Below are 115,343 nucleotides of genomic sequence, written 5' to 3' on the forward strand. Positions count from 1 at the left end.
GTTATGCGGTGACCCGGGCGATCGCGACCAACTCGGGCCGTTGGCTCGCGCTCGTCGGTGTGGCCCTGGGGTTCGCCTTCCTCACCAAGATGTTGCAGGGATTGCTCGTCCTGCCCGCTTTCGGGCTGGCGTACCTCATGTTCGCCGACAACGGCTGGTGGAAGCGGATCGGTCACCTGATCGGTGCGACCGTCGCGCTCATCGTGTCGGCGGGCTGGTTCGTGCTGGCCACCATCCTGGTGCCGGCCTCGGCGCGCCCGTACATCGGCGGCTCGACGAACAACACCTTCATGGATCTGGTGTGGGGCTACAACGGCGTGGGTCGCATCAGCGGCGGAGGCGGCGCAGGTGGGGGCGGTGGCCCCGGTGGTGGACAGGCCGGCGGCTCGTTCGGCGGTTCTACCGGCCTCAACCGACTCTTCAGTTCGGAGATGGGCAACGAGATCTCGTGGTTGCTCCCGGTAGCTCTGTTCGCACTCGCCTTCGCGATCTACCTCGGGGTGCGTAGCTTCCCGATCTTCCGCTTCACCAACGGCATCAGCCGTGTCGAGGGTGGCGCCGTGGTCGCCTGGGGCGGCTGGCTGGTGATCACCGGACTGATCTTCAGCTTCATGAGCGGCACCATCCACCCCTATTACACAGTGGCCTTGGCGCCGGCGATCGGCGCGATGGTCGGCATGGGCGGCGTGTTCGCCTGGCGGCGACGGGATCGCTGGGACGGCCGGATCGCACTGGCCGCGATGATCGGTCTGGCCGGCTGGTGGTCCATCGTCCTGCTGAACCGCAACGACTTCGGTCCCGTCTGGTGCCGTTGGCTGATCGGCGCGCTGGCGTTGATCAGCGTGGCCGTGCTGCTCGTGGGCAGCGTGATGGCCTGGCGTAAGGCCGTGGCCGGCGCCGTGATCATCGGTGCACTCGCCGGTGCCGGTGGCAGCGTCGGATTCGCGATCGCGACCGCCGCGTCCGCACACAGCGGATCGATCCCGACCGCGGTCAGCACCTCCATGGAAGGTGGCGGCATGGGCGGACCCGGCGGCACTCCTCCGGCGATGAACGGTCAGGCCCAGGGCGGTCAGACCCAGAATGGCCAGACCCAAGGTGGTCAAACGCCGAGCGGCACCACGACCAACAGTGGTCAGGGTCAGCGTCCGTCCGGTGGCGGGGGCATGGGTGGCGGTATGGGCGGCGACATCTCGTCGAACACCGAACTCGTCGCCCTGCTGAAGTCCTCGGACGCCACGTGGTCGGCGGCCACCAACGGTTCGCAGTCCGCCTCCGGCATCGAGATCGCCACGGGTACCGCGGTGATGGCCATCGGGGGATGGAGTGGCGACCCCGCTCCGACCCTGCAGCAGTTCATCGATTATGTGAAGGCCGGCAAGATCGGCTACTACATCGGTGGCGGACAGGGTGGTCCCGGCGGCAACTCGGAGATCTCCACCTGGGTCGCGCAGAACTACACGGCGACCACGGTCGGCGGGACGACGGTCTACAAGCTCAACTGATTCCGGGCGCCTCGACCCGATCGGCGACTCGGAGAGCCGCTCACCCTCACCGGTGGGCGGCTCTTCGCGTCGTCGGTGTTTCTGCGGCGGGTACTGTCGGGTCATTCACCGGGGAAGGATGACGATGACCGACCGACTCACCGAGTTCGCCAATGGCCCCTACGTCTTCGACGTGATCGACAGCGGACCGATCGACGGCGTGCCGATCGTCTTGCTGCATGGGTTCCCGCAACGCGCGACGGCCTGGGATCTGGTCGTACCACTGTTGCACGACAAGGGATTTCGGACGATAGCGCCGGATCAGCGCGGCTACTCCCCCCGCGCGCGGCCGGGCGCCCGTCGCGATTACCGCATGGGTGAGCTCGTCGGGGACGTGGTCGCGCTGATCGATGCACTGGGCGTCGAATCGGTGGACCTCGTCGGCCATGACTGGGGTGCTGCCGTCGCGTGGTCGGTTGCGGGCGCGCATCCCGATCGGATCCGCACACTGACCGCCGTGTCGGTGCCGCATCCGGCCGCATTTCTGCGCGCGATGCCCCGCGGACAGCTGCTGCGGTCCTGGTACATGGCGTTCTTCAACCTGCCGAAGATCCCGGAACTGTTCCTGTCCAGGGTTTTTCGGCCATCGGCGGGCGGCGGGAAGCGGATCGGGTTGCCGGAGCCGTTCGCCGGCCGTCTCTACGACGACATCGTCGCCTCGGGTGCGCTGACCGGGGCGCTGAACTGGTACCGCGGGCTGCCTTTCGGGACGCGCGAGGACCGGCGGTTCCCGAAGATCATCGTCCCGACCACCTACCTGTGGAGTGACGGCGATTTCGCGCTCGGTCGCAGGGGTGCGGAGATGACCGGGAACTGGGTGGACGCACCGTACGAGTTCCGTGTGATCAACGATGCCGACCACTGGCTGCCCGAGAACCGCCCGCAGGAGGTCGCCACGGCGATCCTCGACCGTGTGGCGGCCCGGTCGGCCTAGTCGCCTCTGCGCCGAAGGACCGCGATCAGGATCGCAACCAGGGCGGCGAGCGCGGCGGCGGCGACGATCGGGACGGTCCGGTTCGCGGACGGGAGCTCGGTGGGTGCGCCGGCCCGGAGCTGCGCGAATGTCGCTCGCTGCGCATCGGATTCGGCGACGGCGTCGACGACGGCCGGTGACGGACGCGACGGCGGGGCCGACGGTGCGGTCGACGCGGGCCCCGACGGTCCGGTCGGTGCCTTCTTCTTGACCGGGGGCTTGGACGGTGCGGACTTGGGCGCGACAGGACGCGGCGCGGCGACGTCGGGCTTCGGTGCGGGGGTGTCGGCAGGCGGTGCAGGCGGTCCCGGCTCGGCCGGCGTCTCGGTCGTCGGCTTTGTCTCCGCCGCGGCCTGCTTGTCTGCGGCCTGCTTGTCTGCGTCGTACTTGTCTGCGTCGTGCTCTACTGCGGCCTGATTGTCGGTCGGCTGCTTCTTGGCGGGCGCCTTCTTTGCCGGTGCCTTCTTTGCCGCAGCTTTCTTTGCCGGTGCCTTCTTCGCCGCCGGCTTCTTCGCCGCCTTCTTCGGTGGCGTCTTCTGGGCAGGCGTCTGCGCGGACGACGCGCTCTCGGCCTGGCTGCCGGTCTCGGCGCCGGTCGACTCCGCCGGCCCGGTCACCTCGGATGCCGAGTCGTCGGACGGGGAATCCTGAGGAGTGTTGTTCGGGCCGGGGTCGGTCATCTGCTGCTCACGCTCCCTTGCGTGGTGAATCGGTGCGGCGGGTAGGGGCCCCATTTTAAGACGACGGCGGGGCCACCCACCACGCGATGGACGATCAGGCGCGCACGCCGAGCCGGGCCAGGATGTCCGCTTCGATGGCTTCGAGTTCGGACTCGATCGATTGATGCGCGGTCCGGCGCTGAGCGGCCGGCATGGCCTCCGCGGCGTCGACGGCGATGGCGAGGTTGTCGAGACGGGTCGCCATCGCGGACACGAACGCCGAGCCCTCGTCGGTGGTGTCCTTGGTGGCGACCTTCTCCAGCGATGCCCGGGTGGTGGCGATCCGCGCCGACAGCGTCGCGCCGTGGCCGGAGAACTGACGCAGCACATCCGGTGAGACGCCGGCACGGCTCGCCTGGAGCGCGGTGACCTGACCGCGCGCCGCCACCGCCGCGCGATAGGCGATCGGCACCACGATGGGCGACAGCAGCCGCACGACGGTCAGATAGCGGCGGACACTCGCCGGGCTGAACGCCTGGGCGTCGGCGGCGGCCTTCGCCTTGGCCGCGGTCGCCTTGGCATCGGCCTTGGCCACCTTCTGCTGGACCTTGCCGGCCGCCTTGGTGGTCTTGCGCTCCTGCTTCAGTTCCTTGCCGCGGTGCTTACGATCGGCGCGGCGTCGGGCCTTCTCCGACTTCCGCGCGCTCTTCGCCTCGAGCTTGGCCTCCAACTTGGCCTTGGTCTTCAGTGCCTTCGCCTCGGCCTTTCGCTGGGCGCGAGTCTTGCCATCCGACGAGAACAATCCCATCTGAGGAACCTACCTCCTGTGCGGTGTCCCGGAGTTTGAGATACCACCCGGCCCGGAAACCGAGCGGGAGTGCGTGCATCGGTACAAGCATTACATAGGCTCGACGAGGGCGGTCCCGCGTGAAGCGTCGGCACACGACGCGAGGCACGGACCGATGTCGGAAAGGATGGGCGAGTGGCGGCAGCGGCAGTGGTCTTGCACCCGCGCGATCTCGCCGGATGCGAACATCGTCTCGCGCTCGACCAATCGCACCCCGACCTCGTCCGTGCGCGTCCCGATACGCCCGAGGCGCAGCGGCGCAAGGATGCGGCCGCAGACCACCGCGCCGGGGTGCGCGACATGGTTCGCGGCCTGCACAGCGATCAACCGCCCGGCACGGTCGTGCTGGTCGACCCGACGTCCGATCATGCGACGCGGGTGGCGGCCACCATGGCCGCGTGCGCGGCCGAGGCCGCCTGGATCTGGAACGCCACCTTGCCGACTGACCTCGACCATGGCAGGCGGGGGCACGCCGAGCTGCTCATCCGCGACCGCTCCGGCTATGTCCCGGTGATCGTGGTGAACCATCGGGTCAGCTACCGCGCGAAACCCGGAAACGGCGGAAACGGCGGAAACGGCGGCTCGACGCTGACGAGTCCGGTCTGGACGTGGGCGCCGCGACCGGACGCATCCCGCAACGCGCGCAATCAGCGTCGCGATCAGCTGCGGCTGGCCCAGTTGACCGCGATGTTGCTCGACCTCGGGTTGACGCCGTCGGACGACCCGGCGGACCTGAAGGGCGGTGTCATCGGGATCGACGCCGACTGCATCGTCGTCTTCGAGATGGCCGCCCTGCTCGACGATTATGCCGAGTCGTTCGAACGCCGGATGGCGATCGCCCGGCAGACCATCCCCACCGCACCGCGCCGCATCGGCGAGTGCCGGAGCTGTCCGTGGTGGCCGCGCTGCGGGCCGGAACTCGAAGAGCGCCGCGACGTGAGCCTCGTCGTCGGCGGTAATCAGAGCATCGCGCTGGGCGAGATCGGGATCACGACCATCGACCAACTGGCCCATTTCCGCGGTGACCCACCACCGGATTGGCCGGGAAACATCCGGTTTGACGACGCGGTGCTGAATGCGATCGCCTGGCTCACCGACATCCCGCTCATCCGTCGGCTGGGAGAGCCGCAGGTCGACCGGGCCGACGTCGAGGTCGATGTGGACATGGAGAGCTACGGAGAACATGGTGCCTACCTGTGGGGCACCCTGCTCACCGACAACGCCGATCCGTCGCGGGAGGTCCGCTATCGGGCGTTTGCCACGTGGGAGCCGCTGCCGACGCGGGACGAGGGCAGGTCGTTCGCCGAGTTCTGGGGCTGGCTGACCGCCGAACGTGAGGCCGCCCATGCCGCCGGGAAAACCTTTGCGGCGTACTGCTACTCGCAGCAGGCCGAGAATCGGTGGCTGCTGGGATCCGCGCAGCGTTTCGCCGGCGACGACGGGGTGCCGCCGCGCACCGAGATCGAGGAGTTCATCGCCTCCGACGAGTGGGTGGACATCTACGAGGCGGTCGGCCGCAACTTCATCTGTCCCAACGGCAAGGGGCTCAAACGGGTCGCCCCGGTCGCCGGTTTCACCTGGCGCGATGCCGAGGCGAGCGGCGAGGCGTCGATGGACTGGTATCGGGATGCCGTCGGTCTGGGTGGCGCCACTCCCGATCCCGCGCAGCGGCAACGACTGCTGGAGTACAACGAGGACGATGTCCGCGCCACCAAGGTGCTGCGCGAATGGATCGACGGGCCGGCGAAAGACGAAGTCCCCCACGCGGACACGGTGCTCGAGTTCCGCGACCGCTGAGCTCGTCCATCGCTGCAGCGACGATCAGGAACGTGTGGCGCGCAGCGCTTCGAGGAACGAGCCGCTCCCGAGCAGGGCGATCGCACCTAGCAGCAGAAGGGCCCCGGGAGCGAGGCCGAGGACGATCCGCCGCGTCGTGGTGAGCGCGCTGTCGTCGGCGGCGGGTGGTGCCGCGGTCGGCCGGGAGGCAGCCAGCGCGGGGTGGGGCGTGCGTGTGTCCGGAGGCGATGCCCTGGGGGCAGTCGACGGTCGCGGAGCTGCCGGTCGGGCAGTCGACGCTCCGCTACCCGACGGTCCGGCCGAAGCCGGGCCCGGTGCGCCGGCGGTCGGGACGCTGGGGACCTCGGCACCCGGTGCAGCGCTGCCCTGATCTGCGCTGCCCTGATCTGTGCTGCTCGGGCCGGCGCCATTCCGGCTCGTATTTCCGTCGCCAGAGCTGCCGGGCATGCGTCCGCCGGTCTGCGGAGTCGAGGTGAAGAGCGGGGGGCGGGACGGGAACACGGCCGCGGGAGAGTCGTCATCGCCTGTGGAAGTGGTCGGCTCGGTCGTGCCTGTCGGATCGGTCGGCTCGGTCGGGTCTGTGGGCCCGGTCGGCTCTGTGGGGTCGGTCGTGGGTTCGGTCGGATCCGGGGTGCCTGCCGTCGGTTCGGGATCGTCCTTCGTCGCGCCGCCTGCCCCGGACTCGCCGGCACCGGATGGGTCGTCGCCGCTGTGATCGTGACCGCCCCAGCGGGACCCGGAGTCGCCGTCGGGTCCGGACCCTCTGTCGGACCCCGATCCGCTGTGTGAATCCGAACCGCTGTGTGAATCCGAACCGCTGTGTGAATCCGAACCGCTGTGTGAATCCGAACCGCTGTGTGACCCGGAACCGGTACCGGATCCCGACGACGAGTCGGGCGCCGAGAAGGCGACGCCCGCACCGATGCCCAGTACAGCAGCGGAGATCAGAGCGATGGCGGCGGTGAGCGCCCCGATGCGTCGGCGCGCCCCGATCCGACGCGCGGCTCGGTGATTCATCGGACCCCCCGGGTTCGGTGCCTGTCCTGCGACGATGATCGCCTTACGGTCGCTCAGAGTTCATCTTCCGGTAAGCTCTGATTTGCGCCACCACAGGTAATTCACGATCGAGTGTGAACAATGCCACACAGGGCAATCGTTACAGCATCGGCACAGGTGATACGCGTGGGTGGATGCGTTCAGGTACGTTCAAATCGTAACGGGCGTTGCATCCACGATGCACGCCGGTCTTAAATGTTTGCAAGTTCAAGCTTTGGATTTGCCGGGGAGAAGAATGACTTCACGAATTGCGGATGTGTCAGTAGGGGGCGACCGTCGAATGAACGTCGAGGGGATCGACTCCGCACCACGAGAAGCACTGGACCCAGGATTGTTCGCACGTCGTCTCGAAGAACTGTTCCGTACGGTTCCGGGACCCAATGGGCGTGCCTACAGTGCGAAAGCGATCGCAGCGCGGTCGACGGAGAGGGGATTCCGCCTCGGCGAGTCCTACTTGAGCCAGTTGCGCTCGGGTAAGGCCAAGTCGCCGTCGTTCCGGACTGTCGAGGGCATCGCCGCCGCGTTCGGCGTGGACGTCCACTACTTCCTCGAGGATCGGGCCGCGCAGCGCACGCGCGACGAGATCGACCTCATGCGCCTGCAGGCCGACACCAATGTCCAGCTGGCGGCATTCCGTCTGGCCGGACTGTCGAGCGACTCGGTCACGGTCGTCAACGAGCTGATCAAGGTCTTGCGTGAGCAGCAGGGTCTGCCCAAGGATCCGCCGGACATCCTCGCTGCGGGGATCTCCGACGCCGCGACTGAGGAAGCACGTCTGCGCGTCGTGGGCGCGCGAGCGGTGGACTGAACACCCTTGTTCGACGAGGTCCACTGATCCATGCGAAGTCAACGTGCGCTACGTGCGTTGTGTCGTGACACGCTCAAGGGTCTCGATCTCGACCTCCCGCTCGACGTCACCCAGCTCTGCGATCGCTTCGGTGTGCAGCGGGGACGTGCCATCCGGCTGATCGCCCACCCCCTCCCTGCCGGGGTGCCCAATGGGATCTGGCTCGCCGCCGATGACGCGGACTACTTCTTCTACCAGGCGAATACGTCCAAGCTGCACCAGGATCAGATCGTCGTACACGAGTTCGGCCACCTGATCGCCGGACATCAGATGCTGGGCGCGGTCGCGGCGTCAGCCCTGACCATCCCCTCCGACGAGCAGTCGGACGAGGCGCTGAGCCGCACGTGCTACTCGGACGAGCGTGAATGGGAAGCCGAGATGCTGGCGTCGATGATCCTCAACTGGGCAGGCGAAGCGCGTCTGACCGTCGGATCGACACCGGACGACACCCATCTCCGGGGTATCCAGCGGGTCCTCGGCGGGCACAAGGGCTGGCTGTAGCGTGATCGTCGTCGGCGTGGTCAACGCGATAGCCGCACTGGTCTTCGCGGCCGCATTGTGCTGGCGGCTCGAACAGATCCGACGTGAGGGCGGTGGCCTGCAGGCCGTCGCCATGACCGTGGCCATCGCGACCCTGACCATGGCATTCGTGGTCTCCGGTGACGACGTCACGGATGCCATCGACACGCTCACGTTCACCGGTGCCGACCGCGTCCTGTTCTACGCGTTGCTCGCCATCGGTGTGGCCGCACTGATCGTCGTCTTCTTCTATCCCGGTCGGTCCACCACCCGAGAGCGCCGGGCAGGGATCGAGGCCATCCCGCTGGTGGTGGCGCTCGTTGGTCTGCAGGTGACGATGCTCGTCATACCCACCGACCTCCGCACCGAGCAGATCTCCGAATGGTCGGTCCGCAACGTCGCGTTCGCCCTGTTCATGCTGATCGCCAGCGGTTACCTCACGTACGGGTTCGTCGCCTGCGTGCGCAGCGTCGGCCGGGTCATCGTGCTCGCGGAGGGTTACCTGCGGATCTCGTTGGGCCTCTTGCTCGTCGGCCTCGTCTTCCTGACCGCCAGTACGGTGCTCCAGATCGCCTTCGTCATCGGCTCGGCGGGTGATGTGGTCCGGCTGCCGTGGCTGTTGGACGTCAGTCGCGTGTGCTCGATCGTCGGCGTCGTCGCCTTCCTGATCGGCATCAGCTTTCCCATGCTGAGGTCGCGGTGGCATTCGATCACCGTGGGTCGTCGCCATCGCCGTGCCGCCGACGACCTGATCCCGCTCTGGGAGATGGTGACCGGGCCGGTACCCGAGGTGGTCCTGCCGACGTCGGGATCGCCGTCGCCGTCGATGGTGTTCCATCGCCGCGTGGTGGAGACGCGCGATGCGCTCACCCAGCTGAGCCCGTTTCTCACCGAGGATTTCGAGGTCGTGGACGACGACGCCCGGGTGGACATGCTCTGGGCGGCGGTGGAGGAGTACACGATCGTCGGACGGCCGCGGGGCGCCGTGCGCGAGATCGTGCCCGGCGGGCCGGACATCGATGCCGATGCGGAACCGCTCTTGCGGTTGTCGAGGGCGGTCGCCGCGCAGTCGGCGTGACCGTGCCGGACCGCGACGATCAGCGCGGTGCCATCCGGATGGCGCCATCCATCCGGATGGTCTCGCCGTTGAGGTAGTTGTGCTCGACGATCACCTGGGCGAGCTGTGCATACTCGTCGGGCTCACCGAGTCGCTGTGGGAACGGGATGGCACCGGCCAATGTCTGCTGGAACTCAGGCGTGACGCCCGCCAGCATCGGGGTCTTGATGGTGCCGGGTGCGATGGTGCACACGCGAATCCCGGCGCGAGCGAGGTCGCGGGCCGCCGAGATGGTCATCGCGTGCACGCCGCCCTTGGACGCGGCGTAGGCGATCTGGCCGATCTGCCCCTCGAACGCTGCGACGGATGCGGTGTTGATGATGACGCCGCGCTGACCGTCGTGGTCGACGGTCGGCTCGGTGGCCATCTGTTCGGCGGCCAGGCGCATGACGTTGAACGTGCCGACCAGGTTGATGTTGATGATCTTCTGGAAGAGGCTCAGATCGTGCGGTCCGTCCTTGCCGAGGATGCGCGCGGCCCAGCCGACGCCGGCACAGTTGACCGCGACGCGTAGCGGAGGAGCTGTATCGGCGACCGTGTCGATCGCGGCCCGTACGTCGATCTCGCTGGTGACGTCGGCGGCCAGCAGGGTCACGCCACCCACTGCCTCGGCCTTGTCGATCGCGGGTTGCAGATCGAGTCCGAAGACCTGTGCGCCCGCGCCGGCGAAGCGTGCGGCCGTCGCGGCGCCGAGCCCGGAGGCCGCTCCGGTGACCAGTACAGATGATCCGGCTACGTCCATGAGCGATCCTTTCGGGTGCACCGGCCGCCCGAGGGCCGGTCGGGGTGTCACCGATCACACTAGAACGGCCGTGGTGGGGTCGGACCGCAGCCCCCGGAATCACCGAACGATCGTTCGGGGCTCCTCGATCTCGTTGTCGGACGCGCCATCGTCCTGGCCAGACGAGTCGGTGGCCGCGGATCGGCGCAGATGGACGAGGTAGACCGCGCCGATGCCGAGCAGCACCACGACGGCGCTGAGAGTGGCGATCACGGTGACCGTGCCGGCGTCGGCGAGTCCCTCCCACAGAAACCATGCGGCGAAGCCGAAGAACAGGACGGCGGCGGCACGGGCGATGGTTCGCTCCGGCAGATGCTTGCCGAGCAATGCGCCGATCGCGATGGCGAGCGCATCGGCCGCGACCATGCCGATGGTCGAACCGATCCACACGCCGAGCCAGTCGTTGTTGGTGGACAGGGTGATCGTCGCGAGCATCGTCTTGTCGCCGAGCTCGGCGAGGAAGAACGACGACATGACGGCGAAGAACACGGACTTTCCGACCCGGTCGGCCTTGGTGGACTCGTCGTCGTCGAGATGGTCGCCGCGCAGGGTCCAGAGGCCGAAGACCAGCATCGCGACACCTGCGAGGATCGACATCACGTCCGATGGGATCGACACCCCCAGGAAGTGACCGAAGAACACCGACACGGCATGCACCGCCGTGGTGGCGACCGTGATCGCCGCCAGGACCACCCACCAGCGGTAGCGAAGGGCATAGGTCATGGCCATCAGCTGCGACTTGTCGCCGAGTTCGGCGACGAAGATCACGCCGAAGCTCAGCAACAGGGCAGCAATCATGAGAGCTAGGTTAGTGTGGCCTCAGTTGCCATTGCAACAGATTGCCGAGCCATATTTCCGCAGGTAGGACGCACAAAACTAAAAGTTTGGGGACCCTAAATCGTCCGGTGCAGGTCAGGCTGCCAGCAGCATCGCGAGGACCGCGGTGTCGGGGTCTGAGTTGGGATCTATGCCAACTTGGTTACGCAGTGTGACAACCGTCCCGTCCGCCTCGGCCTCCGCCCAACCGGCGCGGTGTTCGAGGCCGAGTTCGGGCAGCCCCGGCAGCAACACGCATCCCGAGGCGACCTCCGAGCACTCGGGCAGCGACGGCCGGGTCTGTGACGGGGGATGCAGCATGACCAGGGCAGGCGGATTGCTGAGGAATCGGCCCGCCTCCACGAAACTGTCGTCGATGACGTTGCCGACCGCGACCATCATGCCGACGGCGTCGGCCTCCGCATCGTCGGGCCGTTCCTCGACGACCCCGAAGATGGTGGTGGTCGGCAGAAAACCCGGCCGACAGGCGATGCGCACGGAGGCGACGAGCGTCTGCGTCCACTCGAGCGTGGATTCGGGCCATCGGCCCGAGATCAGGATGCCGTTGAGCGCTCCGTCGAACTGAAACGGCGTGAGGCCGATCGGGATGGATGTCGTCATCGCTGGTCTCCCTCGTCCACAGGGCGGAACTCCGGACTCGGACCCGAGAGCGGAGATCCTGTGGAAGAAATATCCACCAGCCATGCATCGCAGACAACTCGAACACGACTGTTGTGACGGTTCTTTTACACGCCGTAACCCGCCGGCGTCCCGGGAGGCGGGGTGGAACACGGCCCCCAACGGCCGATGTGTCCGCCGCGACACCGCAGCGCCTGCGGGAACAGGCACACTGGGTGGGTGAGAAATTCCGCCCCGCTGCGTCCCATGGAGATGGCCTCGATCGCCATCTTCGGCGGACTGACCGTCGCGGCGATCGTGGTCGCATCCGTGGTGCCCCTGGCGACCGCCGTCGGGTTGCTGGCACCGGTTCCGTTGGCTCTGGTGGCCGCGCGTACCCGTCCCCGGGCGCTGATCACCGCCTCGGTGGCGGCCACCGGGGTGAGCTTCGCGATGGCGGGTACCGGCGCCGCCGCGACCGTCCTGGGCTCGGCTCTCGTCGGCGGCATCGTCGGCGACACGAAACGCCGCGGCCGCGGCCTCGGGACGATCACGGTGGCGAGCCTGATCGCATCGCCGATCATCGGCGGCCTCTCGGTACTCGTGCTGCTGGTCCTGGTGCCGCTGCGGAAACTGGCTCTCGAGGCGCTCGGCAACACCATCGGTGGGCTGGTGAAGCTGCTCGACAAGTTCCCCGCGCTGTCCGGGCTCGCCGACACCGTCGAGTCGCTCGGCAACAGCATGGTCGACCAGTGGTGGATCTGGATGTGGGTGTCGGGCGCCCTGGGCACCGCGCTCTCCCTCGCGGTGGCGTGGTGGCTGCTCGGTGGTGTGGTCGCTCGGCTCGCCGACGTCCCGAGCGAGGACACTCTCGACGCCGGCGATGTCGCGAGTGGCGACGCACCGGTCGGTCCGCTGCCGCTCTCGTTGTCGGGCGTGGGCTTCCGCTACGGACCGGAGATGCCGCAGGTCCTCGACGACGTGCACCTGACGCTGGCGCAGGGCGAGTTCGTCGCGGTGGTCGGCGCCAACGGTTCCGGCAAGTCGACGCTGGCGAAGATCCTGGCCGGTCGCGCACCGACGTCCGGCTCGGTCTCCCGGCCCGGCGCCGCCGGGCTCGGGCGTCACGGGGGTACCGCGATGGTGCTGCAGCGTCCGGAGACCCAGATGCTCGGTTCGCGCGTGGCCGACGACGTGGTGTGGGGGCTGCCTCCAGGTGTGGACGTCGATGTGGAGGCGCTGCTGGCCGAGGTCGGCCTGGCCGGGCTGGGTGCGCGCGAGACGTCGGATCTGTCCGGTGGTCAGCAGCAGCGTCTGGCCGTCGCCGCGGCACTCGCGCGAGAACCGGCCCTGCTCATCGCCGATGAGGTGACCTCGATGGTCGATCCCACCGGCCGCGACGAACTGCTCGCACTCCTCGCCGGCCTGCCGACCCGACGTGGGATGACTGTCGTGCTCATCACCCATCGCGGCGCTGAGGCCGCGGCCGCCGACCGGGTGGTGCACCTGCACCTGGGACGGGTCATCGATCATCCGCCGCAGTGGGTTCCACGGCCCGGTTCGGTCGAGGAGCCGGTGGTCCTGACCGGGCTCGACGACGTGCCCGGCGCGGCGGGCGGCGAGCCGCTGCTGGTGCTCGACCGCGTCGGGCACACCTATCTGCGGGGCTCTCCGTGGCAGGTGAAAGCGCTGCACGACGTGTCCCTCACCGTGCGCCGGGGCGACGGCGTGTTGGTGGTCGGTGGAAACGGTTCGGGCAAGACGACCCTCGCCTGGGTCATGGCCGGGCTCATCGGTCCGACGGCCGGCACGGCCGATCTGCGCGGGAACCCGGTGACGGGTCAGGTCGGCGACGTCGCGCTGGCCTTCCAGCACGCCCGCCTGCAACTGCAGAAACAGACCGTCGGCGACGAGATCATGGCCGCGGGCGGCATCGAGGTGGGGACCGCGGAGGTCGCCCGCGTCCTCGAGTCGGTCGGGCTGCCCCGCGAGATGGCGGCCCGGCGGATCGATTCACTCAGTGGCGGCCAGATGCGCCGCGTGGTGCTCGCCGGACTCGTCGCGCGGCGGCCCAAGGTCCTCATCCTCGACGAACCGCTCGCCGGTGTGGACCCCTACGCACGCACCGAGATCGTCGCGATGCTCGCGCGGCTGCGGGCCGACGGGCTGACCATCGTGATCATCTCCCACGATCTGACCGACCTCGACGCGGTGGTGAACCGTCGGGTGCAGCTGACCGACGGCACGCTGGCCACCTTGACCGAACCGTCGAAGACGTTCGGGGAACCGAACTTTCAGCCTGCATCACCGGAGGTGACCGAATGAGCGTGCAGACAGTTCCGCTCCGGCAGGTGCCGGGTGATTCGCTGATCCACCGCCTCTGGGCGGGTACCAAGCTGATCGTCGTGATGGCCCTTGGCGTGATGACCTGGGTGCTGCCGTCGTGGCCCGCGCTCGGGCTGGTCGCCGTGGTGGTGCTCCTGACGGCGATCACCGCGGGCATCCCGCTCGGCGCGATTCCCCGTCCGCCCTGGTGGTTCTGGGGTCTGATCATCGCGGGCGGTGCGCTCAACCTGACGTTCGGGCCGTCCGCGTTGGTGGTCTATCTGCGGGCCGTCACGTTGGGGCTGGTGCTGGTCGCGAGTTCGATCCTGGTGATCTGGACGACGCCGATGGCCGAGGTGGCACCCGCGATCGCGACATTGATGCGCCCCCTGCGGTTTCTGCGCCTCCCCGTCGACGAGTGGGCCGTCGCGATCGCGTTGTGCCTGCGCGGTCTGCCGCTGCTGATCGACGAGTTGCGGATGCTGCGGGCCGCTCACCGGCTCCGCCCGTCCGCTCCGGCACGCAGTGGTCATCCGGCCGCCGAGATGGGTGTGGTGGACATGATCACGGCCGCGATGTCGAGCGCTCTGCGGCGCAGTGCGGAGATGGCGGAGGCGATCACCGCCCGTGGCGGTACCGGCCGTCTCACCGCGTACCCGTCGCGACCGGGACGCCGTGATGCCGTGGTGCTCGTCGTCGTCGGAATCGCCTGTGCCGGTGTGATAGTCGCGACGATCCTGCTCTGATCCGACCCGCCCATCGTGCGCACTTTCGCGCCGATCGTGCGCGAAATCCCGCCGATCGTGCGCACTTTCGCGCCGATCGTGCGCGCCGATCGGTCTATGCGCACAGTGGGCGGGATTCTGTGCCCGATCGACGCGAAACTGTGCACGATCGACGCGAAACTGTGCACGATCGACGAACGACTGTGCACGATCGACGCGCAACTGCGCCCGATCGGCGGACGACGACGGCGGTCACCCGTCGTGGGTGACCGCCGTCGAGGTCGATCGAACTGTGGCGATCAGGCGGGAACGATGAGTCCCGCGCCCTGCTTGCTCGCCGTCGCGAAGCGCTCGGCCGCGTCGGCCCAGTTGACCACGTTCCACCACGCCTTCACGTAATCCGGCTTGACGTTCTGGTAGTCGAGGTAGAAGGCGTGCTCCCACATGTCGAGCATGACGACCGGGATGATCGCCGCCGGGATGTTGCCGCTCTGATCCGTCAGCTGCAGGATCACCAGGTTCTTGCCGATGGTGTCGTAGCCGAGGATGGCCCAGCCGCTGCCCTGCAGGGTGGTGGCGGCCGCGGTGAAGTGCGCCTTGAACTTGTCGAAGCTGCCGAACTGATCGTCGATAGCTGCGGCGAGATCACCTTCGGGCTTGTCGCCACCGTTGGGGGACAAGTTCTTCCAGAAGATCGAGTGGTTGGTGTGGCCACCGAGATGGAACGACAGGGTCGCCGAGAGTCCGTAGACCTTGCCGGCAATGGTCTCGTCGTCGCGGGCCGCGGCCAGCTTCTCGAGGGTGTCGTTTGCGCCCTTCACATAGGTGGCATGGTGCTTGTCGTGATGGAGCTCCATGATCCTGCCGGAGATGTGCGGCTCGAGTGCCGCGTAGTCGTACGGGAGATCCGGCAAGGTGTATTCAGCCACGATTTTCCTCTCTGAGGTGCTGTGCGTTTCTCACTGCGCGCGTGAAAAGCTGCGACGTCTGACGTCGGTCACGCGGGTACTTCCACCCTTACCCACAGCATGTGGGATTGCAAACATTGCGGCGGAATCCACTTCAAGTGCGGTTGAAGTCTCGCCGGGAGCGGAGGCGGATCGGGCGGTCAGATGACGATCAGCAGGACGAGCAGAGCGATCAGTCCGGCAATGCTCACGGCCGTACCGAAACACGCGGAGCGGACGTCGTAGGTCGCTCGCGGCGCCACGGCGCGAGGGCTCATCGCTCGACGGAGGTCCGTGCTCGCGTGCGTTGCCATCGAAACCCTTCGTCGTCGCTGGTCGCGGCAGCAGTGCCGCGGGGCTGGACCGGCAGGGGTGACCCGGAGTGACTGCGGTCACACGCCCAATAGTCGGTCATGATAGGCAGACCGTCGGGCATACATCAACCCCGACGATGTTCGGCGCGGGCGTACGATCGGGACATGTCATGGCTTGACCAGCTACTTTCCGGGCAATCGCACAAGCGTCATCTCGTACCCGCCGATGAGGCGCTGCCGGGCCGCGAGGCTGCGGTGCCGGTCGCCCCCGAGCATTTCCTCCTGCACCATCCGATGAAGGGTGCGACCGACCCGGACGGTAACGGGATCGGTGAGTTCGGCGACGGTCTCACGGCCGTGGTCCTCGCGGGCGGATGCTTCTGGGGCATCGAGGAGATCTTCTGGCAGGTACCGGGTGTTCATACGACGGCCGTGGGCTATGCGGGCGGCTACACGTCGAATCCCTCCTACGAGGAGGTCTGCACCGCTCGCACCGGACACACCGAATCGGTTCTGGTGGTGTTCGATCCGTCGGTCATCGATCTCGAGGGCGTGCTGAGGATCTTCTGGGAGAGCCACGATCCAACGCAGGAGATGCGGCAGGGCAACGACGTCGGGACCCAGTACCGGTCGGCGATCTACACGGTGTCGGATTCCGATGCCGAGCTCGCCTGGTCAACTGCCGAGAAGTTCGGCACCGTGCTGGCCGATGCGGGACTGGACCCGATCGCGACGGAGATCAAGCCGCTCGCCGAGGCAGGCGACGGCCGGTTCTATTACGCCGAGGACTACCACCAGCAGTACCTCGCGAAGAATCCGCACGGTTATCGGTGCCATGCGGCCACGGGGCTGCACTACCCGGTCGCCTGATCGGTGGCCGACGAGATCAGTCCGGGACAGTGGAACCGGACGCTGCTGCAGCGTCAGCATCTGCTCGAACGCGTCGACGAGGATGCCATCGAGGTGCTCGACCGTTGCGTCGGCCTCCAGGCACAGGAACCCACGGCGCCGTTCTTCGGTTTGTGGTCGCGTATCAACGATTTCGATCCGGCGGAACTCGACGGTCTGCTGACCGATCGGGAGGTGGTCCGGATGGCGTTGCTCCGGTCGACCGTCTTCCTGATCGACGCCGAGGACGCACGATGGATACGGCCGATCGCACAACCGTTGCTCGACACCGAGGTCGCGATCCACGAGCGGCGTCTCTCCGGAACCGCCGCCTCCGATGTGCTCGCCGAGGCCGCCGGACTGCTGGCGGGGCGGGAGATGTCGGGCGCCGCACTGGGTCGTGAACTGGCACAACGGCACCCCGACGACGACCCGTCGACGCTGGTCGCGGTCGCGAGATGTGGTCTGCCGCTCGTCCAGGTGCCGCCCCGCGGCCTCTGGCGGGGATCCGCGGCACCCACCTACCAACTCTTCGACGACTGGGTCGGGCCCGGCGAGCCGGCCGTCGTCGACGACGAGGCCCGTAAGGACCTCATCCGGCTCTACCTCCGAGGTTTCGGTCCCGCGACGGTGAAGGGCATCCAGACCTGGTGCGGGCGTACCCGGTTGCGGCCGCTCCTCGACGCGATGGAAGCGGATTGGGAACTCGTGATCCGCACCGGTCCGGACGGGGAGCAACTGTTCGACCTCGACGGTCTCGACATCGTGGACGAGGACGTCTCCGCCCCGATCCGGTTCCTCGCCCCGTACGACAACGTGATTGTGGCGCAGGCAGATCGGCGTCGGATCGCCGACGACGACCGTTATCGCAGCCTGCTCACCGCCAACGGCCGGTACCCAGGTTTCGTGCTGGTCGACGGACGTCTCGCCGGCTCATGGCGCGTGGCGGACGGCCGCGTGGTCGCCGACATGATGATCGACCTGCCGCGGGGCGGCCGCGCCGAACTCGAGGCCGAACGTCAACGACTGCAACAGTTCTGCGACACGCGCGCTTGAGTCAGTCGCCGGTTCGCGGATTGCGACTCGTGATGCAGTAGCGCCGGCCAACGGGATCGGACATCACGGTCCAGGTCGGGAACTCTTCGACCACGCGAGCGCCCCAGTCCTCGTGCCGTGCCACCTCGTCCTCGACCGCGGTGGCGGCCAGGTCGAGATGTCCGGTGGCCACTGTCGCCTCGTCGTCTGGCCCGTTGCGCTGCAACAGGATGCCGATCGCCAGGGCGTGGTCGCGACGCAGGCGGAGCAATTCGGGACGGCTGGTCGGCTCGGTCGGCATGCCGGTGAACCGTGTCCAGAACGCGACCTCGCGCTCGTGGAGTTCGCGTGGGATGTCGATGCACACCTGGTCGATGATGCTGATCGTGTCGCCCGGCCATCGGATCGGGCGCGAGCGCACGGACTCGCCCTGCCATTCGACCAGGCAGAACACAAAACCTGCGGGCGAGGCCAACGACATGTAGGCAGGCCCGGCGTGGTCGCGAACCACGGTGGCACCCAGGGCGATCGCCTCCGCCGTCGCCGACCGCGGGTCGTCGACGTGGAGATCGAGATGGATCCCGCCGGGCCCGGCGTCGACCCGCTGCACACGGAGATGGGGATCCCCGTTGAACGGCTCCAACGAGGCGAACTCGCGGTGCTCGCCGCGCGGCGGCGACACGGTGCTGCCGGCAATCGCGCGCCAGAACGTGACCTCGGCACCGAACTGCTCGGCGGGAAAGTCCAGGAATGCGGTGAGCCATCGGATCTCCACGCCGCGAGTCTAATGTCGCCGCGGGCGTCGACGGGCCCGATGACGGCCGAGACGTGGCACTACACTCGGCACATGAGTCGTGGACCGTGGGACAAGGTGACCAAACGGGTGGCGCGGTCGCGGGCGGACCGGGTGGCCGTCGTTCGCCTCGACGGTCCGATCGGCATCGGTGGTCTCGGTCGTGCCGGGTTGACCGCCGACAATGTCGAGTCGGTCCTCAAGCGCGCCTTCGGCACCGAACACGTGAAGGCCGTCGTGGTCGTCATCAATTCTCCGGGTGGCTCGCCCGCCCAGTCGGAGTACATCGCGGAACGAATCCGCCAGTTGTCCGCGGAGAAGGGCGTCCCGGTCATCGCCTTCTGCGAAGACGTCGCGGCATCGGGCGGCTACTGGATCGCGTGTGCGGCCGACGAGATCTTTGCCGCGCACACCTCGATGATCGGGTCGATCGGAGTGGTGTCGTCGGGGTTCGGTCTCTCCGATGTGCTGACGCGCTTCGGCGTGCAGCGCAGGCTGTACACGACCGGCGACAACAAGGCCCGCCTGGACACCTTCTCTCCGGAGCGGCCCGAGGATGTCGAGTGGCTCAGGGCGCTGCAGGCACAACTGCACGAGGCCTTCATCGCGTGGGTCCGGCAGCGCCGCGGCAAGCGGCTCAGCGCTCCCGACGACGAATTGTTCAGCGGCGACATCTGGGTCGGCAGCCGTGCGGTGCAGGTCGGGCTCGTCGACGGGATCGGCGTGATGCGATCGGTCATCGCCGAGCGCTACCCGGACGCCGAGATCACCACGATCGAGGCACCGAAACCTCTCCTCGCCCGTCTGGTGGGCGGGCAGGTCAGCGTGAACCGGTTGATGGAGAGTGCCGTCGCGGGGACCGTCGTCGCCGTCGATCGGGCGATCGCCACGCGTCTGGGCTGATCTACGGGCGACGGCCACCGCGGGCTGGTGCACAACGGGTCCGTGCGCATCGGGGTCACGCCCACTTCTCCCCAACTTTCCCCAAGTTATCCACAGGAAATGCGGTCATCGCGAAGAACCTTTGACTGTGACGTGGGTCTGCAGGTTGTCGAATAGTCTCAACCGTTGCGCAACCAGATCCGTGACCCCCGTCACAACGGATGTGGTAGCGGTCACAGAACAGTGCAGCGTGTGGCCTGGTTGTCCACAGTTTCCACAGTCTCATCCACAGCTTTATGGTGGCCGATGCACACCTTGCGCCGGTCGCGCAAACCGGCATGTGGATAGTTATATGTAGGTCTACATAGTGCTGTTTCGATCGCATCGGCCGTGTCAATTCGCCAAGCCCATCCGCGCGGTTGTGCACAGGGCGCGCCGCGGCTGGCGCGGCTGTGCCACCATGGATTCGTGAGCATGGGCGACATCCGGCAGGTGCCGGTCACGGAGCTGCCGGACGATTTCACCGACGAGGTGGACCGCGTCCTGCTCGATGTCCGCGAGGACGATGAGTGGGCTGCCGGTCACGTCCGGGGTGCGGTACACATCCCACTGGGCGATGTGCCCGCCCGCATCGACGAGATCGACCTCGACGCCGACCTCCTGGTGGTGTGCCATTCGAGCGGACGGTCGATGCGTGTGCTGCAGTATCTCGCACAGCTCGGCTACGAGGGCAGCTGCGTCCGCGGCGGCATGCTCGCGTGGGTCGAGAACGAGAAGCCGGTCGAGGCGGGGGAGTACCGGGTCGAAATGATCGACCTGTGTCCGCGGTGCCGTATCCAGGCACCGCATCGTCCGGGGCGGGAGCGTTGCCCGCGTTGTGGCGGACCGCTGCGCGTGGTCGACAGCGATCTGATCGGTGACCAGGCCGGCCCGGTGGCAACGCGAGGCTCGTCGGCATCCCCCGGTGAGACCTCGGTACGGCCGACGGCGTCGTCGGCCCCGGGTCAGCCCTCGAGCGGACCGCGCAGCAGTCGGCTCTACCGGAGCAGGCATGTCCGGTGGGTCGCCCGCCGACCGCCGGAGGCCATCCCGGCCCGGCGACCGATGGTCCCGCCCGGGCCGCGGCCGATCCCGCGATACGTCTACGTCCCGCGATGGGGGCTGCGTGACGTCCCGATCGAGACAGACGTCGACAGTCGCAACCCGCTGGAGGCGCTGACGGCCGTCCTCCTCCACGCGCTTCGGCTCCTTGCCTGCGCCCTCGGGCTGGCCGCGATCGTCCATCTGCTGCGCTACGTCCTGCTGGTGGTGAACAGGTCCGTGCCGGTCGCCGGCTGGACGGACCGGGCATCCGCGTTCCTCGTGATCTTCGGCGGGCTGGTGGCATTCGGGGTGTTCGTCTACGTGACCGTGGTCTTCACCCGGTGGATCATCGCCCTGCGCGACGATGCCTATCGGCGACACGATCTCCGCGACCCGCGACCCCGGTGGCAGATCGCGCTGCTCGCAGCTGTACCGCTCGTCAACGTGGCGGGAGCGGCGGTCCTGCTGCACGAGGTCGCCCGGATGCGCGACGATCTCGAGGTCGAACGCACGCGGCGCCGGCTCACCAAGTTGTGGGTGGCCTGGGCGATCGTCAACGTGCTCGCGGTGATCACGGTGGTCACCCGCATCGTCGCGACGGCATCGGGCTCGATCCAGACCTCTGCCAACGGGCTTGCGGCGGTGGTTATCAGTTCGGCGGTGTCCGGCGTGTTCGCGTGGTGGCTCGGCACCCGTCTGATGGTGATTTTCGGTGGACCACAGGACGAACCGGTACCGTCACGACGCTGGGTGGCGGTCGCATGACGGGTGTGGAGCAGATCTCCCGATCCGGCAAGCCGGCGGTGGTGGCCCATCGTGGCGCCTCGGAGGCGCTCCCCGAGCACACCCTCGCGGCCTACGAGCTGGCCCTGAGTCAGGGGGCCGACGGGCTCGAATGCGACGTCCGGCTGACCAGCGACCAGGAACTCGTCTGCGTCCACGACCGCACCGTCGACCGGACCTCCGACGGAACCGGTGTGGTCAGCGAGATGTCGCTGGCGGAATTACGCGATCTGGACTTCGGCAGTTGGCATCCGGCAGGCGACAAGGCGTCGGTGCTGACCCTGCGGGAGCTGCTCTCCCTCACGCTGGATTGGCGCAGGCCCGTGCGGCTGTTCATCGAGACCAAGCATCCGGTGCGCTACGGCAGCCTGGTGGAGCAGAAGCTGCTGGCACTTCTCCACGAGTTCGGTGTGGGTACCCCGCCGTCGGCGGATCACAGTCGCGCGGTGGTCATCTCGTTCTCGTCGGCCGGGGTGTGGCGGATTCGCCGGCACGCCCCGATGTTGCCGACGATCCTGCTCGGCGACACCGCTCGCCTGCTCGGCGGAAGTGCCGCGACGGCGGTCGGTGCCACCGGCATCGGGCCGTCCGTGGAAACCCTGCGGCTGAACCCGGATCTGGTGGACCGCGCCGCCGCGGCCGGTCGGGTCACCTACTGCTGGACGGTCGACGAGCAGGTCGACGTCCAACTCTGCGCGGATCTCGGCGTTCGCTGGCTCGCGACGAATCGTCCTGCGAAGGTCCGTGACTGGCTGGTCACCGTCGACTGAGCCTCGCGTGCGCAGGCACGGCGGATCTCAACGTGAGCCGACGTCACGTGAGCGCGCACCGAAATCTGCGATGTCGGCGGGCAGCCTGGTCCGAGCGCGGTCGGCCAGATCGGGCAGCCCGAGCGCATTCAGATACGACGACCACGCGGGACCCGGAGTACGTAGCGCCGCAACCTCATCGAACGCGACATGGCTGCGCACTCGCGCCGCCGCGGTGATCCGGGCATGGTCCTCGGACGTGAATATCTCGGCAGAACTACTGAGCAACGGATTGCCCTCCCCTGACAATTCGCCGTGTCGCACTTGGGAAGTGCGCTCGCGTGTCGGCTAGTGGTGCGGTTCGATGGTGTCTGTGAAGGCCAACTCGCCGGTGGCCAATTTGATGGCCCAGCGCTTGGCGCGGATCGGGCGTGACCCGATATGGGTCAGCGAGGCCTCGGTCTGTTCGCCGAAATCGTCGACCACGACCGCCTCCACGACGGTGCCATCATCGAGCGTGGCCGAGACCGCGTTGCCGATGACGATCTCCGGCTCGGTCGGTGGGGTCTCGGCGACCGGCTCGACCTCGGGCTCCGGCTCACGCTTCTTCTTCAGAAGAGCCATGTCTGTCCGACCTCCTCCGTACCGCGGGCGGTACCGACCATGTCGTGATGCAGCATGTGTCCTCCTCTGATTTGCGCGACCACACAGGTGAACTTCGTTCACTATCATAAACTACCGCCCCATCGTGGTGCCCGCAGCACCAGACGCGACCCGACCCTCAGGTGAGCGCGAGCAGGAACCGGACGAGGACGTCACTGACGTCATGAAGGCGGCGGGCGCGTTCGGTCGGGCTCGATGCCCATTGTTCGACCATCGCTATCAGTGCGCCGACGATCGCGGTGGTGGCCGCCGACCAGCCGCCCGGGGGAACGTAATCCTCGCCGAGAGCCCGTTTCAGCTCAGCCGCGATGAACTCGCCCCACACGGCGCGCTGCTCGAGGCGGTGTTCCTCCACACGAGCACTCACGCCGACGATCTCGACGAACGCGACCGCGGCTCGCCGGTGGTCCGAGCCGATGCTCCGGGCATAGGCGTCGACGGCGCACCGCGCGCGCGTCTCGATGTCGCCGTCCCCTAGAGTCGCCAGTGCCTCGGTGACCGCCGCGCGCCCGTCGTCCTGGATTCGGTCATAGACCGCGAGCAACAACTCTTCACGATCGGAGAACTGCTCGTAGAAGTGGCCTCGGGCCAGATTGGCGCGGGCGCAGATCGCCGAGACGGAGGCGTTCTGATAGCCGTCCTCCCCGAACACCGCCAGACCGGCGTCGAGAAATAGGACGCGACGGTGATCTCGGCGTTCGGTCACCGAGATGCCGCCATAGGTCCGATCCTTCACGCCCATACCCGACCAGTCTAAACGGGTCGGGTGCCCGATTCTGTCCACGACAAGGTGAGGCATCGCCCCTGCGTGCCCCCTCCGAATTCGCCGATGGCGAAATGCTCTTCGACAACTACCAGTGTTGGACGGGTGTGTGCAACAACTGCTACCGTCTCCGCTCGGGTGGGGGTGTGTCCGTGCGCTTTCCCCGGGCTGTCGTGGACGCCCCCACCCACCGCCGGCCCATCGGCGATGGGCTGCGGCCATGGCCTCGGCCGTGTCGCCTCGTGAGAGGGTGGACGTATGGCGAAGAAGAGCAAGCGGGGCAGCGGACCGCGTCCGGGCAGTAATCGGGCCGAGAGGGTGGCCGCACGCAAGGAGCGGCAGCTCGCCGCGATGGCGCCGCCGCCCAGGCCCTTTGCGGGACTCGCGGCCGAGTGCGACCTCGTGGCGTTGCGTGCGTTCGTGGCGTCTGCCATCGCCGACGTCGCGCTCGTCGAACCGGGACCGGCCGAACCCGAATTGACGTCGGCGGTACCCGACGATGCCGCCGCTCCGGCGAAATCTCAACGGCCGGAGGGGGTTCGGAACGAGGTTCGACTCGCGACGATTCTGCCCGGCGCGGTGCCTGCGCTGGTCCGCGACGCGACGAACGGGCCCGAGGGTCTCGTCGCGATGCAGACCGACCCGGAGCCCGTCGATGTGCCCGGATCCATGGCGGATGCCATCGAGTGGGCCGCACACGCGGAGTCGGATGCGGAGTACGAGCCGGGCGGCACGTCGCGGTCGCTCACCGAGCTGCTCGACGTGGACGCACAGTTGGATCTGGTGGTCTACGACGACTTCTCGTGGTGGTTCCCGCCGGGAACGGATGTACCGCCGGAGATCGCGGATATGCTGGCGCGGGCCAACGACTCGATCATGCCGACCGCGCGTCTCAACCCGAAGAGTGGCGTCGGCGCACCCTGGTGGGTCGACGCCGGCGAGCGCGCGCATCTGAGGTGGGTGCGACCGGAGGACGAGGACGACCTGATGACCGCGCTGGCCCGGCTGCATGCCGCGGATCGCCTGACCCTCGGCGAGGGTTCGCGTTTCGCCGGGTCGTTCCGCACCCACGGGTTGTTGGTGCCGGTGTTCGATCTGGACAACGAACTCCACCACGAGGAGTGGTACGCCGGCCTGGACCAGTTCGACGAATGGCTCACCGAGGCGATGGCCCAGACCGGCGATCTCAGCACCGCCGAACTACGTTCGCGCGACGGTATCCGCGGTCGTCAGGTCACGCTGCGCTGAGCAGTGTGAGACGGGCCACGCGGGCTCTTACAGATTCCCGCCTGCGGCAGCCGGTGCCGGTGTCGCGGGTGCGGGCGCGCCGTTGACCTCACGCTCGACGAAGTTCTCCAGGTCGAACAGGTTGCCCTGTGCGCGTTCGGCGATCGTCTGCAGGGTGGTCATCGTGGCGACCTCCTCGACCTGCTCGGCGAGGAACCACTGCATGAACTGCTCGCCGAGGTAGTCACCGCTGTCGCGGGCGGCACGGGCCAGATCGACGATCTGCTCGGTGACGGCCTTCTCCTGTTCCAGGGCCAGTTCGATCGGTGCCCGGTAATCGGCGAAGTCGTTGCGCGGGGCGGAGACGGCGGGGATCTCCACATCGATGTCGCGATCGAGGAAGTACTGCACGATCATCATCGCGTGGTTGCGCTCTTCGACCGACTGGGCATAGAAGTGCTTGGCCAGCTGGGGCATGTCGTGGCTGTCGTAATAGATGGCGACCGCGATGTATTGCTGCGCGGCGGCGAACTCGTTGCCGATCTGGTCGTGCAGCAGCTTGTGGAAGACGGTCTCGTCACGTGTGGCTGTCATGCGGTCCATCGTAGAAGGCCCGAAAAGCCCAGTTCAGCCCAGTTGAGCCTAACTGAGTTCAGCCTCACCAACATTCGGCTCGCCTCGCCTCACCCGCCGAGCACGCCGCCTTTGCCGGACAGCAGATCGTCGGGCACGGGGAGACCCTTGCGGATGTAGGTGAAGAACTGTTCGGTGTTGTCCCCCACCGCAAGTGAGTCCCCGTCGTCGGTGTACTCGTCGCCGCCGGTGGGCGTCGTGGTGGTGATCGGGTTGCCGCGCAACGCCCATGCGAGCCCCATGAGGTTCCAGATGTGGTCACCCTCGTCCACGGTGAGCGCATCGACTGCTCCGTTGACGAACGGGATCAGCCGGAACGGGTTGGCGAGCACCGACGGACTCGTCGCCTTGGCCATCAAGGCATTCAGGAACTTGCGCTGGTTCACCACGCGCTCGAGATCGGCATTCGGGAAGGCGCGGGTGCGGACGAGACCGAGGGCCTGCCTGCCGTTGAGTTCCTGGCATCCCTTCGGTAGCCGCAGACCGGCCTTCGGATCGTTGAGCGGCTGATCGAGGCAGATGGTGACGCCCCCGACGGCGTCGACCACGCTGTCGAACCCGCCGAAGCCGATCTCGGCGTAGTGATCGATCCGGACGCCCGAGAGCTGCTCGACCGTCTGGGTGAGTAGTTGGGGTCCACCGAAATTGAATGCGGCGTTGATCTTGTGCGATCCCTGACCGGGGATCGGTACGTAGAGGTCGCGCGGGATGCTGATGATCATCGCCGAACCGCTCGGCGGCTTGTGCACCATCATGATGGTGTCTGTACGAGACCCGTCGCTGTCGCCGGTGGAGAGTTGCTGACGCTGGTCGTCACTCAAGTCGGCGCGTGAGTCGCTGCCGACGATCAACCAGTTGGTGCCCGGGGTGTCGGCCGGCCTGCCTGCGTAGGGCACGAGCGCCTCGGTGCGGTGGAGTTTGCCGTCGTAGTAGAACAGCAGGCCCACCGACGCGACGACGAAGAGCAGCAGCACTGCCAGGATGAGTCGGCCGATCCGTACTCGACGGCGTTTGCGCTTCGGCTTGGGTGCAGGCGGTGCGACCGTCGAACTCGACCGTGGCCGGCGGGGTGGCGCACCTCCCGACCCCCGCGAGCCCGAACGACCCGGCTCCCCCGAACGCCTGGGCGATCCGGACGGGCGCGCCGGGATGGGTTCCGGCTGCTGAGTCGGTGCGTAGCCGGGTCTCGGTGACCCCGGCGAGTTCGACCACGCGAGCGGGGGCTGGTACTGCGAGCCGTCAGGGCGGCGATCGCGCAGGTGGGTGGTGGGCTCGGGCGCGCCCGGCGGTGGTGGGGCCTGCTGAGGGCGTGGTGCCTGGGGTGGTGGTCCCTGGGGTGGAGGCGGCGCCGGGTTGCGGCGGGGCGGGGGGCCGCCGGGGGCGGCTCGTCGAGCAGGGTCACCGGAGCGTGGCGCAGGCCCGGGAGGGGCGCCGCGCCGACGCATCATCGGCGGCTCTGGCGTATTCATCCCAACCAATGTACGCATCGGCGATCGGGAACCGGCCCGTCGAAGGGCAGCCTGCGATCCATCCCACAAAACATCATCAACAACTGTGACAGTGAGTATTGACACATACGGTCTGCTTACTTAGTGTCGGAGGTCACAGGCAGGACGACCGGGAGGTGTGCGGTGACCGCGACGACTCAGGCGACGACCCAGGAGGTACGCGGTGACACCGCGGGCCGGGAGGCGGTCTCGCGGCGCTTGATCAACGGCTCCGTGAAGCGGTCGTATGCGCCGGTCGTGGATCTGGACTGGGATCGGGCGCCCGAACCCGAGCGCTACTTCCTGCCGCCCAGCGTGCTCAGCCTGGTCGGCACCGAGATCTGGGAAGGACTCTCGCCGCAGCAGCGCATCGAGCTCTCCCGACAGGAGATGGCCAACATCCTCTCGGTCGGCATCTGGTTCGAGAATCTGCTGAATCGCACGTTGCTCGCCAGGCTGATGGTCGCCGACCCCGCGTCACCGACGACGCACTACGCCCTGACCGAGATGGGCGACGAATGTCGGCACATGGTGATGTTCGGACGTGCCATCGAGTGGTCGGGTGCCCGGCCGTTCCAGATGCGCCGGTTGGAGCGGGTCGGGATGGCGTTGCTGCCCCATGCACTGCGCGGGAGCCTCCTGTGGGTGGCCGCACTGGTGGGCGAGGAGATCTTCGACGCGCTGCAGCGCGAGATGCTCGACGATCCACGGCTGCAGCCCCTGGTGGCCCGTCTCATGCAGGTGCACGTCGCGGAGGAGGCCCGGCACATCGGGTTCGCCCGCGACGGGATCATGCGGCGCAAGCCGATCCGCGGCCGCTGGGAGACCTTCGTCGCGGCCAACGGGCACGCCTTCGCCGGTGTGCTCTTCCGTCGGCTCTTCACCAACCCCGCGATGTATCGCCGGGCCGGACTCGATGGGCGGGCGGCGGCCCGCGCCGCCCGCGCCAACCCACGGTTCCACGAGGCGCAGGTTCGCGGATTCGCCTCCCTCGCAGCATTTCTCGAGAGTGCCGGGCTGATGAGCAGACTCTCACGGTACGGCTGGCGTCGTGGCGGATTCCTGTGACGGTCCCGGCGGCGGTCCCTGAGCCGACGTCGGTCGCGGTGATCGGGCGTGGGCCGCTCGCCCGACGGTTCAAGACGCGAATCGGTCGGTCACGGCTGATGATCGAGGTCGTCGACGATCCGGCGCCCGGTGATCTCGCGGTGCGCGAGGAGCCGTCTCCGGACGGTGGCTATCTGGGGGTCGCGTCGGCAGGACGCCCCGGAGAATTCTTTCTCACCGATGAGCGGTCGATCGGCTATCTCGTCGATCTGGTCGAGCATTTCGTCGTCTCCGGCGCGAGGTCGGTGGTGGTGCGGCGTCCGATCGAGAACGAGTGGGCCGCAGTTGGTTCGGAGCGTGCTCGCCGCAAGCGACTGCGGGGTTTCCGTCCGGACGACTACGACTGGGTCGGAACCGAGTCGATCGACGACGACGTCTTCGACGGCGACGCAACGCTCTCGGCAGACGGTGACGAGATCGTGGCGCACCTTCGCGTCTCCGGGTATCTGGATCCGCTCGACGGCCTGTACCACTGGGCCGGAACGGCGTTCGGCGCCGAAGTGCGGACCTGGAAGGACGATCGGGTGAAGCACGTGACCGTGTCGATCGGGGATGGCGAACCGGTGGACGCGCGCCTGGCCGAGGTCACGCCGTCGGGCGCGGTGCGGGTCGTCGGTGTGGGCGAGCCGCCGTATCCGCTGGAGCCGCTCACCATCTGACGGTCGGGATCAACCCACCCAGCTCAGATGGTCGTGGAGCAGCGCATATCCGACGAATGCGACGACGTCCATCACCGCATGTGCGATCACCAACGGCCAGACGCGTGAGGTGATCTGGAAGAACCGCCCGAACACCAGCCCCATGACCATGTTCCCGAGGCCCGCGCCGACGCCCTGGTACAGGTGATAACCGCCGCGGAGCACCGAACTGGCGGCCAGGGAGGCGTTCTCCGACGTGCCGAGTTGCCGCAGCCGGGTGATGAAGTAGGCGACCACGATGATCTCCTCGGCCGCCGCGTTCCCGATCGCGATCAGGATCAGGATCGGCCAGCGCCACCACACGCCGTCGACCTCGCTCGGCACCAGGTGGGCGTTCATCCCCAGCGCACGGGCGATGGCGACCAGAGCGAGGCCGGGCAATCCGATCAGCGCGGCGAGGCCGAGGCCTGCCGGTAGGTCGCGACGCGGGGCCCATCGGCCGAGTCCGACCCGGTTCAGGCCGATCCCGCTGCGCCACAAGAGATAGATCCCGAGAGCGCCGATCGCAATCAGTCGGATCGCGCTCATCAGCTGCCGCACGAAGTCGATCCAGCCGAGATCCGATCGCGACGGATTCAGTGCGACGGTGGAGTTCCCGATCCCTCCCGACAACTGTGCCTCGATGAGGGAGAGCGCGGCGGCGATGGCGGAGAAGAGGAAGGTGAGCACACCGACGATCACCAGTTCGACGACGATGGCCCGCCGTTCGATTGGGTCGGTGACGACCTCGACGGTCCGCGGGCGCCCCGGTGTCAGTACCGATCGGAGCGTGGCGCGCATGGCGCACAGCTTACGGGTGCGCGCCGGAGCGGTCAGTCGGGCAGGCTGTTGATGAACGGGCAGCCCGCGAGGTTGCGGAGCGCCTGGGAGAGTTCGTAGACGTCGGAGACCGGCCGGGCGAAGGGCAACCGGACATCGGAATCGCCTGTCGGGCCCTCGATGCGGAACCGGATGCCGAAGCGATCGAGCCCGAGCGGACGGACACGTCCGGTGCGCAGCTGTCGCGGTAGCTTTCGGGCCAGCTGCCCCACCACGTCGGCGTGGTCGGCGTCGAGGTGGGCGATCCAGTCGCTCTCGTACTCCCAGAACGGATCGGGGAGCGCTCCGGCGAGCTCGGCGGCCGGGACCGATGCGGCCCCCGAGGCCGTCGCGATGACCGCGCTGTCGATCTGCAGGCGGAGCATCGAGTGCCCGTGGCCGATGTCGAGGAGCCCGTCGTCGGGGTGCTCGGCGGCGATCTCCACCGCGAGGTCGCGTTCCAGGTTCGACGGGACCGCGTGCAGGTGACCGTTCAGCCAGACAAGCGACCGCACACGTTCGCGGAGATCGATGGGAGCGCAGTCGGTGACCTCCACCATCGCGGCGAGCCCGTCGGGGCAGTCGCGGGCGAGGAGCATCGCCTCGCCGTCCGTCGGGACGAGCACGAAGGCCTGTGACTCGAACAGGTGGATCACGTTGACGGGCGCCGTCTCGGCACCCTCGACGGCCAGGGTCGCCCCGGTCACGCGCCGGCATGCGGTCTGGATCAGTTCGGCATCCGACGGATGGTCGGTGACTGCGTGGGTCATGCGCTCCCTCGCTCTCGATCAATGAAGGTAACCCTAACCTAAGAGATCGGGGCGCTGCTCGTCAACGTTTCGTTCTGGCCGGTCCGAAGAAGAACCGGACAGAGCGCCCCCTCGACTACGATCTTGTCGTGTCAGTGTTCGCATATTTCGGGCCATCGGGGACCTTCACCGAGATCGCCCTCGACAAAGTGCTCGCCGCGGGCGTGCCGTTGCCGCGAACGACCGGTGACGTGCAGAAGATCGCGGCGAAGAGTCCGGCGTCGACCATCGAGATGGTTCGTGGGGCGGTCGCCGATTACGGATGCGTTCCGATCGAGAGTTCGGTCGAGGGAGCCGTTCCCGCCACCGCGGATGCCCTGGTCCCGCCCGATCCGGGCACCTCGGGCCGCGTGCAGGTGTTCGCCGAGGTGGTCCTCGACGTCGCGTTCACCATCGCCGCTCGCACGCCGATCCCCGCCACCGAGGTGCGCAGTCTCGCCGCCTACCCGGTAGCCGCTGCGCAGGTGCGTGAATCGGTCGAGAAGCTCTATCCGAACGCCCAATTCGTGACGGCGTTATCGAACGCGGCGGCCGCCGCCGACGTCGCGGCGCAACGAGCCGATGCCGCGGTGACGACCTCGCTGGCCGCCGGGCTGTCGGGGCTGGTGACCCTTGCCGACGGGGTGGCCGACGCCGACGACGCCTACACCCGATTCCTCCTGATCGGGCGTCCGGCGCCGCCGCCGCCCGCGACCGGCGCCGACCGCACGTCGGTGATCCTCGACCTGCCGAACGTGCCGGGCAGCCTGATGTCTGCGATGAACGAATTCGCTTCGCGGGGAATCGATCTGACCCGAATCGAGTCCCGTCCGCGGCGGGATGTCCCGGGGTCCTACCGGTTCTATCTCGATGCCGTCGGCCATCTAGACGACGACGCGGTCGGCGAGGCGCTGCGCGCCCTGTACAGACGGTGTGAGCGGGTGGTCTACCTGGGCTCGTGGCCGGTCGATCGCGGAACAGGGGCTCCGCCGCCGGATCCGTCCGACAGCGCGGCCTGGTTCGCCGCCCTGCGGCGCGGGGAGGTCCGGTAGTGACGCGGCTGCACCTGGTCCGGCACGGCGAGACGACCTCGAACGTGATGCGGCGGCTCGACACCGCGCTGCCCGGCGCCGGCCTCACGGATTTCGGCGGTCGCCAGGGCGTGCGGTTCGCGCTCGAGCACACGCCCGGCGATCGGGTGGTCCTGGTCAGTTCGGTGGCGCGGCGTGCCCAGCAGACCGCGGAGTTGATCGGATCGGTGTGGGGAACCGCCCCCGACGTCGCCGACGGCATCCACGAGGTCCAGGTGGGCGAGCTCGAGGACCGCTCCGACGACGACGCCCACGGCGTGTTCAAGGACATCGTGGAACGTTGGCACCAGGGCGACATCGAGGCGCGGCTCCCGGGTGGTGAATCACTCGCGATGGTCTACGAACGCTATCTGCCGGTGATCGACGATCTCACCAGCCGGCACCTGGTCGGACCCGATCAGCGCGATGTCTATGTGGTCAGTCATGGCGCTGCGATCCGGCTGATCGCGGCACGGCTCGCCGGTGTCGACCCGACGTTCGCCGCGAGTACGCATCTACAGAACACCGGCAGCATCGAACTCGAGTACGTCGACGGATTGTGGCGGCTGCATCGTTGGGGCGCGGTCACCGGTCCGTTCGGTCCGACAGTCGACGAACCCCTCGTGACCGATCCGATGGGCTGATCGCTCAGCCGGAACTCTCAGCCCCAGCCGTTGGCGTGCAGCCAGGCGTCGTCGATGCCGAAATGGTGGGCGATCTCGTGGATCACGGTCACGGCGACCTCCCGGACCACCTCGTCCCGGTCGCGGCAGATCGCGAGGATCGGTTCGCGGTAGATGGTGATGGTGTCCGGCAGGTAGCCGCCGTATTCGTGGTCTCGCATGGTGAGCGCGACGCCGTGATAGAGGCCGAGGATGGTCGGCTCCTCGGTGTTGTGTGCCTCGACGAGGATCACCACATTCGACATGTTGTCGGTCAGCTCCGACGGGATGGTGTCGAGAGCGTCGGACACCAGCCCGTCGAACTCGTCGTCGGACATCCGGATCGGCATCAGGTCACCCGGCCGGGGCCGGCGTCTCGATCGGATTGGGCTCCACGCCGGGCGGCAGCGGAACCGGTGTCGGCAACGCCCGGCCAGGGGGAGCCGCCGGCGGCGGGACGGGCAGTTTGCCGTTGATGAGCAGGGTGGATCGGGCATCGCCGACCAACGTGGCGAACCCGCCGCCGTCGGGAAGGCCCAGGTAGCAGACGACCGTTCGGCTGCCGGCGAGCCAACTCGGCTCCGACAGCACCGACCACTGCACGTTCAGGGTGGTCGCATCCAGCTTGTTCTTGCCGCCGAGGAATCTGTTCGCCTGGACCGGGCAGATGGACTGCAGGTAGTCGTTCTGCTGTTGGGCGGCGGGCCACGGTTTGCCCGAGAGCCGATCCCCGAACCGCGGCGCGAGGGAGACCGTGCCAGTCGTCTGGAACGCGTGTGCCTCGGTGCAGTTGACCGTGGTCCCGGTCGGCTTCCTGGTGGCCCGGTCGATCCCGATGCAGGTGCCGGCAGGCCACTGGAAGGACTGATCCTGGTCGGCGACCCGGCCGACGAACTGTTCCGGTGCACCGTCCTTGCCGGTCTGCTGGACCCCGCAGCGCAGTTCGCGGGCGCCCTTGTCCCACTGCACCTGCGACGGGTACATCATGCCGACCGAGAACCGTCCCTGCGGATCGAGCCGTCCGTCCAGGTACTGGTCGACGATCACCGGGCACTGCTCGTCGCGGATCGCGGCGAATCGTTCGGTACCCGGCCACACGGCGGATTCGCCGAACTCGGAGCCGGGCAGCACCGCGGTGTCCAGCGGTCCGGCGACCTCGAACCGGTGTTTCTGATCGCAGCCGACCTTGCTCGGGTTGCCGGGGTCACCGGCGGGCCAATCGAGGCAGTCCCCGGTCACCGACTTCGTGAAGGCGTTCTGGGCGATCCGTTCGTTCTCGCCGATGTCGGTCCCGCCAACGCTGCCGCTGTCATTGAAGACCCCCATCGCGAGCGCGATCCCGCCGGCCACGATCGCGCCGATCACCACCGCCGACAACACCACGCGCGTGGGGTGGGCCAGCATGGTGGTGAGCCACCCGCTCGGTTTCGTCGCTTCGTCCTGGTCGGCGTCGGCACCGGTCGAGCGGCCCTCACCTGGGGAAGGGTCGACGACTTCCACACGATCGGTGTCGTCGTCGCCGGGTAGGCGCACCCAGTCGTCGGCGTCGTCGGGGGTGGGGTCGTCGTCGTTCATCGGGATCCATCATGCCTGTTGTCGGGAGGGCGTAGTACCCCCGCCGTTCCGCTGCCGAGCGGCGACGATCGCCTGGTGCCGGAATTGCGCCACTAGACTCGCGCCCGTGACCCCCGACAACCCCGACCACCCGAACGAGACCGGCGCCGAGGTCCCCGACGACGTCGCCGAACTGGCCGGTCGACTCTTCGACATGGCCCGGGCAGGCGATGCCGAGACATTGCGGGCCTACCTGGAGGCCGGTGTGCCCGCCGATCTGCGGAACCAGGCGGGGGATTCGTTGCTGATGCTCGCCGCCTACCACGGCTCGGGGCCCGCGGTGACCGCATTGCTCGACCACGGCGCGGACGCGGACGTCGCCAACGACAAGGGACAGACGCCGCTGGCCGGTGCGGTGTTCAAGGGCCACGACGATGTGGTGGAGCTTCTGGTCCGGGCCGGTGCCGACCCGCATGCGGGAACGCCGTCGGCGCACGACGCCGCCCAGATGTTCGGCCGCACCGACTACCTCCGATACTGGGAGCGCCCGGTCGAGTAACCGCCGGTCGAGTAGCCGCGAGCCCAACCGCCGGTCGAGTAGCCGCGAGCTTGCGAGTGGCGTATCGAGACGCGTATCGAGATCCCCACCCCTCAGCCCGCCCGGTTCAGCACCCGCAGAACCAGTTGTGCGACACCCGATTTGCCGAGTTCCGTCGGATGGTACGGCGCGGGCGGCTCGAAACCCGACAGCCACGGTTGCGACGAGCACGCCGTGTGCGCGGCACCGGTCTTCGACGCGGTCACCAGCGCGGCCCCGGAGATGCGGGCGGCGCGCGCGGTCGCGGCGACCAGGCCGTCGTGGACGCGGACGGTCTCGGCGGCCTCGTCGGCGGTCAACGGAATCCGACTGCACTGCGGTGCATGCGGATCGATCAGAGGCGGATAGTCGACGATCACCACCTTGGCATGCGGTGCGTGGGACCGTACCTGCGAGACGATCTCGACGATCGCGTGCTCGACCGCCGTGTAGGCGTCGGCAGATGGCTCCGGCCGGACCCGTGCGCCGGCGCGGCAACCGCTGATCACGCTGTCGCGCGCCAGATTGGCGACCGTGTTCGCGCAGCCCTGGGCGGCGACGCGACTGATGTAGCTCAGGTCGTTCCCGCCGATGGTGACGGTGACCAGATCGGTGTCCGGGGTGACCGCGGTGATCTGCGGGACGTCGGCGTACGGCGACTGCGGGGTACGGAGAATGTTCGCCGTGGTCGCCCCGGAACAGGTGACATCGGTGAGCGACAGGCCGCGGGCGGCGGCCACCTGATGCGGGTAATTGTCCGCGGTCCGCAGGCACCGTCGGTCCACCAGCCGGGTGGCGCCCGGACCGGCCGCGTACGAACTCCCCAATGCCACATACCTCACCGCGGGACGCCCGGCAGACGCCGGGCGCTCGGCGCGCGCCGCAGATGCCTCCACGTCGGGACTGCTCAGCTCGACGACCGCCATACCCGCGGCGACGATCGCGACGGTCACCAGAGAAGCCGCGACGGTCGCGGCGCGCGTGACGAACGCACGGGTCACGTGCATGAGGGGAGTCCTTTCCGGACCGGGCAGAACCGGAGGAGCGCCGGGCGAGTGCGGGGCGCGAGGTGTCGTGATGAGGATCGGTGGGCGGTGCGACTCCGTTACGGGCGCAACCACACCTCAAGTAGGGTTTCATACGTGATCGACCTCAAGATTCTTCGTGAGAACCCCGACCTCGTGCGAGCCTCGCAGCGGACGAGGGGCGAGGATCCCGGCCTGGTCGACGCCCTGCTCGACGCCGACACCACGCGACGGTCGGCCATCGTCGAGGCCGACACGCTGCGGTCCGAGCAGAAGGCGCTCGGCAAGCAGGTCGGCAAGGCTCAAGGTGACGAGAAGGCCGCGCTGCTGGCCAAGGGCAAGGACCTCGCCGAGCAGGTGAAGGCTGCGGTCGGCCGCCAGCATGCGGCCGACGAGGCGGCGACGGCCGCGCACCGTGCGATCTCCAACCTCGTCGAGGACGGCGCGCCTGCCGGTGGCGAGGACGACTACGTGGTGCTCGAGCACGTCGGTGAACCGCGCACGATCGACGACCCGAAGGACCACCTGGAGCTCGGGGAGTCGCTGGGGCTCATCGACATGGAGCGCGGGGCCAAGGTGTCCGGCTCACGCTTCTACTTCCTGACCGGTCAGGGCGCCCTGCTCCAGCTCGGACTGCTGAACATGGCCGCGCAGAAGGCGGTGGCGAACGGCTTCACCCTGATGATCCCGCCGGTGCTGGTGCGGCCGGAGATCATGGGCGGCACCGGTTTTCTCGGCGCCCACGCCGACGAGGTCTATCACCTCGCGGACGACGACCTCTATCTGGTCGGGACGTCGGAGGTGCCGATGGCCGGCTACCACTCGGACGAGATCATCGATCTGGCCAACGGGCCGAAACGCTATGCGGGCTGGTCGAGTTGTTTCCGTCGGGAGGCCGGCAGCTACGGCAAGGACACCCGAGGCATCATCCGGGTCCATCAGTTCGACAAGGTCGAGGGCTTCATCTACTGCAGGCCCGAGGACGCCGCGGCCGAGCATCAGAAGCTGCTCGGCTGGGAGCGGGACATGCTCGCCGCCATCGACGTGCCGTACCGGGTGATCGACGTCGCCGGTGGAGATCTCGGCTCGTCGGCCGCCCGCAAGTACGACTGCGAGGCATGGGTGCCGACGCAGAACACCTATCGCGAGCTGACCTCGACGTCGAACTGCACGACCTTCCAGGCGCGGCGACTGTCCATTCGCTACCGCGACGAGAACGGCAAACCGCAGATCGCGGCGACGCTGAACGGCACCCTCGCGACCACCCGCTGGATCGTCGCGATCCTGGAGAATCACCAGCAGCCCGACGGCTCGGTGAAGCTCCCGCCGGAGCTCGCACGGTTCGTGGGCACCGACGTGCTCGAGCCCAAATGATCCGGCACACGCCAATAGCCACCCTCGGATGACCACGGGCATCGTCATCGCGGTGATCGGCTCCTTCGCGTTCGCCGCGGCAGCAGTGTTGCAGGCGCTGGGGGCAGATCAGGTCGCGCAGCGTGCGGCGATCCGGGAAGAACGCCGGAAATCGTCGAAATCCCATCCGTCGCTTCGGTCAACCGTCGCGACGATGCTCACGGTGCCGTTCCTGATCGGGTTCGTCTTCGACATCGTCGGGTTCATCTCCACCATCCTGTCGGCCCGGCTGATCCCGTTGTTCCTGTCGCAGACCATCATCTCGGCGCGACTCGTGGCGACCGCGTTGCTGGCGATGGTCGTCCTGCACGTGTCGCTGACCATGCGGGACTGGCTCGCCGGAACGGTGGTGATCGCGTCACTCGTGCTGCTCGCGGTGTCGGCCGGTCGAGAGGGGGTCGACGACGCCCGCTGGATGCACTGGGCGGTCCTGGTGGCCGGCCCGATCTTGTTCGGACTCGGCATCGTCGTCATGCGCGTGATGCACAAACACATCGCCGCCGCCACCGGACTGATCGCCGGTGCGGTCTTCGGCGTCATGGCAGTGGCATCACGCATCCTCGACGGCCTCGACCCCTTCCATCCCGGCACCCTGTTCACCGACCCGGCGCTCTACGGGTTGCTGTTCAGCGGGATCTGCGGCTTCTACCTGTTCACCGTCGCGTTGCAGACGGGTTCGGTCAACGGTGCGGCCGCCGCCCTGGTGGTGGGCCAGACGGTACTTCCCGGCCTGGTCGGCATCCTGCTGCTGGGCGATGTGACGCGCGCGGGCTGGGGTCCGGTCGCGATCGTCGCCTTCGCCGCCGCGGTCGGGGGTGGGGTCGTTCTCGCCTCTTCGGGGGCGGTCACGGCGGTCGAATCCGCCGACGTCACGAACATGCCCCGGGGCTACGGCCGTACCCAGCGTGAGGTCGATCGGCAGCGGTGACCCCGGTGGCAGCGCGTCGAGTCCGACGTCGCACGTGCCGGAACGGGACATACTGATCCGATGATCATCGGCATCGTCGCCGCCGTCGTCGCCGCGCTCGGCTACGGAACCGCATCCGTCCTGCAGGCCCGGGGCGCCCAGAGCGTGGCGGACCCGACAGTGGACACGGACGAATCCGGACAGTCCCACGCTCCCAGCCTGCGGTCGACGGTGACCGCGATGCTCACGGTCTCGTTCTTGGCCGGTCTGGTCTTCGACGGCATCGGATTCGTCGGCAATCTCGTCGCGGCGCGAGAGATCCCGTTGTTCCTCGCGCAGACGATCGTCAGCGCGAACCTCGTCGTGACGGCGATCCTGGCGACCGTGATCCTTCATGTCCGCCTACGCACCCGCGACCAGGTCGCCATCGCGGTCGTGATCGTCGCGCTGGTCGTGCTCGCGCTGGCCTCCGCAGACGAGGGTCACGGCCACGACGGGGCGTGGCTGCACTGGACGGTGCTGATCCTCGGGATCGTGCTCATCGTCGGCGGCCAGGCGATCGTCGGGGTGATGGGAGCCCGCATCGCGGTGGTCGCCGGGCTGCTCGGCGGTGTCGTCTTCGGGCTGATGGCTGTCGCCGTCCGCATAGTGCACGGGATCGATCCGTTCTCCGTCGGCGACCTGCTCACCGATCCGGCCGCGTACGCGATCGTCCTGTGCGGTGTGGGCGGGTTCTACCTGTTCACCGTGGCGTTGCAGACCGGTTCGGTCAACGGTGCCGCCGCGGCACTCGTGGTCGGGGAGACGGTGGTGCCGGGTGCGGTGGGCATCGCGTTGCTCGGCGACACCACGCGGGCCGGGTGGGGGCCGGTGGCCGCCATCGCATTCGTCGCCGCGGTCGCGGGTGCGGTCACCGTGGCGTCGTCGCCTGCGGTTCCGCAGGGATGAGAGAAGGAAGATGTGACAAGTCCGCCACCGGAGCGGCGCCGAAGTGATCTCCGAGCACCGCTCCGGTGACCCCCAGACCGACATGACCTCCCGCGATCAGACGGGACGGCACGCCGTGGTCACCAGCGAAGCCGGCAATGTGAGAACACCGGGTTCCACATTGCGCAGAAGGTAGCACGGCAGGTCAACGTGGGCAATTGCTGCGTCAGAGGTCTTTCGGCGTGGACCGGCCCGCGGCAAACGACAGGATGATGCCGACGAGCATCTCCACCACGGTGTCCCGGTCGGGCCGATGTTCGCTGCTCGCCCAGAGATGCCCGGCCTCGGTCAGTGCGCCGATGAACGCGGCGGCCTCGTAGGTGAACCCGAACTCCGACTCCGACAATCCGGTGAACTCGGCGGCCGCCGCAGAGAAGAACTCGGTCCACTGTCCCCGGGCCTGCACGCGGTGACCCTCGACCCGACTGCTCACGCCGCCGACCTCGACGAACGCGATCCGCATGCGACGTGGATCCGTCGCGACCGAGTCGAAGAACGCCCCCACGGCCGCGCGGGTCCGGTCCTCGATCCCGGCATCCACCTCGTCGATCTCGGCGAACGCCTCCAGGACGGCGGTGCGCGCCTCGCCGTGGATCATGTCGTAGGCCGCGATCAGCAGGTCTTCACGGGTGTCGAACAGTTCGTAGAACTGCCTGCGGGACAACTTGGCGGCGGCGCAGATGGCGGACACGGTACCGCGGTCGTAGCCGCTGGTACCAAAGACGTCGAGCGCAGCGGACATGAACCTGTCCCGGCGTTCGGACTGCCGTTCCTCTACTGTGCGGCCGCGGTAAGAGCGTTGTGCCACTGGGTTTCCCGGATTCTGCCGTCTCGGCTCGCGAGGCTCAGCCGTCGAGCCGTTGGGCGCGCAACTCGTGCCCCTTGGATGTGAGGCACCGGCCGCTCGGCAGGTCCCACTGCCAACCGTGCAGATTGCACGTCAGCTTCTCGCCCTCGATCACGCCGAACTTGGAGAGGTCGGCCTTCAGGTGCGGGCAGCGGCGCTGTAGTTCCCAGCCGTCCTTGGTGATCGACGCCGAATCGTCGTGTGCCTCGGCAAACCAGCCGTCCGCGTAGGCAATCCGCTCGTCGCTGAGGCACTTGAAGAATGTGTAGAGGTACTCGTTGTACCCGCCGATCCGCCACGTGGTGAATCGTGTGGAGAGGAAGATCGTGTTGACCCAGTCGGGTTCGTCGTCGCGGAGCACGGTCCGAACCAGCTCCGGTGCGATCCGAAAACCGTAGCGGTACTTTCCTTCTCCCTCTTTCGGCTCACGGACGATGCGGTTCGGGAAGTCGAGGACCACGGTCTGGTCGTCCATCACCAGGCCGACCGGATAGCCGATGCCGTCGCAGATGAGATCGGACTGCGCCATGATCGGCTCGAAGAGTTCCCGCAGTGCGGGCAGCAGCGGCTCGCCGTCGTCGACGGCCCAGGTGGCCTTGTCGGCGGCGATGACCGGCGCGAACTTCTCCTTCATCCGCTCGAGGTACGCCCGCTTGTTCTCACCGAACACCTCATTCGGCGCATAGGGATGCGAGACCTCGTTCAGCGCCGGGCCGGTGAACTCGGCGACCGACCCGGACACCATCATCAGGCCGCGGTGGCGTTCGCCGTCGTCGGTGCCGTGAATCCGCATCTGTTCCAGGAAGGTCTCCTGGTCCGGGAAGATCGATGTCTCGTCCGCACCGTCGACGCCGGAGCCGAAGTCGTTCAGACCGAACAGATCGTCGTCGAGGAACATCGGTGGCCCGGCCGACGGGACCACCCAGCTCGCCCCGACCTGTTCGATGTAGGACCGCGCCCGGTCCATGCCGCGCTGTCGCTTCTGCGCCGCGAAGTTGGCCTTCGATTTGCGCGGGATGTCGTAGACCATCGGGTACCAGATCGCGCCCGAGTACTGCAGGAGATGGACGTCGACGTGGCCGAACGCCTCGTCGATCACATCGAGGTCGATCGGGCGTGCGTCGTTCATGTTGAAGCAGGTGGTCTCACCGTCGGAGACGATCAGCCCGCTGTCGCCGATCGGGCCGTCGGCGGGTGCTCGCAGTGCGATGATCATCACATCCAGCGAACCCTTGTCGTTGGTGACCGTCGTCTTCACGGAGTCCTCGGTCTCCACGAAGGTATGGAAGCCGAGCTCCTCGAGCTCGCGGCGCAGATCGGGCACCGGATAGTCGGGCAGCAGGACGGTGGCGTCCTTGTTCACGTTCTCGCGGAGATTGCGCTCGTCGAAATGGTCGCGGTGCAGGTGTGAGACGTAGAGATAGTCGCAGTCGCCCAGCGACTTCCAATCCAGTTCGGAGTTGTCCGGGAACGGCACCCACGACGCGAAATACGCAGGGTTGACCCACGGATCGCACAGGATGGAACCGGCGCTGGTCCGGATGTGGAAACCGGCATGTCCGATGCTGGTGATCTGCAACTTCTCGCCTCCTGAGCACTCGGACCGAGCGGGGATGGTCCGAGAACAAATCGGCCTTCAGGGTAGCCCCTCGACGATGACCTAAGCTCGACGCATGGAACCCGTCTACGACGCTGTGATCACGACCGCACGACTGTTGTGGCTGGCCGAGGGGCTGAAGTTCACGGTGTCCGGCGTCGAGAACGTGCCGAAGGACGGACCGGGTGTGGTGGCGATCAACCACACCGGCTACATGGACTTCACCTACGCGGGAATCCCGGCATTCCTGCAGCATCGCCGGAAGGTCCGTTTCATGGCGAAGAAAGAGGTCTTCGACAACAAGATCTCCGGACCGATCATGCGTGCACTCAAGCACATCCCGGTCGACCGCGGGAGCGGCGCGCAGAGCTACCGGGACGCGGTGGACTATCTGAAGCGCGGTGAACTCGTCGGGGTGTACCCGGAGGCGACCATCAGCCGCAGTTTCGAGCTGAAGGAGTTCAAGTCCGGAGCGGCCCGCATGGCCCTCGAGGCCGATGCCCCCATCATTCCGACGGTCATCTGGGGAGCGCAGCGGGTGTGGACGAAGGGGCATCCGAAGAACCTTGGCCGCAGCGGCGCCAAGATCATGATCGGCGTGGCCGAACCCGTCGAACCGGTGGGCAGCGCCGAGGAGATCACCGCCCGCCTCCACAAGGTGATGGGCGAGAAGCTGCTCGAACTGCAGGATGCCTATGGCGAACATCCCCAGGGCGAGTACTGGGTGCCCGCGCGGCTTGGTGGCTCGGCCCCGACGCTCGAGGAGGCCAACCGGATGGACGCCGAGGAGCAGGCGGCGAAGGCCGCCAAGCGGGCGCAACGGGACGCACCGGACGCGGAATCCTGATCATTCGCGCCAGATAGGCTTGCCGTCATGGAACCGGTCTACCGGACGCTCGAGATCATCGCGCACGGCCTGGTCCGGGCGCAGGGGCTCGACCTGCGATTCTCGGGGCTCGAGAACATCCCGAGGGCCGGGGGTGCGGTGCTGACCGTCAACCACACCGCCTACACCGACTTCCTGCCCGCCGCCCTGGGGATGTACCGGGCGGGCCGCCGCACCAGATACATGATCAAGTCCGAGGTGATGGACATCGCGATCATGCGATTTCTGGTGAACCACACGAAAACGGTTCCGGTGGACCGCTCGGTGGGTGCGGAGGCATACCGGGCGGCGGTGTCGCGGCTGCGGGAGGGCGAGATCGTCGCCGTGTACCCCGAGGCGACCATCAGCCGCAGCTTCGAGCTGAAGGAGTTCAAGACCGGCGCCGTTCGGATGGCCGTCGAGGCGCAGGTCCCCATCGTGCCGTCGATCGTGTGGGGCGCACATCGGCAGTGGACGAAGACGAAGACCGGTTCCCGAGAGATGGGCCGCAGTCATCTCCCGGTGTCGGTGCGGTACGGCGAGCCGCTGACGGTCCGGCCCGATGAAGGCCCGGAAGAGGCGACCGCGCGGCTCAAGGAGACGATGACCACCCTCCTGCACGAGGTGCAGGACGCGTACGGACCGCACCCGGCGGACGCCTTCTGGGTGCCGTCGAGACTGGGCGGTTCCGCGCCGACGCCTGAGGAGGCGCATGTGATCGAAGATGCCGAGGCCGCCGCGAAGGCGGCCGCGCGAGCAGAGAAAGCGCGTGGTGGGCAGTGACCCGAGATGATCTGGTTTCCAAGGGATTCGGTCCGCCCACACTGATCGCGACCGACGTCGACGGTACGTTGATCGACGACCGCAACCGCGTGTCCGACCGGACCATCGAGGTTGTGGGCCGTGCGGTCGACGCCGGGGTCGAGTTCGTGCTGGCCACCGGCCGGCCACCCCGCTGGATCGCCGAGATCACCGACCAGTTCGAGGGAACCGCTGCGCAGGTCCGCTACGCGGTGTGTGCGAACGGTGCCATCCTCTACGACGTCGCGCACGATCGGGTGATCTCCGCGGCGACACTGGATTCCGACACGTTGGAGAAACTGGTCGAGCGCGCCTATCGGCAGATCCCGGGCTGCGGCATCGCGGCCGAGCGCGCCGGTCGGTCGGCTCACGACGCCGCGACGCTTCCGTTCGTCGCGACCTCCGGGTACCGGCACGCGTGGCTCAACCCGGACCACATCGAGGTCGGGGACGACGAGGTGTACGCCGAACCGGCAGTGAAACTCCTTGTCCGGCAACCAGACATGCGCAGCGACGAGATGGCGGCCCGTCTGCGTGACGCGATCGGCGGTCTCGCCCAGATCACGTTCTCCACCGACAACGGGCTGATCGAGTTGTCCATGCCCGACACCCACAAGGCCGCGGGGCTCCGGGATCTCGTCGGCCTCGCCGGCCTGCGCGACACCTCGACCATCGCGTTCGGGGACATGCCCAACGATGTCGAGATGCTCAGCTGGGCCCATCACGGTGTCGCGATGTCGCATGGGCACCCGGCGGCGCTCGCGGCCGCCGACGAGGTCGCCATGACCAACAACGACGACGGCGTCGCCCGAATCCTCGAGCGCTGGTTCGCCTAACCCACCCCAACAACCCCCCTCCGCAGCCGCGACGGTTTCCGTCATCCGCGACGCCCAAATGGGGGCGCGGCTGCCAAGAACCGTCGCGGCTGCGGAGGGGGGTTGGGGGTGGGGACTAACCGGCCATGGATCGGATGGCGGTCAGTGCGCCATAGCCCAGTTCGCCTGGGCAACTGGTGTTGTTGTAGTCCCGGTGCCCGCTGATCGCCGGCAGGCTGGTGACCGCTCCGGCGGGGAACTTGCTGTCGGTGAACGGTTCCGCGGTGAGCTGGGAGCTGCCCAGGCCGTTCACGCCTGCCTTGCCGAGCCGCCAGCGGAGGAACCGCGCGACCGACGAGATCATCGCGGGGGTGGGTGCGACCTGGTCGAGGTTGCCGATCATCGAGACGCCGACCGTCGCCTTGTTGAAGCCGCCGGTGTGGGTGCCCTCGACGTTGCGGTCGAGCCCGCCGAACGCTCCTTCGAAGATCTGTCCGTACTTGTCGACGAGCACGTTGTAGCCGATGTCGCACCAGTTGAGAGTGCGTGCGTGATAGGCATAGATACCGCGCACGATCTCCGCGGACTGCTCGGGCGTGTAGTCGTTGCTGCCCGCGGTGTGGTGCACGATGGCCGCTCGCGCCGCGGGTGAATAGGCCGGCTGCGAACACCGGATCGACTCGTCGGCCCCCCATTGCGCGCGGGCGACCACCGACGGACCGCCGAGCAGCGGGGTCAACAGCGAGGAGCCCAGCGACAGCAGGCTCTCCGGGCTGATCAGCGTCGCCGTCATGGCCGACATCGCGGTGGTCAGCAGCTTCTCGACCACGGCACTCGCGGTGCCGATGCCCCACTCGACGAGTCCACCGCCGGGCGCCTGGGCCGCGGGGATGGCGAGCCCGTCGTCGGTCACGGCCACCTGGACCTCGCGGGCGTCGCCCACCCACACGGGCTCGGTACCGGTCGGGTTCTCGGGAGACGGCGCGCCCGCGGTCTCGACCGGTTCGAGCTTCGTCCAGTCTCCCCAGTCACCGTCGGAGTGCTTGGCGCGCAACAGTATCGACGCATCGACAGCGCGATCCCAGGTGAGCGCGACCATCTTCAGGGGTTTGTCCCCGACGATGTGTTTGACGGCCGCGCCGACCGGTCGATCGTCGGTGGCCGGCATCGGGAGTGCCGGATCGGGCGCAGGAAGTCGGATTCCGGCTGCGGCGAGCCCCGATTCCGCGATGTCGAGAACCGCCGACGGTACGTCGGCCAGGCCGAGCTCGTCGATGCTCGTCGTCGGGATGTCGCGGTGGCGGTCGGTCGGGCGCGGGTCCGACCCGGCGATGACGACGGCGAACGGACTCGCGACGATTGCCGCGGCCACGGAGGCGAGCACGATCGAGGGTCTGGGGCGGGATCTGCTGAGACGTGGGCGGCGCATGGTTCGCCATCGTGTCGGCGGGCGGGTGCACCGTCCACGCCGCGCGCCGAGTCTGTGAAACTCGTGATGCGGTTGTTATCTCCTGGGGTTGATGATTCGTCGGATAGTTCACTAGGGTCACAACAGTCACACCAGTAACACGCACTCCATACACGTACGAAGCAGTCCAAGCCGCACGGAAGGTCTTCGGAAGACGTTGGTCAGAGCACGCCCTCGGCACGCCCGAACCCGATCGCTGTCCTTTGCTGCGATCGGGCTGGCGCCTGTGTTGATCGCCGGGGGCCTGATGGTGGTCAACGAGGCGAAGAGGTCGTCGGACGACATCGCGCTCACGGCCGGATCGCAGATCACCCTCATCGGGCACGGTCTCGGGCACGGACGCGGGATGGGACAGTGGGGTGCGTTCGGCTACGCCCGCAAAGGCTGGTCGGCACAACAGATTTTGCGCCACTATTACGGCGGCACCACCGCGGGGAAGGTGGACAGGCCCGAGATCTCGGTCATCCTGACCGGCAAGAACTCGGTGAATGTGCACGCGGACGCCGGTATGCGAGTCGGTGGCCAAATGGTGGCTCCCGGGCAGGCGGTCAGCTTGTCCGGGAACACCGCCACCATCACCACCGGCTGTGGTGGTGGACCGGTACGGACGGTGACCGCGCCGTCCGTGGAGCCGATCAACATGGGGCCGAGCCGACCGGGCAACGAATTCCTCAAGATGTGCGGATCGAACCAGGCCTATCGCGGTGCGCTCGGCTTCGACGGCGGCCGGGTCGTGAACCGCCTCCACATCGACGACTATGTCAAAGGCGTGATCCCCAAGGAGAGTTCGCCGGGATGGGCCGACGCCGGAGGTGCCGAGGCGCTCAAGGCGCAGGCCGTCGCCGCGCGCACCTATGCCCTGGCGGCCATCGCCGGGGGCAAGAAGATCGACGACACCCAGAACTCCCAGGTCTACGGCGCCGTAGCGAGCGAGGACCCGCGCACCAACCGCGCCGCCGACGCGACCGCCGGACAGATCCTGCGCCAGGGCGGACAACCGGCCTTCACCGAATTCTCCTCGTCCACCGGCGGGTACACGGCTGGTGGCCGATTCCCTGCGGTGCGTGACGACGGCGATTCGGCGTCGCCGAACCGGAACTGGACGGCGACGGTGAACGCAGGCAGTGTCGGCGCCGCGTTCGGCGTGGGTGCACTGCGAAGCCTCGATGTCGTCGAGGCGAACGGGCTCGGGCCGGAGAACGGTCGCGCGGTCAAGGTCCGTGCGGTCGGCTCGTCGGGTACCCGAGAGGTTTCGGGCGAAGAAGCGCGCACCATGCTCAAACTCAAGTCATCCTGGTTCGCGGTGCAGGGGCAGGTGGCCAAACCGAAGATCGTCAAACCCCCGACCGGCCCCGACGGTCCGGGCGGCGGTTCGCTCGACCTCGGCAGCCTCAGCTCGCTACCCGACAAGCTGATTCCGGGTTCGTCCCAGCTGCTCTCCATCGGCACCTCTGCGCTGAACGGCAAGTTCGACGACCTCGGCGGCGTCACCGGCCCGCTCGGCCAGGCGATCGGCGTACCGAACCTGACCCCCGACGGCGCAGGCGTCATCCAGCTCTTCCAGCGAGGGCTGATGTTGTTCAGCGAGCAGACGGGTGCGCACGCACTGATCGGCAAGGGACTCGCGGACTATCTGGTCCGCGGCGGTCAACCGGTGGTGGGATTCCCGCGTTCTGACGTCCTGCGCTGATCCGTGGCCCGACCGACTACTCGGGCCCCGACTCGACGATCCGGGTGGCCACCTCGACGAGTTTGATGTTGCCGTCCTGCGACAGGCGCGACAACAGACGGAAGGCCTCGTCGGCGTCGATCCGGTAGCGCTCCATGATCATCCCCTTGGCCTGGCCGATGATGTCGCGCGAGCTGAGCGCCGCCCGCAGTTGCTCCTTCTCTCGGACCGCGGAGAATGCGGTGGCACAGTGCGCGGCGAACAGTTCGCCGACCGAGACGGATTCCGGGCCAAAGGCATGGGTCGCGGTGCTGATCAGATTGAGCGCGCCGAAGTCGCGGCCGTCGATGTAGAGGCAGAGGCAGACCATCGATCCGATACCGAGTTCGGACGCGGCGGGGGCGAATCGCGGCCACCGCTGCTCGCGACTCATGTCGTCGATGATGATCGTGACGTCGTCGACCGCGGACCGCACGCACGGCCCTTCGTTGAGTTCACGCTGCACGGCGTCGGACTTGCCTGCGAGATCACCGACGATCACGGGTGTCTCGATCTGCCCCTTGGTCACCATGGTGACGCTGGCGTACTCGGCGCCGGGGACCGACCCGACCGCCGTCTTCGAGATTCCCCGCAGCACCGATTCGGTGTCGGTGCTCTCCATCCGTAGTTCCCGGACGATCTCGGCCATCCGGACGGTCTTTTCGGAATTCATGCCGCTCCTCGGCGCCATTCCCGGCCAGGCCGGGTACTGAAACGGACTCGATCAGCCTACGAGGTCCTCGCGTTCGGCGATCGACCGTCTCGGCTCTCGTCCGAACAGATCAAGTCGAAGATCTGTGTCGCGGTAGCCCGCGGAATGGACGAGATCCGAGGCGAGCAGACGATCGTGGACATCGTCCCCGGACTGCGGGTACTCGGAAACTGTGTGACGCCAGTGTACGGCGACGACCTCGCCATCCGGCGAGAGCGAACGGGGCAGCCCCCGGATGAGGTCGTCGAGCTGAGTCGGCGTGAGGTAGTAGAGGATCTCGCTGAGCACGATCAGGTCGAATTCGCCGTCGGGCCAGTCGACGATGAAGTTGCCCGTCACGACCTCCACGTGGCCGGTGTGCCGGGCCAGGCGTTGCCTCGCGAGTTCGGTCGCCCGGGGGCTGAGATCCATGCACACGAGGTGGTCGGCGCGGAGGGCGAGTTCGGCACTGAGCACCCCGATGGAGCAGCCCGGTTCGAAGGCTCGGCGGTACCGTTCCGACGACAGCGACGCGAGGGTTAGCGCGTACTTGCGGCGTTCGTACCAGCGCTCGCTGAAGCCCCACGGATCGTTGGCGGCGGCGTACATGTCGTGGAAGTAGTTGTCGGACAGCGGCTGTGAAGCCGGTGATGGTGTCAATGGGGCTGGCTGGCCGGTCATACGATCACGAACTCCCATGGTCGGGTGAGGTGCGCCAGGACATGCGGCGGCAGGATGGCGGCATCGGCCGGGTCGGGTGACAGCGGGTTGATCTGGGTGTCGAAGGAGCGGATGGCGGCATGCTTCACGGCGAGCACCTCCGGGTCGAGGCGCTGGACTCGCACGCGGTCCCACGGCACCGACGAGTCACCGGGCGCCGCCCAGTGCCACATCCAGATCGGATACATCCACAGCGGCAGACGTCGACGCCGGGCGACCTCGATCGCGCAGCGGCCGACCGCATCGTGATCGGGATGTCCGTCCCTCGACCACACCGACAGCAGGCCGGTCGCGACGTCGGGCCCGTCGTCGAGGACGGCGTCCACGATGCCTGCCATCGTGTGCGCCTGTTCGGTGAGCCCGCCGTCGCGCAATCCGAACCAGCGCGGTGTGGCCAGGCCCAGCAGTGCGGTCGCGGTCTCCAGCTCGACGTGGCGGCGGGTCGCCAGCTGTTCGGGGGTGAGGGTCCGCGAGCCCGGGTGTGAGCCGCTGCCGTCGGACATGCAGACGACCACCACCTCGATCCCCGCGACCGCGGCGGACGCCATGATCCCGCCCGCTCCGAGCACCTCGTCGTCGGGATGAGCGCCCAGCACCACCAGGCGCTCGACGTCGAGCTCCAGGGGCGGCCACGGCGCGCGTTCCTGCAGCCAGCGCTGCCACTGCTCCTCCGGCGTGCCGTCGGTGCACACCGGCCTCACCGACAGGCCCTCGGCCGCGCCCGGTGCGGGTCCCGCCGAGTTCATCGCAGGATCTCTGTCGGGATCGGGCGAGGGACGACCGTCGAGGTCCCGTCGCTGTTCCCGGGCACCGTCGACGACGGTGGCTGCTCGTCCGAGTCGTGCCGCTCGACCGCGAGCCTGCCCAGCTCCACGAGATCTCGATCGGCATGCGACTGGCGGATGTAGACGGCGAGGTCCGCGACGGCACGCGAGTGTTCGCGGTCGTGGACGAGGGGCCCGGGGCCGAGCGCGCGATTGACCCGGTCGATGACGGCGGTGGCGATCTGTTCCACGCCCCATCGCACCTGGTGGGCGGTCAGGCGCGCGGCCACCGCATCCTTGGGCGCGGCATCGACGGTCGTCGCCGCCTGCTCGAGCATCGACCGGCCGCCGGCCAGCATCGCGTCGACCGCGCCGAGGTGCATCAGGGTGAGGTCGTCGGCGTGGTGTGCACCGTCGCGCCGTCCCGCCCGCTGATAGAGAACCCCGGCGACCTTGCGGGCCCCACCGAGCCAACACGCCGCGACACCGATGCCGCCGTGCCAGAAGCCCGGACGGCTCAGATACTGACCGGGCTCGCCGATCGGGCGCGCGACCGCCCGGTCGAAGCGGGCGGTACCGGTCTCGGTGGCCCGCATCCCGGCGGCGGCCCAGCCCCCGCGCTCGGCGCGCACGGCCGGCTGCCGCAGGTCGATCGCGAACAGCCGACGATCCGATCCGTGGTCTGCCGTCACGAGGGCGTGCGTACAGGCCGCGACGCCCGAACACCACGGCTTCGCGCCGGACAGCAACCACTGCCCTGAGCAGTACTCGGCGCTGACCCGCGGTTCGGGCGGTTCGGCCGCCCACACGCCCCACATCTCGTCGGGTCCGACACGTTCACCGACGATCTCCGCGAGGATCGCGTCGGCATCGAGGTGGGCTTCCACGAGTCGTCCCACCGAGATGTCGCGATGACAGAATTCGGCAAGCGTGCGCAACCGAACCGCGGTCTCGCCACGGCCCGGTAACGGGACATCCAGCGCGCCCTCGGTGACGATGCGGTAGGCGAGTGCGGGAGCGTCGACGATCACGGTGACACCTTTCTCTCGGGTGGGTCCTGGCGGCCCAGGGTCTCGAGTCGATTCAGGTAAGCGGCGAATCCGGCGTCGGTGCGGCCGACGGCCCTGGTGGATGTGGTCACCGGCGACCGCCCGCTCCGGTCGATGCGTGCACCCGCGGCGCGCAGACGCCGGACGAGATCGACGTCCTCGTCGCCGGTGCGTGCGGCGAAGCCACCGACCCTCCGGTACCAGTCCGCGCGGACACCGAGGTTGGCGCCGTGGACGTGGAAGTGCCCGTCGCCGGGCAGGTAGCGGTCGCCGAAGATGAGCGCGGTGTGCGGTGACCAGCTGTCCCAGTTCTTCGGGCTGATCGTCCCGACGAAGGCATCGGCCCCGCGACCGGCGACGTCGAGGTGGGTCGCGAGCCAGTCGGGTGGCACCTCGGAATCGGCGTCGGTGGTGGCGAACCAGGTCCGGTGGGCGTGCGGGACGTCCAGGTAGGGCGCGAACCCGCTCCGGCGCGCCGCCCCGACCGACCGAGCCGTGCCGATGACGGTCGTCACATGCTCGGGGATCAGCCCGGCGGATCCGTCGGTACACGCGTCGAGCACGACGACGAGCTCGACCGGGACAGCGACCCGGCTCGTGGCGTCGTCGAGGGCGGCGATGCAAGCCGGCAGCAATCGCTCCTCGTTGTGCGCGGGGACCACCACCACGACGCGGTCGGGCGCAGGTCGACCGGGAGAGGAAACGGGAAGAACGACCACGAGCAGCCCCTGAACTCAACGCTGGATGTCCAGGCCCGATGGCTGCAGGCCGAATGGGTCGAGAATACTCGTGTTCGGCTGCTTCGTCACGGCCGGTCACGCCGCGACCGGCCGGTCGGGACGTGTGCACGGCGATTACTCAGGAAGGGTCCGTTACCCTGAACTCCCGTGGCAAGCAATAGTCAGGGCACCGACGCCGGCAGCGGAACCGAAGCCCCCTTCGATCTGATCATCGTCGGATCCGGCTTCTACGGCCTCACCATCGCCGAGCGGGCGGCGACCCAGCTCGACAAGCGGGTCCTGGTCCTCGACCGGCGTCATCACATCGGCGGCAACGCCTACTCCGAGCCCGAGCCCAGCACGGGGATAGAGGTGCACAAATACGGTGCGCACCTGTTCCACACCTCCAACAAACGGGTGTGGGATTACGTGAACCAGTTCACCGACTTCACCGGCTATCAGCACCGGGTGTTCGCGATGCACAAGGGCCAGGCCTATCAGTTCCCGCTCGGACTCGGCCTGGTGAGCCAATTCTTCGGTCGCTACTTCAGCCCTGACGAGGCTCGTGCGCTCATCGCCGAGCAGGCCGCCGAGTTCGACGCCAAGGAAGCGGCGAACTTCGAGGAGAAGGCCATCAGCCTCATCGGGCGCCCGCTCTACGAGGCGTTCATCAAGCACTACACCGCCAAGCAGTGGGAGACCGACCCGGTCAACCTGCCCGCCGCCAACATCACCCGGCTGCCGGTGCGCTACACCTTCGACAACCGGTACTTCAACGATGCCTACGAGGGCCTGCCGGTCGACGGGTACACCGCATGGCTGGAGAAGATGGCCGCCGACGACCGCATCGAGGTCCGGCTCAACACCGACTGGTTCGACGTACGCGACGAGCTGCGTGCCGCCAGTCCAGACGCCCCGGTCGTCTACACCGGACCGCTGGACCGCTACTTCGACTATTCGGCGGGCCGACTGGGCTGGCGCACACTGGATTTCGAGACCGAGGTGCTGCCGACCGGCGATTTCCAGGGCACCCCGGTGATGAACTACAACGACGCCGATGTGGCGTACACGCGGATTCACGAATTCCGTCACTTCCACCCGGAGCGGGACACCTATCCCGACGACAAGACCGTGATCATGCGCGAATACGGCCGGTTCGCGAAGGACGACGACGAGCCGTACTACCCGATCAACACCCCGGACGACCGCGCCATGGTGGCGCGGTACCGGGATCTCGCCAAGTCCGAGACCGCCACGCACAAGGTGCTTTTCGGCGGCCGGCTGGGCACCTACCAATACCTGGACATGCACATGGCGATCGCGAGCGCGCTCACCATGTTCGACAACACGCTCGCTCCGCACCTCGCCGAGGGTGCACCGCTTGGCGACGCCGCCGGGAGCGACGCGAGCGGGCCGAATCAGAAGGTGGTGGAGTAGATGACCGTGACCCCGGTGGATCAGACCGACATCCCGGAAGCCGGCGCCGCGCCGTCGAAGGCGAAAGCGCTTCTGCAGCGGGTCATCTTCCCGCGGCCCGGTGAGCCGATCGACGTGCGATCGCTGTATCTGGTCGAGTCGGAGGACAATTCACGGCGCGCCCACGCCCCGAGCCGGACGTCGGTGCTCGTGGGGGCCGAGTCCGAGGTGAGCTTCGAGACCTACTTCAATGCCTTCGCCGCGTCGTACTGGCGGCGTTGGAGCATCCTGGAATCGGTCGTACTGCGTGTCGAGGTGATCGGCACCTGTCGAGTCGACCTGTACCGCTCCAAGATCGACGGTTCCCGGATCGGCATCGGCGGCGACCTCGTCGCCACCGACGAGACCGGGCGCGGCGTCGCGGAGTTCGAACTCGACCTCGGTCCGTTCGAGGACGGCGGCTGGATCTGGTTCGACATCACCAGCGACACCGACACCGAGATCGTGGCGGCGGGCTGGTACGCGCCGATCGACAGTCCCGCCGGGCCGGACACCCGTCGCGTCACCGTCGGCATCCCCACCTTCAACCGGCCGACCGATGCGGTGAATGCCTTGGCGGCCTTGACGTCCGACCCACTCGTGGACGAGGTCATCGACGCCGTACTGATGCCCGATCAGGGCACCCGCAAGGTGATCGACGAGCCGGGCTACAGCGAGGCGGCCGGAGCGCTCGGCGACCGGCTGCACATCTTCGAACAGCCCAACCTCGGCGGGTCGGGCGGCTACGCGCGGATCATGTACGAGGCGTTGCGGCTCACCGACTCTCCCTACATCCTCTACATGGACGACGACATCATGATCGAGCCCGACTCGATCCTGCGGGCGCTGGCGATGTCCCGATTCGCCAAGACCCCGATGCTCGTCGGCGGGCAGATGTTGAATTTGCAGGATCGCAGCCATCTGCACTGCATGGGTGAGGTGATCAACCGGCACAACTTCATGTGGACCGCCGCGCCGTTCGTCTCCTATGATCACAACTTCGCGAAACATCCACTGCGCGACCGGGAGAACTCCAAGAACCTCCATCGGCGGATCGACGTCGACGGAAACGGCTGGTGGATGTGCATGATCCCGCGCGAGTGCGCGGAGTCCATCGGACTGCCCATGCCGCTGTTCATCAAATGGGACGACTGGGAGTTCGCGCTCCGCGCGGCGCGGGCCGGCTATCCCACGGCGACTGTTCCGGGTATCGCGATCTGGCACATGGCCTGGAGCGACAAGGACGACGCCATCGACTGGCAGGCCTATTTCCACCTGCGCAATCGCCTGGTGGTCGCGTCGCTGATCCAGGACGGTCCGATCGACGGAATCCTGAAGTCGATGGTCAAGGCGACGTCGAAACACCTTTTGTGCCTGGAGTATTCGACAGTCGCGATCCAGAACGAGGCGATCCGCGACTTCCTCGCCGGACCCGAGCACATCCGGGATCTGCTGCCGACTGCGCTGCCGAAGATCGCCGCGATGCGCAAGCAGTATCCCGACGCCGTGGTGTTGCCGTCCGCGACCGAACTCCCGCGGACCAGCGGCGAGGCGACCCACCTCGGCACCCGGGTGCCGGTGGGCAAGGTCGCCAAGATCAAGTCTCTTGCGGCGGCGGTGATCAACAACGCGCGTCCGGCCGACCCCCGTCATCACGAGGTGCCGCAGGCGAACTATCCGCCGATCGAGGCGCGCTGGTTCAGCCTCGGCCGCGTGGACGGCGTGACCGTCACCACCGCCGACGGACGCGGCGTGGTCTATCGGCAGCGCGACCGTGACAAGATGATCGCGCTGGCCAAGGAATCGGCCGCACTGGTGCGGGAACTGCGCGAACGGTTCCCGCAGATGCGCGAGACCTACCGCGCCAAGCATCAAGAACTGACGAGTCAGGAGAGTTGGGCGCGTGTCTTCGGAATCGACTGATTCACACCGCGCGGGGGTGGACGGCTTCGGCGGGCCGACCAGTGGCGAGGCCGGGCTCCTGGTCGGACTGCAGACCGCGATCGCCGATCGGCCCGGTGTGGTTCCGGCGGCACGGGGTCTCTCGCATTTCGGCGAGCATTCTCTCGGCTGGCTGGCCGTGGCCGGCTCTGGCGCCGCATTGGCGCACCGTCGCGGCGACACCGACGCGCGGCGCCGGTGGATCGAGGCCGGGGTGGGAGCCTTCGGTGCCCACGCCGCATCGGTCGTGATCAAACGGGTGATCCGGCGTCCCCGGCCTTCCCATCCCGACATCCGCATCGGGGTCTCGACGCCCAGCAAGTTGAGCTTCCCGTCGTCGCACGCCACGTCGACGACGGCCGCGGCGATCCTCATCGGTCGCGCCGCGGGTCTGCCCCCAGCGGCGCTGCCGGCCGCGTTGGTGCCCCCGATGCTGCTGTCGCGGCTGGTCCTGGGTGTGCACTACCCCACCGATGTGCTCGCCGGAGCGGCGATCGGAGCCGCGAGCGCGGCTGCCGTGATGGCGGGTGACAGACTGTTCGCGACATCCAGGAACGAGATGAGCCCGAGGACATGAGCGAAGAGCCGATCGAGCACGAACCGGTGCTGGGACCCCCGAAGAATCTGGCGACCGGTCTGATCAAGGCCGTTCGGCCGCGACAGTGGGTCAAGAACGTCCTCGTTCTCGCGGCGCCACTGGCCGCGGGGAGCGTGGGCGACGGCAATGTACTCGGCCCGGTGGCGATCGCGTTCGTCGCGTTCTGCCTCGCCGCCTCGTGCATCTATCTGGTCAACGACGCCAAGGATGTCGAATCCGACCGGAACCATCCGACGAAGCGCTTCCGCCCGATCGCCGCGGGTGTGGTGCCCGTGCCGCTCGCCTACGGCTTGGCGGCAGTGTTGTTCGTCGCATCGCTCGGCATCGCCTTCATCGCCAACTGGCAGACCGCACTGGTGATCGCGATCTACCTGGCCATCCAGTTCGGTTACTGCTTCGGGTGGAAGAACCAGCCCGTCATCGACATCTGCATCGTGTCGTCGGGATTCCTGCTGCGTGCGATCGCCGGTGGCGTCGCTGCCGAGATCGCCCTCTCGCAGTGGTTCCTGCTCGTCATGGCGTTCGGCTCGCTGTTCATGGCCGCGGGCAAGCGGTATGCGGAGCTCCAGCTCGCCGAACGCACCGGCGCCAAGATCCGTAAGGCACTGCAGTACTACACGACGACCTATCTGCGGTTCGTGTGGACGGTGGCCGCCACCGCAGTCGTCGTGTTCTACGGACTCTGGGCCTTCGACAAGAACTCCGGGCACGACACCAACGTCGCCTACGCCATCTCGATGGTCCCGTTCACCATCGCCATCCTGCGCTACGCCGTGGACATCGACGGTGGCCAGGCGGGTGAACCGGAGGAGATCGCGCTCGGGGACCGCGTCCTGCAGTTGCTGGCCGTCGCCTGGTTAGTATGCGTGGGTGTCGCGGTCTATGCAGTCTCCTGAGCACTCGTCCTCCGCCCAGGGTCCCACCACCGACGTCGATCCCGACGAGTCCGACACCGAGAAGTTCGAGGCCGCGCCGCGCGAAACCGCCGACGGCAACGGCAATCCCGTCGAGAGCAACCAGGATCCGGCCGACGGAACCGTGACGACCCGCACCGGCGTGCGCGGCTGGGGCCCGCGGCAATGGGTTCCGACCATCAGCTTCGTCATCGGGGCCGTCACCACGGCCACGTTCTTCGCGATCGGTGCGTGGCAGCGACGCTGGATCGCCGACGACGGGCTCATCGTCCTGCGGACGCTCCGCAACCTGTTCGCCGGCAACGGCCCGGTGTTCAACGCCGGCGAGCGCGTGGAGGCCAACACCTCGACCGCGTGGACCTACCTCTTGTGGTTCTGGGCCTGGGTCACCGACGGTCAACTCGAGTACGTCGCCCTCTGGGTGGCGCTCGTGCTGTCCGTCGCGGCGATCCCGATCGCCATGTACGGGACCGCGCGACTGTTCGGGACCCGCCTCGGCGGGCTCGGCGGCGACGGGTGGACCCTCCTGTTGCCGTTGGGTGCGATCGTCTACATCGCGCTGCCGCCTGCGCGTGACTTCGCCACCAGCGGGCTGGAGAACGGACTCTGCATCTTCTGGGTGGCGGTGTTGTGGTGTCAGCTGGTCGCGTGGAGTCGACGTCGCGGCAGTGGCGTCTCCTGGCCCGGCCGAGCGGCCACGATCACGTTGGCGTTCACCGCCGGACTCGCGCCGCTGATCCGCCCCGAGCTGACCGTGGTCGGCGGTCTGGCGTTGCTGCTCGTACTGCTGGCGCCGTCGTCGTGGAAGATGCGGATCGCCATGGTGGTCGCCGCGGCCGTCCTGCCCGTGGGCTATCAGATCTTCCGGATGGGCTACTACGCGCTGCTCGTACCGAATCCGGCCGTGGCCAAGGACGCCAGCGGGTCCAAGTGGCATCAGGGGTTCATCTACGTGGGCAACCTGTTCGGTCCCTATGTGCTGGTGCTGCCGGTCGTGCTGGCGGTCGTCGCCGGAATCCTGATCGTCGTCGGGAACCGCATGCGGGTCACCGACGACGGCGTATCGGACGATGACGACGATGCCCCGGCCCCCGCCACCGGTCCGCGGGCGCGGCTGGCGCGGTGGTCGGCCTCTCTGCAGAGCCCGACCGCAGTGGTCGTGATGATCCTGGTCGCCGGCCTCATCAGCGGCGTCTACTGGATTCGGCAGGGCGGCGACTTCATGCACGGGCGCGTCCTGCTCGTACCGCTCTTCACCCTGATGTTGCCGCTGATGGTGATTCCGGTCACCATTCCGGGCCACGTCCGCGCAGCCTTCCGTCGCACCCCCGCGACCGCCGATCGCGCGCGGCGCACGCGGGTCCAGCTCGTCGGCTCCCTCGTCATGGCGGCCATCTGGGTCACCACGCTGGTCTGGGCCATCGACAGCCACGAGAACGTCCTGCCCAATGCCGGTATCGACATCGGTCGTAGCGGGATCGTCGACGAGCGTCGCTTCTACACGACCAACATGGGCAACCAGAATCCGGTCACCGCGGAGGACTACCTCGACTACCCGCGTATGCGCGCGATGGTCGAGTGGATCGACAAGTACCGCAGTCAGGGTGGGGTCATCCTGCCGTCGTTCAACTACGACGAGTGGTACATCGCCAAGCTGCCCGGCGACATCTCGCCGGAGAAGCGAAAGCTGTCGGTCTACTTCCTCAATTTGGGCATGACGAGCATGAATGCCCCGCTCGACGTTCGTGTCATCGATCAGATGGGCCTGGCGTACCCGCTCGCGGCCCATACCGAACGCCTCGAGGACGGCCGGATCGGGCACGACAAGGTGCTGCCGTCGGAATGGGTGGTCGCCGAGGCGCACGCCTTCCCCCGTAAGCCGGTGCTGCCCGGCTATCTCGACGAGGACGTCGTCCGGCAGGCCGAGGTCGCACTGACCTGTCCGGAGACCAAGGACCGATTCGAGTCGTATGAGGGTCCGTGGACCTTCGCACGGTTCAAGAGCAACCTCAAAGAGTCGTTCAAGTTCACCGACTACCGGATCGAGCGGGACCCCGAGTACGAGATCGCGCGGTGTGGTTTGGAGATGCCTCCGCGCATCCATCCGCGCTGATGATCTCGTCGTTCCTGGTCGTCGGATCGGCAACGGATCGGCAACAGTTCGGTTTGCCGTTCAATATCTCGAATCGGTAACGTTCGGCGGGATCTGGTCGATAGACCAGCGTGACCAGGACACCCGTGCGCTGACCCGCCACCGAGGGGTCTCCCTGGCTCTTGTGACTGCTGTCACAGGGTTTGTCAGGGTAGGGGGTTTGCAATAGGCTCCCACAACGGTGCTGATCGGCCCGATATAGGCCGATGGTCGAGTCGTTCACGACTCGATCGAGCACCGGTTCGGGGAGGGCCAGCGGCCGGGTGTCGTAGAAGATGCCGGTCGGGCCGGGGACAGAAGGTCCCCGACCTGACAGGTGACAGAGGGAGAAAACAGTCGATGCGCGAAGGTGCTGCCAAGCCGCGAACGACCGGCCGGACGAGTAGTCGTTTCGTCGCCGTGTTCGTCGCGATGGCGACAGTGATCGGACTCGCCGGAGTAATCGGGGGAGCGGGCCAGGCGAACGCCCGAATCGGTGGGACATCGGTCGGACAAGAGCAGTTCTTCGTGAACGGCTGCGGCATGCCGAACGTGAAGGTTCGTGCCTGGAAGCGTCCGGGCAACTACAAGACCGTCGTCCTGCTCGACGGCATGCGTGCCCAGTACGACTACAGCGGCTGGGAGATCAACAGCAACGTCCAGGAGATGGTGCGCTCCGGCGTCAACGTCGTGGAGCCGATCGGCGGCCCGGCGAGCTTCTACTCGGACTGGGATGCGCCCAGCAACTTCAACGGCCAGAAGTACACGTACAAGTGGAACTGCGTCATCACCAACAGCTTGGTCCGCGCCCTCGACGCGCGCGGCTACCGCGTCGGTGCCGGCCGCAAGTACGCCATCGCCGGACTGTCGATGGGCGGTAACGCGGCCCTCGTGATCGGTGCGCAGAACCGCCGCAACTTCGACCGCGCGGCATCGCTGTCGGGCTACAACTTCCTGAACGCGCCGGGCATGCGCAGCGCACTGCGCATCGCGATGCTGGACGTGGACCCGAAGCCGTGGAACATCGACAGCATGTGGGGCCCGCCGTGGAGCCCGCGCTGGTTCGACAACGACCCGTTCATGAACATCAACCGTATGCACGGCATGAAGATCTTCGTCGGCTCCGGCAACGGCCTGTTCGGTCAGTACAACGCCCTGCCGAACGTCTTCGACGACCTGTTCAAGGGCTCGACTCTCGAGGTCCTGGCGTTCACGCAGGCCAAGGCCTTCGAGGCGGCCGCAGCCCTGCAGGGTGTGCCCGTGATGACCTACGACGCCAACGGCACCCACGCATGGGGCTACTGGCAGGACATGTTGTGGAACGCCAAGAACCGGGGCTTCTTCCGCTGATCGCGGACGGCGGGGTGACCCGGCGAACAACATAAGTCACAGAAATCCCACGCGTAACAGCGTGGCGCACGCAAAACAGAACGCCCTACGTGTAAGAAACACGTAGGGCGTTCTGTTGTCTGTGAGGTTGATGTGACTTCTGGGGAGAAAGTTACCGACTCACCAGGGCGGACGCCGTGATGCTCAGGTGCGCGAAGGAGTTCGAGGGTGAAACGGCGAGTGGTTCGGCGTCACGAGACGCAGCAGGAACGGGGGCGGAACATGGTGATCGCCCGGTGGACGGCGGCCGGCGCGGCGAGTGCCGTCGCGGTGGTGCTCGTCGTCGCGGCCGTGGTGGCCCCGGCGAGCGCTGAGCCCGCCGCGCCACCGGCTCCCGCGGCTCCCGCCGCCCCGGCGGCCCCGGCTCAGCCTCGCGAGGCCGCTCCGCGGTCGCCCGCACCGCAGGCACCGGCACCGCAGTCGCCTGCTCCGCAGGCGACCCCGGCCGCGCCCGCCCCGATGGCTGCTCAGCCCGTCGGCGAGGTCAAGGTCACCAAGACCTACTGGTACTCGGATCGCCGTGTCGCCCTGTGGGTGCATTCGCCGGCGATGAACAACGACATCCAGGTGCAGATCCTGCTGGCCCGCGACTGGTGGGCCAAGCCCAAGCAGAGCTTCCCGCAACTGGTGACCCTCGACGGTCTGCGTGCCCAGGAGGACCAGAGCGGCTGGATCCTCAACACCGACATCGAGGACTTCTACCGCGACAAGAACGTCAACGTGGTGCTCCCGATCGGCGGCGAGTCCAGCTTCTACACCGACTGGAAGGACGGCGACAAGGGCAAGCTCTATCGCTGGGAGACGTTCCTGCAGAAGGAACTCCCGCCCGTCCTGGAGGGTCAGTGGCGGTCCACCGACGTCCGCGGTATCCAGGGCCTGTCGATGGGCGGTTCGGCGGCGATGATGCTCGCGGCCCGCAACCCCGGCTACTACAAGTACGCGGCGTCGTTCTCCGGCATCCTGCAGATGACCTCGTACGGCATGCCGCAGGCTATCCAGTTCGCCCTGCGCGACGGCGGGGGCTACGACTCGATGAAGATGTTCGGTCCGCCGAGCGATCCGGCGTGGAAGGAACACGATCCCTACCTGCTCGCCGACAAATTGCGCGGGACGAGTCTCTACGTGTCGTCGGGCAACGGTCTGATCGGTCCGCATGACAAGGCCTCCGACATACCGATGCTGGCCACCAACTACTCCGGCGTCGGCCTGGAGGTCCTGAGTCGCGTCACCTCACAGCAGTTCGCCATCAAGCTGAACCAGCTCGGGATCCCCGGGCAGGCCGTGTACCGGCCGTCGGGCACGCACACGTGGCCGTACTGGCAGTTCGAGATGGAACAGTCCTGGCCTCAGGCTGCCGCGGCGCTGGGGCTCGGTGCCGATCGTCCCGCCTGCAAGGTCGGGTTCCGCAAGGTCTACGACGCCAACCGGAAATCGCTGGGTGAATGCCTGACACCGGTGTACTCGGTGCCCGGCGGCAAGGCCCAGGACTTCCGTGGCGGCCGCATCATCACCGGGCCGAAGGGTCCGAAGGTCATCGGTGGCGGCATCGGCGGGGCCTATGTCGGCGCCGGCGGCCCGGGCGGAAGGCTCGGTCTGCCGACCAGTGACGAGCTTCCCACCCGAGACGGCAAGGGCCGGTTCAACACCTTCCAGCACGGCCGGATCGTGTGGACCGCCAAGGATGGGGCCCGGGTCACCAGGTGACGAACCCGGGCTGGGGTCGCAAATCTGAGTGCAGGTGTCGCCCGTGCTGAGACTTCGCTGAGGAATCGGTGTGTTTCCGCAGGTCGGGCGGGTCACTGTGCCGAAGTGCCACCTCTGAGCAGGTAGCCTTGCGGCAGGCCGATCGCCGGATGGCGAGGCGCGGCAACAGGTGAGAGCCAGGGCGGTCGGGGTCGATGGATCACCGTCGGAACCACCGCCCGGGCGCGACGAGGAAGTGACGATGACCAGTAAGTTTCTGCAACTCGCGATGGTCGTGGCCGGTGCCGCGCTGACGCTGGGTTCGGTGTCGGCCTGTTCCGACGACTCGACGGCCACCGCCCCGATCACCAGCAACCCGGTCACCACCACGTCGATGTACTCGACACAGCCGAGTTCGGCAGGCGAGTCCTCCGGCGCTTCCGCGGCCCCGACGTCAGGCTCCGCCACTCAAAACGGCCAGTCGGCCGCTCCGGGCTCGGCGCTGCCGGCCACCGCTCCCGATCCGAGCACCGGCGTGCCGCAGAGCTTCCCCGGCCCGAACGGGCAGCAGGTGGGCGCCAAGGGCCAGGCATATCTCGCGACCCTGAAGACGCAGAAGGTGACGTTCATGGGTGACACCGACAACTCGGTGGCCCTCACGATGGCCGAGTACGTCTGCAACGAGCGGCGCAAGGGCACCGATCCGGTCACGGTCAAGGCCTTTGTGACGGCATCCGTGGGCCCGGGAACCAAGACAGTGGCGGAGGCGAACTCCAAGGCCGACAAGGTGATCAAAGCCGCTGACGAGCACTACTGCTGACGCGTGAGTGCACGTAAGGCCAAGCCGCGCGGAAAGCGCCGGCTGCCGAAATTGCTGTTGTTCCTCGGTCTGCTCGCGATCGTCGCGATCATCCTGATCGTGATCCTGGTGATCACCCTCCTCCAGCCGGGACCCCCGAGACTGCCCACCCCGGGCGGGCCCTCGACGTCGGAGACCACGGAGCGTCCCGACGCCCAGTCGGCCGACTGTCCCGACGTCCTGAGTCTCGTCATCCCGGGTACGTGGGAATCCGCACCCGACGACGACCCGTATCAGCCGACGGCCAATCCGAAGTCCCTGATGCTGCGGGTGTCGGGCGCGTTGGCCGACGAGTTCCCGTCGTCGCGCACGAGCGTCTACACGGTGCCCTACATCGCGCAGTTCCGGAATCCGACGAACCTGACCGACCGCCAGAGCGATTACAACGTCTCACGGACGCAGGGCTACAAGCGGGCTGCGGGCAAGATCATCGAGACCAACAAGAACTGCCCGTTGACGCGTTACGTGATCATGGGCTTCTCGCAGGGAGCCGTGATCGCCGGTGACCTCGCGAGCGCCATCGGCAACGGGCGGGGAGTGCTCCCGGCATCGGATCAGGACCTCGTCCTCGGCGTCGGACTCATCGCCGACGGCCGGCGCGAACCCGGCGAGCAGAACGACATCGCACCTTCGCCGAAGGGCGTGGGAGCCGAGGTCGCACTGTCGGGCATGCGCGGCATCGTGCCGGGGATCACCATGACCGGCGCGCGCAGCGGCGGCTTCGGGGAACTTCAGGACCGCGTCCAATCCATCTGTGCACCAGGTGATCTGATCTGTGATTCGCCGACGGTGACGAATCCGATCGGAGCGGTGAGCCAGCTCGCGGGTGCCATCAACAATCCGGTGCACGCGATGTACGGGACGCCTCGGTATTGGTCACACGACGGTTCGACCGCGACCCAGTGGATGTACGGCTGGGCGAGTGATGTGATCCGCGACGCCCCGCGGCCCGCGCACAACTGAGGCCGTCGCCATCGACTGGGTCGAAGGTCCCAGATGTGGCACACGCCGTAATATGCCGCCGACCTTCACCGATTCGTTTGGTGGTGCCCTCTCGCTCCATTAACGTGTGTTGGCGATCGGGCACCTGCCCCAGACGACCGCGCACACGCGCATGAGGAGATATTTCGAATGAGCGAACCCGGGAACCTGCGAAAGTTCCGGTTCGGCGCCGGCGGCGAAGGCAACAAGGACGAGGGCGGCGCGCGCAAGTTCGTGAAGCTCGCGCAGACGGCCGAAGAATACGGTTACGACACCTTCGCCGTCCCGGACCATCTCGGCAATCAGGTCGGCCCCATCGCGGCACTCGGCGCGCTGACCCAGGCCACCAGCACGATCCGGCTCGGCACGTCCGTGTTGGCCAACGGCTGGCGGCATCCGGCACTCCTGGCCAAGGAGGCCACCACCATCGACGTGCTGTCGAAGGGCCGACTGGAGCTCGGCATCGGTGCCGGGTGGATGAAGGAAGAGTTCGACAAGGCGGGCATCGAGTTCGAGACCCCCGGCGTCCGTATCCGGCGCCTCGACGAGGCGCTGACCATCCTCGACGGCCTCATGCGCGGCGAGACCGTCGACTTCGACGGCGAGTTCTATCAGATCAACGGACTCGAGGGCAGCCCGCGTCCGCGTCAGGGGCCGCGCCCGCCGATCGCCGTCGGCGGCGGTGGGCCGAAGATGCTCGCGCTGGCCGCCAAGCACGCCGACATCATCTCCGTGGCGCCGAGCACCACGCGGGACGGCAAGATGAAGCTCTCGGACATGACGATCGAGAAGACGGCCGAGCGCGTCGACCGGATTCGTGAGACCGCTGGTGACCGGTTCGACGAGATCGAACTGAACTGGACGATCGCCGTCATCGTCATTACCGACGACCGCGAGGCTACGGCGGAGATGGCTCTGAAGGCGCTCGAGCAGGGCTATCCGCCCAACATCGAGCGGGACACCGAGTTCACCGTCGCGGACGTGCTGCATTCGCCGTATCTGGCGATGGGTACCTTCGAGGAGATCGCGGACCAGATCCGGGAGGTCCGGCGGCGGACGTCGATGTCTTACGTCGGGGTCTTCCCCACCCAGATGGATGCGTTCGCGCCGGTGATCCAGCTTCTCAAGGGAGAGTAAGATTGCCGACGGCCTGAACGCATATGACCAGGTGAACAGACATCGGGTGACGGCGAACCGGGGGATTTGCCCGCTTTGCACCGCCACGAAGATCAAGTTGACGATCATGAGCATTTCGAGCAGATAACGAAATTGGACTACCGTGACCGCGGTAGTACACAGGGCGTGGAAGGCGTAGGCCGGACGGCATCGCGGGGAGTGCCGACTGACCAGGGGGTGCTGCCTGCCACGTGGGGGCCACAGGAGTAACGGATGTTGAACACAGAATTCGAGCAGTTCCTCGATGAGAACGGACAACTGCATTTCACCGAGGACGCCACACTCGTCGACTACGTCGAGCGCAATGTGCGCGACAAGGCCGACACCCTTGCCTACCGCTTCATCGACTACAGCCGTGAGCGTGACGGTGAGGCGCAGGATCTGACGTGGGCGCAGTTCGGCAAACGACTGCGCGCGGTGGCGGCACGGCTGCAGCAGGTCACCAAGCCGGGCGATCGGGTCGCGATCCTCGCGCCGCAGTCGCTCGAGTACGTGATCGGCTTCTTCTCCGCGCTCTATGCGAGCAACGTCGCGGTCCCGCTCTTCTCTCCCGACGAGCCCGGGCACACCGACCGCCTGCACGCGGTCCTCGGCGACTGCCGGCCCACCGCGATCCTGACCTCCACGAAATCCGCCGAAGCGGTCCGTGACTTCTTCAAGCCGCTCCCCGCCAAGGAACGCCCGCGTGTCATCGCCGTGGACGCCGTTCCCGATTCGGTCGGGTCGAGCTGGGTGGCCCCGGTCGCGGGCAAGGACCACAACAAGGACACCGTCGCCTACCTGCAGTACACGTCCGGATCCACCCGCGTGCCCGCGGGCGTCGAGATCACGTACCAGGCCGTCGCCGCCAATGTGCTGCAGATCTACGACACGATCGAGATCGACCGCAATGCGCGTGGCGTCACGTGGCTGCCGATGTTCCACGACATGGGCCTGCTCACCGTGATCCTGCCTGCGCTCGGTGGCCGCTACATCACCATCATGAGTCCGCAGGCCTTCGTTCGTCGGCCCGGCCGCTGGATCAAGGAGCTCGCCGCCGCCAGCGACGGCGCGGAGACCTATGCCGCCGCCCCGAACTTCGCCTTCGAGCACGCCGCCGTACGCGGTCTGCCGAAGGAGGGCGAGAGCCTCGATCTGTCCAACGTCATCGGTCTGATCAACGGATCGGAGCCGGTCACGGTCAGCTCGATGAAGAAGTTCAACGACGCCTTCGAGCCGTACGGCCTGCCGAAGACGGCCATCAAGCCGTGCTACGGCATGGCCGAGGCGACACTCTTCGTCTCCGCGACGCAGCGCGAGAACGAGGCCAAGATCATCTACGTCGACCGCGACGAGCTCAACGCGGGCCGTTTCAAGGTCGTCGACCAGCATTCGCCGAACGCCGTCGCGCAGGTCTCCTGTGGCCAGGTGGCGGTCAGCCAGTGGGCGGCGATCGTCGATTCGGACACCGCGACCGAGCAGCAGGACGGCCACGTCGGTGAGATCTGGCTGAGTGGTCTCAACATCGGTGCCGGCTACTGGAACAAGCCGGACGAGACCGAGGAGACCTTCCACAACAAGGTCGCCAATCCGCTCGCCGAGGGCAGCCACACCGAGGGCGCGCCTGCGGACTCGATCTGGATGCGCACCGGCGACTACGGCGTCTGGCTCGACGGCGAGCTGTACATCACCGGCCGCGTCAAGGACCTCGTCATCGTCGACGGACGCAATCACTACCCGCAGGATCTCGAGTACAGCGCGCAGGAGTCGAGTGCGAGCCTGCGCCCCGGTTTCGTCGCGGCGTTCGCCGTGCCGTCGAACCAGCTCCCTCCGGTGGTGTTCGAGCAGTCCACGAGCGGACTGAAGTTCGATGCCGACGACGCGTCGGAGCAGCTCGTGATCGTCGCCGAGCGCGGACCGGGCAAGCGGAACGATCCGCAGGAGGTCGCCGACACCGTCCGGGCCGCCATCGCGTCGCGCCATGGCGTGATGGCCCGCGACATCCTGCTCGTGCCTGCCGGATCGATCCCGCGGACCTCGAGCGGCAAGATCGCCCGTCGCGCCACCCGCGCGGCCTACATCGACGGCAGCCTCCGTGGCGGCTACAAGCAGTCCGCGTTTCCCGACGCCGAGTAGCGACGTCGACGCCCCCGGTACCCGAATCACCCGTGGTCACCTCTGCGGGTGCCCTCGATCAGTAGTCTGGAAATGATGTCTGAACTGAATACCGAAGAGTCCGGCAATCTCGAGCCCGGCGACGATTCGTCGTCGAGCCGCGCTGACGACGCTTCGCACATCGAGGGACACACCGAGGGAACCGCCGGCGAGACCGTCGGCGATCTCACCGTCGCGGAACTGCGCGACTGGCTGCGAGGCTGGGTGTCGGAAGCCACCGGTATCCCGGCAGACCAGATCTCCGACGATCGACCGATGGAGGAGTTCGGACTCTCCTCGCGCGACGCGGTGGCGTTGGCCGCCGACGTCGAGGACAAGACCGGCGTCATCCTCACGGCGACTGCCGCCTACAACCATCCCACCATCGCGATGCTGTCCAAGCGCATCATCGAGGGTGATCCGGACGAGGGCCTCGACGCGGTCTCCGACACGTTCTGGCAGCGCGAGCGCAACGCCGACGACGACATCGCGATCGTCGGACTGTCGACCCGGTTCCCGAAGGCGGGCAGCACTCCGGAGTCGACCTGGGAGGCCCTGATCGAGGGCCGCGACGGCATCTCCGACCTACCAGACGACCGCTGGACCGAGTTCAAGTCGGACGCGCGGATGGCCGAGGTGCTCGACAAGCGGAACCTGCGCGGCGGCTACCTCGACGACGTGAAGGCGTTCGACGCCGACTTCTTCCAGATGAGCCCGCGTGAGGTCGAGATGGTCGACCCGCAGCAGCGTCTGGCGATGGAACTGACGTGGGAGGCGCTCGAACACGCCCACATCCCGCCCAGCGATCTCAAGGGCGGCTCGGTCGGCGTCTTCGTCGGCACGTCCACCAACGACTACCAGCTGATGGCGGCGCTGGGTCTGGGCGAAGGCTCCGACGAGACGGCGGCCTATGCACTGACCGGAACGGCGACGTCGATCATCGCCAACCGCGTCTCCTATTTCTTCGACTTCCACGGTCCCTCCGTGGCCCTCGACACGGCATGCTCGTCGTCGCTGGTGGCCGTGCATCAGGCGGTCCGAAGCCTGCGATCGGGTGAGTCCGAGGTCGCACTGGCCGGCGGCGTCAACATGATCCTGACCCCCGCGGCGACCGTCGGCTTCGACACCATCGGCGCGGTCGCCAAGGACGGCCACATCAAGGCCTTCTCCAGTGACGCCGACGGCATGGTCCGCTCCGAGGGCGGCGGGCTGTTCGTGCTGAAGCGACTGGCCGACGCCCGCCGCGACGGCGACCAGGTCCTCGCGGTGATCGCGGGTTCCGCGGTCAACTCGGACGGCCGCTCCAACGGCATCTTCGCGCCCAACCCCGAGGCGCAGGTGGAAGTCCTGCGCGACGCCTACACCGACGCGGCCATCGATCCGCGCAGCGTCGACTACGTCGAGGCGCACGGCACCGGCACCATCCTGGGTGACCCGATCGAGGCCGATGCGCTCGGTCGCGTGGTCGGCCGGGGTCGTGTGGTCGGGACACCCGCCCTGCTCGGATCCGCGAAGACCAACTTCGGTCACATGGAGTCCGCTGCGGGCGCAGGCGCGCTCGCCAAGGTGGTGCTCTCGATGCAGAACGACAGCATCCCGGCCTCGCTGAACTACGCGGGTCCCAACCCGTACATCCAGTTCGGGTCGAACGGACTGAAGGTCGTCCCCGAGACCACCGAGTGGCCGCGCTACTCAGGGCACGCGATCGCAGGCGTCTCCGGCTTCGGGTTCGGCGGCACCAACGCGCACATCGTGGTCCGCGAGGTGCTCCCGTCGGATCTGGCCGGTGCGGCCGCGACTCCCGCCGAGAGCAACCAGAATCTCGCCGAGAGCAACGTCTTGGTCGCCGAGAGCAGCCTTGATGACGACGACGAGTACCTCACCGAAGCAGAGCGTGCGATTCTCGCCGCGCAGGCCAAGACGGAACGCGAGACCGTCGAGGTCGTCGAGAAGGACCCCGCCGAGGGCTTCGCCCCCTGCGCCGCCGAGGGGTCCGTGGTGCCACTGGTGATCTCGGGATTCCTGCCGTCGCGTCGTCGGAAGTCTGCCCAGGACCTGCTGGAATGGCTGGAATCCGAAGCGGGACAGGCGACATCGCTCGCCGACATCGGCCGTGCCCTGGCGCACCGCAACCACGGACGCTCCCGCGCCGTGGTGATGGCCCGGACCCACGAGGATGCGATCACCGGTGCGCGGGCGATCGCCGAGGGCAAGAACAATCCGCTCGTCTACTCGGCCGATTCTCCTGACGCCGCGTCAGCGGTCTGGCTGCTGTCCGGTTTCGGCTCGCAGCACCGCAAGATGGCCAAGCAGCTCTACACCGAGAATCCGGTGTTCGCGAAGTACGTCGACCGCGTCGACGAGTACGTGCAGAACGAGCTCGGCTACTCGATCGCCGAGGTGTTCCTCGACGACGAGCAGACCTATGGCATCGAGACCAGCCAGGTCGGCATCTACACCATCCAGGTCGCCCTGGCCGATCTGCTCCGCCACCACGGTGCGCAACCCGGGGTCCTGGTACCGCATTCGATGGGCGAGGCGTCGGCGTCGTACATCAGCGGCGGACTCTCGCTGGAAGACGCGACCCGGGTGATCTGCCAGCGTTCGCGTCTGATGGGCGAGGGCGAGTCGATGCTGCAGGGAGACGACATCCGCCTGATGGCCCTCGTCGAGTACAGCGCCGAGGACATCAACGACGTCCTCGTCGACTATCCCGATCTCGAGATCTGCGTCTACGCGGCGCCGACGCACACCGTGATCGGTGGTCCCGAATCCCAGGTGGACGCGATCGTCGCGCGGGCCGAGGCGGAGGGCAAGCTCGGTCGCAAGCTGCAGACCAAGGGCGCCAGCCACACCTCGCAGATGGACCCGCTGCTCGGCGAACTCGCTTACGAGCTCACCGGGATCGAACCGTTGCGGCCAAAGGTCGGCTTCTACAGTTCGGTCGATCGGGAGACGTTCTACCGGCCGGGTCACGACCCGATCCACACGATCGAGTACTTCACCAAGGGCCTGCGCCACAGCGTCTGGTTCAGCCAGGCAATCGCGAAGTCGGTGGAGAACGGCCATCGCACGTTCCTGGAACTCTCGCCGAATCCGGCCGTCCTCATCTCCGTTGCCGCGGTGACCTTCTCGGCCGGTCTGCACGACGCCGAGCTCATCGAGACCTTGCGGCGCAAGGAGGACGAGAGCTTCGGCGTGGTGAACGCGCTGATGAAGCTGTACGTGCACGGACACCCGGTGGACGTCGGCTCGCTGTTCGGCATCGGTGGCTTCGGGGAGATCCCGCGGACCCGCTTCGAGCGCAAGGACTTCTGGCTCAAGGCGCAGCTGTCGTCCGGCGGATCCTCGGGCAAGGTCCCGGGTTCGCACGTCGCACTCCCCGACGGGCGTCACGCCTGGGAGGTGAACGCCTCGGCGGTCACCGATCCGCGTGAACTCGTGCGGGCGGCGGCAGCGCAGGTGTTCGCCGGCGCCACCGTCGGTGCTGCTCTCGGTCACGGCGACATCCCGGCCGTCGGCACGTTGACCACCACACTCAGCCCGCACCCGGGCGGTGCATCGGTCACCGTGCACAGCAAGCAGGACAAGGACTTCCGGATGCTGTTCGAGGCGGTCGTGACCGGGGGCGACATGCCCCCGGCGGACACGCCCGCGCCCGAGCAGACGTCGCCGGCAGCGGTCTTCGCCGACGACAAGGTCGTCGTCGAGGACGAGGTGGTCGACGACATCGGCAACAAGTGGAACCCGGATTCCGATGAGTCCGTGGAGGATCGACTCGCAGTGATCGTCGGGGAGTCCATGGGTTACGACCCGGAGGATCTGCCGCGCGAGATCCCGCTGATCGAGCTCGGGCTGGACTCGCTGATGGCGGTCCGCATCAAGAACCGTGTCGAGTTCGAGTTCGACATCCCGCAGCTGCAGCTCCAGGCGATGCGGCAGGCCAATCTGGCCGACGTGGTCAAGTTCGTCACCTACGCCGTCGAGCACCGCGACGAGGTCGCCCAGCTCGCGGAAGGCTCTGCCGGACAAGGCGATCTCGACACCGCCGCACTCAACGCACTCATCGACGCCGACAGCAACACGAAACCCACCGACAGCAACCCGGCTCCCGCCGACAGCAACACGAATCCCGCCGACAGCAACACGAAACCCGCCGACAGCAACCCGGCTCCCGCCGACAGCACCACCAAACCCGCGACCAACCTGACGGATCAGTCCGCGGTCGCCGACGCAACGGGTTCCGATGTGCCGCCGCGGGATGCGGCCGAGCGCCTGACGTTCGGTGTGTACGCGGTGGTCACCAAGAAGTCGGCCGGTGGCGTCTTCAACAAACTCCCGGTACTCACCGACGACGCGGCCCAGCAGCTCACCGATCGCTTGAACGAGCGGACCGGCGGTGACATCGACGTCGAGGACATCCTCGATTCCGAGACCATCGAGGAGATGTCGAACTACGTTCGCGAGTTCCTCGACGCGAGCGCGCACACCGACGGCTTCATCCGGTACCTGCGTCTGGTTCCGGACGGCAAGAAGTCGTATGACCCGTTGGCCGGTGATCCGGTGCCCGCGTTGCTCTTCCACCCGGCGGGTGGCAACACGTCGGCGTATGAGGCATTGCTCAAGCGACTTCCCGACGATCAGCCGGTGATCGGCTTCGACCGCGTCGAGGGCTCGATCGAGGAGCGTGTGCTGCAGTACCTGCCGCGCCTGCGTGAGATTCAGCCGCACGGGCCGTACGTATTGATCGGGTGGTCGCTCGGTGGTGCGCTGGCCTACGGATGTGCGCAGGTGCTGCGCGACGAGGGTGAGGTCGTCGACTTCGTCGGCCTGATCGACGTGGTGCGTCCGTCGGAACCGGTGGTCGAGACCGCCGACACGAAACGGGCCCGTCTGGAGCGCTGGCGCGACTTCGCGGTCAAGACCTACGACCTCGACGAGGACGTCCCCATCCCGATGGATCGCCTCGTGGAGGCCGACGACGAGGGACAGTTCCAGATCATCATGGAGATGATGTCGATGTCGGGCACCAAGATCCCCGGCGGCATCATCGAGCACCAGCGCACCTCGTTCCTCGACAACCGCGCGCTCACCAACATCGAACCGACGAGCTACGACGGCAAGGTGATCCTCTATCGTGCCGACAAGATGCACGACGGAGCGATCGAACTCGAGCCGCAGTGGGCGAAGATCGACGAGGACGGCCGGTGGGGTGAGGTGGTCGACGATCTGGAGATCATCCACATCGGCGGCGATCACCTCTCCATCGTCGATGAGCCCTACATCGGCAGGATCGGGGCGGACCTCACCGCGCGTCTGAAGAATGTGGGCCGCCGCGGCGACGCCGGCGAGTAAGGAAGAGAGCACCGTGACTGACACCACCGCCGGAAAGCTGGCCGACCTCCGCGAGAAGCTGGAGTCCGCCAAGGAACCCGGAGGCGAGAAGGCGATCGCCAAGCGCCAGGCGAAGGGCATCTGCTCACCACGTGAGCGCTTGACCATGCTGTTCGACCCGGGGACCTTCGTCGAGATCGGTGCGCTGGCAAAGATGCCCGGTGCCGCTCAGAGCGGATACGGCGACGGCGTTGTCACCGGACACGGACTCGTGCACGGCCGTCCGGTTGCGGCATTCTCACACGACCAGACGGTATTCGGTGGCACGGTCGGAGAGATGTTCGGCCGCAAGGTTTCCGCACTGATGGAGTGGGCCGGCAAGATCGGTTGCCCGATGGTCGGAATCAACGACTCGGCGGGCGCCCGCATCCAGGACGCGGTCACGTCACTGGCCTGGTACGCGGAGATGGGCAGGCGGAATCTGCTGCTCTCCGGTCTGGCGCCGCAGATCTCGGTGATCCTCGGCAAGTGCGCGGGTGGTGCGGTGTACACGCCCGCCAACACCGACATCCTGGTCGCGGTCGAGGACAAGAGCTACATGTTCGTCACCGGACCCGATGTGCTGAAACAGGTGAACGGCGAGGACATCTCGGCCGAGGACCTCGGCAGCGCGCACAACCAGGCGCGCTGGGGCAATATCCATCACGTTGCGGTGGACGAGAAGACGGCATTCGAGTGGGTGCGCGAGTACCTGCAGTACATGCCGTCGAGCGCGTACGAGCTGCCGCCGATCATCAATCCCGGTCTGGAGCCGGAGATCACCGAGTCGGATCTGTCGCTCAACGAATTCATGCCGGACAACGACAATGCCGGTTACGACATGCACGACATCGTCATCAAGCTGTTCGACGACGGCGCCTTCCATGAGGTCGGCGAGTTGTTCGCGCCGAATATCCTGACCGGGTACGCCCGGGTCGACGGTCGCGCCGTCGGCGTGGTGGCAAACCAGCCGAACGTGATGTCCGGTGTGCTGGACACTGATTCGTCGGAGAAGGCCACTCGTTTCGTCCGGATCTGCAACGCCTTCCACATCCCGCTCGTCTTCCTGGTGGACACGCCGGGCATTCTCCCCGGGCTTGCCGAGGAGCAGAAGGGCACCATCCGTCGATCCGGAAAGTTCCTGTACGCCTACGTGGAAGCCGACGTCCCGAAGGTGACCGTGGTGTTGCGCAAGGCCTATGGCGGCGCCTACGCGGTGATGGGCTGCAAACAGCTCGGCGCCGACATCAACCTGGCATGGCCGAGCGCCAAGATCGCGGTGATGGGCGCGGAGTCGGCGGCTGCGGTGCTGACCCGTCGTCAGACCGACGGGATGTCGGCGGCCGACGCCGACAAGGTGCGCCGGGACTTCATCGACTTCTACAACACCAACATGGCCACGCCCTACCTGGCAGCCGAGCGTGGCTACATCGACGCTGTCATCGAGCCGGCCGAGACCCGGCTACAGCTGCGAAAGGCTTTGGCGCAGTTGCGCGACAAGACGGAGTACCGCACGCCGCGTAAGCATTATCTGATGCCCATCTGAGTCGTCGGGCGTAGGATCACGGCCCGGCGGCCCGGCGGCCCGGCGTCTCAGTCGAAGCGGAGCAGGATCGAACGCACCGCTTGGGTGACGGTCATCCGGTCGTAGCTCTGCACGAAGTCGAACGTGCGGTCGAGATCATCGTGGCCGCTGTGCTTGTCGCGCGCCGACAACAGTGCGGCGAAGTGCGGGCCGAGAACGGCCACGTTCCACTCGTCGACGAGGTCGTCATCGCGTCGCAACGGTGCCCGGTGGACGTTCCCCTCCCTCAGGTCGGGCAGTCCGACGCCGTATACACCTGCGAGACCGGTCTTCTCGGACATCAGTCGCCATCGTTCCGCGGTTCGTGCGGTGAAATGCTCGGCATGCTGGAAGGTGCCGAGGACGATGGCCGCGCCACCGATGGACGCTTGGTGTTCGAGCGCCTTGCTCATCTCGATGAGCAGGCGTTTGTCGCCGAGGCGCGGTGCGATGGAGGCGGACGCGATGGCGTACGGGGTGGCCTGGTCCGGACCGGGGGTCGACCAGACCGGCATGTCGGGAAGTGGCACGATCGGGACGTTCGACAGTGCTGTGGGACTCTCCACCGACGGGTAGAGTCCGCCGATCCCGAACGAAGCCCCCATCGTCATGGCAGTGATCCGTCGGGCGTCGTCGTCGACACCTTCGGCGATGACGACCGCATGACTTCGCTCGGTGTGTGCGGCCAGGATGTGTGCGAGGCGAGCGGAGTCCTGAGTAGCGTTGTGCTGCAGCAGGTCTGCGCCGGTGATGATGATGTCCGGCTCGATCAGGGAGAGTAGGGTCGCGGCGTCCTCACTGCGATCGATGCCGTCGACGCAGATGATCTTTCCTGCTGCCCGTGCCCGGGCAACTCGAGCGAGCGCGCGCTGGGGACTGCGAGACACCGCGCCCGGCATGACGACCATGATCTGACGTTCGAGGGTGTCGGCGGTGTCGTCCTCGAGCTGGTCGAGGAGCTCGAGATCCGTCGCCACCAGGAGCGGCACGATGGTGGCGACGGACCGAGCGCGGGCAGAGCGCGCGAACTCGTGGCGTCGCCGGTCGATGACGTGATGCTGTTCCATCAATCTCGCGGCGCGACGCAGCGCGTCGGCCGTCCCGAGTCTGGTCCCGGAAGGTCCGCGGAGCTGCAGTTCGAGCGCGGCGACGGCGCCGTCGGTCAATCGGCACACCGGCGCGAACTGCATGTGCAGTTCGAGATCCTCGAACAGGGTGAACCCGCTCTCGGTCACCGGTGTGCGGCGAGGGTCAGGTGTCATCGTGGATCGGTCTTCTGGGACACGGGGCCATTCGGGCCTCCCGTCGGAACGGACGATCGCTCACATCGCGATGAGCGGACGCGAGCTTCTTCACATCCTGGGGCAGGGCAATTGTGTTGCCTGTCGTCAGGATAACACCGGCGTTGTGCCTGACCTGGTGGTGAACGGGAGACGAGACCGGACTGGGGAGCCGCCCTCACGCTGTGGAATTGTCAATGGTCGTGCGCGGTCCCGACGGTGGTCGGGTGCGCGGTGAAGGTGCTTACCTGAAATGTGCTGCGCTGGAGTGCGTATCTGTCCCGGTCGGCTGGTCGAGTGGTCGACGAGCGTAGTGAAGGGGCGTATCGGGACTTCAGGCGGCGATGTTGTCGAGGTGCATGGTGCGTCGGTTATGGGCGGGCAATGGTTTTCGGTGTGGGTCAACGGTGCTCGGTGGGATGAGCCAGGGGTGGCGGTCGATGCCCAGTGCGATGTCCCAGCCATGGGCGTGAACCTGGGCGTGGCAGGACGGGCAGAGCAAGCAGCCGTTGTCGAGGTCGGTGGGGCCGCCGTCCTGCCAATGGACCATGTGGTGCACGTGCGCCCAGGAGGCTGGTGCCCCGCATTTGATGCAGCACCGGTCGCGGGCGATGATCGCTTTGCGTTGGTGGGATGTGAACAGGCGTTGTTCGAAGCCCATGTCCAGGGGTGCGCGGTTGCCGTCGATGATGATCTCGGTGATCCCGGCATCGCAGGCGAGTTGTTTCGCCAGTGCTCGGGAGATCGGACCCAGCCATTGCAGTTGTGCGAGGTCGGGGGTGTCGACGGGGATGGTGACGTTGATGTGGGTTTTCGGGGGTGTGACGACTCGTGGATCGGCGGAAGCGGCGGCGTCGAGGATCTGTTCGAGCGCGTCGGCGCGTTGCTGACCGGGGGTGCGGGCGTCGGGGGATCCATCGGGTTCTGGTCGTGGTTGCGCCAAGGAATCGATGGCTGCGGTCAGCTTTTCGCCGATGACGACGTCGAGGTCACCCTTGAGAGTCACCCGTCCGTCGGAGGTCGGGGTGACGCCGAGTTCGTTGAGCCGTCGGTCCTCGGCGGCCGGTAGGCCACCGGTTTCGTCGGCGACCTGGTTGCCGCGTCCCCGCGCGACCTGTTCGATCGTTGTGGGTGTCGCCCCGGACATGGCCTGGGCGATCAAGGCTCGCTCGTGTTCGAGGCGCTCCTCACCGCAGAGGCCGTCGGCGGCGCGGCGGACGATATGTGCCATGCCATGCACGATCGCATCGATGTGTTCGGCGGAGAACGCGCCGTCACCGGCGTAGCCGGGTAGCCGCTGCAGTGTGGCGAGGGCGGCGCCGATGCGCAGCCAGCGTGTTGCCACGCCGGGTGCGGCACCCATCTCCATCAACAGGATGCGCGTTGTGCCGCCCGACTGTGTGGCGACCCCGAGTCGGTCCAACGCCGCGGCATGGACTGCCAGTCGATGATCGACGATATTGCGCAGTTCCATCAACGCCTTCGTGGCGTCGAACACCTGCCGCCCCGACGCCGCATCGGCGACGGTGACCTCACGCATGACCTGGATGGCCGAGCTGATCTCCCCCATGCAATCCAGTATGACTCGAACATGTGTTCGAGTCAAGGGATTCTTCAGTGCCGCAAAGAAACTCGTTGATTCTGGCCTCACGCAAACTCTTCAGAATACCGCTCGACTCCGACAGTTTCGGCCCATGCGGTACCGGCACGTCCGCCCAAGCGGAGCCGCGATCACGCCACCGTGTGCCCGACCAGCCTGCCGATGGCGAACGTGACGATCATCGCGAGCGCTCCGCCGATCACCACGCGCAACATCGGCCGCCATGGACGGGAGCCGCCGAGAGTTGCGCCGACGGCACCGGTGAGTGCCAGGGCGGCGATGACGGCGATGAACGTCACCGGGATCCGCCATGAGGCCGGCGGCGCGAGGATGGCGATCAGGGGGAGCAGGGCTCCGGCGGTGAACGACACCGCCGACGAGAGGGCGGCCTGCCAGGGGTTGGTCAACTCGTCCGGATCGATGCCGAGTTCCACGTCGGCGTGCGCCTCGAAGGCGTCGTGGTCGCTGAGCTCCCGCGCCACCCGGCACGCGGTCTCGTGCGTGAGTCCCTTTGCCTCGTAGAGGCCCACGAGTTCGTCGAACTCGGCCTGCGGTTGCTCGAGGAGTTCCCGTTCTTCCTTCGCCAGCAGTGTTCGTTCGGTGTCACGTTGGGTGCTGACCGAGACGTACTCGCCCAGCGCCATCGAGACGGCACCCGCGGCCAGTCCGGCGACGCCCGCGGTGAAGATCGGCCCACGGTCGGCAGTGGCTGCCGCCACGCCCACCACGATGCCTGCCGTGGAGACGATCCCGTCATTGGCGCCGAGGACCCCCGCGCGCAGCCAGTTCAGCCGATTCGCCAGGGAACCGGTGTGCGGTTCGCCGCGATGCTGGTGTTCGTGATCGACGGTCATGGGTCAACTCAACTGCCACAGCGACATTCCCGCAAGGTAGGAAACGATTGCCTTAGCGGGCACGACGACTCAGAAAACCCTGATCCCCAACCGACGCCGGAGACGCATGTCGTACAGGTAGGCCTGGAGCAGCCCTCGCGCGACACGTCCGGTGGCCGGCTCGACGAGGCGGGCCACCCGAAGGGTTCGGTCGTAGGCCGCCTCGTCCGCGGGGCTCCATCGCCAGTGCATCATGGTGCGGAACTCGGGCGGCAGGCCGGCTTTGATGAGATAACTCATCGGACGGCCGAGTACCTTGTGTGCCATCGCGCCCGCCGGTCCGATCCGGTCCTCCAGAAACGACAGATCCGAGAGTTGTTGCAGCAATGCACGTACCGGCGGGTCAATGGTCATGTCGTCGAGCTGGGTGCGCCAGTACTCCTGTAGATCGGCGTAACTGCCCGGCCACTGATCCTCGGTCACGTTGAGGGTTGTCCCGAGCCACCGGGAATCGTCGACGACACGGTCCTTCTCGGCCGGACTCAGTGATCCGTACAGGAGCTCGTACTGATCGAGGAAGTATTTCACCAGGCACACCGCCACCCACAGCTGGAGTCGGGAGTCGTTGGCGCTGTAGCGAACGGGGCTCTCGGCGGTCGAGTAGACGAGGTCATGGATACGTTTGAGCTCGCTGCCGACAAATGCCCGGTCCTCGTCGTCGCCCATCAACGCGACCGCCAGGAAGGTCCCGGTGGTCCGACTGCGTTTGATCGGATGCTTCACGGCGCTGCCGGAGTCGACGCGACTCTCCACCACGCCGTGGCCGACCTTCGGATTCGCCAGTTGCATGATCACGTTGGCCCCGGCGATGGTCGGGCCGAGGCCGGTGACCAGATCACCGGTCCGCCGCACACGACGACGCCCCCGCGCGGGCCTGACGTCGGCGACATGCGCGTGCTGGTACGTGCCCTGGCCACGCTCCATCTCGCCAGGTTAACGCGCGAGCCCGTGTGGAGGGTGGAATCGGCGTGGCTGCTCCCCTGCCGATCGAATGGCCGGTGGCCTGGGCCCGCCGATCGAGTAGCCGGTGAGCGGAGCGAGCCGGTGTATCGAGATCCCGGGTGCGGGTGGACGCTCCTATGGTGTGTCAAGCGTGTTGGTGCTCGAGTTGTCGGAAGATTTGTCGGGCTATGAAGCGTTTGAGGCAGCGGCGGATTTCGCGGGGCGTTTTGCCTTCAGTGGTGCGTCGTTCGGTGTAGGTCTTCGTCTGGTCGTCGTAGCGTTGTCGGGTCAATACGACGGTGTGGAGGGCTCGGTTGAGTTGGCGGTCGCCGTAGCGGTTGAGTCGATAGCGGGTGGTGACTTGACCGCTGGTGGCGGGGATTGGGGCCGCGCCGGCGAGCATGGCAAAGGCTGCCTCGGAATGAATGCGTCCGGGATGGGACCAGGCACATAGCACGACTGCGGCGACGATGGGGCCGACGCCGTGGATGTCGAGCACGTCGGGCCGCCAGCTGTTGACGATGGTTTTGATCGCCTTCTCATGCACGGCCGCTTCGGCTTTGAGATCACGGACCCGTCGCGCTAGGGTCTTCAATATTGTTGCGGTTGTGCGTGTTTCAGTGTCCCAGACGGTGTTGATGCGCCAGCCGGCAGCAATCGTGACCATCTGTGCGGTGTTGTGGCCGCGCAGTTTGTCGCGTAGCACCGTGGGTGCAGCGATGATCAGGCCGTGGATTTGGCGTTGGGCGGTGGTGTAGGCGTCGACCGCGGAGCGGCGTGCCGCGAGCAACACCGACAGTGCCTGTCGGTCGCCGTTGCCACGTGGGGTGCCGTTGAGAGTGCGTGACAACGCTTCTCGGCCGGCGCGGACCGCGTCGAGAGGATCGGATTTGGCGCCGTTACGGCGCTTCATTCGGGCGGGTCGGTCCAGCTCGATGACCAGTTCATCATCAAGCAGACGCGTCAGGCCGGCACCGTGGCTGCCGGTGCCCTCGATGGCCCACGCCCGCAAAGCGGGATGGGGCTCAGTGAAATCCAGAAGCTCCTGGTAGCCCTCCTCGGTAGTAGACACGGTGATCTCATCGATCACCGCACCGGTACCTGCGTGGATGATCGCCGCGCTGTGGGTACCAACGTGAGTATCAACACCGATGACAATCTCGACGACATCAGCCAAACTGGTCATGCGTTCTCCCTTGGACAGGACGGACGTGATGTTTCCGGTCCGGGAGGAATCACGGCAGGACTGTGATGAGACACGACGCGTTAGCGGCGTCGGTCAAGCTCCTGATCAGGCCAGTCATATTCCGACCGGGCCGGGATCGCGACAGACCATGCGGACAAGTCCCGTTAAAGGCACTCGGCCAGTCTCGATATGAGTCACGCACGATCTGTCGCTGACGTTCCCCACTGACGTGGAAACCGCCTGGAACCATTCTCACAGTCTCGATACGCGCGCTCGTTCCTCGCGGGCTACTCGACCGGCGGATGAGCCGGCGGCGGACTCCGCCTCAGTACCCGCTCGACCGCATGGGTGCCGGGTTGTAGAGCCCGGAATGCCGCGCGGTCCCCAAATCGAGCTGCGCAGGTGGTGCGGGATCGATCTCGGTGAACCTCTGCAGGCCACCCCAGTCCCGTCCCCAGTTGTTGCGAAGATAGGTCGGCAGCAACGTCGGGGTCAGCATGGCCTCGGTGATGCCCAGCGGGCCGCCCGCCTTGCCGGACATCCAGGTCTGGCTGTTCTTCCGGGTGGCCTCGGCGTCGGGCATGATGCGCCACTTGGGCACCTCGAGGACACCGTCGCGAACCTTCATCGGCTGCTGGCACGGGAAGACCATGCCGGGTAGCCAGTCGATGAACACCGGATCGGTGGTCCCGACGACGTCGTTGAGGGTGCGGAGTTCGGTCACCCGGGGTGGCGTGATCGCCACCCACTCCGACGGCGCACCGGCGGTGTCGCGCACCTCCACCCGCACCACGTCGGCACGCGGCGGGGCGTCGGCGAGCGGATAGCGCAGGTTCCGCCAGGTGGGCACCTCACCGATGTCGATGGGCGACATCATGCCGACCGGGGTCACCCGACCGTCGGCGCCGGTCCGGCCGAACTGCACGGTGACCTGCTGGCCGCTGTGCTGCACGCCGAGTCCGTCGACCGCCTGTACCGATCCGGCCGCCGCGATGGTGAGCAGCGGAGCATTCGCGTTGCGCGCGGGGAGCGAATACCAGTCCGTGGTCAGCGACCCGGTCCCGCTCTGGGAGCCGTAGGAACCGAGCACAGGTGTCTTGGCCGGGTCGAGCCCGAACGGGAGCCGCACGGTCGAACCGTTGACGCCGCGCGCTCCCTGCCCGCCTTCGGTTCCGCCCTGTGCGGATTCAGTGGTCTGGGCGGACTCGTCGGAGCCCGCGCCCGACTGGGCGGTGTTCTGCGCAGTCGAGGTCGCCGAGTCCTGCTCCTCGGTGGAATCGATGGACAGTCGGTTCGGCACGCCGTTCGGCGTGAAGCCACCCGGATCTTCCTGGCCGTTCCCGGAGCCGGCCAAGGCTGACGAGATGTTCGGAGCCGCACGGCCGTCGACCGGCGCGGGAGACAGCAGGCCGGTGTTCGGATCCTGTTCCACCAGGACGTCGTTCGCGAGTGCGCATTCGTTGCCGGTCATCGCCCGCGCATTCGACTTCATCCACGACCAACTGTCGCGCTGCTCGTAGCCACCCTTGGCGAACGACAGCACCATGAAGATCACGACCAGTCCCGAGATCACCGGCAGCGGTGAGAACTTCAGCTTCGACGGCCAGCCGTCGCCGCCACGTGTCCTGGTCGTGTCGTCGACGTAGTCGTCGCGGAAATGGAACCACAGGCCCACGAGGGCGGTGATCACCGCGACCACCAGGATCAGCCAGCCCAGCTTGATCCCGGCGATCGATGGTGGCCGGTCCCACCATGGGATGCCGTAGCTGCCGACGAACCACCAGCCGTTGGTACCGGTGAACGAGATCGCTGTCACCGCCAGGACCGCTGCGGCGAAGAAGGTCCGGTTGCGTCGCGACCGGAGGATGGCCGGGGCCATCATCGCGCCCGCCGCGGCGGCCAGACCGGCCGCGATCCCTGCGTACACGCCGAAGTGATGGGTCCACTTGGTGGGGGTGAACGCGATGAAGAACATGGTGCCGAGGATCACTGCGATGAGTCGCCAGATCGGTGCTCGGGCAACCCCGTTCGGATGCAGGCGACGCAGCAGACGCAGCAGCACGACTACCAGGCACAGGATCATGACCAGCACGCCGAACCGGCGTGCGAGCGTGCCGTCGGCGGTGGGCAGGATCAGGTAGTAGTACCGGACGGGTTCCTGCCACCATTCCAGCGTCGGGCCCACGTCGGTGGCGACCTTGTTGCCGACGATCAGCGGCATCAGCGGCTGGTCGTAGAAGATCTGATAGAGCACCGCCGTACCCGCCGCGAGGACCGGGGCGAGCATGGGCAGCAGGCCGTCGCGCTTGCGTCGCGTCACCAGCGTCTTGATCACCGGACGGATGCCGGCGAGGAGTGCGGCGACGGCCATCAGGCCGCCGGGTGCGAGGGCGAGCGTGAATGCCGCCACCACGACGGCGATGGCGTAGGGCAGCATTCGCCGGGTCGCGATCGCCCGCTCCACACAGCACCACGTCAGCAATGCGCCGACGGCTTCGGCGGGCTCCGGACGCAGACCGTTGTTGTACGGCAGCCAGATGGCCAGGAAGACAAAGGCAGCCGACCACACCGCAGGCGTGCTGTTGCGGACCGCACGACCGAGACGCGGGATCACCTCTCGGCTGATGAGCCACCAGCCGAGCAGGCCGAGCAAAAAGGCGGGCAGGCGCATCCACGGTGCGGCGAGACTCACGTGGGTCATCGCGGCGATGACCTGGAAATGCCAGCCGAACGGGTCCTGCGGCACGCCGAAATAGCGGAAGTAGTTGTCCGCGTAGCCCGCATCCCCGGCGATCCGGCCGACGGTGAAGTTGTACCCGTCGTCGGAGGTGTTGGCCCCCGCGAACCACCAGAACGCGAGGATGAGGAACACGGCGACGTCGGGGCCACGGATGGTGAACCATCCGGTGGGCAGGAACCGCTTGTGTCCCCTGCCATCCCGGCGGTCGAGAATGCCCAGGGCGATCAACGACAGGATCGTCATGATGATGCCGATGACGATGACCGCCAGCTTCAGAGCCGACGGGGTGCTGACATACCGGGTGTCGATCGTCGCATGTGCCGACAGACCGTCCCGTGGCGCCGAATCGGGCAGATCGGTGTAGATGCCGACGATCTGGGGCCGCATCTCCTGATCGGCGACCGAGAAGTTGTGCAGACCGTCGCCCGGGGCGTTCTCGAAGCGGGCCGATACGCCGGACCCGTCGGCGTGGAACCTGATCCGGCAGTCGGGGTTCGACTGGGCCGCGGCGCGGTCGGTATTGAGGATCACCACGTCGCGATCGGTGACGGTGAGCGCGTCACTCGTCGCGCGGATCATCAGCGCGCGGGCGCCGGCATCCTGACCACCCTCCGGGATCGTCGACAGCAGGAGCCCGCCATCTCGCGGCAATTGTGTGGCGAGTGAACACGGGACCGTGACGTCCATATCGATCGGGACATACGAGACGAGTGGCGCAGCGACACTGCCCACGCTGTCACCCTGCGGCCAATTCAATTCGGCGGTGGACTGATTCACCGGCAGCAGCGGGGTGAGGATGGCAGCCAGGAAGCCGAACACGCCTGCCACCACCGCGACGATCTTCGCGGTCCGGTGATCGCGGGAGCGTGGCGTCGATGGGTGCGTCACTGTCTCACTCGTCATCTGATTGTGGCTCCACCCTGATCGAACCGGTGCGTGACCAGCCCCACTGTGTCGTCTGAGAAGTGTTCACCTGCGCCGTCCCCGCGTTCTCGGCAAGTGGCGTCAACCGCTCCAGAGCTCCCCATTCGCGTGCCCAGTCGTCCTTGAGATATGTCGGAACCGCCTGCGCCGAGGTGGTCGACTCCGAGATCGACAACAGTCCTCCGTCGGCGCCGGACTGCCAGGTCTTGGACTGCGAGTTGGCAAGTGGGTAGTCGGGGAGGATTCGCCATCGAGGGACCTCGGCGACGCCGTTGGTAACCCGCAGGGGTCGCTGGCACGGGAAGTGTGCACCGACGGTGAAGTCGATCAGTGTCGGGGACTGTGACCCGACGACGTCCTGGAGCGACCGCAATCGCGGCGCCCTGGGCGGGGTGATCCCGATGAACTGACTCGGTCCGAGGTTGTTGTCGAGCAACGACAGCCGCATCACGGTGGCAGCGCGCGGAGCCGCACTCATCGGCACCCGGAGGTTGCGCCATGGCCGGTTGGTGATGACCGGCCCTGGATCGATCGGCAGCACGTCGGGCCCGATCTGGCTGAACGATCCATCGGCGCCAGGACGTCCGAACTGGACGACGAGCTTCTGGCCGAAGTTGCGGACACCGAAGGTGTCGATCGTGGAGACGGCGCCGGCCGCACTGAACACCAGCAGCGGTGACGCGGCGCGCGCGGTCGGCAGTTGGTACCAGCCGGTAGTCAGGTGCGCCTCGCCCGGGTAGCCGTAGCTGCCCAGGACCGGGGTCGTGGACGGGTCGAGCCCGTAGGGCAGTGCGACCGTCGACCCGTTGACGGTGCGGGGTCCGGTGCCACCGGTGGTGCCGGCGCCGAGCCCACCCGTGATGACGAAGGGTTTGGCGACACTTGCCGACACATTCATCTGGCCTGGCCGCTGATTGCCGGGGTCGGGTGTGAGGTCGTCGGGGACACCGTCCGGGGTGAATCCGACGGGATCGGTCCCGCCCAGTGCTGCGGACACCGACTCATCGCCTGCGGGGGCCAGCATCCCGGTGTTCGGGTCCGACTCGACGAGCACCTCGTCGGCCATGCCGCAGCTGTTGCCGCGCAGAGCGTTCACGTTCTCGGAGAACACGGTGTCGGCGGGATAGCGGGTCACGGCCGCCTTCGCGAACACCAGCAGCTCGGCCACCACCATCAGACCGGCGATGACCGCGATCGGCGACGACGCCAGGAAGAGTCGCCGACGATCGGCCTTGCTCTCGCCCGCACCGTCGCCGGCATGGGCCAGACCCTTGTTCTCGACGTAATCGAGTCGCAGGTGCTGCCAGACGGCGAGTACCGCGGTGATCACGGCCAGGACGAGGAACAGCGTGGACACCGGTCGTCCGGCCAGCACCGGCGCACGGTCGAACCAGGAGATCCCGTATTCGTAGGCGAACGGCCAGGCGTTGTAACCGGCCATGGCAGCGGCGAGCGCGAAGAACAGCCCGGACACGAACACCGTCAGGTTCCGTGCCGACCGGGCCGCCGATTGGGCCACCGCGAGGGTGGCGGTCGCGGCGATCGCGGCGGCGAGCCCGGCGAAGATGCCGAACTGGATGGTCCATTTGGTCGGCGTGAAGGCCAGTAGCAGCATCGTGACGCCGATCGAGCCGATGAGTCGCCAGGTCGGTCCCGGGTCGACCGCACGGATCTTGTTGCGGCGCAGCATCACCGCGACGGTGACGATGAGTCCGGCCAGCAGGAGCAGCACCGGCACCCGACGCGTCAGAGCGCCGTCGTCGGTGGTGACCGAGATGAAGTAGTAGCGCAGGAACTCCTGATGCCAGCTGATCACCGGTCCGACCTGATACCGGACCTTCATCGCCTCGAGGACGGTGGCCAGCGTCTGGTCGCGGAACACCACGATCAGCACCAGCAGGCCGGCCGCGGTCATCGGAGCGATGAGTGCGAGCGTGCCCGACTCGCGCCGGCGGTCGAGCAGGATGTGCAGCAGCGGCCGCGCCGACACCAGCAGGATCGCCACCGCGATGACACCCTGTGGGGCGAGCGCGAGGGTGAAGCCCGCCGCGATCGCACCGAGGGCCGCGGGGAGCAGGCGGCGGGTGGCGATGGCCTGCTCGGCGGCCCACCAGGTGAGCAGCGAACCGAGCACGATGATCGGTTCGCTCCGCAGGCCGCTGTTGAACGGCAGCCAGAACGCGATGAACACCAGCGCCGCGGCCCACACGGCCCAGCCGCTGCGGCGGACGCCCGCACCCAGCCGCGGCAGCAGCACCCGACTGAGGACGAACCAGGAGACGAGGCCTGCGGCCAGCGACGGCAGGTGCATCCACAGGATCGTGGGCGAGATCGACGACCAGTGGGCCAGGAAGCTGTAGTACCAGTCGAACGGCGCCTCGGGTATGCCGTACCAGCGGTAGTAGTTGGCCAGATAGCCGGAGGCGTCGGCCGTCCTGCCCATGTTCAGGATGTAGCCGTCGTCGGCGGTCCCGGCCCCGAGGAGCGCCCAGATCAGCAGGACGACGGTGACCGCGACATCGGAGGTGCGCGGGATCAGACTGCGCCACCAGGACCCGAGACGGTTCGGCCTGGTCCCGCCGTCGGCGCGCCTGCCGATTCGCCGGTGGTGGCCGTGTGCCCGGTCGAGGAGGTACAGCGCCACCAGTGCGACGAGGACGGCGATCACCGCCAGCACCATCACGATGAGCTTGAGCACCGTGGGCGAGCTGACATAGCGGTTGTCGATCTGGACGTGCACCCGCAGGCCCGCGCTCGCGGCCGACTGCACCTGCCCGGTGTCCAGGTCGGTGAAGATGCCGTCGACCTGGGGGCGCTTGTCCGGCGGCAGGACGGTCGACTCGCCAAGGCCGACGAACTGTGCGCCGGGCCCGGTCGGCGCCGACCAGATGTGCAGCTCCGAACACCCGGCCAGTTGATCGCGCGGTGCGCTCGCCGCCACGGTGTTGCGGAAACTGACCGTCACCGTGTCCCGGGTCGCGGTGACGTAGAGCGCCGACGACCTGCTCTTGGGTGCGTCGGTCGGCATCGTCGCGAACACCAGGCCGCCCTCGGCCGGCAATCCGGACAACACGCCGCACGGGATCCGCGCGTCGAGAGCCTGGGGTGTCTGGGCGATCAACGGCGCGACGACATCGGCCGATTGCGCCGACAGACTCTGTCCGGACGGCCAGTCGAACGCGGCATCGGTGGCCTTGACCGGCAGAAATGGCGTGATGGCGCACAGGGCGATGCCGATGATGCCTGCCACGATGGCGACCGTGCGGGCGGTGCCCACAGACACCCTGGATGTCGGCGGCGCGGCGTCGGACGCAGCGGTCGAGGCTGTCACAGGCACGATGTCTGATGTTATGGGACTTCCCTGAGAGGACCTAGTCAGACCCGGACTGCGCTACAACAGGTTTTTTCCCGTGAACTAGGGTCACCGTCTGATGACTGCCTCTTCCCGACGAGCGCCCACACGTGTCTGGGCCGCGATCGCCATCGTGTCCGGACTGGTCGCGATCGTCGCTGCCGTGCTGGCGCCATTGCTGCCGGTCAGCCAGCACACCGCGTCCATCGACTGGCCCCAGGAGACCACCGGGACCAGCGCGTCGGTGACCGCGCCGCTGGTCGCCCAGACGGCCGCAGACCTCGACGTCACCGTCGGGTGCCGCGCCCTGGCGCAGACCCCGGCCGACAAGACGACCGTCGTGGTCTCCACCATGCCGTCTGCGGGGCGCGACGCGTCCAACAAGGCGCTGTTCGTGACTGCGGACGGCCAGGCGGTCTCGGTGTCGATGCGCGGTCAGGAACTGGCCCGTGCCGATCGGGCCGACCTGGCCCGCTGCGACCGGCTGACCGTGCGCGCATCGTCGTCGGCGGTCGAAGCACATTTCGTCGGGCTCGGCCCGGCCGTCGCGGGTGACCCGGGCGACCGCCCACAGGTGTCGGGGGTCTTCACCGGACTCGAACCGTCCGCCGTGCGCCAGGCCGCCGATCAGGGCCCGTCCGCAGACCGACTGGCAGTCCATGTGGACATCGACAATCGCTTCGACACCGGTCCGTCGGTGCTCAAGCTCATCGTGATGATCGTCGGGTTGATCGCCGCGGCCACGGCCTTCATCGCGATCGCGATCCTCGACGTCCGAAACGGATATCACCGCCGGATCGGACGCCTCGACCTACGTCGGCTGCTGGCGCCGCGGGCCGCGGACATCGCGGTGACCGCAGCACTCGTCGTGTGGCATTTCCTGGGCGCCGGATCGTCCGACGACGGCTACATCCTGAACATGGGCCGCAACGCGCACGACGCCGGTTACCTGGCGAACTACTACCGCTTCTTCGGGATCCCGGAGGCGCCGTTCGACTGGTACTACAGCTTCCTCTCGCACTGGTCGACCGTCTCGACGGCCGGTGTCTGGATGCGATTGCCCGCCCTGGTGGCGGGGTTGGTCAGCTGGTTCGTGCTGAGCCGGGTCCTGCTGCCACGGCTGGGTGGTGCGGTCCGACGTTCCCAGTGGGCGATGTTCACCGCCGCTGCGGTGTTCGTGGCCTTCTGGATGCCGCTGTGCAGTGGGCTGCGCAGCGAGGGCATCATCGTGCTCGGATCGTTGCTCACGTGGTGGGGGGTCGAACAGGCCGTCGCGACCCGCCGGATGCTGCCGGCGGCGGGCGCCGCGCTGGCCGCCGGCCTCACCCTGGCGGTGGCCCCGCACGGCGTCATCGCGCTCGCCATGCTCATCGCGGGTTCGCGACCGATGTTGCGCACCATCCGGACCCGCCGCCGCGAGAACGGCATGCTCCCGTTGCTGGCGCCGGTCGCCGGGGCGTTTGCGGTGGTGGTCATCGTCGTCTTCCGCGACCAGACGCTCGCCAACGTCGCCGAGGCGATCCGCCTTCGCTACACCGTTGGCCCGACGTTGGCCTGGTATCAGGAACTCCTGCGCTTCTACTATCTCTCCCTGACCACCCAGGACGGGTCGCTGGTGCGCCGCGTGCCGCTGCTCCTGCTGGTTGCCGCGCTGTTCGTGACGCTGGCGGTGATGTTGCGGCGCAAACACATCCGCGGTGTCGACCCGGGTCCGGTGTGGCGACTCGTCGGCTCGATCCTGCTGACGGTGCTGCTGCTGTCGTTCACGCCGACCAAGTGGACCATCCAGTTCGGGATCTATGCGGGTGTCGGTGCGGCGATGGCCGCGGTGGCGACGGTCGCCGTCGCACAATCGGCACGACGTTCGCCGCGCAATCTGTGGATGTACATCGCGGTGCTGCTGTTCGCCTCTGCGGTCGCCGTCGCAGGTGAGAACGCGTGGGGCTGGGGCTACGATTTCGGCATCTCGTGGTTCGACAAGGCGCCGGTGGTGGCGGGGACGCCGCTGTCGTCGGTGTTCTTGGTGCTCACCGTCCTGGCACTTGCGGTGGCGACCTGGTACCACCTGCGGATCGACGTCGACGCGGACCGCGGAAAGGTTCGCGGTGACCGGACTCGCCTGTCGCGCATGCAGATCGCTGTGGCATCGGCACCCATGCTGGTGATCGCCACGCTCGTGGTGGTCGGCGAGATGGGGTTGTTCGCCAAGGCCGCCGTGGACCGCTCGGACACGTACACCACGTTCCACGCGAATACCCGTGCGCTCGCGGGTGATCCCTGCGGGATGGCCGATCAGGTGCTGCTGGAACAGAACCCGAATCGTGGCGCACTGTCGCCGATCGGTACCCGCGACATCTCCCGGGCGCTCGCGGGCGAATCCTCCGGCTTCACCCCGGACGGCGTCGCGGGCGACCTGCTTCCCGACCCGACGTCGCTGGGCGCAGGCACCATCAACACGTCCGGCGACCTGTCGCGTCCGTTCGTCGTCACCGGCGGACCGCCCGGCACCACCGGTGGTTCCGGGCCGAAGACGATCAACGGCTCGTCGGCGGCGCTGCCGTTCGGCCTCGACCCGAAGACCACACCGGTCCTGGGCAGCTACGGACACGACAACGGCACCGCCGAACTGACTTCCGGCTGGTATCGGCTGCCGGCTCGCGACGCGTCGCCGCTGCTGGTGATCACCGCGGCCGGGCCGGTCTTCTCGGTCGACCAGGACGGCGTGCCGCAGGCCGGCCGGTCGCTGCAGGTGCAGTTCGGCAAGACCGACGGCGCGAGCGACTTCCAGCAGGTGGGAAAGGCATACACGCCCATCGATCCGGGTCCCGGCCGACCGAATCGACCGTGGCGGAACCTGCGTATCCCGATGACGGCGGTTCCCGCCGGCGCAACGGCCATGCGGATCGTAGCGGTGGACGACAACGTCAGCCCTGACCAGTGGTTGGCGTTCACGCCGCCGAGGGCACCGGAACTGCACACCCTGCAGGACGTCGTCGGATCCCGGACCCCGGTACTGCTGGATCTGTCGGTCGGTAGCCAATTCCCTTGCCAGCACCCGATGAGTACGCGAAACGGTGTGAGCGAAGTGCCGAAATGGCGCATCGTCCCGGACCAGACGACCACCAATTCCAAGTCGAAGACGTGGCAGGCATCGGTCAACGGTGGCATCCTCGGCACGCCGGATGCATTGACGAGTGCGACGACGGTTGCCACCTACCTCGACAACGACTGGTATCGCGATTGGGGTGGGCTGCAACGGTTGTCGCCACTGGTGCCGGATGCAACGCCCGCGCGGGTGAACACCGGGACCACGACAGCCTGGGGTTGGACGCGACCGGGATCGATCAGGGTGGTGCCGCAGAATGACTGAGCCGACGTCACAGGAGAAGACAGCACGGCCGATGCGCTTCGCGCCGGACAGCAGGACCATCAGGATCGCGAAGATCGTCGCGATCGTGGCGGGTGCGCTCGGGGTGCTGCTCGCGATCGCTGCGCCGTTCCTGCCGGTGACCTACACCAAGACCGAACTGCAGTGGCCGCAGCCGAGCAAACCTGTCGTGGAGAATGTCGCGGCACCCAACGTGTCGTATGCGCCGGTGTCCATGGACATCTCGGTGCCGTGCCGGCTCGCGGCCGACCTGCCCCCGTCGGGCGGGGTGCTGCTGTCGACGGTGCCCGAGAACGGCGCGGAGGCCGGCACCGTCGGCCTGTTCGTCCGCGCCACCCACGACCGACTGTTGGTGACCCAGCGAAACGCGGTGTTGCTGAACGTACCTCGCGCCGATGCGCAACAGAATGCGCAATGTCGGGTGGTCATCCACGCCGACACCTCCGGTAGCCGCGGCGAGGTCGAGGGTGTCGACCCGGATGCCGGGACCCAGAGTTTCCGCCTCGACGACCCGAACGCGCGCCCGCAGATCATCGGTGTCTACACCGATCTTCCGAATGACGTCTCCACAGAGGGGCTCTCGTACCGGTCGGCGATCGACACGCGATTCATCTCGAGTCCGACGACCCTCAAGGGTGCGCTCCTGATCCTCGGCGTGATCTCCACGATCGTCTCGATGATCGCGCTGGCCGTGCTCGACGCACGCGATGGACGGCGGCTGCGGCGCATGGTCCGCGCGGGCAGAGATCGCTGGTGGCGGATCAAGCCGCTCGATGTGGTGGTCACGGGTGTGCTGGTGGTGTGGCTGTTCGTGGGTGGCAACACCGCCGACGACGGCTATCAGGTCACCGTGGGACGCGTCGCGCCCGGTGCGGGCTATCTCGACAACTACTACCGCTATTTCGGTGCGCCGCAGGACCCGTTCGGCTGGCACTATCGCTATCTCGCGCTGTGGATGCAGGTGAGTACGGCCACCCCGTGGCTACGCGTGCTACCGCTGCTGTTCGCGCTGGCTGGGTGGTTCCTGATCAGTCGCGCGGCGCTGCCTCGTCTCGGTCGAGCGGTGCGGTCGTCGAACGCGGCCCGATGGACGGCGGCACTCGGCTTCCTGGTTGTATGGCTCGCGTTCAACAACGGCTTGCGCGTGGAGCCGGCGCTCAGTGTCGGAATCCTGCTCACCTGGGTGTTGGTCGAGCGCTCGATCGCCACCGGACGGTTCTTCCCGCTGACTCTTGCCGTGCTGGCCGCGGCCTTCACGCTGACGATTCATCCGGCCGGCGCAATCGCCGTCCTGCCGTTGCTGGCCGCCGTGCGTCCGTTGCTGAGGCGCCTGCGCCGTCGCCGTGTGCGGGATGGCCTGCTGCCCCTGCTCATGCCGGTTCTCGCAGCAGGCTTGGCGGTGTTGTTCGAGATCTTCGCCGACCAGTCGCTGGCCGCCATTCGCGAGGGCATCAAGGTGCAGGGCATCGTCGGACCCACCAACGAATGGTGGACCGAGGCGATGCGGTATTACATCCTGCTGAACCCGACTCCGGACGGCTCCATCGCACGGCGGGTCGGTATCTTCGTCACCATTCTGTCGGTGGGCATCATCGTCCTCACCCTGCTGAGCAAGCGTCGGGTGTCGGGCGTGCCGAGCGCTCCGCTGTGGCGGCTCATCGCGGTCACGTCGGGTGCGGTCGCGATACTCGCGTTCGTCCCGACCAAGGCCACCCACCAGATGGGTGCCTTCGCGTGTCTCACAGGCGTTCTCGCTGCCGCGGCGACGGTGTTCCTGCAACCGTCGGTGATGCGCCGCCGGTGCAACCGCACATTCATCGCCGCAGCCGCTGCGTATGCACTCGCAGTGGCGTTCGCCGGGCGCAACCAGTGGTGGTACGTCGGCAGTTACGGCATCCCGTGGGCCGACGACACCCCGAATGTCGCCGGCGTGGGGCTGTTCGTCCCCATCCTGGTGGTGGCTGTGCTGCTGACCTTGTACGGCGTCTGGCAGTACTACCGAGACGATCAGCTTGCGCAGCGGGGTGAATCGGTTGCCGAACAAGCAGATTCGGGACGCAGCATCATCCAGCGAATGCCGACCTACTCGTTGGCGATCATCTCCACCGTGATCCTGTTGTTCAACTTCGTGTCGTTCGCCAAGGCGGCTCGGACGCAGCAGGATTCGTGGTCGTGGACCAGTTCCAACATCGATGCCCTGCGGGGCAACCCCTGCGCTCTGGCAGATGCGGTCATGGTGGAGGCCGACCCCAACACGGGTCTGCTGAACCCGGCCGATGTTGCCGGACAGAACAATCCGTCGGCCGGTGCGGCATTGGCCGGCCGGGGTATGACGGGCTTCGACCCCGACGGAGTGTCGACGGATCTGGAAAGCGACGCCGACTCCGGCGGGAGCTCGTCGGACGCGGATGCGGACAAGAGTTCGACGGAACTGGACCGTTCGCAATCGGATCCGACGTCGGCGCAGGAAGAACCGAGTGGCTCGGCGGGTGCCGCCGACACCGGCGGTGGCACCACTGCCACCCAGGGCGTGAACGGGTCGTCGGTGCGGTTGCCGTTCGGCCTCGACCAGCGTCGGGTCCCCGTCCTCGGCAGCTACGGGTCGCCATCCGGCCGAGGGCATCTGACGTCGGACTGGTATCAGCTCCCGGCACGCAGCGACGACGCGCCGCTGCTCACGATGTCGGTTGCGGGCAAGGTGGAGTACGTCGATCACCTCGCCGTCACCCATCCCGGCCAGAAGCTGAGGCTCGAGTTCGGGCGCGTGGAGCCGGACGGCCATGTCACCACGGTGGCGTCGGTGGTGCCGCTGGGCATCGACACCGACCCCGAGTGGCGCAACATGCGTGTGCCACTCGATCAGGTGCCACCGCGGGCCACGGTCACGCGGATCGTCGCCGACGACACCTCGACGGATTCCCAGCAGTGGCTGGCGATGACCCCGCCGCGTGTCACCAAGATGGTGACGTTGAATTCGCTGGTGGGCAGCGATGACCCGGTGCTCTTGGATTGGGAGGTCGCCCTGGCGTTCCCGTGTCAGCGACCGGCCGCCGCGGTCAATGGTGTGCTCGAGACACCGAAGTGGCGGGTCACGCCCGACGCTGAGGGCGAACGGGTCAACTCGCGTCGGTGGATGGCAGGCGACTACGGCGGGCCGCTGGGCATCGTCGAGAACGAGTTGCGTCCCATCGTGCTGCCGACCTACCTGCGCAACGGCTGGGCCCGGGACTGGGGCAGCCTGCAGCGACTGGTGCCGCTCAAGCCCCAGGTCGAAGCGGAACTGAAGGTCACCGACGACGTGCACGGCGGTACGTGGACGCCGGGCCCGATGCGGGCGATCAAGAACTGACTCGCCCGCGTTCTCGCCGCCCCGCCTGCTGATCGAGTAGCCCGACGCGCCAGCGGAGGGCGTATCGAGATCACCTGTGCTACCAGTGATCTCGATACGGCTCCTCGCTCCGCTCGTCGCCTACTCGATCGGCGGTGTGGAGAGCCTCGTCGGGGGTCGCCTACTCGATCGGCGGTGTGGAGCGCGGTGTGGAGTGCGTCGTCCGGGAGTCAGTGCCGGATCGGCGCCGGGCTCCACAACCCACTGCGGGTGGCGGTTCCGGTGTCGACATCGGCGAGCGTGGTCACGTCGCCGTACGGGGTGTAGCGCTCGAGCGCGCCCCAGTCACGTCCGATGTCGTCCTGGAGGTAGGTCGACATCGCGGTGGCCTGCTGAGAGACCTCGATCCAGCCGAGCGGGCCTCCGCCGAAGGAGTTCTGCCATGCGGACACCGCGGCGGCCAGGTCGGCACCCGGCATGATCCGCCACTTCGGGATCTCGGCCACCCCGTCCTTGTGGGTGAACGGCCGCTGACACGGGAAAGAGAGGCCGGAGGTCCAGTCGACGTGCACAGGGTCCTCGCGCCCGACCACCTGCTGCAGCGTCTGCATCTCCGGGAGTCGAGGCGGGGTGACCACGATGAAGCGGTCCTCCGAGAGGTTCTCGTCGGTCGCGACGATCCGCACCGCGGTGATGTCGTCCGGCAGTGAATCAGTTGTGACACGGGCGTTCCGCCACGACGGGCGCGGGCCGGGGTCGATCATCTCGGTGTCACCGGTGGCATGCAGCGACGCGTCGCGGGTACCCGGTCCGACCGGGTCGGTGGTGTATTCGAGCAGCAGGTCCGGATTGTCGAAGAGACCGGCGACCGAGAATGCCACCATCGGACGGTCCTTGTAATCAGCGGGCATCGCGTACCACGCCGACGTCAGATGTGCCGGGACCTGATCGGTCTTCGAGTAGCTGCCCATCACCGGCGTCTTCGCCGGGTCGAGGAAGAACGGGAGTTGTGCATAACTGCCGTTGACCCCGGCAGTCGACTCGATGCCGCCCCCGGTGCCGCCGGCGTTGGCGGTCAGTACATCCGGCGACGCGACTGCGCTGCCGGCCAGCACGCCCAGTGAGCCCTCGCTCGCCGTGGTCTCGAGATCCTCGTCCACCCCGTTCGCGGTGAAGCCGGTGGTGGCCGGCTGGGTTGCGTCGGTCGGTGCCCTCGGCGGGCCTGCCAACGGGTCGGCGATCGATCCGTCGACGGGGGTGAGCTGGTATCGGCTGGGGTCCGTCTCGACCCAGACCTTGTCGGCCATACCGCATTCCTCGCCCTTCAGCGCCTCCAGATTCGCACGCGGCACGGAATACGACGAGCTCTGCTGGATGCCGGCGAACATCGCGGTGACCAGGGCGAAGATCACCACCGCCGCAGCGACGAAGGCCAAGGGAGCCGAGGCCAGCATCGCCGCGAGCCGTCGGTACCACGGCCGAGCCGAGGGGTCGGGGATCTCGTCGGCCGGATCGGCACCGGTGAACGGCTCACGGAAGTGGAACCACAAGGCTGCCAACAGGAGTACGAGTGCTGCGTACAGCAGCAGATTTGCCAGGTTCACGCCCGCGATGGTGACCTGCATGACGCCCCAGGGCATTCCCCAGGCGGACGAGTAGTAATACGAGTTGGGTGCTGTGAACGCCAGCCCCGCGATGAACAGGACCAACGCCGCGAACAGTGTGCGGTTGCGCCTGGAATGCATGACGTGATTGCTCGCCGCGATCGCCGCGATGGCGGCGAGCGCCGCCCCGAGTCCGGCGAACACCCCGAAGTGGTGTGTCCACTTCGTCGGCGTGAACATCAGGAAGACCAACGACGCGAAGGTGATCGCGACGATGCGTCGGGACGGACCCAGCGCGGTGCCCGGGATGCGGGACCGGCGGATCAGCATGGCCGCCGAGACCACCAGGCCGAGAATCATCGCGAGGACGGCGAACCGTCGGACGATGGAGCCGTCGGCGGAGAAGGCGAACAGCGACGAGTAGCGATTGATCTCGTTGTACCAGTGGCCAGATGGTCCGAGGGCGGTCTTCATCTGCGACGCCTCGACGAATGATCGCAGCGTGAGATTGGAGAACACGACGAAGATGATGAAGGTGCCTGCCGCGAGGATCGGTGCCACGAGTGCGACGTAGGCCCATCGACCGCCGCCGATGACCTTCGCGCGCTTGATCAGTGCCAGGATCATCGGTCGTGCGCCCGCGATGAGCGCGGCCACGGCGAGCAGACCGGTCGGACCGGCGGCCAGGCTGAACGCTCCGATCAGACAGGCCACCGCGGCGGGTAGCAGACGTCCGGTCGCGATGGCACGTTCCACCGAACACCACGTGAGCAGGGCGCCCAGACAGATGATCGGCTCCGGGCGCAGACCGTTGTCGAACGGGAACCACGACACCAGGAACACGAAGGCGGCGGTCCACCCGACGGAAGGGCGGGTGATGGCGGCACGACCGAGTCTCGGCAGCACCTCGTGGCTGATGATGAGCCAGACGCCGATGCCGCAGATCAACGCGGGGATGCGCATCCACGGACTGGCCACGCTGACGTGACTGAGTAGTCCGAAGACCTGGTAGTACCAGCCGAACGGCGCCTCGGGCGCGCCATACCATCGGAAGTAGTTGGCCGTGTACTGCGCGTTCTGCGCGACGCGGGCCATGGTCAGCAGATAGCCGTCGTCGGAGGTGTTGGGTCCGATGAAGTGCCACAGGATCAGCGCGCCGATGACCACGTAGTCGCGGGCGTTGAGTCGCCACCAGCGCGCCGGGAGGATGCGCCGGTGTTTGCGGCCGTCGGTGGAGTCGAGGACGGCGAGCGCGGCCAACGACAACAGGGTGCAGATGATGCCGACGACCAGGACGAGCCATTTCAGGATGGTCGGCGCCGTCGTGTAGCGGGAGTCGATGGTGGCGTGCGCACTGAGGCCCGGTTGGCTCGCGGCCGGACCGGAGAGGTCGGTGAACAGTCCGGTGACCTGCGGTCGCTGATCCTGGTCGTAGGTGTTGGACTCCCGGCCCGCGGTGGTGCCGTCGAGTGGTTCGCCCTGGTCGTTGTGCATCCCGACGAACTCGGCCGACACCGCTTCGGAGTCCGCGTGCACGACGATCTCGCGGCAGTCCTGCGCTCGGACTTGCGCCAATGTCGCCGAGACCAGCGGGAGGTTGCGGATGACCACCTCGATGGTCTGCCGATCGGCGGGGTCGCCGGGCTGCCCGGTCTTGCGGATGAACAGCCCGCGTTCCGGGGATTTCTCGGCCTCTTTGGGCGTCGTCGACAGCAGTACCGATTCGCCGTCGCCGAGTTGCTCGATGGCCCTGCACGGGACGTGCGCGTCGAAGTCGATGGGGACATAGCTGATCAGCGGGGCGGCAACCGATCCGACGGTGTTGTCCTGTGGCCAATTGATCTGCGCCGTGGTCTGCTGGACCGGCATGAGCGGCGTGGCCAGTGCCATGAACAGTCCGAGCAGTCCGGTGATGATGGCGACGATCTTGGCTCGTCGGACCGTCAGCGATGGCACAAAGAGAGATGGTAACCGTTGTCCCTGGGCGCGATGTCGGCGCAAAGGACTGAACTATGGTTGGAGACATGCCGGACACCTCGTCGAGCCCCGAACCCCTGCCGATTCTGCTGCTCAACGGCCCGAACCTGAACACCCTGGGCGTCCGGCAGCCGGAAGTGTACGGATCGGCGACCCTCGACGACGTCGTCGCGCTCGCGGAACGGACCGCGTCGGAAGTGGGGTTCGGTCTGCGCGCGGCCCAGACGAATCACGAGGGCCAGATGATCGACTGGATCCACGAGGCCCGCGGGCAGGTCAGCGGCATCGTGATCAACCCGGGCGGCTGGACGCACACATCGGTCGCGCTGGCCGACGCGCTGCTGGTTCCGGAGGTGCCGATCATCGAGGTCCACATCAGCAACATCCACCGTCGCGAGGCGTTCCGGCATCACTCCTACGTGTCGCCGATCGCGTCCGGGGTGATCGCAGGTTGCGGCATCCCGGGCTACGAGTTCGCGATCCGCAGGCTCGCGGAACTGGTCGACGCCGGTTGAGCGAACTGGATGCCGTCGGCAGAACAGCCCTCGGAGTGGCATGGGCGCGGGCGACAGAGTCCTCGCGTCCGGATGCCCTCTTTCATGACCCGCTCGCCGAGGCCATCGCGCGTGTGCGTCCGCGGCCGTATTCCGCCGAACGCGACAGCGAGGGCGCCCGTGTGGAAGTCGAGGCGATGTACCTGTGGCTCGTGGCGCGGACCCTGTTCCTCGACGATGTCTTCGCCGACGCCGCCGCGGCGGGAGTTCGGCAGTTCGTCATCCTCGGCTCCGGCCTGGACGGCCGAGGATTCCGGAGCAGGTTCACACCCGACTCCCGGCTGTTCGAGGTCGACCGCCCCGCAGTGGTGGACGTGAAGGAGGCCGTGGTGGCCGAGGTGGGGATCGAACCCGTCGTCGATCGGCGGCCGGTGCGTTGCGACCTCGTCGACGACTGGTTGCGTGCGCTGCAGGACAACGGTTTTCGACCCGACGAGCCGTCGGCGTGGCTGGCCGAGGGGCTACTCGCATATCTGCCGGCCGACGTCGTGACCCGCGTCATCGAGGGTGTCAGCGTGGCGGCGACAGCGGATTCGAGGATCGGTGTCACCGTGCGCCGCGCCCGCAGACGCGCGCCCGGCCGCGATGATCCGTTCGCCGAGATCCGCGCACTCTGGCACGACAATCCGGACGTCCCCGCCGCCTTGGACGCGGCGGGATGGGAGTGCTCGCTGAGCGACACCAGGTCCGTACTCGCGGCGCACGGCAGGCCGATCAATCGGCCGGGGATGAGCTCGGCGTCGCTGTTGGCGGGTACTCGGCGGCGTTGACGGTCTGGGGCCGGCAACGGGGCCTCACGGTGTCACGAGTACGTCCCGAAGTCCGCCGTGACCCCGAGTCGCCCGAGGAAAGCGGCTCGGTCGAATCCGCTCGCGGCAACGTCGGCGGCGACCGCACGACCGGCGTTCTGGAGTGCCGCGCGCGACTCCCAGGTCACCGCGGTCACCACGTTGTAGTCGCTCTCGCCGTCGACCAGGGTGACGACGTCGTTGCGGACGATGCCCGGCTGGTCCCCGAGGATCTGGTGGGTGTGCCGTACCCGGGCGAGGAATTCGGTCATCGCCTCGGCGGGCACGGAGAACTTGTCGATGCGGTGGAGCTGCGGTGATGTCATGACGCCAACTCTCATACTTCAACCTCGCTTGAGGTCAAGGGTGCACATTCAATTGCAACCAAGGGGTTGCAGACAACCGCCGTGTGTGCAACTATCGAGTTGCACAACCGACGAGTCCCGAGGAGGACACCATGGACACCCAATTCGATCGCATCGAACGCGAGATCAGCATCGACGCACCCGCCGACCGTGTCTGGGCGTTGGTCAGCGAGCCGGGCTGGTACATCAACGATCAGAAGATTCTCGATCATCAGATCAGTCGCGACGGCGATATCTCGTACGTCACCGACCCCGACCACGGTCGGTTCGCCTTTCGGACGGTGACACTCGACGAACCGAACTACGCAGCCTTCCGCTGGCACATCGACGCCGACGACCTGTCGAGTTCGTCGACGCTGGTGGAGTTCTGGGTCACCCAGGCGGAGACGGGCGTCGTACTCAAGGTCGCCGAGTCGGGCTTCGGGTCGCTCTCCGAGCCGGAGGCCGATCGCCGCTCGCGATTCGACGACCACACCCAGGGGTGGGGCATCGAGCTGGATCTGGCTCGCGCCCATCTCACCGGGGCCGCTGCCCGTGCCTGATGGGGATCCGGCCGGGGCGAGCGAAGCGACGGGGCATTTCGTCGACGCCGCGCCGGTCGATCTGTTCGCGGCGCTCGCCGACGACAGTCGGTGGCAGATCCTCGTGACGCTCTCCGGGTCCCCGGCGTCGGCGTCGGCGCTGGCGGCCGAACTGCCCATCACCAGACAGGCGATCGCGAAACACCTTCGCGTGCTGGAGGAGGTGGGGCTGGTCAGCTCGGCCAAGGCCGGCCGGGAGCTCCGTTACGAGCCGGTGGGCGCGCGGCTGAGCCAGGTCGCCCGACAACTCGATGCCATCGCGCGTGGCTGGGACCGCCGCCTCGACCGGATCAGGTCGATCGCCGAGGACGGCCGCCCCTGAAAACCGCCCCAGGAAACCGCCCGCCGGAGAGCTCCCATCGACGTATCCCGATCGGTGGCCGCCCGGAGGGTGCTTTCCTGGGGCGGTTTTCAGGACGCCGGAGCAACCGCTCCAAAATCGCGGAGCAACCGCTCAGGACACGTCGAGCGCTCGTCGGGCGGCATCCGCGACGGAACCGTCGTATCGCGGTCCGTGGCCGGGGAACAGGACGTTCGCGTCGAGCCGGGTGAACGATTCGACGGTCCGCCGCGCCGTCTCGACGTCGTGCTGAAAGGCATCCGAGATACATTGCGGACCCGCGATTGCCGAGATCGGATGCCCGCTGACCAGCGCATCACCGGACACCAGGACGGTACCGTCGGCGACGAGATAGGCGCTGTGTCCGTCGGTATGACCGTGCGCGGCAACCGGAGTCGGACCGCCGGGTAGATCGAGCGGGGTTCCGAACGGCTTGGCGCCGTCGATTCCCTTGCGGCTCAACACTCCGAGCGGGGTGACCGCGGCCAGCCAACGAAGGACACGTGGCCGGTACGCGATCGGCAGGATGTCGAGGGGGCCGGCCTGCTGGAGGTACTCACGTCGGGCGTGTGCCACCTCGACCGGATCCATGTAGACGTCGAATCCGTACTGCTCGCTCAGGGGCACCAGTCCGCCGAGGTGATCGACGTGGGCATGGGTCAGCAGAGCCCCTCGGATGTCCTCGGGGCGTCCGCCGATGTGACGGATCGACTCCACCACCTCGGAGGCCTGGCCCGGGTATCCGCCGTCGATCAGGGTGATGCCCGAACCCTCTTGGAGCAGAACCCAGTTCACGACGTCGGTGTGCACCAGGAAGGCCGACGACGATCCGGCGTCGACCCGGCTGATCAGGAACTTGCTCTTCGGCACGATCACTCCTGACCCACGATCATCGCCGGACCACCACCACGAACGGGCCGACCTCGGTCACCGCGAACCGTGGATCGGCGAACACCGCGGGATCGAACGTGACCGAGTACCGGCTGACGTTCGGGTCGTTCGGATAGACATCCTTTGCCAACCTCAGTGTGTAACCGTCTGCGCCATAGCGGAACAGGAAGACATTCGGCGGCTTCCACGGTGACCGGTCGAGTTTTCTGATCATCTGGTCGGGCGTCGTCGATTCAGACCACCGCGCGATCGTGGCCGCGCGCTTGTCGAACTGGGCCAACGGGTTTGCGTAGTGCGACGTCAGACCCTGGAAACCCCAGTACGGGTAGATGGAGAGGAATCCGTAGTCGGCGGTGAGGACCACGTTCTGATCGGCCGGTCGGCCGGTCTGTCGGTGGATGAGTCGATTGATCTCGGGGAAGTACGATTCGGCGCCCGGCGGCCGCTGATCGGCACGTTTCCCGTAGCCGTCGGTGTCGGTGTAGGCGGTGGTGATCTCGGTGGAGAGATAACCCGGCACGCCCTGGGCGAGGGCGATGGCGGAGATCGCTGCGACGGCACCGATCGCGAACCGGACATCGCCGAATTTACCGACCGCCCACCGCGACACCTCTGCCACACCGAGCACACCCGCGGCGCCGAGAGTCGCATCGAGGATCGGATCGAGACGGAACGAGAGAAGCGTGGTGCCCGCGGCGGTGAGCAGCATCGACAGCAGGCAGAACAGGTAGACGGTCAACACCGTCAAGCCCAGCGCGAGGGCGATCGTTCGTTTCCGGAAACGCAGCAGGAGCCAGATCAGTCCGATGAAGGTGATGATCCCGACGAGGGTGAAGTGGAAGAACGGCAGCGGCAGGATGGAGCCGCGCTCGGGCAGGTAGTGCTCGGCGGTACCACCGCTGGCCGGTTCACTGCGGACCCTCGACCACAGGTACGGCGCCCACACCAGCAACGCGATGAGTCCGGCGATCGCGCCCACCGACACCAGTCGGCCGATGATCGCACCGATCGTCGAACGCCTTCGGGCGGAGACGGCCTGGTCGGGGACGGCCTTGTTGGATGCGCCGAACCATGCCTGGCCGATCAGATAGAGAGCCATCAGGGCCGCCGTGAGGGCGAACAGACCGGTGTAGAGGGTGTAGAAGGTGGCGCTGAGGCCGAAGAACGCACCCGCGGCGACCACGGCAGGCCAACTCGTCCCGCGCCGGAAACCGCCCACCGGGCCGTCGGCGATGCGCGATCGGCCGCGTAGCGCGCAGAGCAACGTGATGAGCATCGGCGTGCCGATCATGACCAGCACCGCCGCGTACGGCTCCGGGGAGGCGTACATGAGGGTGATGGTGGTGACCGCGAGCGCGATCGGGATCCCGCGGTTCGCGCCGACCATCCGGGTCCACAGCAGGATGCCGACCGCCGCGGCCACCGACATCGAGATGATCGCCCACGGTTTGTAGGCCTCCCAGCCGGGAAGGCCCTCGACATCGGCGAACCGCCCGCCCCACCAGAACCAGCCGGCCGGGTAGTACGGCGGCAGGTCGATGTAGGTCATGTCGGCCAGCCGGGGGCTGCTCGTCATCCTGGTCAGGTACTCGGTGCGGAACTCCTGATCCACCGAGAGGCCGAACAGATAGAGCTTGGTGGCGCCCAGTGGCATGCCGAGCGTGACCGTCACCAGACCGGCCGACGCGACCACCGACAGGAGGCTGGTCAGCCATCGGGCACGGCCGCCGCGATGGAGGATGACGGCGATCACCAGCAGCGCGACGGCGACCACCTGGCCGACGGTGGTGAGCGCCCGACTCACGTTGGACGAGTTGAACGCGGGCCAGTCGACAGCCCCGATGATCTTGAGACCGAGGTAGGCGATCAGAACGGCGACGATCGCACCGACGACGAGTTCTCCGACGTCGCGGGCGCGGCGAGCGGGGATCCCCATTCTCAGATGGGCAGTCGACGGAAGATCGGGCGCGGGATGTGCCGCAGGATGATCATCACGAAGCGGAACGGCCCGGGCGCCCAGACGATTTCCTTGCCCTTGTCGGCGGCCGCGACGGCCAGGCGTCCGACGTCCTCTTTTTCGACCGTCATCGGCGCCTCCTTCACATGCGCCGAGAGGCGGGTCCGGACCTGTCCCGGCCGGATGACCAGGACGCGGATGCCGAACGGGCGCAATGCGTCACCGAGTCCGAGGTAGAAGCCGTCGAGGCCGGCCTTGGTGGAGCCGTAGACGAAGTTGCTGCGGCGCACCCGTTCTCCGGCGACCGAGCTCATCGCGATGATCTGCCCGAATCCCTGTGCGCGCATCTTCTCGCCCAGCAACACGCCAACCGACACTGCGGCGGTGTAGTTGATCCCCACCTCGGTGACCGCGACCTTCTGGTCCTGCCAGGCCTTCTCGTCGTCGGGTTGGATACCGAATGCGACGATCGCGACGTCGATGTCGCCGCCGGCGAAGGCCTTGTCGAGCACGGCCGGATGAGTGTCCGGGGCGAGGGCGTCGAAGTCGATCTGCTCGACACTCGACGCGCCGGCCTTGGTCATCTTCTCGGCAGCGGCCGCGGCCGCCGGGTCGCCGGGGACGGTGGCCAGCACCACCCGCATCGGGCCCTTCTTCAGGTACTCCTCGGTGATGGCCAGCCCGATCTCGGAACTCCCGCCCAGCACGAGGACGGACCGCGGCACGCCGACGGCATTGATCATGGTGTCATTTCTCCTTTGGGAAGCATTGTGGCCCTGGTAGTTCGGGCTTGTTCAGACGAGTTCGAGGCGGCGGCCCATGTCGGACATGAACACCCGCTCCGGATCGACACGGCGTCGCGTCGAGATCCACTCGTCGACCCTCGGATACATCGCGTGGAAGGTCTCCGCCGAGGTGCGCGAATCCTTTGCGGTGTAGAGGCGGCCACCGATCGACATGACCCGCCGGTCGAGTTCGTTGCAGAACTCGGCGAGGCCTTTCTTGATGGGGAAGTCGACGCAGATGTTCCATCCGGCCATCGGGAACGACAGTGGCGCCTGATTTCCCGGGCCGAACAGTTTGAACACGTTGAGGAAGCTGACGTGTCCGGATGCCTGGATGTCGATGATGATCTGCTTGAACTCCTCGACGGCCTCGGGCGGGACGATGAACTGGTACTGAAGGAATCCCTTGGAGCCGTAGGCCCGATTCCAGTTCCCGAACAGATCCAGCGGGTGATAGAACTGCGTCAGATTCTGGATCTTGCCGGTGTAGTTGCCGCCCATGCGGTAGTAGGCCTCGCCGACGATGGAGAAGTCGAACTTGTTGGCCAGCCCGTTGGGGAAGATGTCGGGGAAGTTCATCAGCGTCGGGGCGTCGAACTTCAACGGGTCCTTGGCCAGTTCCGGCGGCAGCTGATCCAGGGTGGCGAGCGAACCGCGGGAGAAGGTGCCGCGCCCGAGCTTCGGGGGCTTGCTGATCGCGTCGAACCAGCCGGAGCTGTAGGTGTAGTTCGACTCGCTGCCGTCCTGATGCAGGGCGATGGTCTCGTCGAGTGTGGAGGTGACCGTGCCGTCGGCGATGAAGTACGCCGACTCGGTACGGGTCATCCTGATCTTCGCCCGCAGGATGATGCCGGTCAGGCCGATGCCGCCGACGGTGGCCCAGAAGATCGAGGCGTCGGGATCGTCGTCGGTGCCGTCCGGGGTGATCGTGATGATCTTCCCGCTGGCGAGCAGCAACGTGACCTCGACCACGTGGTTGCCGAAGCTGCCCGCGCTGTGGTGGTTCTTGCCGTGGATGTCGCAGCCGATCGCGCCGCCGACGGTCACCTGTCTCGTGCCCGGCAGAACCGGGACCCACAGACCGTGTGGCAGGGCCTTGCGCATCAGGGTGTCCAGATCTACGCCGGCGTCGACGTCGACGATGGCGGTGTCGGGGTCGATCGAGTAGATCCGGTTGAGCAGCGACATGTCGATGGTCAGGCCACCGGCGTTCTGTGCGTTCTCACCGTAGGAGCGACCGAGTCCGCGGGCGATCACGCCGCGCTTCAGATAGTCGGGTTTGTCGGCATTCTGGTCGGCAACTCGCGCCACCGCCTCGGCGATGACCTCGGGGTATGGGGTCGCCAGCACGTGGCCCTGAATGGGCATCGTGCGTCCCCACCCCATCAGTTTGCGGGTCTCGATCGGCAACAGCTCTTCTGTAGACATCGCTCATGAGGGTACCTGCACGGTGCGCGGGCACAGAGCCCTCACGGTGAGAAAACGCTGAGGGACGGGTGTGCATCTGCGACGGTTGCCCCGGATCGCTATCCGCGGAGCGTTCTCGCCGCCGCATTGTGGCCCGGGATGCCGCTCACCCCGCCGCCGCGCCGTGCACCGGCGCCGCAGAGCAGGAGTCGCGGATGCCGGGTCTCCACGCCCCAGGAGCCGACCTCGGACTCCGACTCGGCCCACGGCCACTGGAGGCTGCGGTGAAAGATGTTGCCGCCGGGCAGGCCGAGGCTCTCCTCGAGATCCTGCGGGGTCTTGACCTCGATGCAGGGATTGCCGGTCACGTCGTGGGCGATGACCGACTGGATGGGCTCGGCGAGGACGGAGTTCAACGATGCGAGGGTGGCGCCCACCGCGTGCTCGACGGCACCGGGTGCGTCGAACACCTCCGGGGGCATGTGCAGGGCGAACAGCGTCAGAGTGTGTCTGCCCTCGAGCTCGGGGCCGAGGATCGAGCCGTCCGAGAGTGTGTGGCAGTAGATCTCGCACGGCGGCAGTTCGGGCACCTGGCCGCGGTCGGCCTGCTGCCACGCGATCCGCAGCTGGCTCGCGGATTCGTTGATGTGGAAGGTGCCGGCGAACGCGGCCTCCGGCGACGTCGACGTGTCGCACAGGCGCGGCAGACGCTCGAGCAGGAGGTTGATCTTCAGCTGCGAACCCTTCGGGTCAGCCTCGGTGTCGACGGGGTCGTCGAGGAGGCCGTTGATCACCTGTGGCGCGCAGGCGGCGTAGAGCATGGACCCGGTCACGCGTCGGTCGGCGAGTTCGACGGTCCCGTCCGACGGGTCGACGCCGAGCACCCGGACGCCGGTGCGGATCTCGGCGCCCGCCGCGGCCGCCGCCTGATAGAGCGCGCCGGACACCGCACCCATCCCGCCGACCGGCACATCCCAGTCGCCGGTCCCACCGCCGATCAGGTGGTAGAGGAAGCAGATGTTCTGCCGCAGCGCCGATTCGTCGAGGTCGGCGAAGGTGCCGATGAGTCCGTCGGTGGCCGCGATGCCGCGCACCACGTCGTCGTCGAAGTACTGTCCGAGGAGCTCGCCGAGCGGACGTGACGTGAGCATCTCCCAGATCTCGGCATCCGAGGTGTCGGTACCGACCACCAGGTCGCGCATCTGCTCGGCCGAGCGGAGCGGTTCGATCATCGTCGGGAAGACCCGCTGCGCGATGGTGCCCATCCGGGTGCCGAACGACTCCCACGCGGTGAACGCCGCCTCGGAGCCGGTGGCGCGCCGAAAGGATGCGGCGGTCGCCGCGGTGTCCTCGTTGTCGACGAGGATGCCGGTGGCGGGGTCGGCCGGGAGCGGGGTGTACGAGGAGAAACGCCGTCGGATCAGCCGGATGTCGAGTTCGAGGTCGGCGATGATCTCCCGGGGCAGGAGTGACACCAGATATGAGTAGCGGGAGACGCGGGCGGGTAGCCCGGGGAACGGCATCGCCGACACCGCGGCGCCGCCGACGTGATCGGCCCGCTCGAGCACCAGTACCGAGCGTCCGGCGGCTGCGAGATACGCGGCCGCGGTCAGTCCGTTGTGTCCGGCACCGATGATGATGTCGTCGTAGGTCATCACCGTCCAGCCTCGCAGATCGCTGCACGCGGCGGGCGGGGTTCACGGCACGTGGTGCGACACCGATCAGCGCATGATGCGCGCCAGGAACGGCGTCGAGTCGACCATCGATGCGATAACCGTGCCGGAATGGTCCTTGTCCGGGTAGACGTGCAACTCGACTGGCTGGCCGTTGGCGCGCATCTGGCCATACAGCGAGAGTGCCGACGGCGCAGGCACATCGGTGTCGAGGAGACCCTGCCCGAGGAAGATCGGCCGGTCGTAGCCGGAGTAGGGGGTGCCCATGTACCGGGTCAGTGCCGCCTGTCCGCCCGGGAGCGACGAGATCGGTTTGCGGAACATGGTCCGCAGATCGCGCCCCTTCATGAGGGCGGTCATCTCCGGATAGCACAGGGTCCGTGCAGCACCGATCAGTCGGCGGCCCGTCGGGGTCATGATCGACATCGGGTCGAGATCCGGTCGGGCGTCGGCGAAACCGGCCAGGATGTAGGCGGCATATGTGTTGAGCGCGGCCGGCAGGGTCACCGGCGGGAACGCGGGCCCACCGAGACCGAGGAGCAACTCGATGTTCGCCGGCGTGCCGGTGGCCACCACGCCGCGATAGTCCAGGCCGCTGCCCGCGGACAGTTCGGTTGCCCGCCGGGCGCCGCCGAGCGCGGCCCCCGCGCCCTGGGACTGGCCGACGATGGCCCATCGTGACGCGAGGGGGAGGGCCATCTGTCGTGCGGCCTTCACCGAGTCGACGATCGAATGCGCCTCCGACTCCCCATTGAGGTAACTCATCAACCCGGGTGTGCCGAGGCCGACGTAATCGGTCGCCACCACGGCATACCCCTGGCGTAGCCAGTGTCCAAGGTAGGCAGCGTCGCGTGCGCTGCGGGGCTGCGCCGACGGGGTGCAGCTGTCGCCGAGGCCGGTGGTGCCGTGCGCCCACGCGATCATCGGCCAGCCGCCGGGCGGCGGTGTTCCACCGGGCACGAACACGGCACCGGTGCTGGATGCGGGGCGGTTGTGCTGATCGGGCGTCGCGTAATGGATCCGGTATGCCTTCGCAGCCCCCGGCACACTCAGCCCGGCCTCGAGGGGCACCTGCGAGATGAGCGTTCCCGCCTTGGTCGGTACCGGGCCCGGGTAATCGCGGACGTCCAGACCCGACCACTGCGGCGGTGCGGTGCCCGGTTCCGGGGCGGCGACGGCCGACGGAGACGCGGCCCAGGCGGCGCCGGCGACGGCGAGGGCGACGATGGTTGCGGCGGCGCCCCGGCGCAGCGAGCGAGACTTCATGAACGGCAGCGTAGATCACGTCTTCGACCGCCTCACCGAGATGCCCCGATACGCCTATCCTTGGTGGGTGGACATTCCGTCAGTGAAGCTGAACAACGGATACGTGATCCCGATGGTCGGACTCGGGACGTCGGGCTTGCTGGGGCGACCGAGTGTGTCCGCCGTCGCCGGAGCCCTGCGGTCGGGGTATCGGATGATCGACACGGCGAGCCGGTACAGCAACGAGCGCAGCGTCGGGATGGGTCTGCGGCAGTCCGGGGTCCCCCGCGACGACGTGGTGGTACAGACCAAACTCGGGGGCGGGGACCAGGGATTCGACGAGGCGATCAACGCGGCGCAGGACAGTGCGCGACGTCTGGCCGTCGACCACATCGACATCTACCTGATCCATTGGCCCTGCCCGAGTCTCGGCCGCACGGTCGAGTCGTGGAAGGCGCTGCTGACACTGGCCGACGAGGGTTTCATCCGCACCGCGGGCGTCTCGAACTTCACACAGCACCAACTGCAGTCGCTCTACGACGAGACGGGCCGCTGGCCCGCGCTCAACCAGATCCAGTGCTCGCCGGCGCTGGCGCGCACGGAACTGCGGGAATTCATGACGGAGAACGGGATTCATGCCCAAGCATGGCACCCGACCGGGCGCAAGGAGGGCATGCTGGGTGAGCCGGCGGTGATCCGGCTGGCGCGCAAGTACGGCAAGTCGCCGACTCAGATCGCGCTTCGGTGGGCGGTCCAACAGGGGATCAGCGTGGTGCCGAAGTCGTCGCACGCCGGCCGTCAGATCGAGAACTCAGATCTCTTCGACTTCGCGTTCGAGCCCGACGACCTGGCCGCGCTGGCCGAACTCGATCGGGGTGAGAAGGCCGCACGCGATTCCGACGTCGAGGAAGAGTTCTAGGGACCGGGGCCAGAGTTCTGGGGACCGGGGCCACCGTCGGCCATCCGATCGACGGCTGGACTAGGGTTGCAGGCGTGTCTCGACCCGAGTCCGGCGCAGGGGACGAACATCCGCGCCATGAGGATTTCACCACCCGCCATGCTCCGACGCCCCTGGAGCTGCCGTTCAGCGATGGTGAGGCGTCGACGAATGTCGACCTGAAGACACAGATCATCCGATTCGCCATCACCGGCGCAGGGTCCGGGGTTCTCGACTTCGGGCTGACCCTGCTCCTCCAATACGTGGTCGGCACGCCGTTCTGGATCGCCAAGTCGTTCGGCTTCATCCTCGGCACCACCACCGCATATCTGCTGAATCGTCGCTGGACGTTCGAGGCCGAGCCGAGCGCGTTGCGGTTCGTGGCGGTGGCGGCGCTCTACGGTGTGACGTTCTTCGTCAACGTCGGTCTGTACACCTGGTGCTCGCACCTGTGGCCGCAGACGATCGTCTACAGCTTCGCCGCCTATGTCATCGCGCAGGGCACCGCGACGGTCATCAACTTCATCGTGCAACGCCTGGTCATCTTCCGGATCCGCTGACGCGATGACCTCCGCGGTCGTTGTCGGAAGCGGGCCCAACGGTCTCACCGCCGGGGTCGTACTGGCCCGCGCGGGTTGCCGGGTCCACGTGATCGAGGCCGCGGATGTCATCGGTGGCGGCGCGCGCTCGGCAGAGTTGCTGCGACCCGGCGTGGTGCACGACCTGTGCTCGGCGTTCCATCCGATCGGCGCAGGCTCGCCCGCGTTGCGGAGTCTGGGCCTCGACGAGCACGGTCTGCGATGGCGGTGGCCGGAGATCGATTGCGCGCATCCGCTCGACGACGGCCGGGCCGCCCTGCTCCATCGGTCGGTCGCCGACACCGCCGATGGCCTGGGTGAGGACCGGGCGACCTGGCGGGACATGATCGGCGGGATCGCGGCGGACTTCGACGACCTCGCCGACGACCTCCTCGGTCCCCTCGTGGCCATGCCGCGCCATCCGATCAAGCTGGCGGAGTTCGGGCATCGCGCCCTCTATCCGGCGACCGGTCTGGCCCGGGTCTTCCGCAGCGCGCAGGCCCGCGCACTCTTCGGCGGTGTCGCCGCACACGCTTTCACGCGTCTCGATCGACCGGGTTCGGCCGCGCCGGGACTGGTCCTGCTCGCTGCCGGTCATCGGTATGGCTGGCCGGTGGCGCAGGGCGGTTCGGGTGCCATCGTCACCGCATTGGCCTCGGCGCTCATCGATGCGGGTGGCACCATCACCACGGGCCAGGAGGTGACCAGCCTCGACGAGGTGGATTCGGCCGACGTGGTGCTGCTCGACGTCATGCCTGCGGCGGCGGCCGGCATCCTCGCAGATCGATTGTCGGGGCGCCGGTTTCGGCGCTACCTCGCGCACCGTCACGGTCCGGCGGCGTTCAAGGTCGACTACCTCGTCGACGGCGACATCGGCTGGTCCGACCCCGACTGCGGGCGCGCAGGCACCGTGCATCTCGGCGGCACCTTCGACGAGATCGTCGCGGCGGAGAACGATGTCGTCGCCGGCCGGATGCCGGCTCGCCCTTTCACCCTGGTGGGCCAGCAATGGCTGGCCGATCCGACGCGCACCACCGGCTCATTGCGGCCGCTCTGGGCCTACGCGCATGTGCCGCACGGGTTCACCGGAGATGCGACGCCCGCGGTGACCGCGCAGATCGAACGATTCGCGCCGGGGTTCAGAGCGCAGGTCGTCGACTCGATCAGCACGTCGCCTGCGCAGCTGCAACAGAAGAACGCCAACCACGTGGGCGGCGACATCGGGGGCGGACGAAACGATCTCACCCATCTGATCGCGCGACCGCGACTGTCGCCGAATCCGTATGCCACCGGGGTGCCCGGTGTGTACCTCTGCTCGTCCGCCACCCCACCCGGTGGCGGGGTGCACGGGATGTGCGGCCGCAACGCCGCAGAGGCGGCGTTGCGGTACCTCAATCGGTGACGGCGATCAACCGTTCACCTTGGCGATGACGTTCTCCGCGTACCAGTTCAAGTGGTCGATCTTCTTCTGCAGGGGCTCCGTGTCGGGGCCCTTGATGTAGGGCAACCGGAACCCGACGATCACGTCGGTGACGCCCTTGTCCTCGAGTCGTTTGCATCCGTCGACCGAGTACGCGTCGACCGAGATCACGTGGATCTCGAAGGGGTCGTTGAGCTTTCCCTCCGCCTTGCGGATGTCGTCGATCTTCTCGATCAGCGCGTCGAGTTCCTCGCCGTCGCCGCCGCCGTGCATCCAGCCGTCACCGCGGACGACCGCCCGGCGCAGGGCCGGGTCGGCGTGACCGCCGACGAGCATCGGGATCGGCTCGGTGGGGGCCGGCGACATCTTGATCTTGGGGATGTCATAGAACTCGCCGTGGAACTCGAAGTACTCACCCGTGGTGAGGCCCCGGATGATGTCCATGCATTCGTCCATGCGCTTGCCGCGGCGTTTGAAGTCCACGCCCATGAAGTCGTAGTCCTCGGGCCAGGGACTGGTGCCGACACCCATCGCGAAACGGTTGTTGGTGAGGAACGCGACCGAGCTCGCCTGCTTGGCCACCAGGGCCGGCGGGCGGACCGGGAGCTTCACGACAAACGGTGTGAAACGGATCGTCGAGGTCACCGCGCCGAGCGCGGCGGCCTGGATGAACGTCTCGATGAACGCCTTGTCCTCGAGGAACTCGCGGTTCCCGTCCTCGGTGTAGGGGTAGGTGGCGTCCGATTCCTCGGGGTAGGCCAGCGAGTCCGGGATGGTGAAACCCGCGTATCCCGCCTGCTCCGCCGCCTGGGCGAGCGGCGGGTAGAACGTCGGGTCGGTCATTGCCTCGGCGAAGGTGAAGCGCATCGTGCTCCTCGGGACGTGTGACAGTCTTCACCAAGAGTAGAACACGTTCTAATTCCGCCGTCTGCCGGTGTGCGGAATTGCGTGGTCAGGCACCCAGCGCAGCGGTGGTGCTGGTGGCGAGTGAGGCCCGGACCGCAGCGGTGATGTCGTCGACGATGGCCTCGTCGGCGCCCTGCTCGAGGGCGTCGAGGATGTATCGGACGACGGTGTCCGGCGCGAGCTTGGGTACGTCGGTGAGGCTCTCGGTCATGGGTGTCGACGCGTAGGACAGATGCGCGCCGAGGACCTGCGTGCCCTGGCCGGCCAACTCGGCGCGCAGGCTGTTGGTCAACCCCCACAGTGCGGCCTTCGACGGCGAGTACGCGCCCGGAGTGGCGATCCAGCTGAGGGCCGAAGCGATGTCGACGACGGCGCCTCCGCCACGCGACGCGAGTACCGGCGCGAACGCCCGCGTCATGTCGAGTACGCCGAAGACGTTGGTGTCGAAGACATCCCGGATTTCCGAGATCGGTGAGGTGAGCAGTGACGTGGCGCCGTGGACGCCTGCGTTGTTGATCAGGACGTCGACGTCGGGGGCGGCGTGCGCGGCCGCCGCGATGCTGTCGGCGTCGGTCACGTCCAGGTGGAGCGCTACCACCCGCGCATCGGGGTGGCGGATCTCGCGTCGTGCCGCCGCGTAGACCTTCGCCGCGCCGCGGTCGAGGGCCGCGGTGACGAACTCGGCGCCGAGGCCGCTGGATGCGCCGGTGATCAGGAGGGTGCTGCCGTCGATCTGCATGGTGGTCCTTTCGTGGGGGTGTGACTGTGGCGTTGTGGGCCGTCAGTGGCGAGGGAACGGGGTGTTCTCGCGTGCACCGGGTCCTCGGTGCACGCGCAGTGCGCCCGGCACCAGTGGTTCGTGGCACTCGGAACACACCGGCTCGACCGTCATCGTGTGCCCGCAGGTGCGGTGGGTGGTGACGATCGGTGCGCCGTCGTCGGCGGCCCACTTGTCGCCCCATTGACGCAGGGCCGCGACCACGGTCCACAGATCCCGCCCCTTGTCGGTGAGGCGATAGTCGTAGCGCACGGGCTTGTCCTGGTAGGGATCCTTGGTCAGCACGCCGTGCTCGACGAGGGTGTCGAGGCGTTGTGTCAGGACGTTGCGGGCGATTCCGAGGCGGGTCGAGAACTCGTCGAACCGGGTCACGCCGAACAGGGCGTCCCGGATGATCAGCAGTGTCCACCATTCCCCGACGATCTCCAGCGTCTGGGCGACCGAACAGTTCATGTCGGTGAAAGTGGTACGTCGCATGTCGACCACCGTAGCGAGTTGCATGAAACAACTCAACTCTGCTTAGCTGGGTTTCGTCAAACAACCCAGCTGGTGACACCCCTGGAGATGCATATGGCCGATCTGATCCGGTCCGATTCCCCCTCGGCGCACCCGCCGGCCGCCGCGCCCGCCGGGCCGCGTCGGCCGGGGGTGGTGCTGCTCGTCCTGTCGCTTGCCGCTTTCATGGCCAGCCTCGACGTGTTCATCGTGAACGTGGCCTTTGACGACATCGGTCGCGATTTCGACGGCGTCGGCCTGTCCGAGCTGTCGTGGGTGCTCAACGCCTACACGATCATCTACGCCGCGCTCCTGGTGCCGGCAGGGCGAATCGTCGACCGCTACGGACGCAAGGGCGGATTCCTGACCGGGCTGGCGATCTTCACCGTCGCCAGCGTGGCATGTGCTGCGGCGCAGGGAGTGTGGTGGCTGGTCGCGTTCCGCTGCGTCCAAGCGATCGGCGCGGCCATCCTGACCCCGGCCAGCCTGGGCCTGGTGGTCTCCACCATGCCCGCCGAACTTCGTGCGCGGTCGGTGCGGATCTGGGCGGCCACCGGCGCACTCGCGGCCGCGCTCGGCCCGGCCGTCGGCGGGCTACTCGTCGAGGCCTCGTGGCGATGGGTCTTCCTGGTGAACGTCCCGGTCGGCGTCGCAGCCCTGATCGCCGGCGCGGTCGTACTGTCACGATCCCGAAACGACACCGCCACCGGTCTTCCCGACCTCCTCGGGGCGGTCCTGCTCGCTGTCTCCATCGGCGCGTTGACACTCGGCCTGGTCGAGGGCAGTGAATGGGGATGGACAGACCCGAAGATCGTCGGGTCGTGGATCATCGCCGCCGTCACCCTGGCCGGATTCGTGCTCAGCTCGGCGCGGCACCCCGAACCGGTCATCGACCCGGCGCTCCTGCGCGTGCGGGCCTTCACCTTCGCGAACATCACCGCGGTGCTGTTCGCCATACCGTTCGCAGGCGCGCTGCTCGCGAACATCCTCTGGCTGCAACAGGTCTGGGGATACTCGGCGATCAAGACGGGTTTCGCGGTGTCCACCGGACCGCTGATGGTGCCGATCTTCGCCGCCGTCGCCCATCGGCTGAGCGCTCGGGTGCCGGTCGGCTCGATCGTGGCGGCCGGCTGTCTGTTGTTCGGACTCGGCGGCGTGCTGATCGCGATGTCGGTCGACCAGACTCCCGACTACGCGACCGAGATCCTGCCCGGATGGCTGATCGGTGGCGTGGGCGTGGGTCTCGCACTGCCCTCGATCCTGTCCTCGGCCACCGCGGATCTTCCTCTGCACCAGGCGGCAACCGGCAGTGCAGTTGTCAACATGAGCCGTCAGATCGGGATGGCCCTCGGCGTCAGTCTGCTGGTCGCGATCCTGGGCACGCCGGTCGGATATGCCGCGGCGCACAGCGCTTTCCAAGAGGCGTGGTGGGTCCTCGGCGCCGTCGCACTACTCGGGGCGCTGGCCGCGCCGGGGATGACCCCGCCGAGGCGGGCCTCATCGCCGGTCGGGTAGGTACCGAGCGCAGCGATGAGCCGTATCGAGATCGCCGGAATCGCAGGAGGTCTCGATACGCGACTCACTTCGTTCGCCGCTACTCGACCGGCGGTGGGGAGTTCGCCGCTACTCGCTGCCCTTCTGCCTCTCATACTGTCCCAGCGGTTGTCGGCCCGTGATGGCGAGCAAGAGAGCCTGGCCCTCCCGGCCGATCGTGGCGATCGGCGTCGAATACAGCCCGCGCGCAACGGAGTCGGGGGTCACAAGTCGGCGTGCTGTCGTGATCGCCGTGGGGAGCAATGGCTCGGGCATCCGGTAGGACAGACCGATCCCGACGGCGACGTCCCACCCGTGCACGAGGAGATCCATCATGTTGATCCCGGCCGCTTCCCCGGCGCTGAAGGTGCCGAACGGCAGCCGACACGTCCGCCCAGGATCGCAGGTGGTCCAGGCGGCCAGGCTCGCCTGCGCAGCCCGGTCGAAGGCGTAGCGGTGGTCTCTCGGGTCGATTCGGACCGGCGCACTCCGCGGGGTGTCGGTGCCCCCGGCGGCGAATCTCGTGAACTTCTCGGTGACTGTGATGACGTGGTCGGCGACATCGGCCACCGTCCAACCGGCACAGCCGGACGGCCGATCGAAGCCATCGATCTCGGCCGCTGCGGCCAGCAGTGCGGCATAACCGTTCAGGGCGGTCCGCAAGTGTCCGACCTCAGGACAATCGCCTGGACTCATCTCGAGATCGTCGCGCTCATGGGCGGGTGTCGAGAACGGAGGTCATGGCGCCGTCGACGACGCGGTGGTCGCTCGTGGCGATGGTCAGCCCGCGTCGGGCGGCCTGCGCCACGATCATGCGGTCGAAAGGATCCCGATGGTCCCACTTCAGGCGTCCGGCCATCGCGGCATCGGCGGCGTCGATGGCAAGGTCGGTGGCATTCATGCTGATCAAGGTCTCCTGCCAGGCCGACAACAGCGGCTCACCGTCGAGCCGCCCGAGGCGGGTCTTGATGGCGATCTCCCATGCCGAAGCCGCTGACACGAGGAGATCGTTAGCCTGATCCGCCAACACTTCCCGCGCCGGCCCGGAGATCTTGTCCGGCTCGGAGACGAGCCAGAGCAATGCGTTCGTGTCGAGAAGGTAGGCGGTCAACGTCCACCCTCCCACTCCGAGAGATCGCTGTCCGGTAGCGGATCGTCGAGCGTCTCCGGTACGACGAGCTTCGGTAGCCGACCGAATGTCCGTGGCTGCGTCTCGACAGGGGAGAGAGTTGCCACCGGGCGACCGTGATTCGTGATCGTGATCGACGCCCCGGACTGTTCCACCTCGGCCAGGAGCGCGTTGAGTCGCGCTTTTGCCTCGGTGCTGGTGATGACTCTCATGAGCGCCATCCTAGCCCGCTATCGGACCAGTTCGACTAGTCCTATTGGTCGGCGGTGCTACGGCCGCGTGAACCGCTCCCGACGGCCCAGCCGTCGCAGCCGCATCCAGTTCGCGAAACCCTTCGGATCATGCTGCTGCACAAGGAAATACCAGCCGAATCGGGCGTATTCCTGCGGCAGCAGCCTGCGCATCCCTGGCTGGCTCATCAAGTAGCCGCGGTTGCGGTAGGTGAAGAAGCGCTTCGTCGGGTTGTCGGGGTACTGCGTGTGCATCCGTCCGCCGAGGATCGGCCGGAACTCGTCGGAGCCGTCGGGATGCAGGTAGCCCGCCGTCAGGCAGGTGCCGAACGCGAGTCCCGACCGCTGCAGGCGTCGATGGATCTCCACCTCGTCGCCGCGGAAGAACAGGCGAAGATCGGGCACGCCGACCTCCTCGATGGCGCGCGCCGAGAAGAGCGCACCGTTGAAGAGTGAGGCGATTCCGGGCAGCAGATCGTCCGAGGTGGCCTCTCCGTCGGTTACATGCGACCCGCTCGCTGCGCTCCCGGCGTCGGTTATATGCGACCCGCTCGAAGCGCTCCCGGCGTCGGTTATATGCGACCCGCTCGCTGCGCTCCCGGCGTCGGAGAACAGCTCGGAGCGCTTGCGTCGCCACACGAGTCCACGACGCAGCGGGAAGGCGAGGGTGTCCGGGTCGTCGATGTTGGCGACGACGGGCGAGACCTCGTCGAGCCGATGCCGTGCAGCGCAGTCGAGAAGTGTGCTCAGCACGGCCGGGCCGTCGGGGCGGCCGTCGTCGTCGGCGCACCAGACCCAGTCCGCACCCATGGCCAGAGCGTGCAGGATGCCGAGCGCGA

Annotated in this window: 97 protein-coding genes and 1 pseudogene (2 of these 98 running past the window's edge); 50 read left to right on the top strand and 48 right to left on the bottom strand. The window is 67.4% G+C overall.

What is annotated here, in order from left to right; all coding sequences use genetic code 11:
• Both OVA31_RS11265 and OVA31_RS11270 read left to right on the top strand, forming a co-directional pair.
• Positions 1-1,505 carry the 3' portion of an ArnT family glycosyltransferase gene (locus OVA31_RS11265; RefSeq protein WP_267631168.1) on the top strand. Its footprint begins 559 nt before the window's first position, so 1,505 of the gene's 2,064 nt are visible here — the last part of the coding sequence; its start codon lies beyond the left edge, outside the window; its stop codon occupies positions 1,503-1,505.
• A 124-nt stretch (positions 1,506-1,629) separates the two neighbouring features.
• The gene (locus OVA31_RS11270) at positions 1,630-2,478 is read left to right on the top strand and encodes an alpha/beta fold hydrolase (RefSeq protein ID WP_267631169.1); all 849 of its coding nucleotides are present in this window, start codon (positions 1,630-1,632) and stop codon (positions 2,476-2,478) included.
• Here the strand turns inward: OVA31_RS11270 and OVA31_RS11275 are convergent.
• The gene (locus OVA31_RS11275) at positions 2,475-3,197 is read right to left on the bottom strand and encodes a hypothetical protein (protein ID WP_267631170.1); all 723 of its coding nucleotides are present in this window, start codon (positions 3,195-3,197) and stop codon (positions 2,475-2,477) included. The two genes, OVA31_RS11270 and OVA31_RS11275, sit on opposite strands and share 4 nt — an antisense overlap.
• 94 nt (positions 3,198-3,291) lie before the next feature.
• The gene (locus OVA31_RS11280) at positions 3,292-3,984 is read right to left on the bottom strand and encodes a DUF6474 family protein (RefSeq protein ID WP_267631171.1); all 693 of its coding nucleotides are present in this window, start codon (positions 3,982-3,984) and stop codon (positions 3,292-3,294) included.
• Positions 3,985-4,158: 174 nt separating this feature from the next.
• On the opposite strand from OVA31_RS11280, the gene OVA31_RS11285 reads away from it, so the two are divergent.
• Positions 4,159-5,820, top strand: coding sequence for a TM0106 family RecB-like putative nuclease (locus OVA31_RS11285; RefSeq protein ID WP_267631172.1), 1,662 nt, complete (start codon positions 4,159-4,161; stop codon positions 5,818-5,820).
• Between the two features lie 24 nt (positions 5,821-5,844).
• Here OVA31_RS11285 and OVA31_RS11290 read toward each other — a convergent pair whose 3' ends face one another.
• Positions 5,845-6,837, bottom strand: a complete 993-nt coding sequence (locus tag OVA31_RS11290; RefSeq protein WP_267631173.1) for a hypothetical protein — start codon at positions 6,835-6,837, stop codon at positions 5,845-5,847.
• 319 nt (positions 6,838-7,156) lie between these two features.
• Here OVA31_RS11290 and OVA31_RS11295 point away from each other — a divergent pair, with 319 nt between their 5' ends.
• The 3 genes from OVA31_RS11295 to OVA31_RS11305 are packed head-to-tail and all read left to right on the top strand — an operon-like array spanning position 7,157 to position 9,320.
• Positions 7,157-7,684 carry an XRE family transcriptional regulator gene (locus tag OVA31_RS11295; protein WP_267631174.1) on the top strand — a complete coding sequence of 176 codons (528 nt, stop codon included), beginning with the start codon at positions 7,157-7,159 and terminating at the stop codon, positions 7,682-7,684.
• Between the two features lie 30 nt (positions 7,685-7,714).
• Complete coding sequence (locus OVA31_RS11300; protein ID WP_267631175.1) at positions 7,715-8,224, top strand: hypothetical protein; 510 nt, start codon at positions 7,715-7,717, stop codon at positions 8,222-8,224.
• A 16-nt stretch (positions 8,225-8,240) separates the two neighbouring features.
• Entirely contained in the window at positions 8,241-9,320 is a 1,080-nt protein-coding gene (locus tag OVA31_RS11305) for an MAB_1171c family putative transporter (RefSeq protein WP_267631176.1), read from the top strand.
• A gap of 19 nt (positions 9,321-9,339) precedes the next feature.
• Here the strand turns inward: OVA31_RS11305 and OVA31_RS11310 are convergent, their stop codons facing one another.
• The 3 genes from OVA31_RS11310 to OVA31_RS11320 form a co-directional block, all read right to left on the bottom strand.
• Positions 9,340-10,101, bottom strand: coding sequence for an SDR family NAD(P)-dependent oxidoreductase (locus tag OVA31_RS11310; RefSeq protein ID WP_267631177.1), 762 nt, complete (start codon positions 10,099-10,101; stop codon positions 9,340-9,342).
• A gap of 99 nt (positions 10,102-10,200) precedes the next feature.
• On the bottom strand, positions 10,201-10,938 hold the full coding sequence (locus OVA31_RS11315) for a TMEM165/GDT1 family protein (RefSeq protein WP_267631178.1): 738 nt from the start codon (positions 10,936-10,938) through the stop codon (positions 10,201-10,203).
• Between the two features lie 114 nt (positions 10,939-11,052).
• Complete coding sequence (locus OVA31_RS11320) at positions 11,053-11,577, bottom strand: peptidase (protein WP_267631179.1); 525 nt, start codon at positions 11,575-11,577, stop codon at positions 11,053-11,055.
• A gap of 264 nt (positions 11,578-11,841) precedes the next feature.
• Here OVA31_RS11320 and OVA31_RS11325 point away from each other — a divergent pair, with 264 nt between their 5' ends.
• Entirely contained in the window at positions 11,842-13,899 is a 2,058-nt protein-coding gene (locus tag OVA31_RS11325; protein ID WP_267631487.1) for an ABC transporter ATP-binding protein, read from the top strand.
• The gene (locus OVA31_RS11330) at positions 13,896-14,645 is read left to right on the top strand and encodes an energy-coupling factor transporter transmembrane component T family protein (RefSeq protein ID WP_267631180.1); all 750 of its coding nucleotides are present in this window, start codon (positions 13,896-13,898) and stop codon (positions 14,643-14,645) included. Before OVA31_RS11325 ends, OVA31_RS11330 begins: the two co-directional genes overlap by 4 nt.
• A 278-nt stretch (positions 14,646-14,923) precedes the next feature.
• Here OVA31_RS11330 and OVA31_RS11335 read toward each other — a convergent pair whose 3' ends face one another.
• Positions 14,924-15,553: a superoxide dismutase gene (locus tag OVA31_RS11335; protein WP_164309992.1), complete on the bottom strand. Its 630-nt coding sequence runs from the start codon at positions 15,551-15,553 to the stop codon at positions 14,924-14,926.
• Between the two features lie 497 nt (positions 15,554-16,050).
• Between OVA31_RS11335 and msrA the strand changes: the two genes are divergently transcribed.
• Together msrA and OVA31_RS11345 are read left to right on the top strand one after the other, a co-directional pair.
• Positions 16,051-16,755: a peptide-methionine (S)-S-oxide reductase MsrA gene (msrA, locus tag OVA31_RS11340; protein ID WP_267631181.1), complete on the top strand. Its 705-nt coding sequence runs from the start codon at positions 16,051-16,053 to the stop codon at positions 16,753-16,755.
• Positions 16,756-16,758: 3 nt separating this feature from the next.
• A complete protein-coding gene (locus tag OVA31_RS11345; protein WP_267631182.1) occupies positions 16,759-17,829 on the top strand; it encodes a winged helix DNA-binding domain-containing protein in 1,071 nt (356 codons plus the stop codon).
• Between the two features lies 1 nt (position 17,830).
• Here the strand turns inward: OVA31_RS11345 and OVA31_RS11350 are convergent, their stop codons facing one another.
• Complete coding sequence (locus OVA31_RS11350) at positions 17,831-18,583, bottom strand: VOC family protein (RefSeq protein WP_267631183.1); 753 nt, start codon at positions 18,581-18,583, stop codon at positions 17,831-17,833.
• A gap of 72 nt (positions 18,584-18,655) precedes the next feature.
• Between OVA31_RS11350 and OVA31_RS11355 the strand changes: the two genes are divergently transcribed.
• From OVA31_RS11355 to OVA31_RS11370, 4 genes and pseudogenes are all read left to right on the top strand, one after another.
• Positions 18,656-19,504, top strand: a complete 849-nt coding sequence (locus OVA31_RS11355; RefSeq protein WP_267631184.1) for a S49 family peptidase — start codon at positions 18,656-18,658, stop codon at positions 19,502-19,504.
• A 453-nt stretch (positions 19,505-19,957) separates the two neighbouring features.
• Positions 19,958-20,275: pseudogene (locus OVA31_RS11360) on the top strand (rhodanese-like domain-containing protein); the annotation flags it as partial.
• A gap of 15 nt (positions 20,276-20,290) precedes the next feature.
• The gene (locus tag OVA31_RS11365) at positions 20,291-21,331 is read left to right on the top strand and encodes a DUF4328 domain-containing protein (protein WP_420714209.1); all 1,041 of its coding nucleotides are present in this window, start codon (positions 20,291-20,293) and stop codon (positions 21,329-21,331) included.
• Positions 21,328-22,119: a glycerophosphodiester phosphodiesterase gene (locus OVA31_RS11370; protein ID WP_267631185.1), complete on the top strand. Its 792-nt coding sequence runs from the start codon at positions 21,328-21,330 to the stop codon at positions 22,117-22,119. Before OVA31_RS11365 ends, OVA31_RS11370 begins: the two co-directional genes overlap by 4 nt.
• Before the next feature lie 27 nt (positions 22,120-22,146).
• Here the strand turns inward: OVA31_RS11370 and OVA31_RS11375 are convergent, their stop codons facing one another.
• The 3 genes from OVA31_RS11375 to OVA31_RS11385 form a co-directional block, all read right to left on the bottom strand.
• Positions 22,147-22,386 (bottom strand): hypothetical protein, encoded by a 240-nt coding sequence (locus OVA31_RS11375; protein ID WP_267631186.1) that lies wholly within the window; start codon positions 22,384-22,386, stop codon positions 22,147-22,149.
• A gap of 60 nt (positions 22,387-22,446) precedes the next feature.
• Positions 22,447-22,722, bottom strand: a complete 276-nt coding sequence (locus OVA31_RS11380; protein ID WP_267631187.1) for a hypothetical protein — start codon at positions 22,720-22,722, stop codon at positions 22,447-22,449.
• Between the two features lie 157 nt (positions 22,723-22,879).
• On the bottom strand, positions 22,880-23,503 hold the full coding sequence (locus OVA31_RS11385; RefSeq protein ID WP_267631188.1) for a TetR/AcrR family transcriptional regulator: 624 nt from the start codon (positions 23,501-23,503) through the stop codon (positions 22,880-22,882).
• A 279-nt stretch (positions 23,504-23,782) separates the two neighbouring features.
• On the opposite strand from OVA31_RS11385, the gene OVA31_RS11390 reads away from it, so the two are divergent.
• Positions 23,783-24,772 carry a DUF5926 family protein gene (locus OVA31_RS11390; RefSeq protein ID WP_267631189.1) on the top strand — a complete coding sequence of 330 codons (990 nt, stop codon included), beginning with the start codon at positions 23,783-23,785 and terminating at the stop codon, positions 24,770-24,772.
• A gap of 27 nt (positions 24,773-24,799) precedes the next feature.
• Here OVA31_RS11390 and OVA31_RS11395 read toward each other — a convergent pair whose 3' ends face one another.
• Together OVA31_RS11395 and OVA31_RS11400 are read right to left on the bottom strand one after the other, a co-directional pair.
• Complete coding sequence (locus OVA31_RS11395) at positions 24,800-25,354, bottom strand: ferritin (RefSeq protein ID WP_267631190.1); 555 nt, start codon at positions 25,352-25,354, stop codon at positions 24,800-24,802.
• Positions 25,355-25,434: 80 nt separating this feature from the next.
• Complete coding sequence (locus OVA31_RS11400) at positions 25,435-26,358, bottom strand: LCP family protein (RefSeq protein ID WP_267631191.1); 924 nt, start codon at positions 26,356-26,358, stop codon at positions 25,435-25,437.
• Between the two features lie 657 nt (positions 26,359-27,015).
• On the opposite strand from OVA31_RS11400, the gene OVA31_RS11405 reads away from it, so the two are divergent.
• Positions 27,016-27,939: an AurF N-oxygenase family protein gene (locus OVA31_RS11405; protein WP_267631192.1), complete on the top strand. Its 924-nt coding sequence runs from the start codon at positions 27,016-27,018 to the stop codon at positions 27,937-27,939.
• Positions 27,936-28,637 (top strand): DUF4873 domain-containing protein, encoded by a 702-nt coding sequence (locus OVA31_RS11410; RefSeq protein ID WP_267631193.1) that lies wholly within the window; start codon positions 27,936-27,938, stop codon positions 28,635-28,637. The genes OVA31_RS11405 and OVA31_RS11410 overlap by 4 nt, the downstream gene beginning before the upstream one ends.
• A gap of 9 nt (positions 28,638-28,646) precedes the next feature.
• On the opposite strand, the gene OVA31_RS11415 is transcribed toward OVA31_RS11410, so the two are convergent.
• Together OVA31_RS11415 and OVA31_RS11420 are read right to left on the bottom strand one after the other, a co-directional pair.
• A complete protein-coding gene (locus tag OVA31_RS11415; protein WP_267631194.1) occupies positions 28,647-29,456 on the bottom strand; it encodes a CPBP family intramembrane glutamic endopeptidase in 810 nt (269 codons plus the stop codon).
• A 32-nt stretch (positions 29,457-29,488) separates the two neighbouring features.
• On the bottom strand, positions 29,489-30,244 hold the full coding sequence (locus OVA31_RS11420) for a DUF2470 domain-containing protein (RefSeq protein ID WP_267631195.1): 756 nt from the start codon (positions 30,242-30,244) through the stop codon (positions 29,489-29,491).
• Positions 30,245-30,372: 128 nt separating this feature from the next.
• On the opposite strand from OVA31_RS11420, the gene pheA reads away from it, so the two are divergent.
• Together pheA and OVA31_RS11430 are read left to right on the top strand one after the other, a co-directional pair.
• Entirely contained in the window at positions 30,373-31,314 is a 942-nt protein-coding gene (pheA, locus tag OVA31_RS11425; protein ID WP_267631196.1) for a prephenate dehydratase, read from the top strand.
• Positions 31,314-31,976 carry a histidine phosphatase family protein gene (locus OVA31_RS11430; RefSeq protein ID WP_267631197.1) on the top strand — a complete coding sequence of 221 codons (663 nt, stop codon included), beginning with the start codon at positions 31,314-31,316 and terminating at the stop codon, positions 31,974-31,976. Before pheA ends, OVA31_RS11430 begins: the two co-directional genes overlap by 1 nt.
• A gap of 17 nt (positions 31,977-31,993) precedes the next feature.
• Here the strand turns inward: OVA31_RS11430 and OVA31_RS11435 are convergent, their stop codons facing one another.
• Both OVA31_RS11435 and OVA31_RS11440 read right to left on the bottom strand, forming a co-directional pair.
• Complete coding sequence (locus OVA31_RS11435) at positions 31,994-32,344, bottom strand: metallopeptidase family protein (RefSeq protein WP_267631198.1); 351 nt, start codon at positions 32,342-32,344, stop codon at positions 31,994-31,996.
• Between the two features lie 4 nt (positions 32,345-32,348).
• Positions 32,349-33,569 (bottom strand): septum formation family protein, encoded by a 1,221-nt coding sequence (locus OVA31_RS11440; protein WP_267631199.1) that lies wholly within the window; start codon positions 33,567-33,569, stop codon positions 32,349-32,351.
• Positions 33,570-33,675: 106 nt separating this feature from the next.
• Between OVA31_RS11440 and OVA31_RS11445 the strand changes: the two genes are divergently transcribed.
• The gene (locus OVA31_RS11445) at positions 33,676-34,107 is read left to right on the top strand and encodes an ankyrin repeat domain-containing protein (RefSeq protein ID WP_267631200.1); all 432 of its coding nucleotides are present in this window, start codon (positions 33,676-33,678) and stop codon (positions 34,105-34,107) included.
• Between the two features lie 92 nt (positions 34,108-34,199).
• Here the strand turns inward: OVA31_RS11445 and OVA31_RS11450 are convergent, their stop codons facing one another.
• Positions 34,200-35,132 (bottom strand): SGNH/GDSL hydrolase family protein, encoded by a 933-nt coding sequence (locus tag OVA31_RS11450; RefSeq protein ID WP_267631201.1) that lies wholly within the window; start codon positions 35,130-35,132, stop codon positions 34,200-34,202.
• A gap of 135 nt (positions 35,133-35,267) precedes the next feature.
• Between OVA31_RS11450 and serS the strand changes: the two genes are divergently transcribed.
• Genes serS through OVA31_RS11465 form a run of 3 tightly spaced genes read left to right on the top strand, consistent with a single transcriptional unit; the run spans position 35,268 to position 38,418 of the window.
• The gene (gene serS / locus OVA31_RS11455; protein WP_267631202.1) at positions 35,268-36,524 is read left to right on the top strand and encodes a serine--tRNA ligase; all 1,257 of its coding nucleotides are present in this window, start codon (positions 35,268-35,270) and stop codon (positions 36,522-36,524) included.
• 28 nt (positions 36,525-36,552) lie between these two features.
• Complete coding sequence (locus OVA31_RS11460) at positions 36,553-37,491, top strand: EamA/RhaT family transporter (RefSeq protein ID WP_267631203.1); 939 nt, start codon at positions 36,553-36,555, stop codon at positions 37,489-37,491.
• Positions 37,492-37,551: 60 nt separating this feature from the next.
• Positions 37,552-38,418 (top strand): hypothetical protein, encoded by an 867-nt coding sequence (locus OVA31_RS11465; RefSeq protein ID WP_267631204.1) that lies wholly within the window; start codon positions 37,552-37,554, stop codon positions 38,416-38,418.
• A gap of 205 nt (positions 38,419-38,623) precedes the next feature.
• Here the strand turns inward: OVA31_RS11465 and OVA31_RS11470 are convergent, their stop codons facing one another.
• Positions 38,624-39,199, bottom strand: coding sequence for a TetR/AcrR family transcriptional regulator (locus OVA31_RS11470; RefSeq protein WP_267631205.1), 576 nt, complete (start codon positions 39,197-39,199; stop codon positions 38,624-38,626).
• Positions 39,200-39,302: 103 nt separating this feature from the next.
• Positions 39,303-40,883 (bottom strand): Rieske 2Fe-2S domain-containing protein, encoded by a 1,581-nt coding sequence (locus OVA31_RS11475; RefSeq protein ID WP_267631206.1) that lies wholly within the window; start codon positions 40,881-40,883, stop codon positions 39,303-39,305.
• A gap of 94 nt (positions 40,884-40,977) precedes the next feature.
• On the opposite strand from OVA31_RS11475, the gene OVA31_RS11480 reads away from it, so the two are divergent.
• The 3 genes from OVA31_RS11480 to OVA31_RS11490 are packed head-to-tail and all read left to right on the top strand — an operon-like array spanning position 40,978 to position 43,403.
• Positions 40,978-41,748, top strand: a complete 771-nt coding sequence (locus tag OVA31_RS11480; RefSeq protein WP_267631207.1) for a lysophospholipid acyltransferase family protein — start codon at positions 40,978-40,980, stop codon at positions 41,746-41,748.
• A gap of 27 nt (positions 41,749-41,775) precedes the next feature.
• Positions 41,776-42,549, top strand: coding sequence for a lysophospholipid acyltransferase family protein (locus OVA31_RS11485; protein WP_267631208.1), 774 nt, complete (start codon positions 41,776-41,778; stop codon positions 42,547-42,549).
• Positions 42,546-43,403, top strand: a complete 858-nt coding sequence (locus tag OVA31_RS11490; RefSeq protein WP_267631209.1) for an HAD family hydrolase — start codon at positions 42,546-42,548, stop codon at positions 43,401-43,403. The genes OVA31_RS11485 and OVA31_RS11490 overlap by 4 nt, the downstream gene beginning before the upstream one ends.
• Before the next feature lie 115 nt (positions 43,404-43,518).
• Here the strand turns inward: OVA31_RS11490 and OVA31_RS11495 are convergent, their stop codons facing one another.
• On the bottom strand, positions 43,519-44,766 hold the full coding sequence (locus OVA31_RS11495; protein ID WP_420714172.1) for a peptidoglycan recognition protein: 1,248 nt from the start codon (positions 44,764-44,766) through the stop codon (positions 43,519-43,521).
• Positions 44,767-45,097: 331 nt separating this feature from the next.
• Here OVA31_RS11495 and OVA31_RS11500 point away from each other — a divergent pair, with 331 nt between their 5' ends.
• Positions 45,098-46,540, top strand: coding sequence for a SpoIID/LytB domain-containing protein (locus tag OVA31_RS11500; protein WP_267631489.1), 1,443 nt, complete (start codon positions 45,098-45,100; stop codon positions 46,538-46,540).
• A 16-nt stretch (positions 46,541-46,556) separates the two neighbouring features.
• On the opposite strand, the gene OVA31_RS11505 is transcribed toward OVA31_RS11500, so the two are convergent.
• From OVA31_RS11505 to OVA31_RS11525, 5 genes are read right to left on the bottom strand one after another with little or no spacing between them, the layout of a single operon-like run.
• Positions 46,557-47,231, bottom strand: a complete 675-nt coding sequence (locus tag OVA31_RS11505; protein WP_267631211.1) for a GAF and ANTAR domain-containing protein — start codon at positions 47,229-47,231, stop codon at positions 46,557-46,559.
• Between the two features lie 51 nt (positions 47,232-47,282).
• Positions 47,283-47,930: a class I SAM-dependent DNA methyltransferase gene (locus OVA31_RS11510; RefSeq protein ID WP_267631212.1), complete on the bottom strand. Its 648-nt coding sequence runs from the start codon at positions 47,928-47,930 to the stop codon at positions 47,283-47,285.
• Complete coding sequence (locus OVA31_RS11515; RefSeq protein ID WP_267631213.1) at positions 47,927-48,715, bottom strand: PIG-L deacetylase family protein; 789 nt, start codon at positions 48,713-48,715, stop codon at positions 47,927-47,929. Before OVA31_RS11515 ends, OVA31_RS11510 begins: the two co-directional genes overlap by 4 nt.
• On the bottom strand, positions 48,712-49,764 hold the full coding sequence (locus OVA31_RS11520; RefSeq protein ID WP_267631214.1) for an acyl-CoA dehydrogenase: 1,053 nt from the start codon (positions 49,762-49,764) through the stop codon (positions 48,712-48,714). The genes OVA31_RS11515 and OVA31_RS11520 overlap by 4 nt, the downstream gene beginning before the upstream one ends.
• Complete coding sequence (locus OVA31_RS11525) at positions 49,761-50,501, bottom strand: glycosyltransferase (RefSeq protein WP_267631215.1); 741 nt, start codon at positions 50,499-50,501, stop codon at positions 49,761-49,763. The genes OVA31_RS11520 and OVA31_RS11525 overlap by 4 nt, the downstream gene beginning before the upstream one ends.
• Positions 50,502-50,669: 168 nt before the next feature.
• On the opposite strand from OVA31_RS11525, the gene glf reads away from it, so the two are divergent.
• The 13 genes from glf to OVA31_RS11590 all read left to right on the top strand — a co-directional run bounded on the left by glf (position 50,670) and on the right by OVA31_RS11590 (position 72,680).
• Positions 50,670-51,938 carry a UDP-galactopyranose mutase gene (gene glf, locus OVA31_RS11530; RefSeq protein ID WP_267631216.1) on the top strand — a complete coding sequence of 423 codons (1,269 nt, stop codon included), beginning with the start codon at positions 50,670-50,672 and terminating at the stop codon, positions 51,936-51,938.
• The gene (locus OVA31_RS11535; RefSeq protein WP_267631217.1) at positions 51,939-53,879 is read left to right on the top strand and encodes a glycosyltransferase; all 1,941 of its coding nucleotides are present in this window, start codon (positions 51,939-51,941) and stop codon (positions 53,877-53,879) included.
• A complete protein-coding gene (locus tag OVA31_RS11540) occupies positions 53,860-54,474 on the top strand; it encodes a phosphatase PAP2 family protein (RefSeq protein WP_267631218.1) in 615 nt (204 codons plus the stop codon). Before OVA31_RS11535 ends, OVA31_RS11540 begins: the two co-directional genes overlap by 20 nt.
• A complete protein-coding gene (locus OVA31_RS11545) occupies positions 54,471-55,391 on the top strand; it encodes a decaprenyl-phosphate phosphoribosyltransferase (RefSeq protein ID WP_267631219.1) in 921 nt (306 codons plus the stop codon). Before OVA31_RS11540 ends, OVA31_RS11545 begins: the two co-directional genes overlap by 4 nt.
• A complete protein-coding gene (zomB, locus tag OVA31_RS11550) occupies positions 55,378-57,522 on the top strand; it encodes a flagellar motor control protein ZomB (RefSeq protein ID WP_267631220.1) in 2,145 nt (714 codons plus the stop codon). Before OVA31_RS11545 ends, zomB begins: the two co-directional genes overlap by 14 nt.
• A 378-nt stretch (positions 57,523-57,900) precedes the next feature.
• A complete protein-coding gene (locus OVA31_RS11555) occupies positions 57,901-58,890 on the top strand; it encodes an alpha/beta hydrolase (protein WP_267631221.1) in 990 nt (329 codons plus the stop codon).
• A 261-nt stretch (positions 58,891-59,151) separates the two neighbouring features.
• Positions 59,152-60,633, top strand: a complete 1,482-nt coding sequence (locus tag OVA31_RS11560; protein WP_267631490.1) for an alpha/beta hydrolase-fold protein — start codon at positions 59,152-59,154, stop codon at positions 60,631-60,633.
• 241 nt (positions 60,634-60,874) lie between these two features.
• Positions 60,875-61,432 (top strand): DUF732 domain-containing protein, encoded by a 558-nt coding sequence (locus OVA31_RS11565; protein ID WP_267631222.1) that lies wholly within the window; start codon positions 60,875-60,877, stop codon positions 61,430-61,432.
• Between the two features lie 3 nt (positions 61,433-61,435).
• A complete protein-coding gene (locus OVA31_RS11570; protein ID WP_267631223.1) occupies positions 61,436-62,434 on the top strand; it encodes a cutinase family protein in 999 nt (332 codons plus the stop codon).
• A gap of 168 nt (positions 62,435-62,602) precedes the next feature.
• Positions 62,603-63,589: an LLM class F420-dependent oxidoreductase gene (locus tag OVA31_RS11575; protein ID WP_267631224.1), complete on the top strand. Its 987-nt coding sequence runs from the start codon at positions 62,603-62,605 to the stop codon at positions 63,587-63,589.
• 252 nt (positions 63,590-63,841) lie between these two features.
• The gene (gene fadD32, locus OVA31_RS11580; RefSeq protein ID WP_267631225.1) at positions 63,842-65,743 is read left to right on the top strand and encodes a long-chain-fatty-acid--AMP ligase FadD32; all 1,902 of its coding nucleotides are present in this window, start codon (positions 63,842-63,844) and stop codon (positions 65,741-65,743) included.
• 75 nt (positions 65,744-65,818) lie between these two features.
• Positions 65,819-71,116 carry a polyketide synthase Pks13 gene (gene pks13, locus OVA31_RS11585; protein ID WP_267631226.1) on the top strand — a complete coding sequence of 1,766 codons (5,298 nt, stop codon included), beginning with the start codon at positions 65,819-65,821 and terminating at the stop codon, positions 71,114-71,116.
• Positions 71,117-71,129: 13 nt separating this feature from the next.
• Positions 71,130-72,680, top strand: a complete 1,551-nt coding sequence (locus tag OVA31_RS11590) for an acyl-CoA carboxylase subunit beta (protein WP_267631227.1) — start codon at positions 71,130-71,132, stop codon at positions 72,678-72,680.
• A gap of 47 nt (positions 72,681-72,727) precedes the next feature.
• On the opposite strand, the gene OVA31_RS11595 is transcribed toward OVA31_RS11590, so the two are convergent.
• From OVA31_RS11595 to OVA31_RS11625, 7 genes are all read right to left on the bottom strand, one after another.
• Positions 72,728-73,960, bottom strand: coding sequence for a DICT sensory domain-containing protein (locus OVA31_RS11595; RefSeq protein ID WP_420714173.1), 1,233 nt, complete (start codon positions 73,958-73,960; stop codon positions 72,728-72,730).
• Between the two features lie 352 nt (positions 73,961-74,312).
• Positions 74,313-75,548: an HNH endonuclease gene (locus OVA31_RS11600; protein ID WP_267631228.1), complete on the bottom strand. Its 1,236-nt coding sequence runs from the start codon at positions 75,546-75,548 to the stop codon at positions 74,313-74,315.
• A 161-nt stretch (positions 75,549-75,709) separates the two neighbouring features.
• Positions 75,710-76,432, bottom strand: coding sequence for a VIT1/CCC1 transporter family protein (locus tag OVA31_RS11605; RefSeq protein ID WP_267631229.1), 723 nt, complete (start codon positions 76,430-76,432; stop codon positions 75,710-75,712).
• Positions 76,433-76,501: 69 nt separating this feature from the next.
• Positions 76,502-77,395 carry an oxygenase MpaB family protein gene (locus OVA31_RS11610; protein ID WP_267631230.1) on the bottom strand — a complete coding sequence of 298 codons (894 nt, stop codon included), beginning with the start codon at positions 77,393-77,395 and terminating at the stop codon, positions 76,502-76,504.
• 163 nt (positions 77,396-77,558) lie between these two features.
• Entirely contained in the window at positions 77,559-78,599 is a 1,041-nt protein-coding gene (locus OVA31_RS11615; RefSeq protein WP_267631078.1) for an IS110 family transposase, read from the bottom strand.
• A 325-nt stretch (positions 78,600-78,924) separates the two neighbouring features.
• On the bottom strand, positions 78,925-82,242 hold the full coding sequence (locus OVA31_RS11620) for an arabinosyltransferase domain-containing protein (protein WP_267631231.1): 3,318 nt from the start codon (positions 82,240-82,242) through the stop codon (positions 78,925-78,927).
• Positions 82,232-85,600, bottom strand: coding sequence for an arabinosyltransferase domain-containing protein (locus OVA31_RS11625; RefSeq protein WP_267631232.1), 3,369 nt, complete (start codon positions 85,598-85,600; stop codon positions 82,232-82,234). The genes OVA31_RS11620 and OVA31_RS11625 overlap by 11 nt, the downstream gene beginning before the upstream one ends.
• Positions 85,601-85,694: 94 nt before the next feature.
• Between OVA31_RS11625 and OVA31_RS11630 the strand changes: the two genes are divergently transcribed.
• Positions 85,695-88,985: an arabinosyltransferase domain-containing protein gene (locus OVA31_RS11630; protein ID WP_267631233.1), complete on the top strand. Its 3,291-nt coding sequence runs from the start codon at positions 85,695-85,697 to the stop codon at positions 88,983-88,985.
• The gene (locus tag OVA31_RS11635) at positions 88,978-92,352 is read left to right on the top strand and encodes an arabinosyltransferase domain-containing protein (RefSeq protein WP_420714174.1); all 3,375 of its coding nucleotides are present in this window, start codon (positions 88,978-88,980) and stop codon (positions 92,350-92,352) included. The genes OVA31_RS11630 and OVA31_RS11635 overlap by 8 nt, the downstream gene beginning before the upstream one ends.
• Positions 92,353-92,561: 209 nt before the next feature.
• Here the strand turns inward: OVA31_RS11635 and OVA31_RS11640 are convergent, their stop codons facing one another.
• Positions 92,562-95,891: an arabinosyltransferase domain-containing protein gene (locus OVA31_RS11640; protein ID WP_267631234.1), complete on the bottom strand. Its 3,330-nt coding sequence runs from the start codon at positions 95,889-95,891 to the stop codon at positions 92,562-92,564.
• Between the two features lie 68 nt (positions 95,892-95,959).
• On the opposite strand from OVA31_RS11640, the gene aroQ reads away from it, so the two are divergent.
• Positions 95,960-96,427: a type II 3-dehydroquinate dehydratase gene (aroQ, locus tag OVA31_RS11645; protein ID WP_267631235.1), complete on the top strand. Its 468-nt coding sequence runs from the start codon at positions 95,960-95,962 to the stop codon at positions 96,425-96,427.
• Positions 96,424-97,236, top strand: coding sequence for an SAM-dependent methyltransferase (locus tag OVA31_RS11650; RefSeq protein ID WP_267631236.1), 813 nt, complete (start codon positions 96,424-96,426; stop codon positions 97,234-97,236). The genes aroQ and OVA31_RS11650 overlap by 4 nt, the downstream gene beginning before the upstream one ends.
• A 32-nt stretch (positions 97,237-97,268) precedes the next feature.
• Here OVA31_RS11650 and OVA31_RS11655 read toward each other — a convergent pair whose 3' ends face one another.
• Positions 97,269-97,580: an antibiotic biosynthesis monooxygenase gene (locus OVA31_RS11655; RefSeq protein WP_267631237.1), complete on the bottom strand. Its 312-nt coding sequence runs from the start codon at positions 97,578-97,580 to the stop codon at positions 97,269-97,271.
• 131 nt (positions 97,581-97,711) lie between these two features.
• Between OVA31_RS11655 and OVA31_RS11660 the strand changes: the two genes are divergently transcribed.
• Positions 97,712-98,161 (top strand): SRPBCC domain-containing protein, encoded by a 450-nt coding sequence (locus OVA31_RS11660; protein ID WP_267631238.1) that lies wholly within the window; start codon positions 97,712-97,714, stop codon positions 98,159-98,161.
• Entirely contained in the window at positions 98,154-98,522 is a 369-nt protein-coding gene (locus OVA31_RS11665; RefSeq protein WP_267631239.1) for an ArsR/SmtB family transcription factor, read from the top strand. Before OVA31_RS11660 ends, OVA31_RS11665 begins: the two co-directional genes overlap by 8 nt.
• Positions 98,523-98,654: 132 nt before the next feature.
• On the opposite strand, the gene OVA31_RS11670 is transcribed toward OVA31_RS11665, so the two are convergent.
• The 6 genes from OVA31_RS11670 to OVA31_RS11695 form a co-directional block, all read right to left on the bottom strand.
• Entirely contained in the window at positions 98,655-99,416 is a 762-nt protein-coding gene (locus OVA31_RS11670) for an MBL fold metallo-hydrolase (RefSeq protein ID WP_267631240.1), read from the bottom strand.
• A gap of 13 nt (positions 99,417-99,429) precedes the next feature.
• Positions 99,430-101,367: a galactan 5-O-arabinofuranosyltransferase gene (locus OVA31_RS11675; RefSeq protein ID WP_267631241.1), complete on the bottom strand. Its 1,938-nt coding sequence runs from the start codon at positions 101,365-101,367 to the stop codon at positions 99,430-99,432.
• Positions 101,368-101,369: 2 nt separating this feature from the next.
• Entirely contained in the window at positions 101,370-102,131 is a 762-nt protein-coding gene (locus OVA31_RS11680) for a decaprenylphospho-beta-D-erythro-pentofuranosid-2-ulose 2-reductase (protein WP_267631242.1), read from the bottom strand.
• A 51-nt stretch (positions 102,132-102,182) separates the two neighbouring features.
• The gene (locus OVA31_RS11685) at positions 102,183-103,601 is read right to left on the bottom strand and encodes an FAD-binding oxidoreductase (RefSeq protein WP_267631243.1); all 1,419 of its coding nucleotides are present in this window, start codon (positions 103,599-103,601) and stop codon (positions 102,183-102,185) included.
• Positions 103,602-103,699: 98 nt separating this feature from the next.
• Positions 103,700-105,235: a phytoene desaturase family protein gene (locus tag OVA31_RS11690; protein WP_267631244.1), complete on the bottom strand. Its 1,536-nt coding sequence runs from the start codon at positions 105,233-105,235 to the stop codon at positions 103,700-103,702.
• A 66-nt stretch (positions 105,236-105,301) separates the two neighbouring features.
• A complete protein-coding gene (locus OVA31_RS11695) occupies positions 105,302-106,519 on the bottom strand; it encodes a prolyl oligopeptidase family serine peptidase (protein WP_267631245.1) in 1,218 nt (405 codons plus the stop codon).
• Positions 106,520-106,586: 67 nt separating this feature from the next.
• On the opposite strand from OVA31_RS11695, the gene OVA31_RS11700 reads away from it, so the two are divergent.
• The 3 genes from OVA31_RS11700 to OVA31_RS11710 all read left to right on the top strand — a co-directional run bounded on the left by OVA31_RS11700 (position 106,587) and on the right by OVA31_RS11710 (position 109,415).
• The gene (locus tag OVA31_RS11700) at positions 106,587-107,417 is read left to right on the top strand and encodes an aldo/keto reductase (protein WP_267631246.1); all 831 of its coding nucleotides are present in this window, start codon (positions 106,587-106,589) and stop codon (positions 107,415-107,417) included.
• 74 nt (positions 107,418-107,491) lie between these two features.
• Positions 107,492-107,995 (top strand): GtrA family protein, encoded by a 504-nt coding sequence (locus OVA31_RS11705; protein ID WP_267631247.1) that lies wholly within the window; start codon positions 107,492-107,494, stop codon positions 107,993-107,995.
• A gap of 4 nt (positions 107,996-107,999) precedes the next feature.
• On the top strand, positions 108,000-109,415 hold the full coding sequence (locus tag OVA31_RS11710; RefSeq protein WP_267631248.1) for a phytoene desaturase family protein: 1,416 nt from the start codon (positions 108,000-108,002) through the stop codon (positions 109,413-109,415).
• Positions 109,416-109,421: 6 nt separating this feature from the next.
• On the opposite strand, the gene OVA31_RS11715 is transcribed toward OVA31_RS11710, so the two are convergent.
• From OVA31_RS11715 to OVA31_RS11725, 3 genes are all read right to left on the bottom strand, one after another.
• Entirely contained in the window at positions 109,422-110,300 is an 879-nt protein-coding gene (locus tag OVA31_RS11715) for a TIGR03619 family F420-dependent LLM class oxidoreductase (protein WP_267631249.1), read from the bottom strand.
• Positions 110,301-110,385: 85 nt separating this feature from the next.
• Complete coding sequence (locus tag OVA31_RS11720; RefSeq protein WP_267631250.1) at positions 110,386-111,078, bottom strand: SDR family oxidoreductase; 693 nt, start codon at positions 111,076-111,078, stop codon at positions 110,386-110,388.
• Between the two features lie 42 nt (positions 111,079-111,120).
• Positions 111,121-111,594, bottom strand: coding sequence for a winged helix-turn-helix transcriptional regulator (locus tag OVA31_RS11725; RefSeq protein ID WP_267631251.1), 474 nt, complete (start codon positions 111,592-111,594; stop codon positions 111,121-111,123).
• 93 nt (positions 111,595-111,687) lie between these two features.
• Here OVA31_RS11725 and OVA31_RS11730 point away from each other — a divergent pair, with 93 nt between their 5' ends.
• Entirely contained in the window at positions 111,688-113,127 is a 1,440-nt protein-coding gene (locus OVA31_RS11730) for a DHA2 family efflux MFS transporter permease subunit (RefSeq protein ID WP_267631252.1), read from the top strand.
• 108 nt (positions 113,128-113,235) lie between these two features.
• Here the strand turns inward: OVA31_RS11730 and OVA31_RS11735 are convergent, their stop codons facing one another.
• The 4 genes in view from OVA31_RS11735 to OVA31_RS11750 are tightly spaced (at most 57 nt apart) and all read right to left on the bottom strand, a layout consistent with a single transcriptional unit that may run on beyond the window.
• Entirely contained in the window at positions 113,236-113,808 is a 573-nt protein-coding gene (locus tag OVA31_RS11735; RefSeq protein ID WP_267631253.1) for a TIGR03086 family metal-binding protein, read from the bottom strand.
• A 49-nt stretch (positions 113,809-113,857) separates the two neighbouring features.
• Complete coding sequence (locus tag OVA31_RS11740) at positions 113,858-114,256, bottom strand: type II toxin-antitoxin system VapC family toxin (RefSeq protein WP_267631254.1); 399 nt, start codon at positions 114,254-114,256, stop codon at positions 113,858-113,860.
• A complete protein-coding gene (locus tag OVA31_RS11745; RefSeq protein ID WP_267631255.1) occupies positions 114,253-114,486 on the bottom strand; it encodes a type II toxin-antitoxin system Phd/YefM family antitoxin in 234 nt (77 codons plus the stop codon). Before OVA31_RS11745 ends, OVA31_RS11740 begins: the two co-directional genes overlap by 4 nt.
• A gap of 57 nt (positions 114,487-114,543) precedes the next feature.
• Positions 114,544-115,343: the 3' portion of a glycosyltransferase gene (locus OVA31_RS11750; protein WP_267631256.1), read on the bottom strand. The gene runs 214 nt beyond the window's last position; only the last 800 of its 1,014 coding nucleotides appear in the window; its start codon lies beyond the right edge, outside the window; the stop codon is at positions 114,544-114,546.

This window comes from Gordonia sp. SL306, assembly GCF_026625785.1.
Taxonomy (GTDB): domain Bacteria; phylum Actinomycetota; class Actinomycetes; order Mycobacteriales; family Mycobacteriaceae; genus Gordonia.

What these genes read in the sequence shown, in the direction of transcription:
- OVA31_RS11470 (WP_267631205.1), bottom strand. Translation starts at nt 39,199, where the DNA reads ATGTCCGCTGCGCTCGACGTCTTTGGTACCAGCGGCTACGACCGCGGT.
- OVA31_RS11515 (WP_267631213.1), bottom strand. Translation starts at nt 48,715, where the DNA reads ATGAACTCGGCGGGACCCGCACCGGGCGCGGCCGAGGGCCTGTCGGTG.
- OVA31_RS11655 (WP_267631237.1), bottom strand. Translation starts at nt 97,580, where the DNA reads ATGACATCACCGCAGCTCCACCGCATCGACAAGTTCTCCGTGCCCGCC.
- OVA31_RS11395 (WP_267631190.1), bottom strand. Translation starts at nt 25,354, where the DNA reads ATGGACCGCATGACAGCCACACGTGACGAGACCGTCTTCCACAAGCTG.
- OVA31_RS11695 (WP_267631245.1), bottom strand. Translation starts at nt 106,519, where the DNA reads ATGAAGTCTCGCTCGCTGCGCCGGGGCGCCGCCGCAACCATCGTCGCC.
- OVA31_RS11610 (WP_267631230.1), bottom strand. Translation starts at nt 77,395, where the DNA reads ATGGAGCGTGGCCAGGGCACGTACCAGCACGCGCATGTCGCCGACGTC.
- OVA31_RS11485 (WP_267631208.1), top strand. Translation starts at nt 41,776, where the DNA reads ATGGAACCGGTCTACCGGACGCTCGAGATCATCGCGCACGGCCTGGTC.
- OVA31_RS11390 (WP_267631189.1), top strand. Translation starts at nt 23,783, where the DNA reads ATGGCGAAGAAGAGCAAGCGGGGCAGCGGACCGCGTCCGGGCAGTAAT.
- OVA31_RS11730 (WP_267631252.1), top strand. Translation starts at nt 111,688, where the DNA reads ATGGCCGATCTGATCCGGTCCGATTCCCCCTCGGCGCACCCGCCGGCC.
- OVA31_RS11600 (WP_267631228.1), bottom strand. Translation starts at nt 75,548, where the DNA reads ATGGGGGAGATCAGCTCGGCCATCCAGGTCATGCGTGAGGTCACCGTC.
- OVA31_RS11690 (WP_267631244.1), bottom strand. Translation starts at nt 105,235, where the DNA reads ATGACCTACGACGACATCATCATCGGTGCCGGACACAACGGACTGACC.
- OVA31_RS11745 (WP_267631255.1), bottom strand. Translation starts at nt 114,486, where the DNA reads ATGAGAGTCATCACCAGCACCGAGGCAAAAGCGCGACTCAACGCGCTC.
- OVA31_RS11370 (WP_267631185.1), top strand. Translation starts at nt 21,328, where the DNA reads ATGACGGGTGTGGAGCAGATCTCCCGATCCGGCAAGCCGGCGGTGGTG.
- OVA31_RS11565 (WP_267631222.1), top strand. Translation starts at nt 60,875, where the DNA reads ATGACCAGTAAGTTTCTGCAACTCGCGATGGTCGTGGCCGGTGCCGCG.
- OVA31_RS11710 (WP_267631248.1), top strand. Translation starts at nt 108,000, where the DNA reads ATGACCTCCGCGGTCGTTGTCGGAAGCGGGCCCAACGGTCTCACCGCC.
- pks13 (WP_267631226.1), top strand. Translation starts at nt 65,819, where the DNA reads ATGTCTGAACTGAATACCGAAGAGTCCGGCAATCTCGAGCCCGGCGAC.
- OVA31_RS11450 (WP_267631201.1), bottom strand. Translation starts at nt 35,132, where the DNA reads ATGCACGTGACCCGTGCGTTCGTCACGCGCGCCGCGACCGTCGCGGCT.
- OVA31_RS11675 (WP_267631241.1), bottom strand. Translation starts at nt 101,367, where the DNA reads ATGGGGATCCCCGCTCGCCGCGCCCGCGACGTCGGAGAACTCGTCGTC.
- OVA31_RS11275 (WP_267631170.1), bottom strand. Translation starts at nt 3,197, where the DNA reads ATGACCGACCCCGGCCCGAACAACACTCCTCAGGATTCCCCGTCCGAC.
- OVA31_RS11270 (WP_267631169.1), top strand. Translation starts at nt 1,630, where the DNA reads ATGACCGACCGACTCACCGAGTTCGCCAATGGCCCCTACGTCTTCGAC.
- OVA31_RS11715 (WP_267631249.1), bottom strand. Translation starts at nt 110,300, where the DNA reads ATGCGCTTCACCTTCGCCGAGGCAATGACCGACCCGACGTTCTACCCG.
- OVA31_RS11300 (WP_267631175.1), top strand. Translation starts at nt 7,715, where the DNA reads ATGCGAAGTCAACGTGCGCTACGTGCGTTGTGTCGTGACACGCTCAAG.
- OVA31_RS11330 (WP_267631180.1), top strand. Translation starts at nt 13,896, where the DNA reads ATGAGCGTGCAGACAGTTCCGCTCCGGCAGGTGCCGGGTGATTCGCTG.
- aroQ (WP_267631235.1), top strand. Translation starts at nt 95,960, where the DNA reads ATGCCGGACACCTCGTCGAGCCCCGAACCCCTGCCGATTCTGCTGCTC.
- zomB (WP_267631220.1), top strand. Translation starts at nt 55,378, where the DNA reads ATGCAGTCTCCTGAGCACTCGTCCTCCGCCCAGGGTCCCACCACCGAC.
- OVA31_RS11460 (WP_267631203.1), top strand. Translation starts at nt 36,553, where the DNA reads ATGACCACGGGCATCGTCATCGCGGTGATCGGCTCCTTCGCGTTCGCC.
- OVA31_RS11480 (WP_267631207.1), top strand. Translation starts at nt 40,978, where the DNA reads ATGGAACCCGTCTACGACGCTGTGATCACGACCGCACGACTGTTGTGG.
- OVA31_RS11505 (WP_267631211.1), bottom strand. Translation starts at nt 47,231, where the DNA reads ATGAATTCCGAAAAGACCGTCCGGATGGCCGAGATCGTCCGGGAACTA.
- OVA31_RS11685 (WP_267631243.1), bottom strand. Translation starts at nt 103,601, where the DNA reads ATGTCTACAGAAGAGCTGTTGCCGATCGAGACCCGCAAACTGATGGGG.
- OVA31_RS11535 (WP_267631217.1), top strand. Translation starts at nt 51,939, where the DNA reads ATGACCGTGACCCCGGTGGATCAGACCGACATCCCGGAAGCCGGCGCC.
- OVA31_RS11380 (WP_267631187.1), bottom strand. Translation starts at nt 22,722, where the DNA reads ATGGCTCTTCTGAAGAAGAAGCGTGAGCCGGAGCCCGAGGTCGAGCCG.
- OVA31_RS11320 (WP_267631179.1), bottom strand. Translation starts at nt 11,577, where the DNA reads ATGACGACATCCATCCCGATCGGCCTCACGCCGTTTCAGTTCGACGGA.
- OVA31_RS11635 (WP_420714174.1), top strand. Translation starts at nt 88,978, where the DNA reads ATGACTGAGCCGACGTCACAGGAGAAGACAGCACGGCCGATGCGCTTC.
- OVA31_RS11630 (WP_267631233.1), top strand. Translation starts at nt 85,695, where the DNA reads ATGACTGCCTCTTCCCGACGAGCGCCCACACGTGTCTGGGCCGCGATC.
- OVA31_RS11315 (WP_267631178.1), bottom strand. Translation starts at nt 10,938, where the DNA reads ATGATTGCTGCCCTGTTGCTGAGCTTCGGCGTGATCTTCGTCGCCGAA.
- msrA (WP_267631181.1), top strand. Translation starts at nt 16,051, where the DNA reads ATGTCATGGCTTGACCAGCTACTTTCCGGGCAATCGCACAAGCGTCAT.
- OVA31_RS11595 (WP_420714173.1), bottom strand. Translation starts at nt 73,960, where the DNA reads ATGACACCTGACCCTCGCCGCACACCGGTGACCGAGAGCGGGTTCACC.
- OVA31_RS11545 (WP_267631219.1), top strand. Translation starts at nt 54,471, where the DNA reads ATGAGCGAAGAGCCGATCGAGCACGAACCGGTGCTGGGACCCCCGAAG.
- OVA31_RS11465 (WP_267631204.1), top strand. Translation starts at nt 37,552, where the DNA reads ATGATCATCGGCATCGTCGCCGCCGTCGTCGCCGCGCTCGGCTACGGA.
- OVA31_RS11280 (WP_267631171.1), bottom strand. Translation starts at nt 3,984, where the DNA reads ATGGGATTGTTCTCGTCGGATGGCAAGACTCGCGCCCAGCGAAAGGCC.
- OVA31_RS11420 (WP_267631195.1), bottom strand. Translation starts at nt 30,244, where the DNA reads ATGACCCACGCAGTCACCGACCATCCGTCGGATGCCGAACTGATCCAG.
- OVA31_RS11415 (WP_267631194.1), bottom strand. Translation starts at nt 29,456, where the DNA reads ATGCGCGCCACGCTCCGATCGGTACTGACACCGGGGCGCCCGCGGACC.
- OVA31_RS11355 (WP_267631184.1), top strand. Translation starts at nt 18,656, where the DNA reads ATGAGTCGTGGACCGTGGGACAAGGTGACCAAACGGGTGGCGCGGTCG.
- OVA31_RS11615 (WP_267631078.1), bottom strand. Translation starts at nt 78,599, where the DNA reads ATGACCAGTTTGGCTGATGTCGTCGAGATTGTCATCGGTGTTGATACT.
- OVA31_RS11725 (WP_267631251.1), bottom strand. Translation starts at nt 111,594, where the DNA reads ATGCGACGTACCACTTTCACCGACATGAACTGTTCGGTCGCCCAGACG.
- OVA31_RS11385 (WP_267631188.1), bottom strand. Translation starts at nt 23,503, where the DNA reads ATGGGCGTGAAGGATCGGACCTATGGCGGCATCTCGGTGACCGAACGC.
- fadD32 (WP_267631225.1), top strand. Translation starts at nt 63,842, where the DNA reads ATGTTGAACACAGAATTCGAGCAGTTCCTCGATGAGAACGGACAACTG.
- OVA31_RS11605 (WP_267631229.1), bottom strand. Translation starts at nt 76,432, where the DNA reads ATGACCGTCGATCACGAACACCAGCATCGCGGCGAACCGCACACCGGT.
- OVA31_RS11435 (WP_267631198.1), bottom strand. Translation starts at nt 32,344, where the DNA reads ATGCCGATCCGGATGTCCGACGACGAGTTCGACGGGCTGGTGTCCGAC.
- OVA31_RS11290 (WP_267631173.1), bottom strand. Translation starts at nt 6,837, where the DNA reads ATGAATCACCGAGCCGCGCGTCGGATCGGGGCGCGCCGACGCATCGGG.
- OVA31_RS11680 (WP_267631242.1), bottom strand. Translation starts at nt 102,131, where the DNA reads ATGATCAATGCCGTCGGCGTGCCGCGGTCCGTCCTCGTGCTGGGCGGG.
- OVA31_RS11365 (WP_420714209.1), top strand. Translation starts at nt 20,291, where the DNA reads ATGATCGACCTGTGTCCGCGGTGCCGTATCCAGGCACCGCATCGTCCG.
- OVA31_RS11440 (WP_267631199.1), bottom strand. Translation starts at nt 33,569, where the DNA reads ATGAACGACGACGACCCCACCCCCGACGACGCCGACGACTGGGTGCGC.
- OVA31_RS11560 (WP_267631490.1), top strand. Translation starts at nt 59,152, where the DNA reads ATGGTGATCGCCCGGTGGACGGCGGCCGGCGCGGCGAGTGCCGTCGCG.
- OVA31_RS11720 (WP_267631250.1), bottom strand. Translation starts at nt 111,078, where the DNA reads ATGCAGATCGACGGCAGCACCCTCCTGATCACCGGCGCATCCAGCGGC.
- OVA31_RS11310 (WP_267631177.1), bottom strand. Translation starts at nt 10,101, where the DNA reads ATGGACGTAGCCGGATCATCTGTACTGGTCACCGGAGCGGCCTCCGGG.
- OVA31_RS11620 (WP_267631231.1), bottom strand. Translation starts at nt 82,242, where the DNA reads ATGACGAGTGAGACAGTGACGCACCCATCGACGCCACGCTCCCGCGAT.
- OVA31_RS11325 (WP_267631487.1), top strand. Translation starts at nt 11,842, where the DNA reads ATGGAGATGGCCTCGATCGCCATCTTCGGCGGACTGACCGTCGCGGCG.
- OVA31_RS11575 (WP_267631224.1), top strand. Translation starts at nt 62,603, where the DNA reads ATGAGCGAACCCGGGAACCTGCGAAAGTTCCGGTTCGGCGCCGGCGGC.
- OVA31_RS11555 (WP_267631221.1), top strand. Translation starts at nt 57,901, where the DNA reads ATGCGCGAAGGTGCTGCCAAGCCGCGAACGACCGGCCGGACGAGTAGT.
- OVA31_RS11500 (WP_267631489.1), top strand. Translation starts at nt 45,098, where the DNA reads ATGGTGGTCAACGAGGCGAAGAGGTCGTCGGACGACATCGCGCTCACG.
- OVA31_RS11660 (WP_267631238.1), top strand. Translation starts at nt 97,712, where the DNA reads ATGGACACCCAATTCGATCGCATCGAACGCGAGATCAGCATCGACGCA.
- OVA31_RS11295 (WP_267631174.1), top strand. Translation starts at nt 7,157, where the DNA reads ATGAACGTCGAGGGGATCGACTCCGCACCACGAGAAGCACTGGACCCA.
- OVA31_RS11510 (WP_267631212.1), bottom strand. Translation starts at nt 47,930, where the DNA reads ATGACCGGCCAGCCAGCCCCATTGACACCATCACCGGCTTCACAGCCG.